This window comes from Lysinibacillus sp. FSL W8-0992 (genome assembly GCF_038008685.1).
In the GTDB taxonomy this organism is placed as follows: Bacteria; Bacillota; Bacilli; order Bacillales_A; family Planococcaceae; genus Lysinibacillus.
Genome location: NZ_JBBOZQ010000001.1, coordinates 2,534,998 through 2,650,340, shown reverse-complemented (window position 1 = coordinate 2,650,340; position 115,343 = coordinate 2,534,998). Strand labels below are relative to the sequence as shown.

Below are 115,343 nucleotides of genomic sequence, written 5' to 3'. Positions count from 1 at the left end.
ACTTCTGCACTGCGAAGTAGCGCCTTACTAGGAATACAGCCTTTATGTAGACAAGTACCACCAAGTCGTTCACGTTCCACAATAGCTGTTTTCAAGCCTAATTGTGCTGCACGAATTGCTGCTACGTAGCCTCCTGTCCCTCCTCCTAAAATAACAACATCATAATTTTGAGCCATATTTTATTCCTCCTTATGAGAAAAGTGCTAAAGCCCTTCTATCCAACATGTGTGACAGTGAAATCCGTCGAGGAAATAGCTGTATCGCCACAAGCAAATATCTCTATACATAGAAATATTGAAATGAAAGGTGCACCTTATTACGTTCACTTGAAGTTACTGCGCTATCTTTTCTTGTGACTATTTATATATTATAAAATCCTTTATTTACCATTATTTAAAGAGAAGAAGTCGACTATGCGACTTCTTTTAACGAATAGCCGTTGTTAACGACCGTTCAAAATATTTTTTTCATTTTTTAAAAACTGGCTACGCGATTTCGATACACGAGCAATGCGTTCTTCTGCTAAACGATTAGCTGCTACATAAGTAGGAATGCCATCTCGTTTTGAAATTTCAAAGATTTTTTCAATGCTGTCGTAAATCCCATCTACACGTTTCATCGCACGTTCACGATTATAGCCGTATAATTCATCAGCAACATTTATAACGCCACCCGCATTAATAACATAGTCAGGTGCATAAACAATACCTAGCTCATGTAAATAATCCCCATGTCGTGAATCCTGTAATTGGTTATTAGCAGAACCAGCGATAACTTTTGCTTTTAATTGCGGAATTGTCTCGTCATTTAAAATAGCTCCTAATGCACAAGGTGAGAAAATATCAACTTCTTGTGAATAGATTTCTTCTGGCGCAACAGCTCTAGCACCAAAATCATTGACAACACGATCAATCGCAGCTTGATTAATATCAGTTACTACAAGTTTTGCACCTTCATTATGTAAGTACTCGCAAAGCTTGTATGCAACATTCCCTAGCCCTTGAACCGAAATTGTGCGACCTTCTAGCGACTCCGTACCAAATGCTTCTTTTGCAGCAGCTTTCATACCACGATAAACACCGTAAGCAGTTACTGGTGACGGATTACCTGATGAACCGAACGCTGGTGAGATTCCTGTAACGTAATTCGTTTCTTCATGGATTAAATCCATATCTGTTACTGTTGTCCCAACATCTTCAGCTGTAATATAGCGACCGTTAAGCCCTTGGATGAAACGCCCTAAAGCCCTGAACATTTCTTCATTTTTATCTTTAAATGGGTCCCCAATAATGACCGTTTTTCCACCGCCAAGGTTTAAACCAGCAGCCGCGTTTTTATATGTCATCCCACGTGCTAGTCTCAATGCATCCTCTATCGCATTCTCTTCTGTCGCGTAGGTCCACATACGAGCACCACCTAATGCTGGTCCAAGTGTTGTGTCATGGATAGCGATAATCGCTTTTAACCCAGATGCTTCGTCTTGGCAAAATACCAATTGTTCATAATCATACTTTTCCATATACTTGAAGATTTCCATGAAAACTCGCCCCTTTGCTTTGGAAAGTGCAACCCCTAATGCCCATCCCAATCAAATTTAAAAACTAATGATAAATATATTTTGCAATGGATAATATCGCTCCATTTAATTTTACAATACTGACAAATTCACAATTTCGCAACTATTATTACACTTTTCCTACTAAGTAAGAATTTTCTAAAAATTCAGTTACGGTTAATAGTTTTATAACTTTTTCCGCTTCTCTTCCTAGACTTCTAAGATTCATAGGGTTTCTTGACATTCCCATATCCACAGGTACAATTATATTTAGGTATGAGGAGGGACATGCATGGCTCGATTTGCTGCGTTTATTGTAATGCTTATTCCAGGTCTAATGGCTGCAGGTGGCATTAAATTTATGCGTGATACATTATTCGGTAAGCTCATCTCACCTTTCCCATTTTTATGGCTGCAATTTGTTGTTGGCATCATTTTCTTTGTTGTCGGCTTTGGCTTTTTCGCAGGCTTTTTACTACACCGCGATCGAAAAAACGGAAAAGTGGCTCCGCGCTTCCAAAAAAAATAAAAATAGCTATCCAAATAAGTCACACAATGTGACTTACTGGATAGCTATTTTTATTGACGTTGCTGAACGGTGATCACTTTATCAGGAAAATCTGTAATCCACCCAATTACTGATGAATGTGGATTCGTCAGGAAGTTTTCACTACCGTCAATCGCATAAAAGCGACATGTTTTAGAACTGGTTACACAAGCCTCTAAATATTGTGGCTTATAATATCTTTTATGCATATGGACACAATCAATTGCCTTATAATCACATAGCAAATCCCATTTCAATTTTTTAGTAGCGATAAGTGCAGTTTCAAAATGTGGCGCATGGTGTTTCACAACCTCTAAAAGCTCATAATGGAATGAAGAAAAATGACTACCTTTAGGTAAAATAAGTCCTTGAAGCAATTGAACGAGCGCATCCTTATTGTCAAGAATGGTCGATTTTAATTCGATATTTAGAGGTAGTTGGTGTTTATTTGCCCATACTAAAACTGCATCAAATGTTGGAATTCGATACGCAGAAAAAAACCTTCTCAAAGGCTTTCCTAATTTAAAGCTTTGTAGTTCCGCTATCGTGCATTCATTTACCAGTTTATTAGAACCTACTAATCTTGATAACTGCGGATCGTGGTAGACAACTGGTATTCCTTCTTTGGATAGCTGAATATCTAATTCAATCCCATCTGCGCCTAGCTCTAACGCTTTCTCAAAAGCTTTGAAACTGTTTTCGAGAGCATAGGCTGACGCCCCTCGATGCGCAAACACAGGGATAAACGATTCCTTATACATTTAACTCACCGAACTCAAGCAGAAATTTACCATTCGTCATGTTATTTAATAACGAGGATTTCTTACCAATTTGAATATACGTACCTGGATAGGCTTCTTTTGTTACGATGATTTCTTCCTTTCCAGCATGACGCATTTCGTCCATCATTAACTTAATTTCACGATCCATTGTAACCGCTTCAGCCTTCAATTTTGACAATCGTTGTTTTGTTTCTTCAAATGAGGCAATTTGCTGTGTTGACATTTGCTTATGAAGTGGTAATAAACTCGTAATCTTCGCTTCAAGTTCTGAAATTTCAGATTGCTGTTTCTTTAGCTGTGTGGCTTTGCTTTGCATCAAGGCATAACTTTCCTGTTTGTTGACACTTTCAATGATGAGATCTGTTCTACGCTCTAGTCGGTTTCCAGAGATTGCTGTGACGATTGTATTTTTAGCAACAGCACGCCCGCCGATAATTTTACCTTTTCGCTCATCTACAAATATAGAATGCGCAGTAAGTTGAGATCCAAGTGAGTAAAAGCCGATATGAATACTATCGTCGGCTACTAAAATAGCTTCATTTACGTGCTTAACGAAAATATTGCCACCCGCTTCTACAAGAGTTGAGCCCAAACCAAAAATACCGCCTCGAATGTATACATCACCTTCGATCGATTTAATCAGTTTAGCCCCGCTTACACCTTCTGCTCCTTCGATTGATATATCTCCAGTCGCAATAACTGTATAGCCAGTTGTAACGGTTCCTTTAATACTTAAAGAGCCATTGAACTCTAAATTACCTGTCTCAACGCCCACATCTCCATGTATTGGTAAATGTCGGTTAACACCAATCATACCTTTGACATCATCTAACACGCCAGCAATCTTTGAACGAATGACAATTTTATCGTCTTCTTCTACTTCATAGGCTGACTTTTTATCGTATCGAATTGGAAAATCACGGCCTGGTGCTGCCGCAATAATTTCACCGAGTACATTTTGACCAGGCTTGCCCAACGTTGCAGGAATTTTCTCCCCAAGCCAAGAACCTTCAGAAATTTCTGAAATAAAATTCATGTCATAGTAATCAGCTTTCCCATCTTCACGAATAACAGGTTTTCTCTCTGGTTTTGGTAAGTATGTAATTTGAGCATCCATGCCTGCGACAGGCGATGTTCCCTGTGCAATTAAAAATGCTTTTCCTGGCTCAATTTTTAAAATATCAAACTCTAAAATGCCATAGGTAATCCCTTGGCCCGCTAGTGTGTCTGTAATTTGTGCTGTTAATTTCTCTTTATTCTTTTGAATATAATCATGCGTTTCATATACAAATATAGAGGCAGACATTTTATCTCGTGCAATTTCAGCTTCAACATTTGGAAGCCAGCGTCCAATTTCAACAGGACTTGTGCTTTCTGTCGCTAGTACAGTTTTTAAAATAGAAAAATTAGATAACTTTAGTCGTGGATGACTACGTAAGATACCATCAAATTCTTTTAATGGAAATCCCGCACTGTATGTAAGCATAAATACCTTTCCGTTTTCTTCAGATATTTCGAAGTTATCATTTCGAACTAGAATCACGCTACCTCCTCCTTCCCTCTATATGTAAGTATATACAATCTATTTACATTTGTTTAGAGACAATTGTCACTACTCATAAAGAAAATACCCCTACTTTATCAGTAAGCCCTACATATAGCTCATACATTTTTCCTCTAAAAAATAGACGATATATCCTATAAAAAAACATCTTTTCCTTCATTTCAAAAGTGCAAATGCTATTAATGCATAAAATTACAGTAGTATTTTAGGTAATCCGCAAAAAAGTAAATGGCTATATCCACTTAGCTACAATTTTATGTTTTAGGTCTTGCCTACTAAAAAACGCCCCTTCAGAAAGTGGCGTTTGATTTGCATAGCTATAAATGAAATGTTCATGCTTATAGATTTATTTTTTATCTGGAAAAAAGTCACTAACTAATCGTTTTTGCATGGCTTCAATTCGGTTATCAGAGCCCAGTTGTTCGCGCGTCATATAAAAAATACTAATACGGCCATTCATTTCAAGTCGTACCTCAAATAACTGATCATCTATTTGTGTTAATTCTAATGAATTATGATGGTCTAGTTGAAAGTTTACACTTTTCATTTATATCACCCCGTTCGATTATAAACCATCAATGATATCTCGGTATAATTACGACCATATTTTATTCGCCCCTTCTCGAAAAGCTCCACTAAAAATCTGGGACATTCGCTGGAACAAGTTCATACAAATAAAGACGATTAACAGCTTAAATACTGTTAACCGTCAAAATTGAATACTATCCTAACACGTATTCCGCTAATACACTTTGAACTTTGTAGATGTTAGTGGATTTATTGAAATTTTTCTGAATGGGTAGCTGACTACCTGAAACCCAAATTTTTAGCTCTGCATCATAATCAAATGTCCCTGCTGTTTCAACTGAAAAATGAAGAATATTCTTATATGGAATCGAATGATAATCCGTTTTCTTACCAGTTACGCCTTGCTTATCAATTAAAATCAGTCGTTTATTTGTAAAGATAAATGTATCTCTAATAATTTTATAAGCATTTTGAATTGTCTCAGTCGGTATTAAAATCTCTTTCATTTCTTCCTGTAAATTATCCAAATTAATCTCACTTGCATTTCCCATCAATCCATCAAATAGCCCCATTTATGTTCCCTCCACTTATTCAACCTTTATATAGTATATATTACATTTTACTACAATATTACAGACTAAAGTATTAATAGAATCAATCAAACATAGCAAAATATTGAATAGTTATAAATTTACATAAACTTCGCACATAACGCTGTTTTCTTTACACTTTATCCATTTACGAGCGTTTTATCTATAAATATACATTTAGACATAAAAAATACGCCCCCTCAAACAGTCGACGCAAACTGTCTAAAAAAGGCGTTACGATTCGCTATATAAGCGTTCTCTATAATAGATGGAAGGTCATTCCCCATTAAGCCAAATGCCCTTAAAACCGTTAGCTCGCCATCATATCAATACGAATCTTGTCCGCAATCATCGCGATGAATTCACTATTTGTTGGTTTCGACTTTAAGTGGTGCACTGTATAGCCAAACATCGACGAAATGGACTCGTAATTGCCACGATTCCATGCGACTTCAATGGCATGACGAATGGCACGTTCTACACGTGAAGGTGTTGTGTTGAATTTTTTTGCAATTTCAGGATATAGAATTTTCGTCACAGAACCTAATAACTCGATATCTTCAAACACCATTTGTATAGCTTCACGTAAATAAGAGTAACCTTTAATATGTGCAGGAACTCCGATTTCTTTAATAATAGCTGTAATGGTGCTATCAAGTTGATGCTGATTTAATTTTTGAGGAGTTGTCGGCTGTAATACACTTGACTTTTTTGGTATAGCAGCCTTTTGGCCAGCACAATGTAATATTTTTTGAACGAGCTGATCAAATTCAAACGGCTTTAGCATAAAATATGAAGCCCCTAAATCCACCGCTTGTTTCATCACATCCTCTTGACCAAATGCAGTTAGCATGATGACTTGTATTGAAGACATTCGATCATTTTGATACATCGCCTCTAAAACAGCTAACCCATCTAGATGAGGCATAATAATATCCAGTAATAAAATATCAGGAGAAAACTCTTCAAGCATTTGAAGACATACTTTCCCGTTTGAGGCAGTTGCAATTATTTCAATTTCGGGATGACCCTGAAAATACTGCTCCATTGTTTTTAATAACTCACGATTATCATCTGCTATCGCCACTTTTACCTTTGTCATTTCAATTCCTCCTTCTGGACTTTGCTTTGACTGTTCAAAGCACAAAACCTTTTACCCCTAATGTCTATTTTGACACACTGTGGAATTTTCGACATTTTTGCTTTAAAAACCTTTTCTATTTCCAAAAATGAGTATGTAGTCCGATACTTTCTTTTTTTATCGACAAGTTACGATACTTAACAGCAAATTGTCGAATGCTCTTACAACTTATTTTAGTGAAAAAACTGAGATAAAACTACACTTTTTTTTAAGTATCGCTAAAGTGTTCCGTCATAAGCATGAAATACTTAGGGAAAGAGCTAGTTTAATCTATTTTTTTCAAGAACGAAAGGAGCTACCAGAGGCAGCCCCATCTCATTCATGATGATTTTTTTAACATTTCAGCCACTGTAATAGCTGCCCCTTTTTTTGGCTCTTCTACAAACATATGTGTGACAGCACCAACGAAACGCCCGTCCTGTATGATTGGACTACCACTCATGCCTTGTAAAATGCCACCTGTTTTTTCAATGAGCTTTTCGTCAGAGACAATAAATTCAAGCCGTTCATTTTCTACTTTTGTAATTTCAATGGAAAATGTTTCGACTTTACTGCCTTCAATAGCTGTGTAAATTTCAGCATGTCCCAATTTTATATCTTTTGCATGCATAATTTCGATGGCTTTTGGCAATCTTTGTTGGTAACTATCTTCCCAACGGCCAAAAATTCCATAAACCGTATTTTTATCGATACTACCTAATCGTTCCTGATGTTTTTCAATTGAGGATATTTTATAGCCGGGTTGACCAGGTAGGCTTTTACGGATTTGTTGGATGGATGCTAAGAAAATGGAGCCTGCTCTGAAGACAGGTGCTTCTTGAAGAGTTGAATCAACAATTTGATGGCCTAACGCTCCGTAATTTTGTGTCTCTGGATCAATGTATGTCAATGTCCCTACTCCATCTGTTTCATCCTTTAAAAAAGAGATGACATGTTCTGCTTCTTGTTCTTGTAAGTCAACTGTTACTTCTTTTCCTTCACTTTTTATCGTCCATTTTTGTTGCCCTTGTCGAGCAATTGCTTGCTTGGCCTCAGCGAGTGTTTTTACTGTTGTATCATTTATTTTTTCAATAACAGCGCCTCCTTTCATCCATTGATTGGAAGCTAACAACACATCATGAGCAACAAAGACATGTGATAACTGAAGCTGAATTCCAATTGCTTCGCCCATCGGTATTAATTTTTTGGCCGCAAAAGCCTGTATGGGCATAAATAACAAAACGATGAGCATAGGCAAAATGACAAATTGACGCCAACGACGATTCATACGACACCTCCTTTTGAATTTTGTCTTTATACTATGTGTTGTTGTACCGTTCTTATAAGCGGTAAATATTTGCGCAAAATGAAAAAAACCCAGAAACAGTTGACCTGCCTCTGGATTCTTCATAAAATTAACGCATTTGTTTTTTTCGTTCGTTAGCCATTTTTAACAATTCTGTCGCATGCTGTAAAGTTAATTCGGTAATTTCTGCACCTGACATCATTCTGCTCACTTCCTCAATACGTGCATGGGTATCGATTTCAGCCAATGATGTAAATGTGCGATCATGTTCAACCTCTTTTTTAATAAAGTAATGATGGTCGGCCATTGCTGCCACTTGTGGAAGATGCGAAATACACAACACTTGGGAATTAACAGAAATTGCTGCAATTTTTTCTGCAATCGCTTGCGCGACACGACCACTTACTCCTGTATCCACTTCATCAAAAATAATGGACGTAACGCCATTTGAAGAAGAGAAAATCGTTTTTAGTGCTAACATCATACGTGATAGTTCTCCACCAGAAGCAATTTTCGGTAACGATTTTGGTGGTTCGCCGACATTCGTTGAAATATAAAAAACAACTTGATCTTTACCATTTACATCAAAATAAGGTAAAACATCAAAATTTACGATAAATTTCGCTTTTTCCATATGTAATTCACGGAGCTCTGCCATAATGGCTTCACTTAAGTCATTTGCCGCTTCTTTTCGAACATGTGAAAGTTCTTCAGCAAGCTCGCCTAATATGACTTCCATCTCAAGTACTTTTCGTTCTTTTACTTGTAAAATTTCATCGCGATTTAAAAGCTCGCTTAGCTCTGTTTTAATTTTTTCGTAATAGGCAATCATTTCCTCAACAGTTGAGCCATATTTACGCTTTAAGTTTTGGAACAGCGCCAGACGTTGCTCTACTTCATTTAAACGTGCTGGATCAAATTCTAGCTCATCTAAAACATTTTTCACTTGATATGCTGCATCCTGCAATGCGTAAAAGGCTGTTGTTACCGACTCAGAAGCCTCTTTAAACTGCTCGTCAATCATCGCAGCATCATCTAGCGCTCCCATGGCTGTACCTATCCAGTCAAGACCCTTTGTTTCACCTTGAATCGCTTCATAAGCAGCACTTGAGCGTTCAAAAATTTTATTAAAATTCATAAGACGGCGACGTTCATCAAGAAGCTCATCTTCTTCACCTAGCTTTAAATTTGCATCCTCGAGTTCTTTCATTTGGAACTGATACAAATCAATACGCTGGGCCATTAACTGCTCATCTATAGAAATTGTAGCTAATTCTTTTTTCAATGCACGATATTCGTTATATTGTTTACTGTATTTTTCAAGAATTGGTGATAGTTGCTCTTCTGCGAATTGATCGAGTAAATGAATGTGTTGCTTTTCATCCATAAGTTCTTGGTTTTCATGCTGTCCATGAATATCAATAAGACTTGCTCCAATGTCACGTAAAACCGATAAAGGCACTAATTTGCCATTAACCCGACATACACTTTTGCCAGAATCATTTAAGTCTCGACGCAAAATAATGGAATCTTCTTCAATTTCAATGCCTGCTTCCTCTAGCTTCTTATATACAGGATGTGCAGTACTTGAAATGTGAAATAGTCCACCTAACTCAGCTTTTTTAGCACCATGACGTATAAATTCCGAATTGCCTCTACCACCAGCAAGTAAATGTACCGCATCAATAATTATGGATTTACCAGCACCGGTTTCTCCTGTCAACACAGTTAGACCATCTGAAAAACTAACCGTTAAATCCTCAATGATGGCAAAATTTCGAATACTAAGCTCTCTTAACACAAATTGTCACCTCTGAATTAAATTCAACTGCTATTGAAATTCGTACTAACAGATGCAAAAATACCCACCTCAACAACAATAACGGGAAAAATCAAGCATCTGGTAGCAATCAAATTCGTTCGATTAAAGTTACAGTATTAAAGCATGTCTAATAAGCGATTTTTTGTATTTTCTCGTTCACCTTCATCGCGACAAATAATTAAAATTGTATCATCTCCAGAAATTGTACCTAAAATTTCTGGCCAATCTAAATGATCAAGTAATGAAGCAATTGCATTTGCATTACCCGGAAGTGCTTTCATGACTAAAAAATGCGATGCACCGTCAATGCTCACAAAAGCATCAGCTAGCGCACGATGTAATTTTTGAACTGGATTGAAACGTTGGTCTGCGGGTAAGCTATATTTATAGCGTCCATCCTGCAAAGGCACTTTAACTAAGTGCAGTTCTTTAATATCTCGCGATACGGTTGCTTGTGTCACATTATAGCCCGCATCCTTTAAAAAATCGACTAAATCATCTTGCGTTTCGATTTCGTGATTCGCAATAATATCTCGAATACGTATATGTCTTTGTCCTTTATTCATATCGTTCACCTCTTATAAATAGTTAAATATTTGTATAATTACACTACCATCTCCAGCATAAAAGCACAAGAAAAAACACGGCTCTACTTACTGAGCACGTGTTATTTTAGTGCACTATGCGCTTCTTCGACGAGTGCATTAAAAGCTGTATATGGCGGGATAACTTCATCAGCAATTGGATTCACTAGATGGAATAAAAATTCAATATTTCCTTCCCCACCTGTAATCGGAGAATAAGAAGCATCTTTTACCACAAAGCCAACTTTCGTTGCCATAGCAGCTGTTTTTTCTAAAACATCGAGATGTACCTTTTTATCACGGACAATGCCTTTTTTACCTACATTTTCTTTACCTGCTTCAAACTGAGGTTTAACAAGGGCCATTACATCGCCACCTGGCATTAATACCGTTTTTAGTACTGGTAAAATCAATGATAAAGAGATAAAGCTGACATCAATCGTTGCAAACTCTGGTAATCCTTCTGTTAAATCAGCAGCAGTTGTGTAACGAAAATTTGTTTTTTCCATAACCGTTACACGATCATCAGAACGAATTTTCCATGCTAACTGATTCGAACCTACGTCTAGGGCATAGCAATGTTTAGCACCATTTTGTAAGGCGCAGTCTGTAAACCCACCTGTAGAAGAGCCGATGTCAAGCATCAGCTTCCCCTCTACAGACATATCAAAAATTTGTAAAGCTTTTTCTAACTTCAAGCCACCACGGCTCACATATTTTAAATCAGAACCTTTTACTTGTAGCGGAGCATCGATTGCGATCTTTTCTCCTGCTTTGTCGATACGTATCTCGTTGGAAAAGACAAGACCTGCCATAATGGATCTTTTTGCCTTCTCACGTGTTTCACATAGTCCACGCTCAACAAGTAAAATGTCTACACGTTCTTTCGGTTGTTTTGTCATTATTTATTTAAACCTACTTGCTGTTTTTGTTGTAGTAACACTTGCATACGTGCCACTGTATCTTCTGCTGTCATATGAATTTCCTCAAGCAGTTGGTCTACATTTCCGTGCTCGATAAATTGATCAGGTATGCCCATTCGATCGATTATTGCATTTAAATAACTATGGTCATGTGCAAATTCTAATACACCACTACCAAAGCCACCTTGTAATACTGCCTCTTCAATCGTTAGCACTGGCTTATTGCTAGTAAATATGCGATGCAGCATATCCTCATCCATTGGCTTAATAAAACGTGCATTCACTACTTCGATTTCTATGCCTTGTTGAGCTAGCATATGTGCTGCTTCCATTGCCATAGGAATGGTTGTACCGAATGTTAAAATGGTAGCTTCTTTCCCCTCACGTAATACTTCCCAGCTTCCAATTGGTAAAGCCATAAGCTCATCATCCAACGGGACACCTATCCCATTTCCACGTGGATAGCGAAGAGCAATCGGACCTCCATTATAATCAATAGCTGTTTTCACCATATGCTGACCTTCATTTTCATCCTTTGGCATCATAATCGTCATGTTTGGAATATGACGAAGGAATGCAATATCAAAGACGCCTTGATGTGTTTCACCATCTGCACCAACTAAGCCGGCACGGTCAATCCCGATAAAGACATTCAAATTTGGACGCGCAATATCATGAAGTACTTGGTCATAAGCACGTTGTAAAAATGTTGAGTAAATAGCTAAAAACGGCTTCATTTTTTGGGTAGCAAGACCTGCAGACATTGTTGCAGCATGTTGTTCCGCTATGCCCACATCAAAAAAGCGTTTTGGAAAATCTTTTTGAATGCCTTGTAATTTTGAACCAACAGGCATTGCTGGTGTGATTGTCACAACTCGTTCATCTTCATGCGCAATTTTACGCACAGTTTCAGCGATTAAACTACTCCAAGCAGGACCTTTTGTTTCTGATTTTACAAATGCACCAGTCTCCATTTTATATGGACCTGTTCCGTGCCAGTTGCCGATTGTATCGTCTTCAGCTGGTTTGTAGCCTTTACCTTTTTTTGTAATGACATGAACAAGAACTGGACCTTTTACTTTTTTAGCATATGATAATGTTGTTTCAAGCGCTTCAAAGTCGTGCCCATCAATAGGACCTAAATATTTAAAACCTAATTCCTCAAAAAAGACACCAGAAACTACTAAGTATTTCAAACTGTCTTTCAAACGTTCAGCTGTAGAAGCAAGCTTGCCACCTAGAACAGGAATTTTATTGATTAACGATTCTAGCTCTTCTTTTGCTTTTGAATATTCTTTAGCAGTACGTAAACGTCCTAATACGTTGTGTAATGCTCCAACGTTCGGAGCTATGGACATTTCATTATCATTTAAAATGACAATCATATTTGTTTTTGCATGCCCAATATGATTTAAAGCTTCAAGCGCCATACCGCCTGTTAAAGCACCGTCCCCAATAATCGGTACGACGAAGTTTTTTTCGTTTTTTATATCACGTGCTGCTGCCATACCCATGGCTGCTGACAAAGATGTCGAGCTATGACCTGTTTCCCATTCATCATGTTCACTCTCCACAAGCTTTGGAAAACCACAAAGCCCTTTGAACTGACGTAATGTGTCAAATTGACTCGCACGACCTGTCAAAATTTTATGCACGTAAGCTTGGTGGCCAACATCCCATAAAAACTTATCTTTTGGACTGTCAAACATTTTATGAAGCATAATTGTAAGCTCCACAACACCTAGGTTCGGCCCGATATGACCACCTGTGACAGAACATTTTTCGATTAAGAAAGTTCGAATCTCTTTTGCAAGCTGTTCAAGCCCTCTCTTATCTAAGTTTTTTAAAAAGGATGGACTAGAAATGTTGTTTAAATCCACCTTTCTCACACACCTTTTCAATAAATTATTCACCGCAATCGTGTTTCCACCATTATAACAGTGTTATCCATATGCTAAAAGTACGAACACTTTTTTGTTTGCCTATTGGCAAACGTCCCCACCTATTCTAGCATATTCTTGACCTGTAAAGCCCATTTTTTCTCTTAGTTTTTACGATGAACAATATAGGCCGCAAACTCACGCAGTAAGCTTACATCTCCTTGTAACTTATCAAGCGCTGTTATTGCGAGCTGATAATGGTCAGCAAGTTTTTCTTTAGCACCCGTTAAGGTTAATAATGCAGGGTATGTGCTTTTATCACTAGCCACATCCTTACCTGCAGTTTTGCCTAATTCCTCCGTTGTTCCTTCTATATCTAAAATATCGTCTTGAATTTGGAAGGCTAGGCCGATGTGATGCGCATATTCCTTTAAAGTAGCTCGATCTTCTTGTGATACATTGGCTAGAACTGCACCTGATTCAATACTAAATCTTAATAGTGCACCCGTCTTATTAACATGGACATGCTCTAGTTCAGTTAGGTTAAGCTGACGTTGCTCACCTTCCATATCCAATACTTGACCGCCAACCATCCCTTCGGCACCAGCTGCGATGCTTAGAAGATTTACAAGTTCAATTCGTTGCTCTGCAGAAAGCTCCATACGTGCTAAAATGCCAAAGGCAAGTGTATTTAATGCATCACCTGCAAGTGTTGCCAGCGCTTCTCCAAATACTTTATGATTGGTCGGCTTGCCACGACGGAAATCATCGTTATCCATGCTTGGTAGGTCATCGTGGATTAAAGAATACGTATGAATCATTTCAATAACGGCACCAACTGTTAGCCCTGCTTTTATGTCTTTACCGTATTGTTCTAAAACTGCTAATACAAACAGCGGGCGAATACGCTTGCCTCCTGCTTTTAATGAATATAGCATCGACTCCTTTAAATTGGCCGGTGCGTCAATTTTTTCAACAAGTGCAAACATTTCAGCTTCTACTTGTGGTGTGTTGCTTTGAATAAAATGTTTTAATTGTTCGTTCATTTTAACTAGTTCTCTCCCTTTAGCGGATCAAATGCTGTTGTTTCACCTGTCTCTTGGACAATTGAAATTAATTGTTCTTCGGCATGCTGTAGTTTACTATGGCAAAATTGCGAAAGCTCCATGCCCTGTTTATATAAATCAATCGCATTTTCTAATGGTACATCACCTTGTTCTAATTGGCGGACTATTTCTTCAAGTGCCGTCATTGCTTCTGCGAAGGTTTGTTGCTTTTTCGCCATCTCTATTCCTCCTTATTATTTGGCAAGACATTTGTCACTTCGGCAATTACTTTTCCATCGTGGAAGGACAGTGTTAGTTGATCCTGCCGCTTTAAGTCAGTAGACGATTTCAACACTTTGTCATCTTTGTAGGCTACTGTAAATCCTCTAGTTAAAATAGCGAGTGGATTTAAAGCTTCAAGTGTTTGCACAGACGCCTCAAATTGTTTTTTTTGCTTTGTCACATACTGTGAAGCTGAACGTGTTAACTGCTGAACGCGATGTTCCAACTCCCTTTGATGAAAGACAAGTGCTTTTTTGGGTGATTGCTGCTCCACAGCGCTATGCAATTTTTGAAGCTGAGCGTCTTTTTTCATCAAATCAACCTGCATCGCTTTTTGCAAAGTCGTCTCAAGCTGTGCTAATCGTTCTGTAAATGGACGATACAATCTATCTGGCATCGATAAAGGGTAAGACTGCTGTAGCTTATTTAGACGTTGTCGCTCTGTTATTAGTTGCGCCCTTACAATCTGATGAAGCTGTGATTTTTGCGTCAGTACGCGTTGATATAACTCCTGCTGATCCGGCACAGCCATTTCAGCTGCTGCAGTAGGAGTCGGAGCACGCAAATCTGCCACAAAATCTGCAATCGTTGTATCCGTTTCATGCCCTACTGCGCTAATAATTGGAATCCGACTTTCAAATATGGCGCGTGCAACAACTTCTTCATTAAACGCCCATAAATCTTCAATAGATCCTCCACCCCGTCCAACTAACAATACGTCACAAAAGGCATCTTGATTAGCACGTTCAATATTTTGTACTATGCTCGGTGCAGCTTGTGCTCCTTGTACAAGTGTCGGATAAATCATAATTTCAGCAAGTGGATAACGTCGTTTTAATGTTGTACAAATATCACGAATGGCAGCGCCAGTAGTGGATGTTAAGACACCTATTTTTTCAGGATACTTTGGAATTGGCTGCTTCCATTCAGGTTTAAAAAGCCCTTCTTTTTGAAGCTGTTCTTTTAGCTGGTTAAAGGCAACAAACAAGCTACCGATACCATCCGGCTGCATTTCCTGCACATATAATTGATATGTACCATAGCCTTCGTAAACGTTTACATCCCCTCGGATAAATACCTGCATGCCATCTTTTGGCTCGAACGCTAATTTCGTCGCTGCGGTTTTAAACATAGTTGCAGCAATACGTGCCCCATCGTCTTTTAAAGTAAAGTAAATATGCCCGGATTGGTGGATTTTAACATTTGATAACTCACCTTTGACATAAACTTCACGCAGATGTGGATCTGCATCGAATTTTCGTTTAATATATTTTGTTAACGCTTTTACAGTTAAATAAGAAGCTGATGACATAATTTTCGGCTCCTTTACTAAAATGAAGTTTTTCACAAAACTACACTTATCATAACATTTTTTATTGCGCATGACGTGAGAAAATACAGTTTCACTAGAAAAAACGACTATCTTTCATACTACTTGAAAACTATACTGTAACATATTTATTCCCATCATGGCGCGTATTAAAGTCGCTACTATGTATCTGTTTTTCAGCGAGTTACTTTGATTAATCGGCGATTGGTTGTATTCTATCGGCTATTCCCTCTGTTCTATCGGCGATTTGCTTCCTTCTATCGGCGATTTCCTCTGTTCTACCGGCGATTCGCTTGCTTTTACAGGCGATTCCCTCAAGCTCTATCAAAAATTTCTCTTATTGAAAACTAGCCAGCTATGTACTTTGCAAAAAGAGAGCCACCTCAAAAGTACTGAGATGGCTCTCTAAGCAAACGAAAGATTCTATTCAATTTATTACTTCATTTTATTTGCAAGTTTTATTTCTGCCGCTTGCACTGTGTTGAAGAGTAACATTGTGATTGTCATCGGTCCTACACCGCCTGGAACTGGTGTAATATGAGATGCAATACCGTCAACCTCTGTAAAGTTTACATCTCCGCAAAGTTTGTTGTTTTCATCACGGTTAATACCGACATCAATAACAACAGCCCCTTCTTTGACATGCTCTTTTGTAATAAAATTAGCACGACCAACCGCTGCAATTAGAATATCCGCCTGTTTTGTGAATGAAGGTAAATCCGGTGTTTTTGAATGTGTATATGTCACTGTTGCATCTTTTTGTAATAATAGTTGGCCCATCGGTTTGCCAACAATATGACTTCTACCAACAATTACTGCATGCTTACCTGCGATTTCAATCCCTGAATATTCAAGAAGCTTCATCACGCCAAACGGTGTACATGGTAAAAATGTTTCCTGGCCAAGCATCATCTTCCCAACGCTTACGGGCGAGAAGCCATCAACGTCTTTTTCAACAGCGATTGTAGCTATAACAATATTCTCATCAATATGTTTTGGCAGTGGTAATTGTACTAAAATCCCATGAATATCTTCACGATTATTTAATAATTCAATTTGCACTAAAAGCTCTTCTTGTGTAGTTTCCTCAGGTAGCTTAATTAGCTCTGAAAACATCCCGATTGCTTCACAAGATTTTTGCTTATTTCTCACATATGTAGCCGAAGCTTGGTTGTCCCCAACTAGAACAACTGCTAAGCCTGGTGTTAATCCTTGCTCTTTTAATCGAGCAACGCGCTCTGCTACTGAATTTCGAATTTCTTGACCAATCTCTTTACCATTAATAATTGCACTTGACATAAACCTTAGTTACTCCTTCCAATTCAACACGTTTTTATTGTTCTGTAAATTTAGAAAGTACGCCATTGACAAATTTCGACGATCCATCGTCTCCAAATGTTTTGCATAACTCGATTGCTTCATTAAGTACTACTCTTTTTGGTGTTTCTTGCATGTATAATAGTTCGTATACAGCTAGTCTTAAAACTGTTCTCTCAATTTTTGGTAGACGGGCAAGTGACCACTTTTCTAGATGCTGCGTTAATACCGCATCAATTTCCTCTAAATGTTCAGCTGTTCCATTTACAATCTTTTCGTAGAAAGCATTAGTTGGTTGACCTTTAATATGTTCTTTTGCTTCTTCGACTGTAAGATCAGTATTGTCTAGCTGAAACAAAACTTGCAACGCTTTTTCACGTGCTTCATGTCGTTTCATGTAAAGCTCTCCTTCTTAAGTGGCATTAAGGTTTATAATAGCATAAATTCATACGAGAAACACGAATTCAAGCAAGTTTTCAATAATCTGAAACCTTTTTCAAGCAACTTTCTACTTATTTTTACTTTCAACTTTATTGATATTTTAAAAAAGAAATGCTACCTTTATTTTTCCTTTGATAAATCTATCATTTAGTTATACGGAAAAACACCATTTAAAGTTCCCCAAAATCGAAGACAATCTTAGATTTCCCGAATTTTTTTCTACATGTCGAAAGCAATCTGCTTAAAATTTGAAACATTATACCATGTGACTAAACCATTTTAATTTTCAGCCGAAAATATTTAAAACTGTGTCTACATTATCCATCATAATTATTGACTTCCTTATTATTAGATCCTACATAAAATTATGTAATTGATACAGGTCCAAAAAGATCAACAAAACGTTTTGTCATCTTCAAAAATCAATAAACTAAAGCAAATGCAACATTATTCTCTAGTGGAGGCCAACTATGAAAGAACATTATTATACTATTGGTGAGGTCGCAAAATTAGCAAATCTCTCTGTACAGACACTCCGATACTATGACCAAATAGATTTGTTTAAACCTGCTTATACGGATTCCGCTAGCAATTACCGTTACTATAAAGATAGTCAGATTTTTTATTTGGATATAATTAAATCGCTAAAATATATCGGCACTTCGCTTGAGGACATTAAAAAGGCACTTATGCTGACATCTGAAGAGCTACTTGCCTTTTTAGAACAACAAGAGCAACGTTTAGAAGAAAAAATTTCACGACTCAACGAAGTGAAATATACCCTGCTGAAAACGAAAAAACAGATGCAAGAGCAAATTGAAATTCCTATCTTCGGAGAGGTATACACACGTTTTGAGGAAGAAATGCCAATTTTACAGGTCACTACGACTGAACTTACACCAACATCTAGCACCAATACGTACTATGGAACATTAACAAAAATTATAGAAAATGAAGGAAGTGTTTTAAATAGTCGTTATGGATGTATCTATCCGCTCGCTCATTACACAGATGTGAACGATATTATTTATGATGCAATATTTACACCACTATTAACTGAACGAACTTTTTCTAAACTTTCTTCTAATGTAAAGCAAACGATTGTTCAGGAAGGCAAATATGCATGTATCGCTTTTATTTATCACCCTGATACGTATTTCTCTTTTTATGAAAAGCTTAAAAAATATGTTGATTCACAACAAGCATCATTTGAATCAACTGTTTATGAATTATATATGCCTGCAACAATCTCTTCTGAGCGTGAAAAGAAATTTATTGTCGAATTAAAAATTAGACAAAATGCTTTATAGTAGTTTTTTAGTTAGCAATTGCGCTTAAACCCCTTTTTTAACAGGCATTTAATTGATGTACGCGGTATAACTATTTCGTTTTACTTCCACACTAATAGCGCATTGAATATAAATACAAAAATAAAAACAAATCTTTTGACCCTATAGTTACTATAGGGTTTATTGTATTAGAAGGAAATCATCTAGTAGATTATCAATCTCATGTATCGTGAACTGTTGAAGGAGAGAAAAATGAACAAGAAACAAGCTTTAACCTTAACTATTTTGTTATCCAATTTATTCATTGCCTTTTTAGGGATAGGATTGGTTATTCCCGTATTGCCAACTATCATGAATGAACTGAATATAACAGGCTCTGTCGTTGGCTATATGGTTGCAGCATTTGCCATTACTCAACTTATTGTATCGCCTATCGCAGGCAGACTAGTCGATCGAGTTGGTCGAAAAGTTATGATTGTTATCGGTCTAATTATTTTTGGACTTTCGGAACTATTATTCGGTATGGGTCGTTCAATTGAAATTTTATTTATATCACGCATGCTCGGTGGTGTTAGTGCTGCTTTTATCATGCCTGCAGTAACTGCTTTTATTGCTGATATTACAACAATGGCACAGCGTCCAAAGGCACTTGGCTACATGAGTGCAGCCATTAGTACTGGCTTTATTATCGGGCCAGGTCTCGGTGGATTTTTAGCGGAATACGGCACACGTGTACCCTTTTACGCAGCAGGTGTACTCGGTTTCATAGCCGCACTATTGTCGTTTACACTATTAAAAGAACCTACGCGTGCAATGGATGATACAGAAGCTGCACCTTCTATTTTAAGCAGTGCAAAGCGTATTTTTAGCCCTTTGTATTTCATTGCATTTGTGCTTATTTTTGTCCTTTCATTTGGTCTCGCAGCATTCGAATCACTTTTTAGTTTATTCGTCGATCATAAATTTGCATTTACACCGTCAGATATTGCCATTATCATTACCGGAAGTGGTATTATTGGCGCGCTTGCGCAGTTATTATTATTTGATTGGCTTACTAAGAAAATGGGTGAAATCAACGTTATCCGATACTCACTCATACTTTCTGCCGCTCTGACCTTTGCGATGACAATGGTTAGTCATTATTTCGCAATATTATTTGTTACATTCTTTATTTTTGTCGGCTTCGATTTAATCCGACCTGCTGTTACCTCCTATTTATCAAAAATCGCAGGGAATGAGCAAGGCTTTGTCGGAGGCATGAACTCAATGTTCACAAGTCTAGGAAATATTTTTGGACCAATCATTGGCGGCATGTTATTCGACATTGATTTAAACTATCCATATTATTTCGCTACAATCGTCTTAGTTCTCGGTGTTATCCTCGCATTTTTCTGGAAGAAACCAAAAGATATCGCTTTATAATCCGTTTGCGTAGTTATACACAACATAAAAAGGAGTTGCCCACTATGGTGAAATGTTCACCAAGCTGGCAGCTCCTCTTTTTTCTTAATGAATTACTACTTCCTCTTTTTCGAAGTGAATACCTGTAATATGTACATTCACCTCTGCTGTTTCAAGTGCAGTCATATTTAAAATTGCTTGGCGAATTTGCGTTTGTACATCTTTTGCCACTTTCGGAATCGAATAGCCATATTTTACAGAACAAAATACATCAATAGCGATCTCACCATGTTCTGTGACCCCTGATTTAATGCCTTTATTGTGTACTTTTTTGCCGAAACGTTCAACGACGCCTGTTGCAATATTGCCACGAGTTGCTGCGATACCCTCTACCTCGTTAACCGCGATTCCAGCTACAATTTCGATTACTTCTGCAGCTACTTCAATTTTCCCAAGCTCTTCTTTACCAGAAGGTGTTGGTTGTACGAAAGATTGTCCTACTTTCTCTGCCATACAATATCATCCTTTCCACTACGCATCGCAAGCAAATGCTGTTGTTACGCTTATTATACTATAAAAAGGAAGGTTTGGCTTAGGAAAGACGCTTTTCATTTTTTGTGTACAACTAGACCATTGCTAATATCGTTCTTTTCAAAGTGAAGCTAGAAACGTTAAAAGGAGGAGTGCATTATCATTTGCTTATTTTTTTGCAAACATATATCAATTCATAACTATCATTCGTTGCCGGCGTTTCATTCCAATCCTGATAAACAGCAGCGATTTCAAATCCATTGCCAAGTAACATTCTCTCCATTTCTTTTGGAAACACATATCTTAAACTAATTTTGGTGCTTTTTTCATCTACAATTTGACCATCGATATTTTTATACTTTCTAATCGTCGTATACTGTTGAATTTGATTTAATGAATCATAATGACTAATTGTATAAAGATCAACAATATAATGCGTATCACTATCCGTATACGTTCTCCAATATTCTTTCGTACTCGGTTGAAGCAACTCCTCAACACTTGGGAACCTCGTACTAAAAATAAATATGCCGTCAATTTCTAAATGCTTATTTACAGAGGCGAGTAAATCATCTTGAGATTGATTTGTAAGGAAATGTTGAAAAGCATTACCTACTGAATAGATGAAATTACTTTTAGCCGGTAAATTCAATGTCGTACAGTCTTGCTTTACCCATTCGATTGGTAAAGCAAGATGAGTTGCTTTTTTCCTCGCCTCATTTAGCATACCTTCATGTATGTCTACTCCTATCAGCTTGCAACCATTTTTCGCTAATGGAATCGTCATTCTCCCCGTGCCACAAGCTAAATCAATAATAGTACCTTGCATATTAGACGCCCATTTTAGCAAGAATGGCAATTCAGGCATATATAGTTCATTTTCTTTATCATATAAAATTGGATCATCGTATTCTTCAAAATTATAAAAAACCATCTAATCCCCCTAAAAATTAAATAATTCTATTAATAATAGCCAAACCAAATAAAAATTTAATTTTCATTTGCATCCCTTCCCTTTTAAAAATCCCTCTTTTTTACATCAGCACTGATGTAGAATATAGGTCCTTGAAAACGACACTCTACCATTTATTTTTTCCAGCTATATCCAAGCTAAGTTATTTTACATAATAATACAATAATTCTAATTACTTTACAATAGAACCGATAACTAGTGAAATCGAGCCCTCTCCATAAACATTGGGTGGAACGTCATTACCCTATGTCGCAAACTATGAAATAAGACGGAGTAAGTCTTGTGACGGCCGAGTTTACTCGTTGCTTGTTCGTATCGGCATCTTTTCCGCTATTATCCCGATAGCTGGTGGATACTCTAAATCGAAAACACCCGAACGTTTACCTTTTCTACCCACGAAAAAACCCTCTAACAATTATTCGTTAGAGGGTAAAACAGATAGGATATTCCGTTTTGTTTTATATTTTATTCTACAATCAAATACATATCAGTAAGTGAATTTCACTTACTTCACCGCTCAAAGAACAGTTAGAATAGCTCTTATCAAGCTACGATTATTTGTTTGTTCCTAATACATCGTTTTCTTCCAAGAATTTCGTGTTGAATTGCGCAGACTTGAAAACGTCGTTGTTCATTAATGCTTGGTGGAAAGGAATTGTTGTATTGATACCAGGACCAGCAACTTCAAATTCACTAAGCGCACGATTCATTTTTGCAATTGCTTCTTCACGAGTATCTGCATGAACGATAAGTTTTGCAACCATTGAATCGTAGTATGGAGGAATTGTATAACCTGCATAAACAGCAGAATCGATACGTACACCATAGCCACCTGGTGTAATATAAGTGTCTACAGTACCAGCTGATGGCATAAAGTTTTTGTATGCATTTTCTGCGTTAATACGGCATTCAATTGCCCAACCATTTATTTTAATGTCATCTTGTGTGAATGGAAGTTTCTCACCAGATGCAATTTTTAATTGTTGTTGAACAAGATCGACACCAGAAATCATTTCTGTTACTGGGTGTTCTACTTGAATACGAGTATTCATTTCCATGAAGTAGAACTTGTCCTCTTGATAGTCGTAGATGAACTCGATTGTACCAGCACCTTCATAGTTACATGCTTCTGCTGCTTTCACCGCTGCTGCACCCATTTCTGCACGACGTTCAGATGATAGTGCAGGAGATGGAGCTTCCTCTACTAACTTCTGCATACGACGTTGAACTGTACAGTCACGCTCGCCTAAATGTACGACATTACCGAAACTATCAGCTAACACTTGAATTTCACAGTGACGGAAGTATTCGATGAATTTTTCTAAATATACGCCAGGGTTGCCAAACGCTGCAGCAGCCTCTTTTTGCGTAATATCAATCCCTTTTACAAGCTCTTCTTCTGTACGAGCTACACGGATACCTTTACCGCCACCCCCAGCAGTTGCTTTAATGATCACAGGGTAACCGATTTTCGCAGCCCACTCTTTACCTGTTTCGATATCTGGTACAATACCAGTACCTGGAACAAGTGGAACACCTGCTGCTTCCATTGTTGTACGAGCAACGTCTTTAATCCCCATGATTTTAATTGAATCAGATGAAGGACCAATAAATTTAATGCCCGCATTTTCACATGCTTCAGCAAAATCAGCATTTTCAGAAACGAAACCGTAACCTGGGTGGATACCATCTGCTCCTGTTTTTTCTGCTACGCTTAATAATGCAGGGAAGCTTAAATAAGAATCTTTTGATAGCTTCGGACCGATACAATATGCTTCGTCTGCTAACTTCACATGTAATGCTTCTGCGTCTGCTTCAGAATATACGGCAACTGATTTGATGCCTAACTCTTTACAGGCACGAATAATACGAACAGCGATTTCGCCGCGGTTTGCGATTAATACTTTTTTCATGGTTAGCACTCCTTACTCAGCTTTTACAAGGAATAATGGTTGACCGTATTCTACTAAATCGCCATCTTTTGCAAGTACTTCAACGATTTCACCTTTAACTTCTGCTTCGATTTCGTTGAATAGCTTCATTGCTTCTACGATACAAACGATTGTTTCGTCGCCTACTTTGTCGCCCACTTTTACGTATGCCGGTGAATCTGGGTTTGGAGCTGCATAGAAAGTACCTACCATTGGTGATACAATTTTATGTAACGATGGGTCGTTACTTGCAGGTGTTGCGGGTGCTGGTGCTTCTTCAACTTTGGCTGGAGCTGCTACAGGTGCTGCTGGTGCAGATTGTTGTACAACAGGGGCTGTTTCTTCTTTTTTAGGTGCCACAGTTTCAGTAACAACAACACCATTCTTTTTTAATTTAACTTTTGCGCCATCTACTTCATAAACGAACTCGTCGATTGAAGAAGAATCTACTAATTTAATAATTTCACGAATTTCTTGAATTTTGAACATTTCTAACTCTCCTTATGAAATAAAATCTACTACAATCACTATTCTATATTTTTTTGACACAATTTGAAACACTTAAATGAAAATTAAGTAAATATAAACATAATAAAAGGCTTTCTTTTACTAAACGAAAGCCTTTTCATTATGCTGATATATAACAACTACAAGTTAATAAACGGAATATTCCTTTTTTTCTTTAAATTTTTTAATAGTTGTTTGCGCTGAATTTAACTTGAACGTCATTTGCGCCTTCCCACTCTGTTTTTACTAAATAAATAATCTCATTTGCTTGTGATTTTGATAACTCTTCTGCCATAACTGTGACAGAAACTTTCTCACCTTCCGCTCTAACAAAAGCATCGGAATAGCCTAAAGATTTAATGAGCATTTCAAGCATTGCCTCTGTTGATTCCTGTTTAATCAAACCGTCTATTTCATTATAAGCTTCATTTTTTTCTTCAGCAGTATATTCTTCTGAACCAATTTTTTGTGTTAGTTGTTGACGTAATTGACTTCTTTCATCACTAACTTGCATACGCATTTCCTCAAATAAGTGACTTGGAGACAATACTTCTTGTGTTGCATCTTTATTAGTTGCCTCCTGATCTGTAACACCCGTAATTGCTGTTTGCTGTAATGTATCATCTGTAAAAATCGTTAAGCCATTAAATTGTTTTGCAGGATCAACCAAATAATAAACTGAAATTACTGCTACAAGACTTAATAATGTCATAAACCAAACTGTTCTTCTACGTACGCGCATTTACTTTTCCTCCTTATTTTCCATTGGAACGATAATAATTCGATGAATAGGTAATTGCATCACTTGACTGACGACAGCACGTATTTCATTTTTGACAAAAATATCTGATGCACCTTCTGAAACAATTAGCATTCCTGTTACATCTTTCGTACTTTCGTCAGTCCCTCGAAAATACTGGCTAAATAGTTTATTTTCATCCTTCGCATCTGTCATCTCTCCGTAATAAAAATATACTTTTACCTCCCCAACGCCTTGCATAGCCTTAAGCGTTTGCTCAAGTTTTTCTTCATTCGTATTCGGTGTTACTCGTTCATTTGTTGAATTCGTTTGATACATTGGAAACACGATGAAAATTCCTACGGAGGCAGCAATAAGCATTAAGACGATAAATGACGTTGTTTTTTTTCGTACCTTTTCCACATCACTTCTACATTGCCTCCTTTCATCTTCTCTTTTTCAAGTGTATGTACGCTTGTTTCCTCCTATGAATTGATAAATGGAATCTTTAATAGCATTTGCAAAAATACTAACGTAATGACAAGTTTTGTTAGTGAAATTATTTGTTGGTCATCAGTTAGAAATACGAATAATTGACAAATAAAGAGCAACGCCAATAAAAGAATCAATCTATCTCCCCCCAACCATCACTTGCACGAAAACGATAAGGAAAAAACAAGAAAACATAAATGAAAAAGCAATTAGAAATGATACTGCACATAAAGTGAATAGAGATTTACTAACATGATCGAGTAATTTACAAATATCATCAAAAGCAATCGGTTCTAAAATAGCTGCTAATAGTTTTAACGAATACGCACTAACTACTAGCTGGACAGTTGGTATAAACGATACCGTGATAACCGCGATAAAGGCACTTATACTACTAATCGAAGTAGAAAATTGTGTCATATGCTGAAACATCGAAAAACTATCAACAATAAAGGAACCGACTACTGGAATATTTTCTTCTATTAATTTTTTCACAGGTTCTGCAACAGCCTTATTAACACTAAATGCAGCAACTCCACTAGCTGACATTAAAATAATGTAGCAAATGACGGACGCTGAAACAATACTCATAATGGTAAAACGAATCAACTCTGCAATTCTCGTAAAAGATATTTCTTTGACAATGACACTGCATACATCGAATACAATGGCAAAAAGCACACCTGGGATAAGCCATTTACTACTAATAATCGTTAGGACTTGTACAAAAAAAAGCAAAAAAGGCTGCCAAGAAGCAATGGCTGTTATGCTACTAGATAACAAAAAACTAGAAGTGAGAATTGGGTAAAATGCCGTGAATATATGTGAAAGTCCTTTTGCAATCTCATCAATTAGTTGAAATGAATTGACGACTACTGGCCCTATTGTTGCTAATACAATGAGAAAAAAAAGTATTCTTGTCCCTTTTTCAAATTCTGGTAATATCATGTTGACAATCAAAAAAATGATGACGTAGCCACACAATATAAGCGTCATTTTGAGCAAGAGAAAAAATGGATCGATGAAAAACGAAATGAGTTGCTCCTGCACAAGCCTCGCCCCTTAATTTAACCTTTGTAAAATAGCTGACACCCCCTGTAAAACATCCAAAAATTCTTTAAACCAATACAACAAAATAACAATTTTCACAGCATCGAAAACAATGCTGCCGAGAACTTTATAGCTATTCTCCACTAGTAACAATGACACCCATTGCCCTACATAAAAAAGGCTCGCACTTATTACAATGGCTTTTGCATAAGGCAAAAATGTAAGCATTCCGAGTAATTGTTTGACGAATGGCAACAAGAGTGTCGTAAACAAAAGACTGAACAGCAAAAACGAGAACATAACACTGATTAGCGCGTGGAGTGGCTGTATGACTTCTTTTATAAGCAACAATAAAAGCAGCATGACAACAGCAACAATGACAATTTCCATTTACTTACCCAGATGAGGTCAACCACTGAAAGAATGTTAATATTTCAGTGAAAAATAGACGCAAAAATCGGAGTAATTCTGCTGTCATATATAGGTAGGCAATAAAAAATAAGAAAAATGAAAATTCTTTCTTCCCTGTTTGATCAAAAAAAACATGAAGAAGCGCTACTACTAGTCCCACTCCAGCGACTCTTAATACGTCTTGTAATTCCATTCATACGCCCCCTCGTGTACAGCAATATATGATGCTCGCCAATAAAAAAGACCTCTATACAATATGTATAGAGGTCTCTTCTTATCGACAAAAGTTGGTAATAGTTAATATAGCATTATTTGAGTGCCTGGCACCTTGCATATGAAACTTAGCAAGATTCCCAATTTAACATCAGGCTCTTATAACGTAAAAATTCACTTCGCTTTCCGCGGGCACAGTGTACGCCGCAATCCTCGCTAACGCGCGGTTTGTTGCGTCTTACAACTGGTGCTGTCCCCACAGGAGTCTTCGTGGATTTTTACTCTGATAGCTCTACTTACAGTGGCATAACAATTCAGAATTGTTTGTGTGCCTGGCACCTATACTAATTTTTCAATGATGCTTTTTACTGTGCCTGGTTGCACTAGATGACTATTTTCACCCATCCACATCGATAAATATTGTGCATTTCCTTGCAATGTACTTTCTTTACGAATAGTAGACGTTAAATAATGTTGTAATGGATAAGGAGCTACGACAGCGTCCTTCATATGTTCAGTAAAGTAATTAGCTAATCCACGAGCCGCTTTGCCAGTAAAAGCATACGTAATGGTCGTCTGTTGTGCCTTCGACTGTAATATGGCATTTTTGTATAGCGGTGATATTTCACACTCATCTGCTACTAACAAAGCTGTACCAATTTGTACCGCCTGTGCACCACTAGAAAGAGCCCGATCCACATCCTCTTTTGAAATAATTCCACCAGCTGCAATGATTGGAATTGAAATTTTACCCGCTACTTGCTGTAATAAATCTTCTCGAGCAATTAATTGCAGTGGTTCAATAAAAGATCCTCGATGACCACCTGCCTCACCACCTTGTAATACGACTGCATCCATACCTGATTGTTCAATAAGAATAGCTTCTTCTAATGTAGTAGCTGTGCCAATGACATAAACATCGTTGGCCTTTAAACGTTGAATAACCTCTGAAGAAGGTATGCCAAATGTGAACGAGCAAACGGCTACCTGTTCTTCCAGTACTGCCTGTAATTGCCCTGCAAACACTTCATTAGACGTCACACTTTGTACAGGCGATAATCCTAACTCATCATAGTAAGGCTGCAACGCCATCCGCGCTTGTTGGAGGACATCTATATCAATACGCGGCTCTTCTTGCACAAATAAATTGACCGAAAATGGTTTGTCAGTAAGCTTTTTAACTTCTTTTATAAAGCTTCTAGTTTGCTCTCCATCTAAATAACCCGCTCCAATTGATCCTAGAATACCTATCTCCGCGCAAGCTGCAACAAATTTTGGTGTAGTAACTCCAGCCATAGGTGCTTGAATTATTGGATATTGCATCTCTAATTTTTGTAACATTGCATTCACCTCTTACTTGTATTGTAAACGTTATTTCGCCATTCTACCTGCAAAATTTTAACATATTTTTGTACTTTGCGATATATGTATGAAAAAAGAGAAAAAGTGTTAGATTGACTGCAATCAATCTAACACTTTTTCTGTTATGCCGTTGATGTCCGCTAAGTCGGATGCTTTCTGCGGGCACACACGTAAGTGGAATGCCTCGCAATTGCGCGGTTTGTTGCGCTTACGTTGCGTTGTTTCCCGCAGGAGTCACCGCCTTTGCTACCATCAACTAGTACTATCTGCTATATTTTTTCTATTCCCAAAGAGTCGCAACCTCTTTTCGTCATTGCTTATGCGCGTGATACGTATGAAGCTTCTGAAGTGTTGATAATTAACACATCGCCTTGGTTAACGAAGAATGGAACTTGAACAATAAGTCCAGTTTGAAGTGTTGCAGGTTTTGTACCACCTGAAGCTGTATCACCTTTAATACCTGGTTCTGTTTCTGCTACTTCTAATTCAACAGTGTTTGGTAATTCTACACCTAGCATTTCGCCTTGGTAAGATTGGATGTGTACTTCCATGTTTTCTTTTAGGAATTTTAATTCATATTCAATAGCTGCTGAAGCTAGTTCAGTTTGCTCATATGATTCTAAATCCATAAATACATGCTCATCACCTTGAGCATATAAATATTGCATTTTACGATTATCAATTTGTGCTTTTTCTACTTTTTCACCAGCACGAAATGTTTTTTCATTCACAGAACCGTTACGTAGGTTACGTAATTTAGAACGTACGAATGCAGCACCTTTACCTGGTTTAACGTGTTGGAAATCTAACACGCGATATAATTGGCCATCAACAATAATTGTTAGACCTGTACGGAAATCGTTTACTGAAATCATTTGTGTTCCTCCATTGTTTATAAGATGATGAGTTCTTTAGTCGAATGTGTTAGCAGTTCATTACCTGACTCAGTGATTAAAATATCGTCTTCGATACGAACACCACCGACTCCTGGCACATAAACACCTGGTTCAATCGTAACGGCCATACCCGGTTCTAATACCGTTTCAGAACGCTTCGATAAGCCAGGGCCTTCATGTACTTCAAGACCAATACCATGTCCTAAAGAATGCCCAAATGCCTCACCATAGCCTTTTTCTGTTAAATAGTCACGCGCAATTGCATCTGCCTGAATACCCGTTAAACCAGGACCAACTTTTTCAAGCGATAAAAGTTGTGATGCAAGTACTGTATTATACATTTCTACTAATTTTTCAGATGGCTCACCTACTGCCACTGTTCGTGTTATATCCGAAATGTAGCCATTGTATAGTGCTCCAAAATCTAGTGTGACAAAGTCGCCTTTTTCAATAACTTTATTCGTAGCAACACCATGTGGTAGAGCTGAGCGAAGACCAGATGCTACAATCGTATCAAATGAGGACTGTGTTGCTCCTTGTTGTCGCATGAAAAACTCTAATTCATTCGAAACTTCAAGCTCTGTTTTACCTGGCTTGATGAAGTCTAAAATATGTGTAAATGCGTGATCAGCTATTTCACACGCAACCTTAATAATATTAATCTCTTGTTCAGTCTTAATCAAGCGAATTTTTTCAATTAATCCAGAAACGGGCACTAAATCAGCTTGAATCACACTTTTATATAACTCATATGTGCCAAAGCTTACAGTATCTTTCTCAAATCCCAATGATTTAATACCCATTGCTTTAACTTGTGTCGCAATTTCTTCTAGGAGCGTTACTTCGTGCTGTACAATTCGGAAATCTTTAATTTGCGCAGCTGCTTGCTCTGTATATCGGAAGTCAGTAATGAATACAGCTTCATTTTGTGACACGATTGCCACACCTGCTGTACCAGTAAACCCTGTCATATATCGACGGTTGTACCCATTTGTAATTAAAATGCCATCGATGTTTTGTTCTTGAAGTGTTTTACGAAGCTTTTGTAATTTCAACATAATTATTTCTCCCTCTCAATAAAAGTGCGTAGTGCTAGTTCATAGCCTTTCGTACCAAGACCACTAATTTGGCCAAGGCAGGCTGGTGCAAGATAGGAATGATGGCGAAAAGCCTCACGTTTGTGAATATTGGAAATATGTACTTCAATAACTGGAACAGCAACTCCTGCAATTGCATCATGTAATGCTACGCTTGTATGGGTATATGCACCTGGATTAAAGATAATACCATCATACTTGTCATCTTCTGCTTCGTGTACCCAATCAACAAGGACACCCTCATGATTAGATTGACGAAACTCGACTGTAGCACCAAGAGAAGCCGCGAGATTTTGAACATTATTCTTTACATCTTCTAGTGTTTCATGGCCGTATATATGGGGCTCCCGTTTCCCTAGTCGATTTAAGTTAGGTCCATTCAAACATAATAACTTCACGCAGTATTCGCCTCTTTCTATGTACTTGCTTTTTATTTTATCATACCAATTGCATACAGCAACTAATTTCCTTTTTGTGCTGTATGCTCTTTCTGATGAAAATTAGCTGTTTCAAGTAAAAAACGGAGTAGGCAAATAACGACAACGATAAAAGGAATTGATAGTTTTTTAAATGATGTCGATTGTAATGGTAAATCCAACACGAACCATTCTAATGTAATCGTTACAATGAGTCCTATTAAAAAAGAAGTCAACACTGCCGGTATAATATGCGTATATCGCAAAGTCATAAATAAAAAGAACCCTACTATAAATAGCGCTAATGTTAGAAAACTCCAATGAAATAGTTTGGAACTATCCTCGAACAAGTCCCACTTTTTATAAAAGCCAATTGGATTCCAAGAAATTAAATGAAAATAATGAAGTCCTTTTAAACAAAATGCTAAAACAATCGCATAAACGACTGCAGTAATTAATCCTACCTTCATATTTATCCCTCCTATTTTGACCATTATGCATGCAAGCATTACAGCATTATCCTTATCACAAGGGCTCAAAGTCTTACGACACTGCTTAATAGCAAATCAATCTTTCTGAAAATACAAAATTACACAATAAGTGTAACCATATAGAAAATTTACTATGCGTACCTCTAGAGGTTTTTCGCTAAATTTAGTACAATGGTACAGTTGAAATATATAAAGAGAGTGGTGTTAGCCTTGAGCAATTCACCTGTTTACGGGGGACAAGCACAATTAGAAGGTGTGATGTTCGGAGGAAAGGAACATACGATTACTGCCATTCGCCGTAACGATGATTCCATTGATTATTATCATTTTAAAAAGGTACAAAAACCAATCCTGCAAAAGCTAAAAAAAATACCATTCGTTCGTGGCGTTATTGCCCTTATTGAATCAGCAGGTTTAGGTTCACGTCATATGCAATTTTCAGGAGATCGTTATGACGTTACACCAGGCGAGGAAGCAGAGAATATAGAAGAAGGCGGCTCGAAGCTACAAATGATTTTAGGAGTAGCTGTTGTCGGAATCCTTTCCTTTTTATTTGGAAAATTCGCCTTTACCTTAATCCCAGTATTTATTGCAGATTTCTTCTCTAGATGGATAGATGGTAAAGTAGGTCAAGTCCTTCTTGAAAGTGGCATTAAGCTCCTTTTACTGCTTACCTATTTATATTTTATTTCTTTAACACCGATTATAAAACGCGTTTTCCAATATCACGGTGCCGAGCATAAAGTAATCAATTGCTATGAAGCTGGTCTGGATATTACTGTAGAAAATGTACAAGCGCAATCGCGTTTACATTATCGATGTGGGAGTAGTTTTATGTTATTCACTGTGTTCGTTGGTATGTTTTTGTATTTCTTCGTGCCAACAGATCCACTATGGTTACGAATTGTAGACCGTATATTATTAATTCCTGTTGTACTAGGGGTATCATTTGAAGTATTACAGGCAACAAATGCATGCCGTAATATTCCTCTGTTACGCTACTTAGGCTATCCGGGTCTATGGCTACAATTATTAACAACTAGAGAGCCACTGGACGAACAAGTAGAAGTAGCGATTGCATCATTTAATATGTTACTTCAAGTCGAACAGCAGCCAGAAATTGCTGCTACATTAAATCACGACTAAAAATTATTCAATTTAAAAACGCACAATGCGGTTAATCACCACATTGTGCGTTTTACTTTCTTTCAAAATACACTTGCCCTATATAGACTGTACAGCATTCAGTTGCTGCTTTGCACTTTCATATTCCTCATGTAATGTCTTGATAATTTCAAGGACCGACTCGCGTTTTTCAATATTTGTGACACCATGCCCTGCCGACCAAATATCACGCCAAGCTTTCACATTAACAAGATGTGTTAAATCAATGTCCTCTCTTGGCTTTAAGGTCGTCGGGTCAATACCTTCTTTTATTAAAGATGGAATTAGCACATTCACATGAACCCCACTGAACGCATCTGTATATAAAACATCATCTGTTTTACTGTCGATGACCATCTTTTTATAATCCTCTGGAGCATTTCCTTCATGACAAGCGATAAAACGCGTCCCTAAATAAGGCATAGTCTGCACCAATAATTTGCGCTGCTAAGACGTCTGCCCCACTTGAAAGGGAGCCCGATAAAATAATCGTTCCATTAAAGAATTTTTTAACGGCCGATACAAAGCCAAATGGATTTAGTTGGCCACCATGTCCACCTGCACCTGCACAAACAAGAATCAATCCGTCTACACCCGTTGCGGCTGATTTTTCCGCATGCTTAACGTTTGCTACATCCGCATACACTTTACCGCCATAGCTATGGACAATGTCGATGACCCGCTTCGGGTTGCCTAGTGATGTAATAACGATAGGCGGCTCATATTCCTCAATTAACTGTAAATCTTCCTCAAAACGTGCATTTGCTACAGGATGACAAATGAAATTGACAGCCCACGGCTCTGTTGGTAATGCTTCTTTAATCTCTTGAAGCCACTCGGCACACGTTGTCGCAGGTCTTGCATTTAATAATGGAAACGAGCCAATAGCGCCCGCTCGACTAGCCTCAATGACCATGGCTGGATTAGATACTAAAAACATTGGTGCTACAATGATTGGTAAACGTAACATACTCTCTCCCCCTTTCTATTAATGATTCTAGCAAAATCGTAAAATCCCTACTTCATGCACTAATTTAATCTCTCTCTTTTCGATATGTAGTCCCTTTTAATGGATAAGCGGTGTTCATAAAAAAAATACCTATCCGTCTAATTTGCCAGATAGGCATTTTTAATTAATTAAATGTAGTTAACTCTTCTGAAACAGATTTTAAATAATCTTTCTCAAACATAATGAAGTATTTCCCATCTTTCATATCATCTCTAATTCCATCACTTAAAGATAACGATTTTATCGAATTCATGTCTATTTTATTCTCTAACATTTGATCGAGTGGTAGATTGGTTTCAATTTGAGACATAAGTTCTTTTAATTGTGTTTGGGGCATTTTGCTTTCCGTTTTATTAATAACAGCAAGAATGAGGTGTAATAGGTTTTCTTCATTTAAATTTCGTCCGTCTGTAGCAGCCATCATTAAAGCCACAACCTCTTCCCCATTTAAACGATTCGTCCCTTTTTTGAAATCAAATCCCACGCTCGTGATAGCTCGTACTTGTGTATCTTCTTGCAAATCATAATCAATACCATTCACAGCATCAACCATTGTGGAAAAGGTTTTTAAATCTATAACGGCATAATAATCAATTGGTAAATCAAATAGTTTTGAAACTGCTGTCCTTACATTTTCAGCTCCTCCTGAACCGAAGGCATAAGCAAATAACAATTTATCGTACATGGTCGTTCCATCACTATTATCTATAGGTGCATAAGTTTCACTTGGGATAGATACAACTTTCATCATCTTTTTATTTTTACTATATGTAAGTAAAAGGTTAAAAGGTATCCTATTATCCTCTTCTTCCGCTTTCACAGTAATGAGCGTAGTTAAAAGTTCATCTTCCTGAACAACTGTTCCACTCGCATCACTTCTGTTCAGTTCTTTATTAACGTTTCCAGAAAAATTCAATGGAATAAACAAAAATAGACATAAGCACACCGCTAACATAGAAACTGTAAGAGGCACGAATTTTTTTGAGGAAAACATAAGAGAATTCTTTTGTTTATTATTGTTCTTCTCTAATTTACGAATTTGTTCAAATACTTCATGACGATCTTCTTGCGTAAATCTTAACTCTTGTTCAGACGACTTATGAATTTTTTCACTTAATCGTTTATCTTCCATTCAGTTCGGCCTCCTTTATAATCAACTCTAATCTTTGTTTTGCTCTTCTTAATCTCGTTTTCACAGTATTCACTGGAATGTCTAAAATATCAGCAATTTCATCCGCCTTTAATGAATCATAATAGTATAAATACACGACTTCTCGATACACTTTCGGAAGAGAAAAAATCGTATCTTTTATTTCCTCATTTTTGTATTTATCGATAACTATTTTTTCTGTTGATGGGTAAATTGACTTTGCTGTTTCATGTATTAAACTTTTTACTTGCACCATTTTGTAATGCCAACTTTTTAAATAATCTTTACATTCGTTAATTGTTATCCGATAGAGCCATGTTTTTATTTGTGCTTCAAATCGAAACAATTCAAGGTTTTTATAGCATTTAATAAACGTATTTTGTACCAAATCCTTAGCAGTCTCCGAATCTTTCACATAAGAAAATGCCAATCGTACCAACTCATTCCCATAGTCAATCATTATTTTATCTAATAAGAAATCTTTTTCTTCTCTATCCAATCTTCTACCCTCCCTTTCAACCGACTTCAAATTCTGCTATTAGACGATTCGCAAAATGAAATAGGTTCAATTTCCAAAAATATTTATGTTAACAAGGATTTTCTTCTTCATAGCAAACATCACTATAAGTATAACTGACATAAAAAACCTATATCTGAGATTACCAAGTAATCATAGATACAGGTTAAATGTTTATCATTATTCTTTTGTAAAAGTTTACGTAGATTCTGAACGACATTTTACTATTTACTTTCAATCACCAAAAGCAAAGAGTATTTCTACTTCACAAGCTAACTCTCCGTCCACTGTAGCGATACCTTTTCCTTTTCCGATAGGACCTTTTAATCGAGTGATTTCAACCTCAAGACGGAGTTGGTCTCCAGGCTTTACTTGCCGTTTAAAACGACAATTATCTATTCCTGCTAATAGCCCTAATCGTCCTTGATTTCCTTCTTTCGTTAGCATCACAACAGCGCTCACCTGAGCTAATGCCTCTACAATTAAAACTCCCGGCATAACTGGGTAATTAGGGAAGTGGCCGTTAAAATATTCCTCATTTACAGTCACGTTTTTAATACCAACTGCACGTTTCCCCTCTTCCAATTCCAAAATCTTATCCACTAAAAGAAATGGATACCGATGTTTAATTATTTCTTTAATTTTTTGAGTATCTAACATTATTATTCCTCCCATAACAATATAATTAAATTCCTAATTATAATATTAACACCTGATACTAATAGTTGATACTATAACATTTTATCTTCCATTTTTCTGCCCGTTCGTTCAAGAAGAACCGCGATGCTTTGCCCATTGTTGAAGATCATAAAATAAAAAGTAACGACTGCATACATATGTTGTAATGAAGTAAACTAAACTAATAAAGCACCGATGATTTTATGCTTTATCATTAGTTTGGCTCTTCAACAATTGGGTAATTTAAAAATATAGGTAGGAATTATTAAGTAAAGGAGGAGAGTTAAGATGTTCGACCAAGTTGCGTATTATATTTTTAGAGGCCTGTTAATTCTAACGGTTTTGGTTGTTGTTATAGGAATCCCTCTTGGGGATACGCTGATCAGAAAAAAATAAAACTGCATCCAAATGGATGCAGTTTTTTGATTGACATTGGTGAAAAATAGTCGCATATTGAACTAAAACTCCCCGTTTGTTTAATAAATCCCTTAATTTTGACCGTAATAATCTTCAGGATTAGTGATTTCATTTTCAATAAAAAATCGTGCTGAACTTTGAACCATTTCTATAAACTCAGCATCATTTAATGTAATCTTATTTTTTAACAAACGAATTCATTTTAATGTTTCGATACTCCCATTTACTTTTGTTTCTTCGGTTAAAACATTATATTGTATACGCATATATGTCTTTCCTTTATAGGTAACATAAGCAATGACTTCACTATTTTCCAAATTAATCAAAGGGTAATCTACTTTTATACCACTAGAAATAAAGAGAGCTTTCCCAGCCAAACACTTTCGAACATAAAAAATCGAAAAAATAGCTAATACAATACCTACCACCTTAGTTACATTACACGACGAACGCTTCATTACTTTCTCCCCCATTATTTTGAAGAAACCTAGTTTGCTAGTTTAAGGTAAATTATTCATAATATTAACATTAATAGTAACATAAATAGCCAACAAAAAAATCATCTTACCTCTAATAATCTTTAGAGGTGAGATGATTTATATCAACTTTATATCAATTTAATTTACAAACCACATTTTAATTGTGCACCACAGTTTGTACATGTGTTACAGCCACCCATTTCTTCGACTGTTCCTTTACGACATACTGGGCATGTGTTCCCTACATCCGAGCCAATAACAGTTGTAGATTCAAGCGCTTGAATCGTATCAACTAATACGACTGGACGTTTTGTGTGCTCTTCTACTAATTCTTCTTCAAATGATAACTGATCCATATCATTTTCTTCTGCTTTTAGTGTAAGAACTTGTGAATCACGGCTACCATCAACATAGACCGTACCACCTTTAGCGCCACCTTTATATAGGCGCTCGTATACTTTTTCTACTTGTTCAACTGTATAGCCTTTTGGTGCATTCACCGTTTTCGAGATCGACGAGTCAATCCATTTTTGAATGATACATTGCACATCTGCATGCGCTTCTGGTTTTAATTCCATTGCAGTCACAAACCATTCAGGCAGTTTATCTTCTGTAGCTTCTGGATGACGGTCTAAGTATTCCTGAACGATTTCCGCTTTTACTTCAATAAATTTACCTAAACGGCCAGAACGGTAATAAGTAAATGAGAAGTACGGTTCTAGACCCGTTGCTACGCCTACCATTGTTCCTGTAGAACCTGTTGGCGCAACAGTTAGTAGATGCGAATTACGGATACCTGTTTCTAAAATTTGTTCTTTAATGTGTGCAGGCATTTTTTGCATGAAGCCTGTTTCCGTAAATGCTTTGCGTAAACGTGCTGTTTCTTCCTCTGTCGCTCCTACTAAGAACGGGAAGCTGCCACGTTCTTTTGCTAGCTCTGTAGAAGCCTCATAGGCTGTTTCTGCAATTGTTTTAAAGATTTCATCTACAAGTTCATTGCCCGCTTCTGAGCCATATTCTTTTTCACAATAAATAAGTAAATCCGCTAAGCCCATTACCCCTAAACCAACACGGCGCTCACCAAGAGCTTGTACACGGTTTTCTTCTAGGAAGTAAGGTGTTGCATCGATTACATTATCCTGCATACGAACACCAACACGGACCGTTTCACGTAATGCTTCATAATCAACTGTTTGGTTTTCTTTATTTGCAAACTGTGCTAAGTTGACAGCTGCTAAGTTACAAACTGAATATGGTGCAAGTGGTTGTTCCCCACATGGGTTTGTCGCAACAACGCTTTGACCATAAGCTTTAGCGTTTGTCATATCGTTGGCATTGTCGATAAAGAAAATACCTGGCTCTGCAGAGTATGTTGCACATACGTTGATTAGATTCCAAAGCTCTTTTGCTTTAATCGTACGATATGTTCGAACTTTGTAGCCCATCTTCTCCCATTCACGTACGTCTCCAACTTTATGCCATTCACTATTGTATATAGCCATTTCTTCTTTTGAATATTCTTCAACTGCTGGGAAACGAAGCTCAAAGTCAGCATCTGCTTCAACAGCTTCCATAAATTCTTTTGTTAACGTTACAGAGATATTAGCACCTGTTAAAAACTCAGAGTTATGAACTGTGTACGTACCACCGTCACGTAATTTATTTTCTGCTTCACGGATAATCCCATTGTCGAATCCGCCTAATCCCTCGATACCTTTATAATTAACAATGCCTTGATACATTGCTTCTTCTTGCATTGAAAGTGGCTTAAAGTTTAATTTTTCTTTTGCTAGACGAATTATCGTCTCATCTGCTGTATTTTCCATTAGGTATCGTAGAATACGCGGATTTTGCATTTTTGAAATAATAAATTCTACGATATCAGGATGCCAATCTGCCAGCATAATCATTTGTGCCCCACGCTTTTTGTTACATAAAAGTATTTTAAAATACTTTTGCGATGCGGTCATTTCTGCCACATTCTTATGCTTTCACATAAGATCAGACTATATCATCAAAGAAGGATTTGATTTTTTCATATTTGCGATTGAGTTGAATGGAGCCATACTTATATAACTGTTGAGCAATCTTTTTCACATCATCTTTTCGAGTAATGTATAAGTCTACGCAACCTTGTTTCGGATAAAGTTTGTGGACAGATAAAGCCAGTTGATTATTATGAAGAAATTGTAGCAATGACAGGAGCATATGACTATTTCCTGTAAACCCGAGTCTTCCACGACTTGATATATGACCATCTGCATCAAAAAAACCTCTTAAATACGCCCACTGTAAATCTTCTCTTCCAAAATTAATCCAACGTTCAAAACCTGTTTTTCGTGGTGTAATTCCTAATTTAATTAAATCATTACACATTTCTGTTGAATTGATTGGTAAAGCGTATTTATTTTGTTCATTTGGCGCTGTGCGTGGTCGGAATTTAATTGCGTCCAACATACATAATTCTTTAGCGATATCTTCAAGTAGTTGTCGATCTTGCTCTGCGAGTGATAACACAAGGCGTTTTGATTTTCTGCGGTCAAAAATCGTTCCATCACCTGTAATATAACCTACTAAATAAGCCTTATTCGCTGTATCAACTTGTTTAAAGTAGTTTTCATTATAACGATATTTCTTATTTTTCAGCTTACCAGCTTCACCAGGCGTTCTTGGTTTAAAAAGTTCTAATTCTTTATTCCATCTAAGAATTGTTCCTCTACCTATACGAAGTGTTTTCGCAATATCTACTTGGCTCATTCCATGCTCATGTAACTCAATAATCTCTTTAATCAATCGTTCTTTGTCTCGCGCCTCGTAAGGACGTCTCCGTACATTACGATTTACTTCTTCCATGCTTCCACCTCCTAAGTGGCTTAAAAGTTTAGGAAGGTTCAATAGTCGTTGAACGTTCATCTGCATTTCCACAGATGCTTCGCTGCTGATTGCCCAATCTTTTCTTTTTTCAAGCATTCACGTTTAACTTCACAGTTTACGTTGTAGCAAGAAAAGCTCTAAGGGTGTTCCAGCAATTCACGAGATTTTAATCCCGCCGTTTTGGTTAACGGGATCCACCTTGCTCGACAAGGTGAGTCAGTTTTGCAATGTCATCTAGCCATGAAACCGAACCTGAAGATTTACCATTAACACCACGTGCTAACGTATTGCGTGGACGAAGTGTTGAACCATTCGTTCCTACACCACCACCACGGCTCATAATTTCCATTACTTGCTTACGGTGATCACTAATACCTTCACGTGAATCCGCAACAAACGGCATTACATAGCAGTTAAAGAAGGTTACATCTGTTTCAGAACCTGCTCCATAAATGACACGGCCAGCTGGTACAAATTTCAATGATACAAGCTGTTTATAAAATTTCTCAAACCACTCTTGGCGTTTTTCAGCTGTTTTTTCAACTAAAGCAAGCCCTGTTGCATTTCGTTTTGCGATTTGTTCATAAAATATTTCAAGAGGCTTTTCTAGCACGTCAATTGAACGTGTAATCACACCTGTTTCTTGCTCTTTAGGATCATCTAATGCGCTACGGTAGTCTTCCTCAATCAAAATGTCGGCTGTTTTTGTAGACATATCGATATGTTGTATTGTTCCTAAACCACGTGCAGGGAATTTTGGATCTGCCTTAACTGTTAATACGACGAAATCACCAGCTTTTAGCGTTTTCTTTTCCGTATCCTTAAACGAGTAGCGATCGATCATCACAAGTCTTGATACACCTTTATGCGTTATGTGCATATCGGGCGTAACAGGGTGAACCTGTGGGAATTGCTCAATATCTTTGTTTAACTGTTCAATTTGTTTGTTTACATCGGGTTGATGATTTGTGAGTACCATCGTTTTGCCTCCCTTATTTTAAGCCTTACAATAATAAATACACAATATCATGTGTCGGTAAACACTACATATTGTGTATGTTTCTTTTAAAAAGATACTATATATAGATTTTTAATTCAACTCTTGCAATTTCAAGTAGATTGGTTACTGCTTGCCATTACAAGGTTTAAACGATGAAAAAATATTTTTCTTATACCATATTTTACTTTTTAAAGTTCCAATCATCATGTGCGTATTTTTTTTCTTCTAAATCGCGCACATATTTTAATTGCTCCTCAGAAAGTGTAAATGGTTTTAATTCAATTTGCAACGATTTTGCAAAGCCATCTCGAAATGCAGTTACACATTGTTCGATAGAAACAGGATTATTAACAAGGCTATTAATAGCAACTGCCTTCTCTGGTAGTTTTTTGCGCATACGCTCTTTTGCCTCATCACTAGAAAAATTAAATACAGATAATAATTTCTCTTCATCTAGATCAAGTAAAATCGCACCATGCTGTAAAATAACACCTTTCTGACGTGTTTGTGCACTACCTGCTATTTTTTTGCCTTCTACAACAAGCTCATACCAACTTGGTGCATCAAAGCATACGGCACTTTTTGGCTGTTTCAAATCTGCCTTTTTTTCTTCCGTGTCAGGTACGCTAAAATAAGCATCCATCCCTAAATTATGAAAGCCTTGTAATATACCTTCACTTAATACGCGATACGCTTCAGTCACTGATTCAGGCATATTTGGATAGCTTTCAGTAACAATCACGCTATATGTCAATTCATGTTCATGTAATACTGCTCGACCGCCTGTTGGTCGACGAACAAAACCTATTCCTTGTTCACGTAATGCTTCTAAATTAATATCTCTTTTCGCTTGTTGAAAATAACCAATCGACAAAGTTGCTGGCTCCCACTCATAAAATCGAATAACTGGAGGAATTAAACCCTCACTATGCCAATCAAGCAATGCCTCATCTAGTGCCATATTAAAAGAAGGACTACATTTTCCTGAATTTAGAAAATACCAAGTTGTCATTACGTCATCTCCTACATTTATAGATCATTTCTAGCCATAATCTAGTTAATTTTATCAAACTCATTGGACTATCGCTAGCGCATCTTTTATAATAATAAAGAAGATAGAAAGGGGTAAGAAGAAATTGGATATACTTATCACAATTGGCGTTATTTTAGTAGTTCTAATTGCATATATCGGTATTAATGCAATGCGTCTAAAAAAAGCCGTAACCAACTTAACACAAGAACAATTTATTGAAGGCTACCGTAAAGCACAGTTAATCGATGTGCGTGAACAAAAAGAATTTGATGCAGGTCATATTCTTGGAGCTCGTAACGTTCCTTCTACAGCATTACGTCAACGTCATAAAGAAATCCGCCCAGATTTACCAGTATACTTATACTGTCAAAATACAGGCCGTAGCGCGCGTGCTGCTCTTTACCTAAAAAAACGTGGTTACAATCAAATCTATCAGCTTGATGGCGGATTCCGTAATTGGACTGGTAAAATTAAAACAAAAAAATAACAATTAAAGCGAACTTAATAAGGCAAAAGCGACTATTTCAAATAGTACTTTTCACAGTAAAGCATGTATTTCGAAAAATCGACACCAATGCTTATTTTCGCGCAAAAGAATCCATTCCAACTGCTTTGGTAATGGATTCTTTTTGCTAAAATTCAGAGTTTCTTCTATATAATAGTAGTTGTCTAACGACTAACCATTTCGTTTGAATTTAACTTATTCTTCCTCATACAGTGGACAGTAAAATGTCAAAATGCTCCGAAGTATTGTCGAGGCCGTTTATCAAATAACTCTTTTTGTCGTAAAAGTGAATTTTCCACAGCCTCCATACTTGTTCTAATTCTACTCTCCTACTTTGTTGTAAGCCATCTCCCATTGCAAGAAAAACAATATGTCTAAAATAACTATTTTTCGTAATAAATATATCAGCATGGACCGAATTCTTCTTTTTTTGCTGTAAACAACTGAAATTTACCCTTGAATTATTTGCTAGGCATTGATAGGATAAATAATATCTTAAAATAATGTATAGATTAAAGCTATGAATGCTATGGATCAAACTATAGCAGGAGCATTTCTGGAGAGAGCGCAATTTGCGTCGCCGAAGGGTTCACTATCTCAGGCAAAAGGACAGAGGAGTAATATAAACTTTCATCACGAAAGCTATACCATACGAATGTTAAATTTATTTTTAACTAACCAAACTTTCGAACATGGTAATTGTTATTCTGACGTTTACGAGACTAGTGTCGCTACTAGTCTCTTTTTATTTTCCAGTCACAGCTTCTACGCATCTTATGGGGGAATGAACGTGGAACAGCAACAATTAAAACGTGATTTAAAAAATCGCCATGTGCAACTTATTGCGATTGGTGGAACTATTGGTACCGGTTTATTTTTAGGAGCAGGTAAAGCAATTGCTTTAGCAGGACCTTCTATTATATTGGCTTATCTTATTGTCGGAACCGCCTTATTTTTCGTTATGCGGGCGCTCGGGGAACTATTATTATCGAACGCTGGCTATACTTCATTCACAGATTTCGCTACAGAGTACATTGGCTCTTGGGCAGGTTACGTCACTGGCTGGACCTATTGGTTTTGCTGGGTTATGACCGCAATGGCTGATATTATTGCCGTCGGTGTCTACACACAATATTGGTTTAATATCCCGCAATGGGTACCTGCAATTGGCTGCCTAGTACTTTTATTATTTTTAAACTTATTGACTGTAAAACTATTTGGGGAACTCGAATTTTGGTTTGCTCTCATTAAAGTTGTAACAATCGTTGCACTTATAATTATCGGATTATTCATGCTATTCACTGGATTCCAAACAAGCTCTGGAACAGTATCAGTGGAAAACCTTTGGGCACATGGTGGGCTCTTCCCCAATGGCATATACGGTTTCCTGATGGCATTCCAAATGGTTGTCTTCGCTTTTGTTGGGGTTGAATTAGTCGGTGTTTCTGCTGCAGAAACCGCAGATCCAAAAAAAAATATCCCCTCTGCGATTAACAAAATTCCACTACGAATTTTATTATTTTATGTTGGGGCATTAGTAATCATTTTATGCATCAACCCTTGGTATGAAATGTCTGGAACAAGCAGTCCCTTCGTACAAGTATTTACATTAGCTGGCATACCTATTGCAGCTGGTATTATTAATTTTGTAGTACTGACATCTGCCGCATCAGCAGGCAATAGTGGTTTATTTTCGACAAGTCGCATGTTGTATAATCTTGGTCGCAATAAACAAGCATCCGCTTCATTTGCAAAGCTAAACAAAAATAGTGTACCAAGTAATGCACTTATCATCTCTGCAATCGTTGTATCAGTGGGGGCCTTACTTAGTAAGCTAATGCCTGAAAACGCCTTTAGCGTCGTGACAACTATTAGTGCAATCTGTTTCATTTGGGTATGGAGTATTATTTTAATCTCTCATATCATTTATAAACGTAAAAATCGTGCCTTACATGAAGCATCGATTTTCAAAGCTCCATTAACACCGTTTGTGAACTATTTAATACTTGCATTCTTCGCGTTTTTATTAGTTGTTATGTTGATTTCCGAAGAAACAAGAACGGCTCTTTTACTAACACCTATCTGGTTTATCGGACTTTTCCTTCTATACAAACGCAAAAATCGTCAACAATAAACTACACTGTTTCTATCATCATTTGTGACAAATCCACAGCAAAGACGCAATCATTAAGCATTGCGTCTTGTTTTTCATTATATAGTTGATTACACTGACTGCCTACCTTTCTCCAATTATCCAACATTACAATGTTTAGCTGTACAACTGATATTGCTATCTCAGCCGTACCCCATTCTCTTATTGACTGTACATTTAACTTTGTATCTCCTTTTTAATGCTAAACTAGCGTTATGCGTTCTAGATGACAGTCGAAATCTTTTCAACAACAGGCCCCCCTCTCGCATACCTAATGTTTCCAATGTAAACATATTATTAATTAAAAAAGTAACTTCCTTTTTAGACTGATTAATAGGAAGAAAAAACAGTGTAATTTCATTTATTTTTATATTGAAAATTTTTAGTTATTTTTTTATAATGTCACTAAGAAATTGGTAGCACATGTTTGAATAGTTGATTTATGTAGGTGTGGTGCAAAATTATGCGAATTTGATATTCAAACATCCACTATTAATACAAAGGGGTAAAGACAATGAAAATGAAAAATCTATTGATTACATTAGTTAGTGTTGTCATTGTATTTTTCATAATAAGCTTAGTCCAAGCAAGAATTACATGGCCATTACTACAAGTATTAATGATCATCGGTTTTATTATCAATCTATGTATGTCTTTATTGTCTGAAAAGAAAAAAATACAGTAAATATTAAAGGGTGTTTATAAAGTTTCATATTTGTGTGCCCACAGAAAGCGCACGCACGAAACGGAAATCAATGGCAGTAGTTCTTTACTTTTAAATTTTATAAAAAAAGACTGTAGATAAAGCTTCATGCTAATCTACAGTCTTTTATCATTAAAAAATATTCATGTTCCACTCTGTCGCAACATGCTTTAGTAATTTTACTCCTGCGACACTATTTCCGATTTCGTCAATAGCAGGTCCATATATGCCAATACCACAACCAGCAGGGAAAGGTGAACCTAAACTTGCGTGACTTGGAACTGCCGCAACAATGGCGCCTGATACACCACTTTTAGCGGGTAAACCAATAAATGCAGCGAATTTACCTGAGGCATTATACATACCACACGTCACCATCAATGCCTTTGCTAGTTTTGCCACTTGCTTTGGAAACAGCTGTGTTTGTAATAGCGGATGATAGCCATCATTGGCGATAACTAGACCGATCATCGCTAAATCTGAAACATTTACTTCAATTGCACATTGCTTCAAGTACACTTCCAATGCCTCTTCTACAGGGCAATCTAAAAAGCCTGAATCCATTAAATAATACGCTAATGACCGATTGCGATTGGCGGTGTGCCATTCAGATTGAAAAACCTCTTCATTCACCTTTAATTTCTTCCCAACAATTTTCTCTAAAAAATAGAGGATTTTTGAAACTTTCTCTTGTGGGGAATTACCAGCAAGCATCGAGGAAACTGTAATGGCTCCTGCATTAATCATCGGATTAAACGGTTTTCCAGGCTGATGACTTTCAAGGCGAATAATTGAATTGAAGGTATCACCAGTAGGCTCAACATCTACTCGCTCTAAAACATAAGATAATCCTCGGTCCATACACGCTAAAATAAACGTTACAACTTTCGATACACTTTGAAGCGTAAAAAGTTCAGTTGTATCCCCTCCATTAATTTCGTCATTATTTGGTCCAATAATCGAAATGGCCAAATGATGAGGATCTTTTTGAGCTAATGCTGGAATATAGCTTGCACATTTACCTTCTTGTGCAAATGGTCGAAACTCCTTCACCCACTCAGCTACAAGAAGTTGATGCGGATTATCATATTTGTTGTTTGTATGATTTGTAAGCATTTTGCTATTCTCCTCTCTTAGATGAAGGCTATCATCTTTTCCCTAACTAGGGAAAAACAGAGCCTTCATAGTAAATCTACGAAGACTCTATTTTCTATTTAACGCTTTGGAGGATTTGTTCCTTCTGGGATTAATGAAACATACATTTCCCCATCTAGGCGTTCCTTCCATTCTTTTTTAGCTTCTGCAATAAGCACAGGATTATTTATTAATTCAACTGCTGTGCAAGCCATAATGTTGGCAGCCTGTAGCATTCCTTTATGAGCAATCGGCATGACGCCCTGTGATACAACCTGCCAAGTATGAAGCGGTGTACCTAGTGCCATACAGACAGTTGTACATTGAACAGTAGGAACAATCCAGCTAACATCTCCTACATCTGTTGATCCGCCCATGATAAATTCTGGTAGGACACTAGGGATGTGATCAGCAATGACTTTATCTTTTAACTGCATCGCATCTTCTTTTTTTAGACCAACTAATGATGATGCTTGAATTTCAGGGCTAAACGTATTAAAAATAGCTTGCGCATGCTGCTCATCTTCTATTGTATAAGTTGGCATACCAATTTCAAGTATTTGTTTTTGCATTGCGTCATACAGCGTTTTGTTTGAAATAAGATTGGATGCAGCTCCCTCAAAGGCAATCTCCACCGAAGTTCCTGTCATCAACGTTGCGCCTTTCGCAATATTTTCAACACGTTGATAAATCTCTTGTACTTGTTGTTTTTTAGGTGCTCTTACTAAATAAGTTACTTCCGCATATGGTTGGACAACATTCGGAGACGTGCCGCCTGAATCTGTAACCGCATAGTGCAAGCGCGCCTCTGGAATAATATGCTCACGTAAATAGTTTACCCCAACATTCATTAGCTCAACTGCGTCTAACGCACTTCTGCCAAGATGGGGTGCAGCGGCAGCATGTGCACTTTTCCCCGTAAACTTAAAAGTTACTGCATAGTTTGCTAGAGAGCTACAAGTCATAACCGATGAAAAAGTACCAGGGTGCCAAGATATCGCAATATCGACATCATCGAAAATACCAGCCTTCGCCATATAAGCTTTACCTGAACCATTTTCCTCTGCTGGACAACCATAAAATCGAATCGTCGCTGATTGATTATTTTGCTCTAAGTAATCCTTCACCGCAACAGCAGCAGCAAATGCACCTGTTCCTAATAAGTTATGTCCACAACCATGACCACTTCCACCATTTTCTAGTGGCTCATAATGTGTAGCCCCACCCTTTTGACTCAAGCCTGGGAGTGCATCATATTCACCTAGAAATGCAATAACAGGCTTTCCAGAACCGAATGTTGCTACGAGTGCCGTTTCAAGCCCAGCAACGCCAACTTCTGTCGCAAAGCCCTCTTTTTCTAATGCCGCTTTCATATACTGAACAGATTTTTTCTCTTGAAAATGCAGTTCAGGCACCGCCCAAATCGCATTGCTCAATGCTACACTAGCTTCACTTTTTGCTTCAATTAACGAAGATATTTTTTCATGAATACTCATATTTTCTCCTCCAATGACGTTTATAAATTCAATAGTTTTCCTTTTTGATCATTTAACGTTAGTAGTGAAATAATACAAATGCCTGCAAATCCTATTAGCATCCAAAAGGCTGCGTCAAAAGAACCGTCAAACGCATCAACCATAAAGCCGATAGCCATTGGTGTTACAAATCCGGCTAATTGACCGCCAGTATTGGCAACCCCCATTGCCGAACCTGTAATAGATGATGGTAATTTTTTTAAGACAATGGCAGGTAGTAATGTAATAACAAATGCAATAAATATCGACACAACAGTTTGATAGCCAATAAATAATGTCACAGATTCTGCTGTAAACATTAAATACAATAAAATTCCAATAACTGCACAAGAAATGGAACCTAAAATTTTGTCCATTCCACGTGGTAGCTTATCAATAATAAAACCACTACCATAAACACCAATAATTGTTGTAATCGCTGGAATTGTTTGTGCCCAACCAATCGACATCAAATCAAGTCCACGATTTTTTTGAAGATAAGTTGGAATCCATGATACTAATCCCCAGTTCACTGCGTAAATACAAAAATAAGCAATAATTAAATTCCACATAAGTGGCGTTTTAAATAGCTCCTTAAAGCTAACTTTAGTAGTAACTTTCCCATCTTCAACACTACCTGTTGATACAGTTTGCTCTTGTGGAAGTTTAATGTATTTCCAGTACAGAAAGGCGATAAATGCCCCTATTAAGCCGATAATAATGAACATCATACGCCAGCCAATTGTTCCTAATAAATAAGCAGAAAGAAGTGGAACGATTAACGATACAATGCCTCCAGAGGTAAGCATAATCGACATTGCTCTCCCTCTTTCTTCTTTAGGGAAAACAGTTGCAATGATTTTAGAGCTAGCTGGCTGGAATCCACCTTCACCAATTCCGAATAAAAATCGAATAACAATCATTGCTGCTAAAGACCATGCTATAGCAGTTAAGCCCGTAAAGATGGACCACATAATGACAGCTATTAATAAAATTCGTTTCGCACCAAATTTATCTGCTAACCAACCACCAGGAATTTGCATAATCGCATAGCCTAAAAAGAAAGCGCTTAAAATAATTCCTGTAGAAGACGCATCTAAGCTTAAATCCCCTGTAATTGCTACAACTGCGTAGTTCATAATGTAACGATCTAAATTCCCCAACGACCATCCTAAAAATAATAGCGCCAGTATAATATTTCTAGATTTTTTTGTCATTTCATTTGTTGTCATCCATATCCCTCCCATGTTTCACGAAACAAATACCAGTTATGCTGTAATCGATAGTATAGGCAAAAGGTGTGTAATTTTTTATATTTCCCATACCACGATTTTTTTGCAAACCATTACTACTTTTCCACCTCTCCCTATCTATTAAAATATATATCCCCTTTATATAGCGACATTTTCGTTATATATTCGTATAATAATCAAATTATTAAGATCTGACAATATTTTTTTGAAAATTTTTAATAGATAGTCGAGGGATAAATGGGTACAAGATGCAATAGTCGTAACAAAAAAACCGTTGTTTTATCTACATTTCTAGCATGCTCATAGTAAATAAAAATCACAAAAAATTTTTTATTGTGATTTACTTGTAGTATCTATCTATAAAACAAAAAATGTCCCAAAAACCATTAATTGGTTTGGGACATTAATAAATATAAATTTAATAAGCAGACTGTTGCATGACAAGCTGATAGATTTTAATTGGTCGGCCACGTGTATGCTGTAATTCCTCACCGCACATTTTTGCTAAACCGACATTACACAAATCAGCAACGATACGCTGCGCATTTCGCTCACTCATTTGAAGCTGTGTAGCTAAATCCTTTGTCGTAAAATGCTTCCATCGCATTTTTTGGACGAGTGCCAGTATTTTTGTATAGGTTTTAATGCCGACACCACCCCTTTTTAATTTTTCAAGTATTTCAGGATCATCTGCTCGATAGGAATAGGAGAGCTCTTCGGTATTCCCAACGGATTCAATAATAGTTCCATCTTCTTGAATCATCACAATATCGATGGAATCATTTTCTTTCGTTTGTCGTACAGCTCGATGCGCATTTAATTCCGCATTAAAGACAGTCTGTGCAAAACCAATCCCCGCTGTAACCTTGGCATCCAATTCAATAGACAATTGATACATTTTTTCTGTAATAAATTGTATGTGCCCTTCAATTGCTCCCCTTGTACTAAAGATTGTATACCTTCCATTCCCTTCCTCAATTAGAGAGCCGTCAATCTGTTCACATAATTGCAGAAAGTTTTCCTTCATGCGTAATTCTAGATACTGTATACGATAGCCTTGCTTCATTCGTTCCTTCAATGAATCGAAATCTTTTATTTCGAGCATCACAGCACCAATTTGTGTTTCTTTATAATAGGACGTTTTGATTTTTTCAGTAAACAACTGTACTGTATGATAAATTTCAGTCTTTGTTGGTGAAACCCAATGTGAAGGAACGCCCATTTTTTGCAATTGTTCATCCACCGATGGATAACATGTAATCGCAAAATCAATTTTTCCATCTTGCCATAGCTCATAATGGAAATTAAATAATTCCTTTGGATCAATAGCGACATCAAATTCTTTTAAATACATTTTTTTCACGCTTTTTTCAATTTCAGCTAATCCTTCTGATGCCATTTGTGCAGGCGAAGGGATAATATCAACACTTACATGCTCAATAAATTTCTTCATTTTATAAGTTTGCTCTAAAAAGCCTTTATAGATGGCCGCCTCAGAAAAGATAATATGCGCAAGCTTATCCTTTGAAATGCTTGTCTGATTCGCAATTGTATAAGGTATGTATCCTGAAAATAGCCAAAAATCAACATCTTGATTATGAGTCTCTACAATGTGTTTTGTTTCAGTAGCAACGCCATAAATATATGGAATAAACTCCATATCCTGTTCTATTTCTTGTGCCATTTCGATGATTTTTTCAACAGATTTAATTGGTCCAACAACACCTATTTTATACATCATAACTTCCTACTTTCTATTAACAAACTGCACTTTTTCTTAAGGAATTCTCGCTGCTTAAACCATTTAACTGTAAATAGTATAGCGAAAATTAGATTGTTTGGACAAATGATAGCAATATTTTCATTGTAAAACGCAGATTTTCTACTATACGAAAACCCCGAATAATAGAAAATTATCCGGGGCATTGTTTATTATTTATCAGTTGTATACATTTTATTATAAAGGATTTCTAATTTCTTGGAAAGCTTAGCATATGCATTTTGCCATGCTTTACGAGCCGCTTCATTGCCTTCAGTAGCAGGTACATAGAGCGCATGAACATCTGCAACTTTTTTCAAGTCACTCTCTGCCTGTGTTAACTTCGAATAATTTTTTACAATATTTTTTTCAGAAGTACCAAGGGCATCATATGTTGTACGAATTTCTTTTACATTCGTTTCTAAATCATCAATATATTCGCCATTAATAAGCAGTGAATTAATGGATTCAATTAATTTCAAAGCAATTTCATTCGATTGTTGTTGTCCTTGTTCTTTATCAATAATAGCTTGTCGGATTTCTGAACTAACTAAACTCATTTGTTTTGAAGATAGCTTGGCAAAAGCCTTAATCACTGTTGTTGGATTACTAATAAATGATTTTTCATACTGCTTTATGAATGTCTCTACTTTTTTTACATCTGAAACTGCCGCAGTTAAAATCGAAGCATTCGTAATACGTTTTTTATCATTAGCGCTTAACTTATTATATTGTGAGGAAAGCTCCATTATTTTTTCTTTTGAAACTGTATATATATCGTTAGAGATGATATTAGCAATTGCCTTATTCAAATCCACTATGTCTGGTGCATTGCCATCCACTAAACGATTGTTGAGTAAATCTTCGTATTGCTGTTTCGCTAAATGCTGCTGATTGGCAGGTAGTTTAGCATAAGCAGTTTGTACGGTTTGAATTTTTTTAGCTTGTTTTGTAACATCTGTTTCTTCTCGTGCAGTTTGAACTTTTTTATGGAATGACTTTACTCCAGAAAGATCTTTGCTAGCAGCTGTTAATAAATAATAGTTTGTTACATACTTTCGTGCTGGAGAAGATAGGCTTTTATATGTCACGGTCGCTGCATTAACAGCCGATTCATATTGGGCAAATGTAAAGTTTGTAACGTCAGCAAGCTTTGCAACGTTTGCTTTCAAAGCTTCTGCGGCACCCTTATCAGCAGGTACCTTACCGTTTCCATCAACCGTAACATTTGGTGGATTTAATAAAAAATCATCTGCACTATAAACGAGTGATTGTTGCAAGCTAGTTAACTTATTATAAGCTTTTAACGTACTAGTATAGCTTGAATTAAGCTTGTTTTCAGCCACACCAGAAACCTCGGATAGCTTTTTATATGCGTCCATTTCTTTTATTACTTTTTCTGCTGTTTTTAAATCCTTTTGCAACGTTACAATGCGATCATATCCGATAATTTTAGCAGCCGAAGTTTTCGTTAGCCCTTTATATTCATTAATGATTCGGTTTACATTCGTAACATGACTTTGCCAAGAATGTACGGACGGATCTATTGGGTACATGTCTTCTGCATCACCAACGTAGCTGTCGATTTCTGCATTTAATCTATCAATTTGACTGTCTTCTGCGTTTTCTGCTTCAAGTAATGTAGTGACATAATTGGCTGGTACTAATTGTAATTGTTTATATGTTAGCTTTTCATAAGCCGTACGTATCGACTTCGCTGTCGTCACTTGCTTGCTAGGTGTATTATTTGGTGACAACTTATCGAAAAGTTTAATAAATTGCTCAACCTTTTTTATATCCTGCTTTGCATCACTTAATATTGTTTGATTTTGAACAGCTGAACGATAATTTTGAGATAATTTTGCTATATCCTTTTCTATTGTTTCAACTGCCGTTTGTAACGATTTTATGTTCGTTGGTACATACTTAACAAGAGAATTTTCATATGCTAATAACGCTACGATTTCTTGATTTAATCTTCTAACTTCCTTAAATTCATCGATATCAGTTGGATTTTTCAATATGTTTTTAATACTATTATATAAAGCATCATTGATATCTAAACTGCGTTGTAATAAGTCCAACTTATCATAAGTCTCTTCAATTTCTTTTAAATATTGTGTTAGGTTCTTTTCATCAACCTCATTCACCTTATCTACTTTCTCATTTAACTTGCTCAATAGATCTATATCAGCAAGTGCTCGCTTCAAAACATCATAATTTGTCACATTAGCCTTTGCAGGTGCTGTTAATGCCTGATACTTAGCCTCTAACGCTGTAACATCAGCTTTAAATGAAGCTAGACTTGAGATATTATATTGATGGTCATTTTTAAGCACTGTTTTAATTTCATTAATCATTGTGTTTGTTGGTTCATTTGATACTGTAATTTCATCAGAAAAATCTGATTCTACAATAGCTGTACCAACTTTTGCTTTGACCCTAACCATAATATCTTTTATATTTTCTTCTAAAGCATTTTTTGGGACTGTATATGTACCACTAGTTGCTCCATCAATAATTGTGAAAGAATCACCAACTTTATAAAACCATTGGTAGCTATATGTAATTTGACTACTTTGTAATTTTGCTCCTGCACTATCAGTAACATCGACTGTAACTTTTACTTCTTCCCCAGGAACAATATACTTTGAAGCAATTAAAAATTCTGGTTTTGTAATCGCAAGTTGTAATGTATTAATTGTTCGTGTTGCACTCTTATATCGATTATCTGTCGTTGTAATAGCTTCTACAAAAATTGTTTTCCCCGCAGCATCTACTGGAACGGTAAAGGATGAAGTAGTTGCACCAGAAATCGGTTTATTCGTAACGTTATTCGTTCCATTTTCGCCCGTAGCATTTTCAACATAATACCATTGATAACCTTTAACAATTGTATTGGCTGGTAAATTTTCTATAGAAGCTTTTAAAACTCCATTCACCATATTTTCACCTGTCACTGTCACTTCTGACTCCGCCGCTCCCGCAACTGTTGGGACAATAAGAACCGCAGGAATAGCTGCTACTGTGATAAATAATTTTTTATTCAATTTTATACCTCCTTCATACATCTATTGTTTATATCGGTCATATTTCTATAATTTCTTTCGTTTTATAGAATATTTCAAAAAGGTGTAAATCCTCCTTATTGTAAAATACAAAATAGTAATATATTGATATTACATTACTTTTTGCAATAATACTTAAGTATATAAGATTGGCATGATGCAAATTTCTCACCTATTCAGTAGTTTAAAAATGTGCTCGCTTTTCTCTTTCAATTGTTGCGTTATCTAAAAATCATTGATTTGAAAAGAAGAATGTAAATAATATTACAAAAGCTCCTACTATACGAACCTTCATTTCGTACAGTAGGAGCCATCATTATCATTAAAAGTAGAGCTTTGCATAATAGTCGGTTCATTACATATGAAAAAGAGCAAGTAAGTGTGCTTGCTCTTTTCCTATTGGTCATTGTAAAAATTTCTCTTCAAAGAAATTTAATTGATAATCTAATGTTTTTGCATCATTAAAGTAAAATGCGCTTGCATTCGCTTTATATAAATGTCCATTTTTCACAGCATCTATATCTTTAAACCATGAAGTATTCATAAATGAAGAATCTTGGTCATCTGGTACACTTAAAATAATATAGTCACCAGCGTATTCTCCTAATACTTCTTGTGAAATTGCGAAATATCCTGGCTCTAAGGCAACCTCTTTCACTTTTACAGGCATTTTTAAGCCCATTTCTTGATACAAAATTTCAGTTCCACGAGCCCAGTTATCACCAAACAAATACAACTGTTTATCAAAGCTTTCTGCAACCGTAACTGTGGCATCTTCACCGATTTTTTCTTTAATTTTCTTACCTACTTCTGCAGCACGTGCTTTAAAATCTTCTACCCATTTTTCTGCTTCTTTTTCTTTATTAACCACTTTACCGATTTCGATAAATTGTTGTAAATAATCTGCTTTGCCATAAGTAAATAATACGGTTGGAGCGATTTCTGATATCTTCTCAGCATTTTCAATATTATTTAACCCAATAATTAAATCCGGTTCCAGCTCAATAATTTTTTCAATATCCGTATTTTCAACTACCACTGCATTTTTAATGTCATCTTGGAAGTTTGGATTATTCGCTTCCCAAGCATCCACACCTACAATATTCACACCAAGTTGTAGTAAATCCCCAGTATATGATGATAACACTACCACACGCTTTGGATTAGCTGGTACTTCAATTGGACCTGTTTCAGATTGATAGGTAATTGTTTCCGACGAAGATGCCTCTTTAACTGCTTCCTCATCTTTCTTCGAATGTTCTTCCTTATTGCCGCACGCCGCAAGTACTAATACAACCATCATAAACATTGGTAATAACAATTTTTTCATTACTTAATCCCCTTTTAAACTTTTAAACATTTTGTAATATAAATATAATTTCTAGCATATTGGCTTATTTGTACGCGAAATATTACCAATAGCTTGTTCAATATGAAAACGATTGTGGGGATCTTTCTATCAGCCACTACCAATCGATTCAGTTGTATATAAAATGCAACCTCACTTTCTAAGCATCATCTAAAATAACAACTACACGATAATGATAATCATTATCACTAAAGTTAGTCTAGTTATCCTACGAGGTTTTGTCAATCACTTTTTTATTATTTTTATAGAAGGTATTCCTTTGTGTTTCCGATGAATAAGAAAAGATTTTACTTTTGAAGAGAAACAGAGATAAACTAGATTCATGCTAATACGATTATTTATCAAGTGACACATTAAATTAATTTCAGTGACGCTATCTTTTGCTTTACTTTTTCACTGCTAGAAATAAACATTAAAAACAAGCAAAAGATTTATTTCCTCTTGCTTGTTTTCTTAATACCTATATACAATAATTTGTTCACGTCTTCTTTTAAATTGCCACACTAATTTTGAACTGGCATAATTTTTTAAGTGTAGCCACTAATAAGATAAAAGTCCGAATGCACATGTTTATTTTCAAGACACAAAATACCATCTTCAAGAACTTCAAGAACAAATCTAATTTTCATTTTTTCTTTTTTCTAGAATTATTTCCGGTAGAGAACCTCTTCTAAACCCTTTAATCTTTCCTTCAATAGGATAAAGTCTGGACGTTTTACAATATTCGCATCTTTTCCTATTAAATTTTGTAAATGTTGTCGTAACCCTTTCGTATAAGCCTTCATAAATGCATTAAACTCAAATGTATATTGCCATTCTTCTGAATTAGAAAACACACTAAAATTTGTAATAATTACATTATTTCCAGCTTTTTTAAAGGTATAGACGTTCGCATTACCAAAAGTATCAAGAATGAGTTTCTTACCTGTTTGATATAACTCTAATAATTGTCGACTGAATGTAATAATAATTGTACTGTGTATCGTTGTGGAGAAGAGTAAAGTTTCTTTATTATTTTCAAGTACAATTACTTCTAAATAGCTGTCGAGATAAAAATCTGCATGCACGTTTTTATTTGGAAGAACCTCTACATCATTATCTTCAAGATCAAATCTAATTTTCATTTTTAGGCTCCACTTGCTGCCAGTAGCATATTTCTTGCTTCACTGGAAATAGAAAAGGTGTCATGCTGTTGAAGTGCAAATTTTTTAATGCTTTTGTCATTGTTTTGGTTTGATGTAGCAAGTAATGGATTAGCGCTACTAAATCTTTTCACAGATACATAAGTAGAATGTTGCTGATTAAAGTTAGTATTAATTGACATATTGACCTCCCAATGAATATATTAAAATTTACGTTCATTATACAATATTGGTTTTTTCTATAAAATAGTATTTTTTTGATTTTATGTAAAGTTCAATAGTTCAACTATTTCTAAATACCTCTATAATTGAAGAGTATTATGTAATTTAAAAATATGAGTATAGTCGTGCAAACATAAAAAAGCACTTGTTGCGTATTAGGCAATCAAGTGCATTATTTGGATTTTTTTATAAGTGAAATTGGTTTAATCGTCCGAGTGGTATATCACTCGCCTTTTGAAAAGGTCAAAAACATAAAAAAAGAAAAAGAGTGATTTCACATTTTTTATATTTCACCAATCTCTTTCTCTTAAAGCTTCTTCAATATCTATATCAACCTCAAAATATTGTAAAATTTCTTCTACGGTTATTGCGATAGAATCTCGTGCAACAGTTTCAATTTCACTATCATTTTGATAAAACTCATCCTGTAGTTCATTGATTGCTACAGTCATTTCATCTAACTTTTCCTGAACCTCCTCAACTGAATGATTGCCTTCTTCCATAAAATGAACTACTTTAATAATGTTTGATTTAATTTTATCCACTAAAAACGATGGATAATAAGAATCTTCGTACATGTCCGATAAATATTTGAATTCAGAATCAAGTTTTTTCACAATGGTTCCTCCTTTGATTTTGATTATGAAAGTTTGATGCTACTCTTTTTAAGTATGATACACAAATTAAAATTACTACAATCCTCGGTACAATTTTTGTAAATAGTTTAGCACTATAATAAGCAGTGCAGCGTAGTGATGTGTTATATAGAAAGGAATTAAACCATATTCGCCACATTAAAGTTATCCACTATAAATATTCATTTTCACTTTATATTTCTTCACCCTCAACATGTAAACACGTAAAAATGCTGAATGTGGAACATCCTTATTATCTATAACAAATTTATCTATTGAAACCTCTATTTCCATCGCATTTTCTTCCCCTTGTATAAAATTTAATACTTAGTACACTAATTAAATAATCGTAATCCGTATTTAAACATGCAAAAAAAGCACTTTTCGCCTGTTATAGACAATCAAGTGCTTTAAGTTTATTAATATTTGCAAGTTTTATAAGTTAGTTTAGTATTGACAGTATGACATCTTTTTTACCACATGGCAAGTGTAACGTTTAAACCCTTTAGCTTGTTTAATCTCGGGAGTTTGTTGCTTTTGCCACCCATAAGTGGTCCTTGTAAATAAATTGTCATCTCGCCTATTCTCGCTCTTATTGCTTAATTGTTAAAATAGTACTCCTTGATGGTCTAGCCTTCATGAGTTATTAATTCAAATTCAAAGATATCTTTAACTGTACACAATTAAAAAACTATTTATATCCTTATTTATCGCCACGAGCTTTGTCATTCTCGTTAGTTTGTTAGCCATTCAATGTAGTTCCTGTACAATGTCATCTCGCTTAATTATCGTACTTGTCACTCTATCCTACTTGTAAAATCGAACTCCATAATGGTACTTCCTTCATGAGCTCGCGATTCTCAAACAAATCATTTTTTCTTGTTGTCTCACTCAAATATCAGCTGATTTAATATAATTAAAGTAAAAAACCTTGAAAGGCTTTTAGCCAATCAAGGTAATTTTAAGTTACTATGATTCGAAAGCTGTTCTATCAGGAAATACACCACCTTCTTTTACTAGGCAAACTGCCAATCTTTGAGCAGCTCTATCATAATAAAACTTAGTTGGAAAATTGTTATCTGGGATAACTTCTAACTCTGAAAATTTTCTAGTAAATTTATTTAACTCAATTTTTCCCATAATATTTTCATTAGGTCCGAATCTGTAAACTACAGTTTCATTATCTTCATATTCTTTTAGTAATAAAACGTATGAAGCCAACTTTATTCCTCCTCTGGTGGATGCTATGGACGCCCAGACTCTACTGTTTTATCATGGGACGTCCTATAGTCCGTTTTAAATATTCCTTCAAATCTCGACTCAAAAAGTTCATGATTTAATAAATCAATATCATTCTTTTTGTGGGTCCCTTTTTGGAGCCTATCCCATGCTTGTGCAATTTCATAATCTGAATCAAAACGTCCAACTCCATGTTCTTTAATGTGCTCTTTGAACAATAAATGATCTTTGATTCTTTGTACCCTTTGTTCAGTCATTCCTGTATTTTTAGCAATAGAATTTACATCCGTTTTGGATTTTCTAAAGGATTCGTACATATCATCCGCTTCATCAAGTCGTTTTAAATATTCATCTACTGAAAGTTCTCTACCACCAGTTTGAACTTTACCCGTACCCTTAGTCCCTTCAGGCTTACTAGGATTTTTAGTAGGCTTTGGAGGAGGTAAATCATCAGGCAGTTTCCCGATTTTCGTTACGGAGCCAGCACCTTTTGTTCCAACAATAGCTGTGGCAGTGGTTAGCTTTGCATTCGTCATCCACTTAGATTTTGAATACGCATTTCCATTGAGCACATCTTTTTCGTAGGAGTTTTTTACCGAATTTGCTAGAGACTTTGTCGTTTCAATTGGATGTGAAACTGCGGCCACTAGATTATTGAAAACACCTACTGGGTTGGTCACTAATTCTTTTATTTCACCGTATGTATTTTTCAATACATCAACAGTTGCATCTAGTTCGCCTTTTTGTTTTTGAGCATTTGATATAAGTAAATTAAAAAGAATAAGCATATAAATCCACATTTAATGGATTTATACGCTATTTTTAAGTAATTATTGTAAATAGGGACCGACAAATTATTTATCAATTATTGATTTCTAGTCCAAACCTTATATAGCTTTTAATTCTAGTAATTAACCCTCCAAATTTTATCTAGCGAGAGTTAATATGTGCTACTACTTCATTTAATTCTACAAATTTTAAACCTATTAATTTTAGTTGTATACATCTTTGCATAAATTTATCTGAACAAAATAAGAATGAACTTAACCTTAAATCCTTTAACCGATATACATCAAAATCAGTATTTTTAAAAACAATTTTTTTATATTTTTCAACAAATGCCCCTTCGGTTTTAAAAATCTTATTTTTAGGTACTTCTCTAGACGTAAATTCTGAATTTTCATAATCCACTAAAGAAATACCATCAAAATATTTAATAAAATAATAGTTTTTATTTTTCTTTACCTTTGACTTGCCCTTTGTATTAACTATATTAAGTTTCGCTATCACATATTCATTTAATGACTTTGAATCTAATATTAGATTTAATAGCTGTTCTTCAACTATATGACCTAAAAAACTTTCATAATAGTCAAATTCAATTTTGCTTGTTGTAATCAACCACAACTCTTTAGGAAAATCATCTTTGTTAAAAAAATGACGATTCCAACTATACCCCATTCCTTCGTGATACATTGTTTCATCAAAATGTTCATGTATTACTCCATCTAAGAAAATAGGTGTCGTGAGTTTGTCGTTTATTATCATATATTTTTTCAAATTAATTACCCCAATCTCTTGCAATTTGGATATTTTTTGGACTGTGCTGTATCAGAGTGCCCCATTGAAAGTTGATTCTTTAGATTCATTTGTAATTTTCTAACTTTTCCTCTTGCCGTCTTTTCGTCTATGATCCCATTATCAAAATCTTCCGAAATGAATTTTATCTCATTTACTACATGACTGTTATATAGAGAATGATGTGTATTATGAATAAAGTTAAAGGAACTTTTTTGAAGGGTATTAGGGTTACTTGGAATCATAATACCGTTAAAAGCCTCATCTCTTAATCCCCCTATCCCTATATCGTCAAAAAACGTTTTATATCGTTTCCAAACATTGGTTGGAATCACATGATGAGCCTGGTATCCAGTTGTCTTACTACCGCCTTTCTTTAAGTTACCAGCTAGAATTTGACTAGGTGCTCTCGATAAACCAAACAAGTCAATTTCTCTGTTAGGATCATGAACATACCCATAAAGCGTAGGATTCCCACCCGCTAGCCCAATCGGGTCAACTTGCGTATAATTCCCTTGCTCTGGGTCATAGTATCGGAATCGGTTATAATACAATCCAATCTCTAAATCTTCATACTGCCCTTGATACCTAAACGGAATAAAATCTTTCTCACCCGTAAACTCGTTCACTCGTCCATACACATCAAGCTCAGCCGACCAAACCTTTTGACCTTGTTCATCATAGGCTTCAACAGGCGTTCCGAGATAATCACTAATAATGCTGTAGCTGCCTTTATTCGTGATTTTTGCAGAAGGAACAAAGCCATCATTGAATACCCATGTAACGAGACTGTCTAAGTCAACTGTCTGTAAGGCATTCTCCACTGAATTATCCTGCGAGAAATACTCGTGCAGAATCGTATTGCCATCCCACACAAAATGAGTAGCTCTACCTTCCGAACTCTTCTCTATCCGCCTGTCTAACGAATCATACTTGAACGTAACTTCTGTCATATCTGGCTTCATGACCTTCGCCATCATACCATTGCCATAGTACTCGTACTTCCATGTATCTCCATTATTTTCGACTTTCTCTACGAGATTTCCTTCTTCGTCATAGGAGAATTTGGCGTCTTTTGTTTCTAATAATCTACTGCCTGCGCCATAGACACGGTCTTTTTTGTCTTTTGTTTCATATAGATTGCCGACATCATCGACACTGCGATATAAGAAATCAAATTGACGACTGTCTTGATTGGCCCACACGAGGTTACTAAATTCGTCGTAACCATAAGTCACTTTTACACCCGTTAGCTCGTTGGCCATACTACGTAATTGATGATTGACGCCCCAATTGTAGGCACGTCTTCGGGTATCTCTGCTTTGACTACTTACGCGATGGTGTGTTGGTCTACCTGTGATATCATATTGCCATTTACTAATAACATCCCCTGGTAGGATTCGCTCAATCTCTTGACCGAGTTCATTGTATTGCATCAAGGCTGTCCACTGGGCTTGCTCGGAGCGAGTTGCGGTCATTTGCAAGACATTGCCCAGCTCATTACGTGTGACATCGATTTTGGCACCGAGGCGACTTGTTATTTGGGAGCGATTGCCTAGCTCATCATAGCTACTCGCAATCCACTGGTCATTTTGCCATTCCTTGATCACTTGCCCAGATGAATCTCGTTCTAGCTTGACGGTTACATGCTCATTTTCTGTCTCTTGTAATGCGCCGTTTTTGTCATAGCTAAATGTTTCCCACGTGCCGTCATAGTAGTCAGAGCGGATGACATTTCCTAGCGAATCGTGCTGATAGGCTGTCCAACGATTCCCTGGGCGTTGAATCCGCTGCACTAATCCTGCTAGACTTCGCTCATACGTTTTTGCCATGTCATCAAAGCCGATTTCCTTAAAGATATTGCCTTTTGTATCGCGTTCAAATTTGTACGCTTCGCCTTTTTCATTAATAACAGCGGTTAATTGCTCCTCTGTATCGTAGGTGAATTGTACTTGCTTGCCACCTTGTTTGCGGGATATTAAGCTGCCTAGAATCGTGTAATCAAAGGCGACTTGTGTATGGTTATCCTTTGCAAAAATAATATCATCATAAGCATTGTACTTTAGTTGAACGTCGTTACCATCGGATAGATTTGCGCGTACTAGGCGATTTAATTGGTCATAACGGAACTTTTCTGTGGCACCGAGTGGATTAGTTGTGCTTGTGCAGTTTCCACGACGGTCGTATGTCCATGTTGAACTTGTCCCATCTGGTAATGTTACTCGGCTTAAATTTAGGTCAGCGTCATACGTTAAGGTTACCATATGGCCTTGCGCATTTGTCACTGTGTCAATTAAACGATGTTCATTATAGGAAAATTCAGTCTTTGTACCATCTTCTAAAACCGATGCCTGTAATGTCCCGTCTTCATTATAAATCCACTGGCGACTACCGCCCTCTGGATTAATTGCCTGAATCAACCGATCTTTGTCATCATGCTGAGAGGATAACGTACTGCCATCTGCCAGCGTCATCGTGACTGGGTTTGCCCATTCATCATAGCTGAAAGTTGTTACACGACCATCTTCATCTACTTCTTGCAGTAATTCAAAGTCCTCATTATAGTCATAGCTGACCTCACTACCATCTGGATACATAATTTTTGTACATAGGTTATCTTCATTAAAATAGTAAGTACTTGTATGCCCTAAGCTATTGGTAATTTCGTTATAGCCATCGTAATAGGCAAGCTCACCCGCTAGAACATTGCCATCTCCCCATGTTTTAATAACGCGTGCACCAGTTGTTGGCCCATCATAGCGCCAGTAGAAACTATTTTTATTACGGTCTATTTTTTGCATCATTAAATGATTGACATATTGGATATGTGTACTTTGCCCTAATACATCTTGGATTTCGATTAAATCTTGAACATCATTGTAAACATAGCGCACTAACACTTCACGACTCGTTTGGTTACGTAAAGCGACTTCTATCATTCTGCCCGCTTCATTTGTCGTAACATCTAGTACGCGCCCTACGCTATCTGTTACTTGTGATAAGAAGCCTTTCAGGTTATACGTAAATTGAATATGGTGATCTTGCTCATTTCTTACTTCTTTTAATCGGTATGTCGTCTCGGTTGTTTGTTCAAATACATAAAGCAAGCGTGTATCATGCTCAAACAAATGGTATTCCACACCTGTATTTTTCAGGGTCATTCTATCTTTTTTATTAAAATATGGTAAATTAATTGGTAAAATTGGAAACCCTATTGCGCGACCATCCGTCACCACAATGCCGATTAGCTCTTCTTCTTCAAATATTTCTAAGGCTAGATCGTATGTAAAGTGCATACCATGTCCCGTTAATCCAACTCGACTACTATCACTGTACCATGCACGTTCCCATGCAAGGGGGATAGGGCCAGGTAGTTCAAAGTCAACACCTTCATAGATCATGCGCCCTGTAATTAAATCAACTGGTTCAAAGCCTTTTTTACAGAATTTATCACTTAAACCTTTTGTACAGTTAAATTTCTTTAGTACTTGATGATTGAATTTAGTCAGCTCTGTTTTGGCCATCGCCTTCATACCGTCGACAGCTTTTGACACAGCTAGCACTTCATCCATCGAGGCGATCACTTTATCGGCTGCTGTTTTCATACTTTTTGTGCCTTTGTTCGCTACTGCCGAAACCGTATCGAGTGTTTGCGACACTTTGGAGTAAGCGGCTTTCATCCCTTTTACTGCTTTTGAAGCATCCACTGCCTTATCCGCAGCCTTGGCGGTTTTACTTGCTGCCTCTGCTACTTTTGCCGCTTTATTGACCTTGTAGGCTGTTTTTGCAGCATCCCCAACGATTGGCACTGCACCGACTATGTTCATCGCTGCGCCCATAAAGTCTCCTCTTACTAAGCTAATACCTGCGTTGGCAATATCCGCGATGGTCCCGATACCGGGAATAAATCCAGCAACATCTAACGCTAAACTAACATTATCAAGCAACTTACTAAAGAAGCTTTTTTTCTCCTTTTTCTGCTCTGCTTTTTGCGGGAAGATCACATCCACTTTTGATGTAGCTTCAATTGCTTCTTCATTTAACTTCGGTGGTTGACTTTTTTTCTCTATTCCCTCTTGTTCAATTAGCGTACTAATTAACTGTGTGTCACCAGCAAGGATAATATGACTCTGCTCCTTCGCTGAAATGGCAATCCATTCCTCGGCTTCTACGGATAGCTCGTTCATCCCACTTATTTCTAGTGTTTCATCTGCCGCTAGCATGATGGTACTGTTACTTTGAAATGTTACACCTTCTCCATCATCCATCTTAAGGTCCAATACACCATCTACTGCACTAAAGGTAATATCTCCAACCCCTAGTGTCATATCTTTGCCCGCATTGGTCGCCAATGATTTCACGGTCGTGTCTGCCATTTTTTTCGTTTGTTTTTGTCCGCCTTCTGGTGTAGCAGGAGAAACACGTACCGAGCTAATGACAATGGCATCTTGTTCCACAGCACTTGGAAAATGCAATTGGGCACGTGCCCCTTTTTGCGGCATTAAATACATGACACCATTTGCATCTGCTGAATAAGCAAACCAATGTGCTTTTTCTTTCTCTTGTTTTTTATCGATATCTAAATGAATTTTAACCGTGTTTTGCGTAACATCAATGATTTTCCCTGTAAAGGCTGCGCCAATCAAATCTAAATTGCGTACTAATCGTTGACGAATACTTTTTTCTCGTTGAGCAGTATATTGAAACTTTAGTACACCCGCTTCGAGATGAATTTCTCGAACCGTAATAACATAGGATTTTCCCTTTAATTGTACCGATGTACCCAACTCGTACGCTTCTGTGCTTTCAAACGCACAAAATGTATAATCGGTTTCACTTACATCTATACCATCATTTTCAGTAATTAATCGATATGTATCTACATCCATATGTAATACTGAAGGTAGATGGTCGATTGTTATGCTTTTCTTACTTTCGGGTGTGCCAAACCAAAATCGTGGTCCCTTTCCTTGTAAATCAGGAAAAACGACCGCCTGTAGGTTGGAAGCCATTCGTTTGATAAATGCCCAATCTGTCTCCATGTATTGAATTGAGATATGACCAATGGCCTGACCGTTCGAAACATGGTCGATGTAATCCCCTTGAGGATAAGCACCTACAATGGTATCTAGTAACGCCATATAGGTCATATTCGCATCTTGAAAAGAACGTGAGCGTTTTGCAACGTCCATATTGGCTGTAAACGATACTGCCTCAACTGAGACATAATGCACCCCTTGGGCAGCCTGCAACTCTGCATTTTCAATTCTACCTGAGAACAAGATGTCTTGTTGTCGGCCAAATTTTACAACGACTTCATCTGAATGACTGACACGTTGAATATATTTTTGCGCTTGCTCTTCCGCAATCATTCCTGTAAAGGACAATCTCGCATGGTCATTGCCTTGATGTTTTATCGTGAGTTTATCTATATGAATAAGAGGATAAGGCCATTCGAGCACAAGATCCTCATACGTCGTTATCATGCTGACTTCCTTTTCTCCTAGCGTTTTCATTACTTACCTCCTTTCACTCCATCCTTTCTTTTTAAAAGCCTTGTTTCGGTATTTCTAATTCCTCTTGCCCATCATGCACAATATCAATTTTGCCTCCACCTGCTGAGCATTGCGTATGACAACGGGATAATAGTGCTTGCTTGCCCTCGATATTGACATTTTCCATCCCTTCCATCCAGTCGATGGAACATGTGGGCGTACACGGTTTTTGTAACTTCAAGCAGACGCCAAAGGTGGGGATGTTATCGGGGTTTCGATCGCCTACATTCAATACAGCTTTATCTTTAATATAAACACCATGATCCTGTGGTAAATTTAAATAATTTAGGTGGCTTCCATGCTCACAGGAAATAATCGCTCCATGGACCACGTAACTAAATTGCTCTTGTTCCGAACCTTCTGTCTCCAAATTTTCTACAACTTGAGCCATTCGGTACCCTTCCCTTCGTATATGTTTCAAATTGCACTTTTGATTTGATTTCCATTTGAACGCTTTTTAATATCGTTCTAGTTTGACGCGCTGCAATTGAAGTCCAAGAAATGGTCGTCTTAATATACTTTCTGCAACATCTAAATTAATGATTGTAAAAGGCTCCGTTTGACTATCTACTTGAAAAATACAGTCCAATTCAACCTTTTTAGGGTTTATTACGAGCTCATTTATACGTCCGTCTGGATAATAAGTCGTTTCCTGGGAAATACAGTTTTTCTCCACCATGTCCATCAGCCAATATAAGCGCTGTGTCCCTTTTTTCACATCTGTAAATACGATGGCTGTAAATGCTAAGTGATCCTCAAATTTTACGAATAACTTTTTTAATTGATCCGACACAATTGTCCGAGGCTTTTCTAAATAATCCAAATATACTGCATGCTCTTTTTCCACTACTTCTGCAAATACCGACGAACAAACAAAATCATCTTTAAGGTCTGTCTTCAAAGGAAGAATCGGATTTGTAATAGTGGGATCTTGCCGAACAATAAAGTATTCCATCTTGACCTCCTGTGAACTTCATACCTATCTTCCCGTACGGACGACATTACTGAATCCAATGAATATCTTGTATTTGGGCTTGGCTGAATTGATACTTTCCTTGATCGCGTTGAAAGAATGTTGCTCCTTTTAAATTAGCACCTGTAAAATTGGCACCAGCAATTTGAGCAAATTCAAATTTTGCCTGTTCTAAATTTGCATAACTGAAATCAGTGCCAAGATAACATGGAACTTCATTTTGAGAGAACTTCAAGGTTTTTCCTTGCGCATGCGTAAAATTAGCACCTGCTAAATTGGCATTTCGAAAATCAGCATCTTGAATCATTGCATAGGAAAAATCCACATTCGCTAATTGACCATTTACAAAATTCGTACCGATGCAAACACTTCGTTGCATTGTAGCTCCTGCTAAATCACTGTCTTGGAAATTCGCATAGGAAAAGTCCAACTGATTGAAATCTTTGTGCTGTAAAGGTAGATTTGAATAGTTTCCAAACGTATACGATTGATCCGTCTCTTTTGTCTCTAACGTTAACAAGACATCTTTTTCTACTCGTTGTCGTTCGTCCATAATCGCGACATCTTCACTAAACCCTTTATATTCACCGACTCGAAATCGTAAGCACGCCGCTTGTTGAAAATGGAGTTTAGGGACGCGTTGTTGTTGATAACGAAAAAGATAACGTAGTAATTGGATAATATATTGATGAAACAGTAAGACTGTCTGCTGCATAATAACGCGGACGTCCGCTGCTTGAATGCTAATATAGGGTTTTCTTTCTTTCTCAAGCGTTTTTTGTAATTCGAACATCGCCTCACAAAGCCAATCCGCTTCATACTGTGCTGTGCATTGTGTCCAATTGCAATACCATGTTTCTCCATATGCTTCTAGTACATACGTAAACTTGTTTTCTAGTAATGATGTTCGAAGCAATGATAGATGAATAAAAGCAACTGGCGCTAACTTTCCTTGTTCTTGCTGTTCATGAATATTCGCAAATAGCTGTTCAAGTGCATGAATGATTGGTTGAAGTAAAACTTCCTTATCGTTGCGAAACTGTCGATCCACTTTCTCCTGCAAACGGTGAACATGAACTGACACGCATTCATCCATAAAATGCTGTAATGCTTCTTCTCGTTTCATGTATCTACATCCTCACTAATTTGCACGTACTTCAGTTCCTTTAATCTCCATTTTGTCTTCCATCTTGATTGAATTGTCTTTACATGTCATCTCAATTTTCTCATTAGCATTTATCATAATTTGCTTGGCATTTATAACGACTTTATCTGTTGCTTTTAAGTTAATATTTTTATCACTAATAATTGAAATACCATTATCATCCATCAGTGTAATCATTAATCCACCACCAGAAATGACAATGCGATCAGGTGCGAGTAGAATTTGTTTACCATGCTTTGTTCTAAGGGTTTTTACATCGGGATCAGCCATGCGCCCCGGATCTTGGCGGCTATCTTCTGGTGGTGAAGCACCGCCTCCTCCCCCCTGACTAGAAGGATTGCTTGCTGATAACATTGCCCCAGATTGTGGTGGTGCTTTGGACACTGAGCTAATGGCAATTCCTTCATCCTCACGATTGCTTGGGAAGTAGATTCTAACATTGTCAGATAACTCCGGCATAAAATACCAACCTGTGTTATCCTCTGATGCATAGATCGTTGAGTATGGAAACCAATAAGCCTTATTTTTTTCTTGCCCCTCATCGAAATCAACATGTATACGAATTTTGTCCCCTGCCACATCAATGACTTTTCCTTGAATAGATGCGCCAATAATCGCTTGATTATAAGTCGTATGAACACTGAAGCCGTTCTGAGGTGTAAGCGTATAAATATGTTTTAATAAGCCATTTTTAAGCTTGGAGGCAATTTTGAAAACATATAGTTTTTTCGATTGAAACGTAATTTCATTGCCGATTTTGAAGAGTTGCGGCGATTCTACTTCATAGTACATGTAGTCACTAGCGGTAATACTATCGAGATGATTTTTACTTGAGATAAGGAAATTGCCGATTGCTTTTTTAACTCGGTAATTTATTGCATCCATTTTTTGCACCGCACCTGCTTGGAACGGTACGCCAAAGTAAAATTTTGCGGCGCCATGAACTGCGTCTGGCACTAAGCCTGTATGAAATCGCGATGCCATGCGTTTTAGAAACTCCCAGTCCGTCTCTAAATATTGCATCGTAAAGTTACCAATACTAGCGCCTTTTGTGACATGATCCATAAAATCGGCGCCTGGTTGATCGGCAATACATTCCTTTATTAACTCGGTATAGGGCATTTTGGCATTTTGGTACGTTTGGTTTTTCTTCTTCACATCTAACACATACGTATGCGAAACCGCCTTTACCTCCAAATAATACGTCTCCATTACCGATTTCACTTGTACATCCAATGCTAGTCCATTAAAAATTGGCGTCGATTGTCCCGTACTATCCATTTGCAGTACTTCAATGGCCGTTTCTGCGTCAGTCATATAAACGTAAGAATCTTCCATTTCATCTGGAATGACGCCTGTTAAACGCAATGTTGCATGCTCATTCATTTGTTGTGTCATTTCGATTTCACTCACGCGGATATTGTAAGGCATCACAATCATATCTTTATACGTCAAAGCTGTTTCCTTTGCCATCACACAACACCTTCTCCATTTAATGATTTACTTTCGATTGCGATTGTTTCTAACATGCCATAAGCAATCGGTTGCCAAATATTCATTTCTTTTTTCAAGCAATTAACTGAACCTGTTGCCACATTGTCGCCTGCTATAAACAAAAACATTAAATTATAAATCTTGTTATCGAGTGCCTTCGAAATAAAATCAAAATAGCCAATTTGTAGTCCATTCACTTCCTTCATGCCGATATCCAACATTTCTGCATCTGGCTGTAATTTTTGCAGGATAGTCATCATCGTTTCTGTAAAATCCTCTAATTCCTCTTCTTGTAGCTGTTGCTCCATTATTTTCATCGTGACGTTAATGGACGTACTTACACTTGTATAGATGTAATCAGGTCTACGGCTTGAAGGATATTTAATATCTTTTAAATCCGTTTCCATCTCTTCAAAGGCTGTAGGAATAGACATCCGTATTTGATTGTCGTAAAAACGAAGCTCTGCAAATTCAATTATTTCATCGTCAATCGTTAGCTGACCCGCTTTAATTCCTTTCACAACGTCCGTTTGCAATAATTGGTTTTCAATGTTCTCCGTTCGTTTCTTTTGCCTTGCGTGTTTCGTCATTTCAATAATTTCTTCATCCATGAAATTCATTTTGTTCGCCCCCTTTGTTTTTAAAGTATTGTGAGTATGCTTTGTTGTTTTGTTGTGACAAAAACCTTCTGATTTAATGCTGTAAAAATGCTTGCAGACTACTAGCTAGTCAACAATCACACGCTTCGGTCGCCCTTGACTGAGTCCTTTCATACGACCACCACCTTTCGCTTCCATTAAAATACGGTTCAAGTATTTATGAATTTGACTATTCGTTAGTGATTGATCGTCTAGCTCTAGCCGATTGCAAATATAGAAATTAATCACATCCCGTTGCACCCGATCCTGATTTAGGCACTCCATGGCAAAGGCGATATCATATGGATTGGATGGTCGATTTTTTAACAGCTCGCGTGCAAAATATTGCAAAATAAGTGGGTGGTATGTGCTTTTTTGTAAGCCTGCATACTGGCAGTGAAGATAATTCACTGTGTTGAATTCAGTGGCAAAGTCGAAAAAATCGGTATGCTGTGAGCGCAGTTTAGCACCTAACTTTAATTTAAAGCGTGCTAATTCTAGCTCATTATGTGCAAGCTCAAGCGAATCGTCTAAGACAATCTGTGATTTGTGTTTTCTAAAATCTAAGTCATTCACTTCTTCAGCAAATCGTACTTTTAAGATCGTCTCATTTCCTGTTGCTTCATAAGGAAGCTCAAAGCTATTCGTTAGCATATAAAGTCTGCCATTATGCTTCATAATGCCGTTTGAAATGATTAGCAGTGTATCCGCTACAATGATATTGACTCCAGCAATAATGCCATTTGAATAATCTTGGAAATAAATATCTAAAAACTCTCTTGGGTAATCTCGTAAATTTTCCAGCATTTCTCGCTTTAAAATGCGACCTTTTTGAAAATGTGGATATTGATTGGCAAACAAGCTGTCATCCACCTCTATTCTTGTTTTTCACTTTTGAGCACTTTCTTTACTTTAAGCCGTCAAAGAAATCCAACTCTGATAAATCGGTTTCAAAGGCAAAGAATTCCTTTTTGCCAATTAATAGTTGTTCTTCCGTTCTAGCTACAGGGACGACATGGAAACCCCAGTGATCTTCTCCTGCGAAGACGAAAAATTTTACTTCTCCATTCATAATGGAATCTGTCTCATCCTGTGGAATTTTATGTTGATAATTAGCTGCTATATTGTCATAAAAAACAGGCTCATACCCTTCATGGCGATTAACATACGTGTATTTATAGGATGTTTGATTGTCGGTGCCAGTTAGGAAAAATTCAACTTCCGTTACACCCCATGGACGGGAAATCGTACCGTGAATTTGATTGAGTCTTTCTAAGCTACTAATAAGTAATTTTTCCTGACGATTATGTGTAAAGGCACTTACCGCATAAGGTACAACAGGTGCATGATTCGTCACGGTTGTTTCAATCATGCCTATCTTCTTGGCATTTAAATAGCGAAGTGCCCCTCTTAGGCAGGCTAGCTTTAACTCTGGCACTTTCCCAATATTTTCAGCCTTCTGTCTAAATTCAATGCTTCGTCCTGGTACAAACTCCTTTAAAGCCTCGCGAAAAGCATCAATTTTACACGATTGGCCTGTGAGCTTAATAATTGAATATTCACTGAGTAGTCCGTTCTCATAAAACTCTTCCAAAAACTCTCGTACAATATCATAAATATCCGCTTTGATTAGATGGTTAATTTCTTTAATATTAAAAAAGACGTTCGGATAATCATAAACATCTTTAAATTGATTGTTTTCTACTAATGATAGGCACCAGCGATCAACTGCCGTTACATTCAAGTCACTGTCCTGTTGCAGATCGTTTTCTGAATAAAAACGGCTCCGTAAAATGCCTGTTTTACGGAAAAACTCTTTCTTCATTTCTTCAGCCATTTCCCATAAGAAATAATAATTATTGCGGACACGTAGATATTCATCACGTGTGCGATTTTCATATTCCTTAAAGCGCGTCGGAATAATATACTCGGCATCTGAAAAAGCTTTTTCAAATTGCTCGTAAACGGCTTCCACACCGTGATCGTCTACATATCGATAAATATCCTTGCCTGGAATATCAATTAATGCATCAATGTCATAAGCATTTTTCCCTCGGCTATAATAGTTTGCAAAAACAATCTTCATAAATTGGAAAATACGATATGTAATATTGTTGCCACCAAAATTGGTATCACCATTTTCATAGGTTGTATGAATATCGATTTTGTATGAAATATGCCCGTCCTCTATTCGGAACTTACAGGAGGAAAGATCTGTTGTTCCACCACCACAATCAATGACGAGTGCCTTATATTCCTTTTCATCCAAAAAGCTATTATTCTCTATTTGATTGGCGATTGTATTATAGAGAACTGCCATCCCTTCATCGAGTGCATGCTCTGTTTCGATAGTGTATTCAGGTAAAATCGCCTGGAACATATCTAAAAATTGTGTTTTCAGCTTTACAGGACTGGAAATATGCAAATGCTCAAAGCGACATTTAAATTGATGCTCTGCCATTCGAATAATATAAAGCATAAATTCCCTTAAAATTTGGCTTCGTGGCACAAGTGCTGTATTGCCGTTTGCATCCATTATCTCTTCTGATTTTGTATAGTTACTCACCCACCGTTTAATGCCTTGGAATTTCGTTGCTAATGACGTATAGCTATTTTTTTTCATCATTTTTAATGCTTCATAGCCGTAGTAGTAGCTCACTTGGTCTTGATTTGAACAATCTGCCACTGTCATAACTGTCGGAACAACTTCAATCCATTCATTTTGGTGTAGCGGGTCTGGAAATTGCACAAAATTGATGCTGTTTAGCTGAATTCTGTTATTTAATAAATCATGGCTACAAGGTGAGGAGACATAATCACTTTCTAAATAGACACCAGCAGTTGTATTCGTCGTGCCAAAGTCAATAGCAAGAATAGCATTGGTTGTTTCTAGCTGTTTAATCTCTAAATCTTGTATTGGTACTTTATAGTAGTGAAGGTTAATGGGCGGAAGTGGGGTCTCCTGGTAGTAAGTTTTATAGATATATTCTGAATCTTGCTTTCTTAAAAAAATAAAGCTGTAGTTTTTATTTTTTGTCTTCTGAATCCCTAATGCTTCATCTGCAACAAAGTAATATTTGTTAGGGCGCTGGTCATCTTTAATGACATTCAGGATGGCGCAAAGATCCATTTGATCATTTACGAGCAGTACATTTGATTCAACAAGAAAACCACCTGTTTCAACATAATACTGATCTGGCTTATCCATTTTCATACCGCTGTATAAGCTCATTTTCGCAGGGATTTTTATTTCACCATTGTCAGACATCGGTGTTTTCAAATAGTTTTGCATAGCCGCTTCGACTCTTTCAAAGCCCCCATCTTTGCTTTCTTTAATAAGAAGGTTTTCTTCAGCCCCACGATATCTTATAATCTTGTCGATTAACTCATCTCTCGTTAGTGTATTAATAAGCCCTGTCACGAGTTTTTCCTTATAACAAATATTTCGCAGCTGGAATGTGGTCATTTCCATTAGCTCTACACGTGTAAATGTCATATACTTCTTTTCTGCGAAGCGATTATTGACATTCAGCTTATATGAATATTTAGTCGTCATTTCGAAGCCCTCCTTTTGCTCTGTTTAGTAAAGAGCTATTCGATCTAGCTGCATCGTTTGCTCAGCATCAATAATGCCGAAGTGATATTGCCAAAAAACCTCTAATTGAAAACCAATCGGTAAAAAGATTTCTTGTATAAGCTGCACTTTCTGCTCATTTTGTTGTGACTTCTTTTGACTTATATAAATAAGGAGCTCATCCTGTTCCTCCGATTTTATATAGATCAAGCAACCTTTAAATAGCCTTTTAAACGTGTCCTTTAATAAGTAAATTTCTTCACCTGTTTGGTACAGCTTTAGCATGTTTAGTACAACTATTTCTTTCTCTTTTTTTGAAAAGGCATGAATATTATGGCGCACCTCATTGCCAAATACATTGGCTTCGATATCTCTTAATATAAATCGAATGTAAAATTCTTTTGTGTTCATCCCTTGCATCCGATCAATTTCAGCTAAAAAATGCAAGACGATGTCTAAAAAGTATTCTCTAAACGCTATGTCTTTACGATTATCTGGGTGAAAAAGGTTGTTAAAAATGCCAAAATAGCGGTAATACGGATTCACATCAACGTGCTGTTCAACAAACTGAGCATTTAATAATGGAAGACTAAGCTCCATATAGGGCGAATACGTTTCAGCAAGGTAAAAATAGATATCCTTTTTTGAAAGCCCTTCATCCTCTGCTTTTATAAGCAAATCCCAAATATAATTCATTGCCAAACACCTACACATTTAAATTCGAAGAAATGTCGTTGTACTTCTGATACTAAGAAGCTCAAAATATCATTTGCTATGAAGTCCTTTTCCACCTTGGCCTTAAACTTTAAAAGCATTATTTTTTTGTAGCTATTCTCGCCTAACATTTCTGTTATGAAAGGATTCGCACAGTAAGTAAAGCTTGCTTCTAAAAATGAATCTACTATTTCAACATCAACAAGCTCAAATCTATTTGCCGCCTCGAAGGTGTTAACCATCCTAATAATTTCACCCTTTGTTTTGACATTTGCAGAATGCTTCCGAGCGAATTTGGACATAAAGTGCTCTATTCGTCGATTGGATACAAGCTCATAATGTAGCTTGCCAATCTTCTCTTCTTCCATATTTACAATTTTTAATAGCTTCCAAACCCCTGACTTATCTTGTGGCGAAACAACTGTTAATTCATTGTCTGTCCGTTTGATATAGCGAACATTCTCCTCATCAGCTTCTACAAGATAGCCATGTTCACTTCCCATTTTCCGAATGGAAAGGACATGCTCATAATTGACCTTATCGATAGCAGGAACAGGAAATCCAATATTTTTGACCTCATGACGTTCGATATTCCATAGTGGCACCATATTCAGTCGTTTTTTTGGCTCATATTCTTGTAAATCAACAATAATATCAGTGATTTCAGCTTCCTCGTTTAGAGGTGGACATTTCTCTAAATTCACATTAAAAAACTTATAGGCGAATGGATGATTAATAGTTTTCCATGGCAATCCATTTACTTGAAAGATCGGATATAGCTTGTTGATTTCTTGCAAGTAGTCCATATTTCTTGTAAGACTAACCTGAATCTCTATTGGTCCTTCTGTCGTAACAAGGGTTCCATTAAACAGCCGTTCCTCAGTTAGTAACTGCTGAATTTGTACCGAATCACACGCGAGAAATAATGTATACAGTACGGCTTGTTCATTGCGTTCTAGCGATTGAAGCAATTTATTTATTTGGATCGTTTTACTTTCTAAATCCACTGGTCGCATCGGAAATAAATATTGATGAATCGGATCAATATCTTCCTTAGAACTTAGCGTTACGTATATATCAAACCGATTCTCCACATCTTCAATTTCATTAAAAACACGCTCTTCAAGCCTTTTATTCATTTCCTCTTGATAGTCGATTAAATTTACAAAAACGCCACTTACAATGTCTTTTAGTAGTTGACGTTGCTCCAAATCCTCAATTTTGCGTAACCGTTCAATCATGAGCTCTTTTATCAATTTATTTTCCCTCTTTCATCACTTCAGCATCAGATGGCTCACCGCTTGCTGCCCCTCCCTCCATAGGAAGTGCCGCTTCAAATGACGGATCGATATCAGCAGTTTGAGGAGTAGGATTTAATTTATCATTGGCATTCATAATTTTTCGCTCAAGTCCTAAAACCTTTGCGATTAGTTCTGTTTCCTGATAAATTTCCTGAGCCAAGGTGTAGGATTCAATTGCTTTCTCGTAATCTAGACGCGCATAGCTTTGATCGCCATTCTTTTCTAAGCCTTCAGCCTGTAATTCTTTCTGTGCTTTTTTCAATTCGGCAATTTTAGCTTCTGTTTCTTCAATTTTTGACTTTATTTGAGGCTCGCCAGTAAAGGCGATTGTAAGAGCTTTTTTCCTTGCTTTTTGATAGTTTGCAAGGGCTCCATTGTAATCTTCTGCATCAAATTGAAAATCTCCATCCTTCACTGTTTCAGCAATTTGTACAATGGTATCCATATTGGCTATTCGTTGTTCAGTTACTTCTTTTCCAAAGTTTTTAATGAGCTTGCCTTCTTTTTTAGCCTTTTCGTATTGCTCAAGGGCTTCAGTAAATTTCCCCGCTTCGGCTGATTTATCTCCATTGATGATTAAGTCCGTAATTCTTAATTTTTTAGCGAGTAAATTTCTATGTATTGTATCCTTCAATTTTTTGGCCGCATTTCTACCTTCACTGTATTCTAAAAGCGCCTTTTCATAATTAGCGTCTTGAAAATAAAGGTTTCCACTCTTTTCATGATCCTTCATCTCAACGGTTAATTCCGCCATTTTTTTCACTTGCTTTGCCTGATAAAAAATAGTACCGCCACCAATGACTAAAGCGACGACTAATGCAGCAGCAATCGTTTTAATGTATTTCATTTTTTTCTTATTTGTTTCCTGATAAACCTTGTTCACAAATATCGCAGCGATTGTGTAATTATTTACTACTTTCCTTTGCCTACTTAAAAGCACCTCTTCTAATAAATCAGTGTATTGCTCAGGATCTTTCGTCTCCTCTAGCGCATCTGCCATTTCAACCTCACTGACATCTTCCCAAAAGCCTGCTGTACTAAGTACTAATACATCGCCATCAATTAACTTCATTTTCTTAGAGACAAATGGCGTAAAATCATTCGGCTTACCAAGATAATTGAGTAAGTTGCTTCTTTCCTCATGCTGGCTTATATCGAGCGAACGATCCCTACTATTGACGATTTCCTGTGCTAAACTTTGATCAGTGCTTTTATACGATAAGGTGCCATTACGAAAATGATAAAGACGAGAATTTCCTGCAACTGCAACGATCATTTTTGAATAATCTGATACAACCATTACGATACTAGCCTTCAATCTTACCCTTAAGCTTTGAGCTTGAAGGATAGCTTGAGCATTTTTCAAATACTTATTAATAGCTCTTCTGGACATTGACGGCTTTTCCATAAATTTTTCGAGAATACTTTTGACCGCTAGTTCTGCACTATTGATCTCTTGATCTGAATCCAACCCTTTTACTGCAACCCAACAAGCAACATCATCCAGCTCAGCATAGGCAAAGTAATCTTTATTTTGCATAAATGAGCCTGCTTCCGAGAGAAAGCTTGTTTTAAAGTCGCTGTTTTCCTTTCGCATTATTCCACCTCCTTAACATGAACGGATTACCATATTTTTTCTAAAATCACGATTGTTGCATTGTCTTGATTTTTTAAACGCTTTTGTTCAACAGCTTTAATAATATTTTGAGCTATATCATAGGGAGGGGCATGCTGAGAGAGCATTTTTTCCATTTCTACTTCTGTTAAAGTATCGTAGACACCATCACTAAATAGACAGACCTTGTCACCATTTCTTAGCTGGATAGGTTTCTCCCCAGTATCTAGATTTTTGAACCCTTCATATCCTAAATAGTTAATCAGTCTCTTTTTCAGTGGGTTTTCTTGCACCTCTAGCTGAGAAATTTCTCCTGAAATATAGCGTTCCTTTAATACCGATTCAAAAATATGCTTTTGATTGATTGCGATGAATTCGCCATTTCGAAATATCGAAATAATGCTATCTCCAACAGCTCCCCAATGTAAGTAACCATGCTCATCAATAACGGCTGCTACTAATGTAGTTCCGCCATTAGAACCATTTAAATTTTCTAGGATCATTCCATTGCTTGTTAAAGCGGTTTCCTTAAAATAGGACTGGATATTCGCTATACTAGTAAGCTTCATAAATTTATGAATAAATGTCGTAACCGCAACCGTACTGGCCATTCTGCCATTTGCTAATCCACTGATGCCATCAGCAAGAACGGCCATCGTGCCAACCGTTGTTTCCACAGTCGAAAAATAATCATCCTGTTCGTCTCGTCTGCCAATCGTTTGCCCATTTCCTATTGCAATCTTGCTCGTTTCTTTTTTTTGCATCAGTATTTTGCGCAATACGAGCAAAGCGATGATAACAATGATGAAAGCAAGTACAATCATGTATGATAGTAGTGTCTGATCCATTTTTTATCATTCCCCGCTTTGGTTGTTTTCCCATTCAAAATGAACACCACATAAAGGAATAAATAAAAACATACTTGTACCTAGTTGGATAACATCGTATGCTGCTAATTCTGTTGGTGTATAAACCGCTTCATTATTTAGATAAGCTAAACCTGATGCATCTCCTGGTAACAAATAAAAGTTTCTTTTTTTAGGATCATATACAATGACTGCATGATTGCGTTTTGAAATGCTATTATCGCCAATGATGCGGATATGCATATCTTCTGCTCGTCCGATAAAGTTCTTTTCAGATAAAATTCGATAATCTCGTCCCATTGGAGGACCTTCAATGCAAACTAACCATCCTGTTACAGGATCAATCCCATCCATTTCCCCAAGATAGGGCATCGTTTTATCGTCTACTTCTGCAACAGCCGTAGCCGTACTCGTTATTCTTGTTTCTTGCTCTACCATGACATTACAATAGGGACAAACATTTCTATGTCTTCTCGAACTAAACATGTGACCATTCGTACATCTAATCAAACTCATATTGTTATCCTCCGTCTTCGTTACGAATCTAGCTTCTCTTTATTTTGCTAAAATTCTAGTATTTGCTATGTATATAATATCTCCACTATTTAAACGATAAGGGCTTTCCTGTTTTAAACTACTTTTCACACGCTTATGCGCTTTTTTAACGCCTACCCCATTAACAGAGTCAATGTCCTCTATGTACCACATACCGGATACACAATTTAAAACAGCATGCTCATAATTAATGAGCGATTCGTATTCAGTGCCATTTAAATTTATATCTACCTCTTGTTCAGTTGAGCTTTTCCCAATGAGCAATGAAGTTTTCCCTTCTAGCAGCCATTCTTCTATTTCTGCGCCACGTTCATTGAGTAATACAATTTTCCGAATGTTTGTATCTGTAAATTCATAGATTGTCTCTTTTGCTTCGTATTTTATTAATCCATAAACAAGGGCAAAGATGACTATCATCGTCCCAATAATCGTTTTCAAAAGAAAATTCTGATTCATAACAAACACATATAAAATAAAAAAGAAGGCGATTATCACAATGATGATATCGATAATTTTTATCATCATTTGGTTTTTTTCATTGTGCGTGTTTACTTCCATTGCATTTTTTATGTCATTCACGAAAGCATTCTCCTCCTCGCTAACTTGCTTTACTTGTTAAAAAATCGTTCGAATAAATCAGTCGTATCTATTGGGTTTTTCTTTGCCGTTTTATGAAGGGTTGACGACGTTTCCTTTGTTTTTGGATTAAAACCAAAAAAGTGCTCAAAGTTTTTTTCGATATCGTTCATATTAAACTCTTGCTTATAGGTAGTTGTTCGATCTTTCGTATTGGTTGCCTGTTCAAATGATTGCCCACCGCTTTGTGCTGCACTATCAAGACGTGCATCGTATGCTTCTCTAGAAGACGTGTCCTTTAATACTTTATAGGCCTCTTGCACTTCTAAAAAAATTTGCTCTGACTGTTTATTGCCTCCACTTACGTCAGGATGATGCTTTTTAGATAATTTTCTGTACGCGAGCTTAATTTGGTCTTGCGTTGCTTGTCTGCTGACACCTAAAATTTCATAATGATTTTTCACTAATTTCATCCCCTGTATTAGGATTATTCAAAATTATCTAAGGAACTATATAGTCCCTTAGATAATGTGGTGTGACCTATCAAACTTCTACTTAAACAGCATAGCCGCCTTCGATCTTCGCTAAATCTGTCTTGTCTTTCTTCTGCTTAATGAATAAGTAGAATTCTCCGATACCTTCTGTGTCGCCATATCTTTCTGAATAGTCAACAACGAAGGCATTTGGGAAATGGATTTTTCTTACTACTTGATCAGCTGAAATAACTTCTAGTGTTACTTTACGGTAACAGTCTGCCTTTTCAGCAGGTACTAGTGACCATAAACCTAATTTCATCGTATCATCCGAATTGTCGCCATCTGTAGCAGTAAGGATTTTTCCTTTTACTTTTAAAGTTGCTCCTACATCTGTTGAGCGAGCGTTCGAATCATTTGGTGTATCTGTTTCATACTCAACTGTCATAATGCTCTCTAATCCTAATTCAATTGCTTCTGATCCTTCTACTTTTAATAAAAAACCCATTCTTATTACCTCCTAATATTTTGTGAACGCACTCGTCATACTAAACTTGATAAAAATGACCATGTTTCTAGCTGACTTCATTTCTCGTGTAAATTTTAAAAGAATTTCAACGAGAAATATGTATTTATTTCATCAAGTCAGTATGTTGAGGTCATTCATATTTATGTTAAAAGATTTATTAAAAAATAAATCTTAAACATACAATTTAAAAATCGTTGTATGCAGTCTATTATTGGTACTTTTTAAGCTTTTACAGCACTTGTTCCTTTAGTAATCATTACTTCAAGATTCTTCACATTGCCGTTAAATACGAGATCGATTTGGCATAAGCTTGTTTTTTCATCAATAATGTAGCCAATGTCATCACCATCATGGATAACGGAGTTTACATAGCCTTTATCATTAAGCCACTTACTTTTTTGACTACTTGGATTATTACTAAAGAATCGAACAATATTTTCGTGCTTGAAGTCCCCTGATTGGAATCTTAAAATTCTTTCAATATACGTACTCACTTGTGTTTTGTAGATTGAATCAAATCCATCCTCTTCCATCGCTAAACTTCTTGCTTTGTACACTGTAATACGTTTAATATCTTTATCCTGTAGCTGTGCATTTTCTGATGAGAATACAAAACCAAAGCTTCTGCTATTAATCGCATCTTTAATATTGTTCGTGAACCCAGAAATTTCTTTAGCCATTGTTGTCACAGCTCTTAATGAGTTATCGCCTGCTTCTATGTCAAAGCGTACGCCTGGATAACTTCTCTTTACATTGCGGAATGATTCCTTTAAGTACTCAGGACATTGATAAGCAGACACAATACCTGCTGCTACATAGCTCGCTCCTACATATACGCCTTCTATCCAAAGCTTGAGAATATCTTCTTTTTCTTTCGATAGGCGCGCACCATTTTCAGTTGATTGCATCCTTGTATCAATGACTACGCCTGACTTGTCTTTTGGAATAATTGTAAAATTTGGTAAGCAAGGAATCGCAAATTCACTGTAATCTTTTCGAAGGAGAACCGAACATTTATCGATGAGACGGTCAATGCCTGCTGTTGCAATGCCGTTGAAAGTAGTTTCTTCTTCCGTCATAAAGTTAAAGAATATTTGGACTTTATAATCTTTTACTGTATCTAGAAGACTAGATAAGGATTCCATCGTGTTACCTTCTTGCTTTGCAACCTTTTCATTTCCTTTAAATCGAGATCTACTAACTTTCATTTTTCCAGATGCTTCTAATTCAATGGCTGGAACGATGCCATACCATACAGTATCTGTGAAATCATTTTTTGAATTGACTGTATTTAAATACGTCCGCAACCTTGGTAAATTATTACTCTTAACGAGCATATCCAATTTTGCATTTGTCACTAATAATGAAGGTTGCATACCTTTATTTTTTGTCGCATATTGATCAAAATACATTTTGACACCTAGTAGCTTTTCTACTAATGGCTTCACTGTCTTTACAAATTCATCCTTTGCATCCTTATAGAATTCTAGGTATGTATTGTAATTTTGAACCTCTGTTTCCAAGTCAAAATCTGCTTTTATAGATGGTAATGGCGAGAATGTTCTTACTACTAAATCCTTTACATAGGAAGATGGTGATTCTGTAATCGCCTCATAGTCTTCCTCAAAAACAGTACTTAAACCATAGTTACTATTCTCCTCAATAACCATCAACTCAGAAGTATTCGTTTGAGGTGCCTCGATAATTTTTAATTCACCCGTATCACCAATTGTAAGTGTCCCGATTTGCAGTTTTTCGGATTCGTTTTCCTCTTGATTAGCCCCTAGTAGCAGTCTCGTTTTAATATCTTCGATTGCTAACGGCAACATAGCCATAACATTGTTATAATTTCGGCTAGCTACTTCGAACATAAGATTTAACTTATCCCCTGTGTCTAGCTTTTTCGGATCCCCTTCATCTAGCTTGTCATATTCACCATACAAGTAATGAATCTCTTTTCTTACTTGGCGAATATCATCCATCACCTTTTTCGGAGAAATCATATCTAGTAAATTTTCAAATTTAAAGTCTACATTCGTAATTCCTTGGCTTCGTTTTGTATCAATGAGGGTAAATAGCATCTTTAAAAAATCATTATTTTGATCGATTGCTATTTCGGAAATACAATCTTCTTGAATGCCTTCAGGTTTTTTAAGCGTATACATTACTTTCTGATTCGCAGCATTGTAGAACGAATAGACCGTTGGAGAGAACTTATCTAAAAATTCGTCAAAGCTTTTTACAAGAAGGTATTGATTTATTTCTTTCACTTTCTCATCACTTAAACTGTCAATTCCTTTTACATCCCCCACTAGTGTAATCAAATCCAGCTTTTCTGGATTGATTTCCTCAAAGAGCATTGTTCTGTTTGTTTGATTAATAATCTCCATTTATTCGGCTGTAAAACCTACAGCCATCCCTCCTTTTTATAGTAAATTTCGAGTAAGCATAATCATTAGTGAATGCAAACTTTAAATTTACTTTTAAGTAATAAAATTCCAACTAAAATAAAATAAAATAAAATACAGTTTAGCTAAAACTGAAGTTGTAATTTCATAACCCTTTTATCTACATCACAAATGACATTATGTATCACAAAGTAACTATACAATATCTAATTATATTGTCAATATTTACAATAGAATATTTTGTAAATTATAGGACACTAATGGATTTCCGATAAAAATGCGACATTATAATTTTTATGATATTTCTCTAAAAAAAGTGTAGATATTCACTTTTTTTTATCAAAAAAAACAGCCTAAGGTGTATTTTAAATACGCCTTTAGCTGTTTGGTTCGCTCTTAGTTACATTGTAAAATGATAGTATCGGATTACACAACCTAATTTATTGGTTATTTTGTATTATTTACCTTAAAATAGTTCCTTATTCTATTGACAAAATCTTCAAATAGAATAATGCATTTCATAACTTTTAAAGAAGGGCATCTTTTTTTTGCCTGTAAAGCCATTCCCCACATGATTGTATGGGCTAAAAGCATAGTTACCCTTTTATTATATTTTCTTATATGATCAATATTATCCTCAATTAGCCTCTGTGAAATATCAGGTGGAACCATATTTGTTAATAAATAATAAAAAGTTGCGGCTAAACTATACATATCTGTATAGACCCCTTGTACAGAGACATTTGAATATTGCTCAAGAGGAGTGTACCCAGGGCTTATAAAAATTTGATATTCTTTGGCATTTTTATAAAAAATCGCAGATCCAAAGTCTAGTAAAAATGGATTACCCTCTAAATCGATCATAATATTACTCGGTTTAATGTCTCGATGTAGAATACCGTGTTTATGTAGATAACTTAAAGCATCAATTAACGGCAGAAAAATACTAGTGTATAATTGCTCCCTATTATTAAGTGAAATATCTTTTAAATAATGATCTAATAATTTGCCTTCATAATAATCCATTATGATATATAGCGTTCCATTCTCCTCAAAAAAGTCTATAAAATTGACAATATTTTGATGACTTATTTGCTTCATGATGATGGCTTCGTTTAGAAAAGTTGCTTTTAAATCCTCAAATTTTATTTTTGTAGATGGCAAACGATTTATCACTGCTCTATTATCTAAATCCCGTAACGCAAGTTCCTGTGGGAAAAACTCTTTAATCGTTACCTGCCTGCCTTCATTGAGTGTTTCCGCCAAATAAACAATAGATAATTTACTAGTAGCAATTACTTCTTTTGTTTTATATGTATCATGAAGAATACTATGTACAGGTAAGCTTACTTCACATTGAGCCACAGACATTCTCATTTTTCCTCCCTTTCATCAAATTTTGTTGCTCTTAAAATAATAATCATAAAGTAGAACGCTATCTCAATATGTAATTATTTTAACTAAAATACAAATTAAAGCAATTATATAAAAATACACCTTTTAATAAAAAAATTATTGGATATGAAACTTCCAACTCCATAACATGCCTTTTCTATCCATCAAAATAAAAAACGTCCGATAAGTAACGATCGGACGCTTTTAGTTCAGTTCATTATTTTTGCAATCGAATCTAATTTTCATTGTTTGCTTATCTATCCAAATTATTTTGCCCCAACTATAGCTTCTAATGCGGCTAATCCTTGGCTCAATAACTTAAAGTTTGGACGTTTCATATTGTTTGGCTCTTGTGCTACCATCGCCTGTAAATATCGTTTCAGCTCTTTTGTATAAGCCTTCGTAAATTCCATAAAATCAAATATATATTGCCATTCTTGTGCATCCGAAAACTTATCAAAATTTGTAATGACTATATTTTTCCCCTCTTTTTTATAAGTATAGACATTCGCATTACCAAAAGTATCAAGAACTCGCTCCTCACCCGTTTGATATAAATCAAGTAATAGGTGATTAAATTCAATCACTATTGTACTGTGCAACGTTGTGGAGAAGAGTAAAATTTCTTTATTATTTTCAAGTACAAATACTTCTAAATAGCTGTCGAGATAATAATCTGCATGGACGGTTTTATTTTGAAGAACCGATACATCATCTTCTTCTAGATCAAATCTAATTTTCATGTTTATAGTACCTCTCCAAATTATTTCTCTTATATCTAATTTTCATTATTCTCTCTATATTATTTCCTGTGGACAACCTCTTCTAAGTTCATTAATTTTTCCCTCAATAAGATAAAGTCTGGACGTTTTACAATATTCGCATCTTTTCCTATTAAATTTTGTAAATGTTGACGTAACCCTTTCGTATAAGCCTTCAAAAATGCTTTAAACTCAAATGTATATTGCCATTCTTCTGAATTAGAGAATACACTAAAATTTGTAATAAAGACATTATTTCCAGCTTTTTTAAAGGTATAGACGTTCGCATTTCCAAAAGTATCAAGAATGAGTTTCTTACCTGTTTGATATAACTCTAATAATTGTTGACTGAATGTAATAATAATTGTACTGTGTATTGTTGTGGAGAAGAGTAAAATTTCTTTATTATTTTCAAGTACAAATACTTCTAAATAGCTGTCGAGATAATAATCTGCATGGACGGTTTTATTTTGAAGAACCGATACATCATCTTCTTCTAGATCAAATCTTATTTTCATTTTAATAGTATCTCTCCAAAATTATTTCTCTTTTACAATTTTTTCTAAATCATTTAATCCTTGTCTAAGTAAAATAAAGTTTGGACGTTTCATAATGTTAGCTTCTTCCATTACCATCGCATGCAAATATCGTCGCAGCTCTTTTGTATAAGCCTTCGTAAATTCCATAAAATCAAATGAATATAGCCATTCTTCTGTATTAGAGAATTCATCAAAGTTTGTAATCAGAATATTACCTCCTTCTTTTTTAAATGTATAGATATTGGCATTACCAAAAGTCTCAAGAGTTTGCTCCTTGCCAGTTTGATGCAACTCTATTAATAGTTGATTGAAATCAATAACAATAGTACTGTGCATTGTTGTAAAGAAAAGTAATACTTCCTTATTTTTTTCGATAACAAATACTTCCAAATAGCTATCAAGGTAAAAATCAGCATGAACATTTTTATTTTTAAGCACAGATACATCATTTTCGATATCGAATCTTATTTTCATTTTAAGTCTCCTTTAGTTGATTTTCTTATTACTGATGTCCCACTTCTTGGATAAGATGTTTTAATAATATTATCCTTTGTAACAATTGTTGTCATCTCAGAAATGCCATACTTTTTCGGATGATACGTGTAAACTTTAGTACCATCATTACGAGTGCTTTTTAAAGTTCCTTTTTCTAATGATTCCATGATTAAATTTTTTATCTGTGCATCTCCGAGTGCTCTAGGAAATAATGTTGTACCTCTATTTGCAGTAGTGCCCGCAACATGTCTTTTGTAAATGTGCTCCCAACCTGTACCGCTATTTCCATCTAATAAAATCCCTTTGGCATTAAACTTTTGAATTTTACCTAGACCTGCAAAGGCATCAATTTCAGCGGATTTCCCTGATTTCTTCAATAGTGCGAATAATTTTCCTGATTTAACCACTTTCCCCGCTGGAAAGAGAGAAACTAAAGCTATCCCTTTTTCTGTAATACCAGCATTCGGGTTAAAAATCGTTCTTACATCATCCAGTACTAAAAAGTCTATACCTTCTTTAGCTGCATCTACTGCAAATTGACCAGCTCTTTTAAGCCATCTAACAGTAGATTTTGCCCAGTTCAAAGCTGTATCCACCCATGAGGTAGGTTTTGCAGAAGCACGAGCTACCAGGAGCATATTTCTTGCTTCACTGGAAATAGCAACGGTGTCACGCTGTGGCATGGCAAAATTTTTAATGCTTTTATCATTGTTTTGGTTTGATGTAGCAATTAATGGATTAGTGCTACTAAATCTTTTCACAGATACATGAGTAGAATGTTGCTGATTAAAGTTAGTATTAATTGACATATAGACCTCCCAATGAAAGTATTAAATTTTACGTATATTATACAATGGTGGTTTTTTCTATAAAATAATAAATTTTTTTCGAAATTTCACTACATCCGAGATATTTTTATCAAAATATTCTACTAGAATAAGTTTCATAGAAATAATATTTTTCTCTTTTTCTAGTAACTTCAATTTTCCTCAAACACAAAAAAATGCCCGATCAGTATAGTAAAATACTGGTCGGGCATTGTGTATTATTATGCTTTTTGATAGCGAAGCACTGGTGTACGTGCAGCGCGTGTTTCGTCAAGACGAGTTACGACTGTTGTATGTGGTGCTTCTTGTACGATAGATGGATTTTCTTCTGCTTCTTTCGCAATTTGAATCATAATATCGCAGAATGCATCTAATGTTTCTTTTGATTCTGTTTCTGTAGGCTCAATCATTAACGCCTCTTCCACGTTTAGCGGGAAGTACGTTGTTGGTGGATGGTAGCCAAAGTCTAACAGACGTTTTGCAATATCGAGTGTACGAACGCCAAGTTTCTTCTGACGACGACCAGATAGAACAAATTCATGCTTACAATGACGGTTATATGGTAAATCATAGAATGGCTCTAGACGACGCATCATATAGTTTGCGTTTAGTACTGCATATTCTGTTACAGCTTTTAAGCCATCTGGGCCCATTGTACGAATGTACGTATATGCACGTACGTTAATACCAAAGTTGCCATAGTAAGGTTTAACACGACCGATTGATTGTGGACGCTCGTAATCAAAGTGGTATGAACCATCTTCTGTTCTTACAAGTACTGGTTTTGGTAGGAACGGAATTAAATCAGCTTTTACGCCTACTGGACCGGAACCTGGACCACCGCCACCGTGTGGACCTGTAAACGTTTTGTGTAAGTTTAAGTGTACACAGTCAAAGCCCATATCGCCAGGACGTGCTTTACTCATAACCGCATTTAAGTTAGCGCCGTCATAGTATACTTTACCGCCAACTTCATGGATAAGCTCTGCCATTTCGATAATATTTTCTTCAAATAGACCAAGCGTATTTGGGTTTGTTAGCATTAATGCCGCTGTATCTGAACCTACTACTTTACGTAAATCTTCGATGTCTACTAAGCCATTTTCATCAGATTTTACTGTAATAGTTTCAAAGCCTGCAACTGTTGCTGATGCTGGATTTGTACCATGAGCTGAGTCAGGAACGATCACTTTATTACGATGTCCTTCTCCATTTGCTTCATGGAAAGCTCGAATCATCATTAATGCTGTCCATTCACCATGGGCACCTGCAGCTGGTTGTAATGTCACTTCATCCATACCTGTAATTTCTACTAATGATGTTTGTAGTTCATAAAGAAGCTCCATTGCACCTTGTACAGTTGATTCATCTTGTAATGGATGAACATTAGCAAAACCAGAAAAACGTGCAACTGACTCATTAATTTTCGGGTTGTACTTCATCGTACATGAGCCAAGTGGGTAGAATCCAGAGTCTACACCGTGGTTACGACGAGATAGCGCTGTATAATGACGCATAATATCAAGTTCCGAAACTTCTGGTAACTCAGCTGCTTCTTCACGAATACAGTTTGCAGGAAGTAAATCTGCAAGATCAACTTCTGGTACATCTAAAGCTTCTAAGCTATACCCTACGCGACCTTCTTTTGTAATTTCAAAAATGAGTGATTGATTTTCGTTATGCATTGAGAGCCCCCATTTCTGCAACAAGTGCATCAATTTCTTCCTTCGTGCGTAATTCTGTTACAGCGATTAGTACGTGTTGCTTAAGTGAATCGTAAGTTTGACCTAATGGATAACCACCGATAATGCCTTTTGCAAGTAAACCTTTATTGATTTCTTTCACGCATTTATTTGTTTTCACAACGATTTCGTTAAAGTGCGCACCTTGGAATGCAACAGTAAATCCTGCCGCTTCAAAGGCATTTTTTGCATAGCGTGTCTTCGCAATATTTTGCGTAGCCATTTCTCGAACGCCTTGCTTCCCTAAAGCTGTCATTGCAACAGAAGCTGCAAGTGCTAAAAGTGCTTGGTTTGAACAAATGTTAGATGTAGCTTTATCACGACGGATATGCTGCTCACGTGCTTGTAGCGTTAATACATAACCACGGCGACCTTCACCATCTACCGTTTCACCAACAAGACGGCCAGGAACTTTACGCATTAATTTTGTTGTTACCGCGAAGAAACCACAGTGTGGACCACCGAAGCTTTCAGCAATACCAAATACTTGTGCATCACCAACACAAATATCAGCACCAAGCTTACCTGGAGGTGTTAAAATACCAAGCGCTAGTGGGTTAGATGATACAACAAATAAACTTTTTGCATCATGTGCAATATCACCGATTACTTGTAAATCCTCTACTTGACCAAAGAAGTTTGGATATTGTGCAATAACAGCCGCTGTATTTTCATCAATCAGCTCGTTTAAAGCTTCTACATCTGTCACACCATCTTTATGAGGGATTGTTACGATGTCAATTGATTGACCGTATGCATATGTAGCAACGACATCACGATATTCAGGGTGAACCGTTTCAGATACTAAAATTTTCTTACGACGTGTATGTCCTGCAGCTAACATACCTGCTTCAGCAAGTGCCGTTCCACCATCATACATAGACGAGTTCGCAAGATCCATTCCTGTAAGCTCAGCAATCATCGTTTGGAATTCAAAAATTGCTTGTAATTCCCCTTGTGAGATTTCAGGTTGGTACGGTGTATAGGCAGTGTAAAACTCTGAACGAGAAATGACATGGTCTACGATAATTGGTTTATAGTGATTATAGACACCTGCGCCTAAGAAGGATACGTTCGCATTCGTATCATTGTTTTTTGCAGCAAGTGCAGATAACTCTTTTAAAAGTGCTGATTCTGATTTCGCTGCTTTAATATCATAAAGGCCTTTGAAACGTACTTTTTCTGGAATATCCTCGAATAGCTCATCGACTGATGACACACCAACTACGTCTAACATTTCTTTTTTATCTTGCTCCGTCATTGGTAAATAACGATGTTTCATAAATGTAGGTCCCTCTTTTCAAATTTTATTTTGAACGCTTGTAAAACGGTGTTTCAACTGTCACTACTTTTAATTGCTTACCACGAATTTCAATTTCCAATTCAGTTCCGATTGTTGCGAATTGGCTGTCAATTAATGCGTTACCAACATTACGTTTTGAAGAAGGAAGCTGTGTACCTGTTGTCACTTCACCAATTTCTTTACCATCTTTGAACACTTTGTAGCCATGTCGTGGAATCCCTTTATCGATCATTTCAATACCTACGATTTTACGCGCTAATCCATTTTCTTTTTGCTCTGCTAACACGCCATGACCAATGAAGTCTTCTTTATTTAATTTCACAGCAAAGCCAATGCCCGCTTCAAGTGGTGAAATTGTTGCTGAAAGTTCTTGCCCATAAAGAGGAAGTCCTGCTTCAAAGCGTAGTGTATCACGGCAACCCAAGCCAGCTGGCACAACGCCTTTGTCTTTTCCAGCTTCTAGGATGATATCCCATAATGCTTTAATGTCCGCTGGAGCCCCATATAATTCAAAACCATCTTCACCCGTATAACCACTGCGAGAAACTAATGCTTTATGCCCTGCAATTTCAACATCATCTTGGAAGCGGAAATATTTGATTGCAGTTAAATCCGTTGCTGTTAATGATTGAAGAAGTTCTTCAGCTAATGGTCCTTGTAGAGCGATCTGCGCATATGAATCAGATTGATTGTCAATTGTCACATCATATTGATGTTGATTTTCCATCATCCAGTCATAATCTTTTTCAATATTTGCCGCATTGACACATAGTAAATAATGATTGTCTGCTAGTTTATAAGTTAATAAATCATCGACAACGCCACCATCTTCATAGCACATCGCATTGTATTGCGCTTGACCTGTAGCAATTTTCGAAATGTCATTCGACAACAGATTTTGTAAAAAATCTAAAGCCTCAGGACCAGTTACTAAAATTTCACCCATATGTGACACATCAAATAAGCCTGCACGATTACGCACTGCATCATGTTCTTCTTTAATAGAAGTGAATTGTACTGGTAATTCCCATCCACCGAAGTCAATTGTTTTACCACCATACTTTGCATATTCGTCAAATAGAGGTGTACGTTTTAATTCATTCGTCATTACTATTGCCTCCTTATTGTTAGTATCATTTTTACTGGTAGTAGTTCGCCTGCTTTTTTCCACATCGTAAAGCGCATAAGTCTATGTACGTAGCAAGCATTAATACTGCCCGATTGTACTTTTGACAAATGTCTAGACATAAAAAAAGACAGACGAACCCCTTTTCGGGATTCTCTGTCCTTGCACCTGAAAGTTACACCAAACTAACTCGCATTACGAAAATGCCAGTTAGTAGGCTTTCCCCTTTGGTGGCTGTTGTATTACAGCACTCTCCAGAGTTGCGTCTTGTACGAGTCCTTTTACCTGAGAGATTCATAGCCCTTTGCTACTTGCTCCTTCGGTGGCGTCTACACGCGCTCTCCCCGTACAATCATCCGCCCAAGAATACTCTTGGTTCTATTTAGTATTCAATGTACAAAAAGTTACCTTATTAGTCTATATCCTAACATTGATTGTATTGAAAAGGCAAACATTTTTTAAATTAACTTAAAAGACGAATATTAAGTTCATTTAATATAACTATCGTTCGTTTTTCAATCTTTTTACTTGAAATACTAAATACTCGAGAATATGTCGAATTGTTCTACCTTCTGTAAGCACTTGAATATGTCCTGCTTCACGATAGAATTTTCTTCTGTAATGATACAGCTCCTCTAACTCTTCCTTTGTTGATCTTTGTACAATTGGTCTATTTGGATCATGCTGTATTCTTTTATAAATATCTTCGAATGTCGCATCTAAAAAGAATACAAGTCCACTGCGTCTCATAATTTTCCGGTTTTCCCCATTTACAGCTGCACCGCCACCTGTAGAGATAATACATGCCTCGTCGCGGAAATTTTTCAAAAATTCCGTTTCTATTTCTCGGAAACGAGCCTCTCCATATTTCTCAAAAATCTGTGGAATCGTCATCCCCTGCTGTCTGACAATTTCATGATCCATATCATAGTACGGTAACTTTAATAAATAGCTTAACCTTCTTCCTAACGCACTTTTCCCGCAGCCCATAAAGCCAACTAAATATATTTTTCGCATTCGAATCACCTTCTTACTACGATTCTACACTGTCTGACAAAATTTGTCCTAATAAATTTATCGTAGCTCGAACATTCATTTTTTCCAACCCATCATATGTTCGAAACTGAATCTCATAAGACATGCAATACGCAAGAACAAAAGTAGTTACAAAAAATAATAATGCAATTGCGATTAAAAATACAGTCCCTCTATCATTTTTCAAAAATTGGTACATAATAGGTCCGCTCCTTTTTTAAACCGCTTGGAAATTCGACAGCTATTGTGAGCTCATTATTGTTAAATTGGAACTGACATTTATTAATCCCGATGAGCATTGGGACATGGCCACCATTAACTTGATCTCGAATCATATTACGATAGCAATCAAAATGATGAAGTGTATTTAATGTTTTCAGCGTAAGTCTTTTTTGATCTCTTCTGATCGTTATTGGCGTTGTAGCATTTGTTAAATACGTATTCATTTCGAAAACAAATAACTCCCATTTTGTTTGTTCATCCGTCATCATAGTTGCTTTCATATTAGCAGCCCAAAGGATAATCAATATTAATACATGACAAACTAGCACAAATACGATTAATTGAAACAATGCTTCCAGTAATGTATAGCCTTTTTCATTCATCGAATTTCACCTGTTTGTTGGATACACTTTTGTCGTTGTTCTTTTGTGTTTTGAAACGTTACACATATCCCCTGTCCATCAAACAGCCAGTGATAGTTTACCTCATCAACTGTCCTTATCCCTTGGACTTGCTGTAAAAACAAATATTGCTTCAATCCTTCATAGGCTGTTTCAGCTGCAGCAACCTCTAGCCTTTTATTGTATAAATTTGTTTTCATTGTGTAACTAATAGGAATTAAAGTTGAACAGAGTATCATGATAATGAAAACCGATACGATTGTTTCGACAAATGAGTAGCCTGTTTCATTCATTCAACTCGTGCTCTCCCTCGCCCTAGAGTAATGACAACCTTTTTAGTCCCCTGGGGTGTTTTAAAATAAACTGTTCCTGGGGTCATGACATTCCCTTTAAAATTAAATCGTATCGTTTGGACGGTACTCCGATCAGACAATAATTCAACCCCCTTCGGAAAAGGGCGAATATAAATATTCGTATAAAAATCCTTTTTTATACTATAACGTTGTGATGAACTTTCAAATTTCATAAATATATAATCTTTATGCTGCATGCTATACGTTTGCAAATAGTGGAGATCTAATTGAATTTGGCTAAAAAAGCGTTCGATTTCTTTTGCTTCTGCTACTTTTAACGAAAATTGTGTCACAATAGCTATTAACGTCATCACAACAAACAACACAATTACTATTTCAATTAATGTATAGCCTCGCTCATTTTTTTGACAATTCATTGGCTATCAGCCTCTGATATGGGAGACTGTTTGGCTAACAAAACCTCTCCTTTATCCGTAATGATAATTTCTTCTTTATTTGGACAAGTCTTTCCCTGCTCTTTTAAATAACCTTTCGAAACTAAATCTTCTAAAGTAGGATACGCCATAAAATCTACTCGGTATGCCTCTACTTGTCCTTGCACCATAGCTATATAGGCAGCGCAGCCCTTTTCATCAATTGTTGCAAAATGTTTTGTTACATTTGGAATTGTTATTAGTATAAGGATTGAAATAATCAACAAAACGATTAACATTTCAATTAGTGTAAAGCCAGCTTCTTGTTTAAAAAGCTTCATTGAAGGTCCTCCTCCTATACTAGTTCTATCATGTGATATATCGGCAATAATAAACTTACATAGGCAGCAACTATACATAACGCAATAAAAACAAAAAAAGAAGGTTGTACAAAAGCAAGCATTCTCTGTAACAGGAATTCCTGCTTTTCTAACAATAGTTCACTATATAGTGTTAATTCTTTCCCTAAATAACCGCTTTGCTCACCATGTTCTACGAAAGTTGAAAAATCGTTTTGCCACGCTGTTATAAAAATGACAGCCTGTGTTAACGTATCACCATATGTAACTCTTTCCTTTATACGACTTGCCAAATATTGAACATATGGTTGAAATCGTTGCTCTTCTAAAATTTGCAGGCTAGCTTGTAGAGAAAAGCCACTTTGAAGCAAGCTACCCAAATATGCAGCAAATTGCCTTGTTATCGTTAACCGAAAATAACGATTAACAAAAGGTATTCTCAATATGACGTAGAGCCTACGGGCAATCGATTGCCTTAATAGCAACCGCTGAAAAACAATACTATTACATGTCATGACAATAACGATTATCACAAAAGCGTCGGGCACATGTAATAAAAGTTTTGATAGTGCAATACTTACCTCTTCCTCTGTTCCAATGGTACGGCTTTTAACCATTGTTTCTATGTTAGGAAAGAAAACTGTACGAAATACTAAAAACAGTAGAAGCAAAAACACAATGAGTACTACTGGATACAAAAGTAGCTTAATAAATTTTCTCTTTGTCTCTTGGCTCATAGTCATTTGCTTTGCAACAGCTTTTAATGCTTCAATCATATGTCCATTATTTTCAGCAATAGAAATGGCTATTAAATAATGCTTTGCTAGTTGTAATGTTTCAAATACACCTATAACTCCTTTACCTTGCCTAAGTGCTTCATCTACAAACTGTTGTACCTCCTCATGCTTGGCTACATGATGCGGCAATAGCATTGAAACTGCTTGTGAAAACAAATAGCCTTCCTGTATTAATACACTTAAGCGACTGATAAACTGAGCTTGTTCCTTTAGTCGCCATATTGTAGCTCTTTTGTAATCCAGTATAAGCCTATTAATAGACGCGCTGATTTTTGGCATAGTATTGCCTCTCAATTTCTTCTTTTTGTCCAGCAAGCGTTAGATCATAAGGCAATTCATAGTCAGCATTTTGCTTTAGCGCACCTATAGCCATATCAAGATGGTCCTCACTTAATATTTCAAACAATGCTCGCCGCTCCTCCTGCTGTTGTGGTATTTGAATAAGAACTTGAGCCACAATACCGATTACTGTTTGACGTAGCTCTTCTTCAGAAATACCTAAATCAATGAGGCGATAGAGACAGCTTACAGAATCTTTAGCATGAATAGTAGAAAGTACTAAATGACCGGTTAATGCCGCTTGAATTGCAATTTTAGCCGTTTCTTGATCGCGAATTTCACCGATCATAATAACATCTGGCGAATGTCGTAAAATCGCTTTTAAGCCTGTGGCATAGGTAATACCTGCTCGTTCATTTACTTGTATTTGTAAAAGATTGACCTGATTATTCTCCACTGGATCTTCTAATGAAATCACATGGCGATGAAGAACAGTAGTACAATGGTGAATTAAAGAGTACAGAGATGTAGTTTTACCAGAACCCGTTGCACCGCAAAATAATAAAATTCCTTGTTGATTTTCAACAAGCTTTGTTAACTTATGTGCTGCACATTCGGAATAACTTAAAGAAGTAAGTGGAAATGCGTGGTTTTGAAGTAGAAGCCGAATAATGAGGCTTTCTTTTAAATAAGCCGAAGGAAGTGTAGAAACTCGAAAAGCAAAATGGTTTTGCTCGACTATTTTTTGAAATGAGCCACTTTGAGGTTTACGACGCTCACTAATATCTAATGCTGCTAAATATTTATAATATGACACGATTCGCTCAGCAAGCTCGTTGGGGAGTTCCCCTGCCTGAAGCAACTTATCATATTTACGAAAATAGATGATATATCGATGTTCTTCCGGTATAAGTAATAAATCGGAAGCACCAAAATGATAGGCCTTTACTAAAAGATGCTCACTTTTTTGTTCTACAACAGATTCAAAAGTTTGCATAATAACACCTTCTTTCTAGTTCATTCGAATATGACCGCTCTATTCGTTATTTCCTAGTATAAGGATGTCTGCGTTACGAGAAAAGCCCTTTTTCTAAAATAAAATCTTAATTGCCATTTCACTATGAAATCTAGATTTTTCAAAAAAACTTGTGGATAACATACATTTTTTCACAAAATATGAACAAAAAACATGAAAAAGATAATAATTATGCCTAAAGAAACTGTAACTTTTCCAATAATACAATATAATAGAATCAACATGATTTTTTTCCTAGCTTTTGACCAACTACAATTTTCCAAAAAATTAAATTGAGGTGATGTAAATGATCCATCCATTAAAAATTACTAGTACATTAGCCGATGAAACAAGATACTCCATTTATGAGTATATTTTAAAAGAGAAAAAAACAGTAACGGTTCAAAATATTGCTGATAAATTTAGCATTCATCCTAACGTTGCGCGCCTTCACTTAACAAAGCTCTCTGAAATTAATATTATCTCGGCAGATTTCGCAAAAACTGGTAAAGGCGGAAGACCTGGTCGTGTTTATAAGGCTTCTGAAAAAGGAGTTTCACTAACCTTCCCAAGACGTGACGAAGAGCGCTTATTAAAATGGACAATTCAGCTAGTAGAAGAATTAGGGCCATCCGCGCTAACAAAATGTCAGGAAATTAGTTATCAAGATGGTTATCAGCAAATGAAAAATTATGTTAACGCAGAATTAAAACTAAATAATATGCTATCCTTTGAACAAAAGCTTCAGTTATTAACTGATAATGCCGCATTAATTGGCTATATTCCACAAATACAGCAGTCGGAAAAAGGTAAAAAAGTAATCTTCTCCATTTTTAATTGCCCGTTCCAAGAGCAGCTTAATACCCACTCTGATATTGTTTGTACATTACATGAATCTTATTTAAAAGGGCAATTAAACGCATTATTCTCCAATAATGAATTTGTTCAAATCGAAAGTATGGTACATAACTGCGATTTATGCAAATATGAAATTAACGTGACAGAAATCGATAGCTAAATCAAAAATCCATTTGTTTGTCACAAAGAAGCAGAAGTTCCAGTTTACAGACACCTTTCATATCATTTATAATGAGTAAGAGATTATTGTGTCGTGGGCAAAAGGAGGGGAAATCTTCATGGATAATATGTATAAAGTTATGGCATTCTGGACAGGTATTTTTGCAGTTATGTTCTACCTTGGTGGTATGAACGAGGTATCGCTATTATTCTTAGGTAATACAGGTTTATTCTTATTATTAGGCTTCTTAAACCTTTCAGAGCGTATGTACATGTACATTTTCGGAGCATATTTAACTGTATTCTTCGCTGGCTTCACGTACTATACAACATTCATACACGTACCTGGCGGCGGTCATTAATACAAAAAATCGCGTGTCTCAAAACAATTTTGAGACACGCTTTTTTTAATTCGTAAACATACTTCTGTCACTTTAACACTATTGTAAAACACTCATCATCTCATGTCGATAACAATTAAAATCCATTTAAAAATGGGTTTGTTTCCATTTCTGCACCAATTGTAGTGTAATTACCATGGCCTGGGTAAACAATAGTATCTTCAGGTAATGATAATAATTTATCATGAATGGATGTAAGTAATAGTTTTGTCGAACCTCCAAGCAAATCCGTACGCCCTACACCTTGCTCAAATAGTGTATCTCCAACAATAGCAAATCCATCTTGTTCAAAAATATAAGAAATACTCCCAGGTGAATGTCCAGGTGTAAATACTGCCTTAAAAACGAAATTACTTATTTCAAAAAGTTGTTCTTGTTTAATAATATGTTCTTCCATAGGAGCTGCAACTGTATAATCTGGTAGCGCCGCATATTTACTAGAGCCATTTTTCGCTGGATCACTTAGCCAGCTCACCTCTTTTTCGTGAATCCATAACGGAATATTAAAAGTCTCCCTTACTTCATCCACTGCACCGATATGATCAAAATGGGCATGTGTTAAAAAAATGCCTATTGGCTTCAGTCCATTACTGCGAATAGCTTTCATAATTTTTGCAGCTTCTTCTCCTGGATCAAAAATTAAACATTCTTTCTCTTTATTCGATACGATATAACAATTCGTTTGGACTGGTCCAAGGGAATAGCTTCGTACGTTCATCATACTTATCACCTCAACTTCATATTATACATTCTTTGCCACAATTTGACGATAAAAGTTCATACTTTGCTCTATAATAGTCCTCGACAAAAACAGGTAGAACGTTTACAATTAAGGAGGAATATTGTTTACGACATTCATTTTCTGATGTCGAAAGGAGTGTCTTTTTTAATGAACTTATTAATGGTTATTTTTGGTCTAGTAGCGATTTTTGCTGTCGTTGGTACATTCCAAGCAATTAAAGAAAAGAACTTACTAAGTATTGTTTTCAACTTAGCGAGTGCTGGAGTATTCGGCTGGTTCGTCATTATGACAATCATTCATAGCGGATATCCACCAACGTTACACTAAAATTTAGACAGAAAAAGAGCAGTCTCTATGTGAGACTGCTCTTTTTTTATGGCGTTAAGCGTTAACTGCATACGTTATAATGTTTAAAATTAGGAGGTATCTTTTTAAAAATTACGCTATGATATAAGTAAGGATTTTGAAAAAATGGAATTAACGCTATTTTTATAATCCTCTAACATATACATAAAGGAGATTGTCATGAAAAGGAAAAATATTTTTATCGTCATTTCATTATTAGTAGTCTTATCACTAATTGGTATTACTGTGAAGAACGAAATATTCAAAGAGGAAGCACCAAAATTGATTGTAGATAAACAAAGTGGTTCAAAGTCGGTTAACTTCGACACGTCATTAACTCGTTTAGATGAATCAACGACGACGTTCAAAAATTATAAAGGTAAAATTCTTGTTATTAATTTTTGGGCATCTTGGTGTGGTCCTTGTCAGGCGGAAGCGCCAGATTTAAATACTTTTTTTGAGCAAAAGCCCTCGAATGTTGAGCTACTTGCGATTAATGCAACTTCTAATGACAGTCGTGAAAATGCTATCAAGTTCCAGCAATTATACGATTTGAAGTTCCCTATTTTTTTAGATAATGATAGATCGCTTGTTAAGTCATTTGAAGTTATGGCCTACCCTACAACCTTTATTATTGATACTGAAGGCGTGTTAAAGCATACAATCGAAGGGCAATTAACACAACAACAATTACAGCAATTAATAGCGAATCTTTAAATAACTAAATAATACGCCTGCCATTACATATTGTAAATACCTCTCAAACAGTGTCATAAGCATTTTAAAGATTTGCTATCTCATTCGGTCGCTTCTTCTATAGTGTCATCTTTCTATAGCGTAAAAATCCACTTCGCTTTCCGCGGGTACAAATGTCAGCCGCAACCCTCGCTTTCGCGCGGACTGTTGCGTCTTACATTTTGTATGTTCCCGCTGGAGTCTTCGTGGATTTTTACTTCGATATAAAATATACCTACATGCAGTGTCATAAGGAATTTCAGAGATTTGCTATCTCATTCGGTCGCATCTTCCTTAGTGTTATCTTTCTATAGCGTAAAAATCCACTTCGCTTTCCGCGGGTACAAATGTCAGCCGCAACCCTCGCTTTCGCGCGGACTGTTGCGTCTTACATTTTGTATGTTCCCGCTGGAGTCTTCGTGGATTTTTACTTCGATATAAAATATACCTACATGCAGTTTCATAAGGAATTTCAGAGATTTGCTATCTCATTCGGTCGCTCCTTCTATAGTGTCATCTTTCTATAGCGTAAAAATCCACTTCGCTTTCCGCGGGTACAAATGTCAACCGCAACCCTCGCTTTCGCGCGGACTGTTGCGTCTTACATTTTGTATGTTCCCGCTGGAGTCTTCGTGGATTTTTTAGGTGGAAATACAGAAACAATTCACTAGTAGTGCTATTAGATTTATAAATTGTCAGAATTGTTTGAGTGACTGGCACATCATAATTAAAAAAAATGGTGTACTAGAAATATTACTAGTACACCATTTATCATTTTACTTTACAGCATTTTGTTTTAAATTGCCTGTTTTTTCATCATAGAATCGGAGCAAGTCGCCATTGATGATAGCATCCGAGTTTTCCAATTCGGTTGTTGCTCGATCTGCATAAGGTTGGCAAGGCTCAACATCAATTTGTTCACCTGTTGCTTTGTCATAGCATGCTTCACCTGCATAAACATATTTATCTGTAATGAATCGTCCGTCACGGAAAATAACGAAATCCTCGTGCTCAGGTGAGAATAAATCTGCACCAAGCTGCATATCTTTTGACGTTTCAACACCTAGTAAATGTAAAATTGTTGGACGTAAGTCTATTTGGCCAGAAACCTCTTCCATTTCTTTCCCGTCCCCATCACCAGGGATGTGAATGAATAAAGGTACTTCTTGTAACAATGCATTATCATATGGTGTTATGCCATCTTTACCTAAATATTGTGCCATTGCTTTATTATGATTTTCAGAAATACCGTAATGGTCACCATACATAACGATAATTGAATTATCGTAAACACCTTGATCTTTTAAATCTTGGAAGAAGTCTTTTAAAGCTTCATCCATGTAACGAACTGTTTGGAAGTAACGATTTAATGTTCCTGAGTTTGACGTATATTCAGGAATCATTACATCTTCTGGATCCAAAGTGAATGGATAGTGGTTCGTTAACGTAATTAAACGAGAGTAGAATGGCTGTGGCATGTCTTTCATCAATGCAGCTGATTGCTCCATAAATGGAATGTCTTTCATTCCCCAGTTGACAGCTTGCCCTTCTTCTACAGTATATGAATCTACATCATAGAATTTATTGATTTTTAAAGATTGATACATCATGTCACGATTCCAAAACGATTTGTTGTTCGGATGCATAACATTTGTAAAGTAACCATTTTCCCCAAGACGCTCTGCCATTGAGTTATACGTATTACCGCCATGTGTGAAGAAAACTGCACCACGACCAAGCCCGAACATAGAGTTTTCTAAAATAAACTCTGAGTCAGATGTTTTTCCTAAACCTGTTTGGTGATAGAAATTACTGAAATAATACGTATCTGAATCTTTTGTTAAAGAATTTAAGAACGGCGTAATTTCGTGACCATCCATATCATTATTAATTACAAAGTTTTGTAACGATTCAAGTGAAACAACAATTAAGTTACGATCTTTGTATTTACCAAACATTTTTTCGTCGATAGCTGCTTGGTTAGAGCGAATGTAGTTGTTCACTTCTACTAATTCACTGCCATCCGCTAATGCGCGTTGTGCAGAAGATTTAGACTGAATATAAATATCATATAAATGATAGTTGTACGTACCGATGTTTTTTACAAGAAGTTCACGGTCAAAGCTTCGTGTTAACAATTGTGGACGCTCAGTTTCAGCTAATCCTAAGTTTAAGAAAGTCATTGCAATCGCTAAAACGAAAAATGCTCGACGGAATTCAACGTTTACTTTTACCGCTTCTTTCATTCTTGGTAAATATTTATTTGCAATAATTAATATAAATACATCTGCAAAATATAAAAGATCCCAAGGGTTGATAATAGCTGCAGCTGATGTTCCTAAATCACTGAAGTTACTTGTTTGGAATAATACCGGTAATGTAATAAAGTCATTGTAGAATCGATAGAACGCAACATTTCCATATAAAACAATAGATAATAATACACTAATAGTAATTATATAACGATTTCGTATTTTTGGTGTTTTAAAGAATAACGATAATCCATAAATAAACAGCACAAAACTTAATGGATTGATAAACAATATGAATTGTTGCATCGCATTTTCTAACTTCAACTCAAAGCTTGTGTGGTAAACAATGACCGTTTTTATCCAAGTTGCTACAATTGCTAGTATCATAAATGAATGTTTAGGCCACTTTGTTAATTTCATTCCTAACATCCTCCCTATTCCTTACAAAAAAATAATAAAATTAATCAAACTGTTACAAATTGTTACTGAAACAAAATATATCTTAATCCTTTTTTTACAGATAATCAACAGATATATTTTTTTGGAAGCCCTCACGACTACCCAATTATACACTTAACATTAATATATACGTTCTTGATTGTAAAAAGTTTCGTAAAATCATAAAAACAGTGGAAAACCACTGTTTTTGATAATTTTACATACGTATTACAATATTTTTACGATACCCAAATTATTCGCACTTAAAACATTATTGCTTATTTTGTTCAACCCGAAGTCTTGTAGCTTCTTGTCGAATTAATAACAAAGCCATTTGGTAATCTTTAATGTCCAGGACATTCGCCTTATACAACTCACGAATTTCATCCTCCATTAACATCAAATCACCAATTGGATCCCGAGTATAAATGTAAGTGCCATATGTTTTTAACAATTCATAAATATCTAACATTTTATCCATTTTATTTCGCTCCTCGTTGCGCTACACAATCAATACGTTTTGTCGGTGTTATAATAAGATCCACTGGGCAATCATGCGTCTCAATAGGCACTTGTTCATAAAGTTGCACATCAAAAAGTAGAGACATCAGTTTACCTTTTTTATAGTGTAATACATAGCGATCGTAATAACCACCACCGTAGCCAATTCGGTAACCATTTGTATCAAAAACAACACCCGGAACAAGTATGATATCCATTTCATTTGCGTCAACGAACTCACATTCTGCAGGAATTGGTTCACGCAAATGCATATAAACAGTTTCTAACTGTGCAAATGACTCTATGGCATAAAATGACATTTCTCTCGTTTTTGCGTTACATTTAGGAACAGCCACTTTTTTACCTAGTTGCCAAAGTGCTTCTATTAAATGAATAGTGTCAACTTCCGGCATATTGGAAATTGTGATGCCAATCGTATTTGCTTCTATTATATATGGTTCCTGTAGCACTTTTTTTGCTACAGCAAATGATTGATCACGATACGTTATTGCACTCATATTTGCAAGTGCTTCACGTACTTCGTTGCGTAATGTTGTTTTATCCAAGATAGGTTACCTCCTATTAAAATGTAGAAAGCCAAAACCACATGTGGTTTTGGCTTAATGAGCGATTACTTCGTTTCACGGTGAAGAGTGTATTTCTTCTCGCGAGAGCAATATTTTTTAAGTTCAAGACGCTCTGGATTGTTACGCTTGTTCTTTTTAGAAATGTAGTTACGTTCGCCGCAATCTGTGCAAGCTAAAGTAATGTTTACGCGCATCATTAACCCTCCCACTCTATATCAAGAATTAAATTTTAAATTTGAGCATGATTTATACGACTAACCTATTATAACATAAACTGAAAAAAAATCTACCTTCATTTCATATTAAGTTTGCATGTGGTAAAATACCTTATAATTACATAATTTAACGGGGTGAAACTATTGGATTTATCCATCATACTTATGATTGTCGGTATCGTTCTTATCGTTTTATCGTTCTTTTTCAAAAATAGCGCGAAAAAAGTCGAACAAGATGTCGAAGAATTATCTATCTCTATTTTCCAAGAAACTAATAATTTAAAGCGTCGGCTAAAAATTGTTGAAGAGGAGCTATTACTAGAACCAGAATTCCAAGTTAAATCACCAGTGACTAAAAATCCAACGCTACACAATCCAAAGGTTCAACAGGTTATGCAGGCCGTTCAACAAGCAACACAAGCAAAAAGGTCAGAGCCGGTGCCTAACAATCTTAAACCAATTCACGATATTATTATTAGTCAAGTGCTTGAATTAAACAAACAAGGTCTTTCTATTGCTGATATTAGTATTCGCTCCAATTTAACAGAAGAGCAAGTACAACAAGTGATTGCAAACGGAGGTCGGTGATTATGAACAAATCCTCTATCCGTGCATTTGGGGTCGCCCTTTTTCTAGTCGGCGCGTTACTATCCGTAGCTGACCGCTTTGATCTCAATATTGGCCTACCAACAGTTGCCTCTACAAATGATAAGGATGTGGAGGAGCTACAAAAACAGCTTGAACAGGCAACGAAAGAAATTGCTTCATTAAAAGCACAAACTACTAAAGAAACTGTTACAGAAAATACGAAGGAAGAAAATGCAACTGACGCTACCGCTGAGAGTGAGCATGCTGAGAGCAGTACACCTGATTCCGACGATGAAGTAACGATGACGCTTCAAATATATAGCGGAATAACGCCTTATATTGTGGCACAAAAGCTAGAGGATGGTGGCATTATTACAAATAGTGTCGAAATGGAACTACTCCTTGCTAATGCAAAATATGCTCGAAGCTTACAAATTGGCTCCTATGAGGTCAATTCTTCTATGACATTAGAGGAAATCGCTAAGTTAATTACAGGTAAAAAACAATAAAATACACTAGTAAAATTCAGAATTGTTTGAGTGACTGGCACGCGTAAATTAAAAAAATCCACTTCGCTTTCTGCGGGAACTTGTAAGCCGCAGGAGCCTTAGTGGATTTTTTCTTAGTTGTTAAATTATCAGAATTGTTTTAGTGACTGGCACTATATTGAGTTTAGAAAGGCTTGCACGATATTGTTACCTGCTTCAGTGCCTATTGACTCTGGATGAAATTGTAATCCGACTAGTGGATGGTGTTTATGCTGAATAGCCATAATTTCCCCGTCATCTTTAGATGTTGCAGTAACAATAAAATCCTCATGTAATGTAGTTGGCTCTATTATTAATGAATGATAGCGCATCACTTCAACTTCACCATCTAATTGTGCGAAAACCCCTGTTTGTTTGTAGCTTAATGCTGATAACTTGCCGTGCATAATGTTGTTTGCTTGTTCAATCGAGCCCCCGAATGCCTGCCCTATCGACTGATGCCCTAAGCAAATTCCTAAAATCGGGTATTTTTTATATAACTCCTGTACGACTTGCACTGTAATTCCAGCCTCATTTGGCGTCCCTGGACCTGGGGATAAAATAATCGCTTCTGGATCCATATCTTTTATTTCTTCAATTGTTATTTCATCATTGCGTACTACTCTTACTTCCTTACCAAGCATACTAACTTGCTGAAATAAATTATATGTGAATGAATCATAATTATCGATTAGTAAAATCATTTTTTTACCTCCAGTAGCGCACGAGCTTTATTAAGTGTCTCTTCATATTCTGATAAAGGGATTGAATCATAAACGACTCCGGCACCTGCCTGCACATGTGCATGCCCATCTTTAATAACCATTGTACGAATCGCTAGCGCTAAGTCCATATCTCCTGTAGCCGAAATATAGCCTACTGCACCTGCATAAACACCGCGCTTAACTGGTTCCATCTCATTAATTAGCTGCATCGCTCTAATTTTTGGTGCTCCTGACACTGTCCCAGCTGGCAAACATGCACTAAGGACGTCTAATACGTGCACTTCATCTCGAAGCTCACCTACTACCTCTGATACGATATGCATGACATGCTTATAGCGTTCAATGTTCATATATTTAGTAACCTTTACTGTGCCAACCTTGGAAATTCGGCCAATATCATTACGCCCTAAATCAACTAACATTCGGTGTTCAGCGATTTCTTTCTCATCCAATAATAAACTTTCTGCAATAGCCTCATCCTGCTGTTGCGTTGTACCACGGGGCTTTGTTCCAGCAATTGGATTTGTCGTGACTTTCCGATTTTTGACCTTTACAAGACTCTCAGGAGAAGTTCCTAAAATAGTGTAAGCCTCAAAATCCATATAAAACATATATGGTGATGGATTGGATGTTCTTAACTGACGATACAAGGCAAATGGATTGCCCGCAAATGGGGAAGAAAAACGTTGGGATAATACAATTTGGAAAATATCTCCCTTTACAATATGTTGTTTTGCGCGCTCAACAATAGTAATAAACTCTTCCTTCGGTATCATCGGCTGGAAATCTACTGTACCTAAATCCATCAAACCAAACGTAGTACCAGCGTATAGCTGATTCTCCATTTCAGCGAGTTCGGCTTCCATCGTATCAAGTGTGCGTCCTTCATTAAATAAATCAATTGCCGCTAATGTAACCTCTTGTTTTAAATGATCGAATACGATAAATGTATCATAGAAAAAAACATGGACATCTGGCATATTTAAATTATCATGTAAATACTCACCAATTTTTTCTGCATAAAAGGCCGTTTCATAACCAAAATAGCCAATCGCGCCCCCGAAAAAGGCAAATGGATAGGCCGCTTCATGGAATGGCATGACTTCTTTTAATTTTTTCAACACATTATCGCTAGACTTGTCAATCTCGTCACCCTTTGTAAATTGATACCCATTTTTATCCCCGATAAGTTCAGCTATTGGGTTAACGGCGATAAAGGAATAACGACCACTTTCCTCATGCTTTGCTGAAGATTCAAATAGCATCTTATGCTTTCCTGCAAGGGATTGATACACCGAAATGGGCGTCATCATGTCCCCTTGTAATACCTTCATGGCAAATCTGCTAAGCTCAACTGTCATACTTAATCTCTCCTTCGCTATGCTCTACTCTGCTCTGCTACACCAAAAATCCATATAAAAAGGCCTTTCCATCACAAAAGGACGGAAAAGCCGTGGTGCCACCTTCATTGGTCTAATTATAAAGACCCTCTCAATGCCTTGTAACGTAGGCAAACGCTAATCCATACTACTCTTTTCTGAATTAGAGCTCCGAAGTCCATTCACTATTTATTTGTACTAGCTTCCACCAACCGCTAGCTCTCTAGAACAAATCATAATAGTTACTACTCTTCATCTAAGCTGATTACTAGTTTACATTGTAATGTAAAGTATCAAACAATTCAAATTATATTTTACCATATTCTCAACAATCGTCGTCCGTTTCCTCGGCAAGGACAATGTCATACTCACTTACTACCTGACGGATAGCAAATAAAACATCCTGTCGGACACTTAGCATTACTGCCGTATCATTTGTTGCAACAAAGAAGCGAACAAGAACACGATATGATGTTTGGTGAAACTCATCAATATAAACATGAATCATTTCTTTTTCAGTATTAGCATGTAAATAAATTTGCTGATGAATCGTACTTAAAGCACTGCGCAATTGTTCCTCTTCGTTTTCTGCGGCTACATATAAAAACAGTTCACATTTTCGTTTTTCTCGTTTTGATAAATTATATATCGGACGATTAACTAAATAAGAGTTTGGCACATATACAAGCCCTTTGTCGCCTGTTTGAATGAGCGTACTACGAAGGTTGATATCTTCAATTGTGCCTTCTATTTTTTGATCCTCTGTTGCAATCCAGTCGCCAATTTGAAAAGGATTGTCAAGTGCAACCGACATTCCACCAAAAACATGCGCCAACGTATCACGTATACCAAAGGCAATCGCTACTCCTGTTAGACCAATCCCTGTTAAAAAGCCATTTATATTAAAGTCCCAAAATGAAGCTATTGTAAACATGGCTAATATCATCACAAGCACTTTACCGATACGAAGGAAGAACGGGAGAAGAACATTTCGCTCTTCATCGTTATTTAACTGTAATGGCTGCTTTGTATAATAATGAAGAACATCATATATACCTTTAAATGCAAAAAACACCATGATAGATAATACGAAATTTTTCGTTGCAAAATGTGTAAATAAAAATATTTTAAGTAAATTCGATAAACTAAGTACAACTACTGCAGACATAAACGCATAACGGATTGCGTTATTAAATTGTGCAAGCACAGTCGCTTGAAAATTACGTTGTCTCTTTTTTAAAAACGTTACACTGCTCGTAATTATTTTCTTCAGCACAAAATGCTGGAATAGCCAACCAAATACACAAAACGCGACTGCAACTGTAATGTCCATCCATGTTGGCGCAGTCAAGTTCGGTAATAACCATTTCATTGAATCCATGTAATTCTCCTTTTACTTACCTATGTACATTTTTGTAAATGTTTTAATACTGTCAAAAACGGTATGACCGATCAGTAAAAATAAGCCGACCAAAAGCTCTCTGGTCAGCTGTACATTTTATTGAATCGCATCGTCTGCAAAAATAGCCTTATTTGCAAACCAAAAATGATGCTCATTAAAACGTTGTTCATTCATCGCAATTACTGAAAATTCGGCATGATAACGCTGCTTCATTTCCTCTATCATTGTCTTTGCACGCTTCCCTAATAAATATTGCCCATCAACAGGATTACCTTCAGTAAAAATAATAACATCTGTTTCTGCACATTGCTGATTTTCCTGTAGCAATCCTTTTACAAACTGTAGAACAGGTAAAATTGCCGCTTCCCCTTTTGCCTTATATTCAATAAAATCTTTAAAATCAGATAGATTTAAATGTCCATTTTCAAAGCGATAATGGACATGAATTTGACAATCATATGGCACGATATATAAATCTCTTTGCTCCTGATGCGCATCCATAAATAAAGACAAAATCATGCTTTTACACAGCTCTGAATATTTGGCCATTCCAGATGTTTGTTCAAGACATATAACCATTGGGCCTTGCTCTTCCTTGTAGTCAACAAATGGAACATATAGAATATTACCACTTTTTGTCGTTTGTTGCTTTAGTTTTTGGCGTCTAGCTTCTTGCCACTTTTGCTCATAATACAAGCGCTGCTCTTTCCCATTCGCTAACTGCTCTGCCTGTTCAATAGTTGGAACGTTTTCACGAATCTCATGCATGACATCCGCTAGCTCAAGTGCAAATGCTGCCATATTTCGTAGTGTCTCACTCTTGTAAAAATAGTCAATAAAAAAATGTTGTTCCTTATCACTTAACTCTTCTAGATGTAAATTTTCATATAGAAAACCTAAGTATTTGCGTTGTTCTATTGAAATTTCTAGACCAAATTTCTTCATAAGTGATTCTACACTGTCTTTCATGCAGCAGCACCTCCTAAGCACCTATTTTTTCGGGATAATGTCTATAGTATAACCAAATTTTTTTTTTGACAATACAATAACACCCTACAGTATTTGACGCACAGGCAGAGTGCAATGTTGCTGCAATTTTGTTTATGTAGTTATTTAATGCAGAAAGCAGCCCAAAGTGCCAGGCACTCATACAATTTTGATGACTGGCCAACTTTGATTCATGGGGGGAACTGTAAAAATTGAAGATGTTACATTTCGCTTGTTAGCTTCATGAGTAACCGAATATTTTATAAAGTGTCAGGCACTCACACAATTTAATGCACCACACGTAAATGTAATAGATAGACGTAAATATCTATTTTAAAATGAAAAAGACTATAGCCAATTCGAAGTTTTTCGAGTTAGCTATAGTCTAAAAGGGCCTCACAATGCAGCCCTCTTTTAATTATTCAATTCATAATGTTTACCTTTGATTAAGTAAAATAAATGTTCAGCAATATTAGTTGCATGATCAGCTGAGCGTTCAAGATAACGACAAACAAACGTTAAATGTGTTATTTGCGAAATATGCGCTGGATTTTCTGCACCAGCACGAAGCAATAATGTAACGGTCGCTCCATATAAATCATCTACATAATCGTCCAGATCAGCAATTTCTTTGGCACGAACTGTATCTTCGTCCTTAAATGCAGTAATAATGCTCTCAAGCATTTCTACAGTTTTATTGCACATTGTTTGTAAATTTGTTGTCGGAAAGACCAATGGCTCTTTGCCTATACGGATTGTCTCTTTAGCAATATTGACCGCATAATCGCCCACTCTTTCCATATCGGATGCCGCTTTTACAAGCACCATAAGTCGACGTAAATCTGTTGCAACGGGCTGCTGCTTGGCGATCATTAAAATAACTCGATCATTAATTTCTTCTTCAAGGCGGTTAATAATTAAATCATCTTCAAGAATTTTTAACGCCTTCTCCAAATTTTGCTCTTGTAATGCTTCAAATGAAATTTTTAACGCATTAATACTACTTGTTGCAATTTCCACAAACTGTTCTTGAATTTCTTTAAGCTCTTGCTCAAAGCGTTCACGTACTGCCATCTATCGTTCCTCCTCTGCTTAGCCGAAGCGTCCTGAAATATAATCTTCTGTACGTTGATCAGCAGGTGTTTGGAAAATCACATCTGTTTTGTCATATTCAACGACTTCGCCGCTAAGGAAAAATGCTGTACGGTCCGAAATACGTGCTGCTTGTTGCATGTTATGTGTAACGATAATAATTGAATAATCCTTTTTAAGCTCTTGTACAAGCTCTTCTACCTTTAATGTAGAAATTGGGTCAAGTGCAGACGTTGGCTCATCCATTAAAATAACATCTGGCTCTATCGCTAAACAGCGTGCGATACAAATACGTTGTTGCTGTCCACCTGATAGACCGTATGCATTTTGATTTAAACGATCTTTTACTTCGTCCCAAATCGCTGCACCTCGCAGAGACTTTTCAACAATTTCGTCCAGAATTTTTTTGTTTTTTATGCCATGGATACGAGGGCCATAAGCAATATTATCATAAATAGATTTTGGGAACGGATTAGGCTTTTGGAAAACCATCCCCACACGAGTACGTAATTCCTCTACTGTATAACTTTTATCTAAAATATTGCGCTCACGATACAAAATCTCTCCCGAAGTGCGGACAGTTGGTACTAGTTCTACCATTCTGTTCAACGTTTTTAAATAAGTTGATTTCCCGCAACCTGAAGGGCCGATAATAGCTGTTACTTCATTTTCATAAATACTTAAATTAATGTCTTTTAAACCATGATGATCTCCGTACCATAAATTTAAGTTGCGCGTATCATACACTACTTTTTTCGCCACTTCAGCGCTAGCCTTTACATTTATATTAATCGATTTAACAACTGATTTTTCCTCTTTAAAATCTAGTACCATAAGGTCACCTCATTAATAACGTTTTTGGAATTTATTTCGAATAAAGATGGCAATCGAATTCATCAGTAACAGCACAATCATCAGCACTAAAATACCCGCTGCCGCTACATATTGAAATGCCTCTTGCGGACGTTTTGCCCAATCGTAAATTTGCATTGGCAATGCCGTAAACTGACTTAAAAGATCATTAGGTAAAAACTGTAAAATAACTGGAATCCCAAGTACTACTAACGGAGCTGTTTCACCAATCGCACGGGACAACGCCAAAATACTACCTGTTAAAATTCCCGGTATAGCTGCTGGTAAAACGACTCGTAAAATCGTTTGCCATTTTGTTGCACCCATACCGTAAGATGCTTCACGTTGTTCATTCGGTACAGCACGAATTGCTTCCTGCGCTGCCACGATAATTACAGGTAAAATTAACAAACTCATTGTTAAACCTGCAGCTAGAATACTTTTACCAAGTCCCATCATACGAACAAAAATTGTTAAGCCAAGTAATCCAAAAACAATTGAAGGTACACCTGCTAAGTTTGAAATATTCATACGAATAAAATCATTTAGTCTATTTTTCTTTGCATATTCTTCTAGATAAATGGCTGTTCCTACACCTAGAATGATTGATACGGGAGCTACAACCGCCATCAACCACAGCGAGCCAACTAATGCCGCTTTAATTCCCGCCTTATTCGCAAAACGAGAAGCAAAATTTGTTAAGAAATCAAAGTTTAAATAGCCAATTCCTTGTGTCACAATCCGGTAGAGCAAAATAGCTAGCATCACAAGTGCAAATGTAGTTGCCAAGAAAAATAAGAACTTCCACACTTTATTGAATGTAATACGCTTTGTCATTCGTTTCTTGACGACTGTATCATCGATATAGCGCATGCTAGTAAACCTCCCTGAAGCGTTTCGAAATATAATGAGCAATTAGATTCATTACTAAAGTAAAGATAAATAAAGTGAATCCAACTGAGTAAATCGAGTAATAAATCGTCGTTCCATAACCAGCATCACCAGTTGACACTTGTACAATATAAGCTGTCATTGTTTGGATGGAATCTGTCACATCAAGATCAAATTTCGGTGTTGATCCACCAGCAAGTGATACAATCATCGTTTCCCCAATTGCCCGGGAAATAGCGAGTACTACCGATGCAATAATCCCTGACAAAGCTGCTGGTAACACGACTTTTATAGCAACTTCAAACTTCGTTGCACCTAAGGCTAAAGCCCCTTCACGCATACTGTTTGGTACAGATGACATCGCGTCCTCTGATAGTGATGTAATCATTGGCAAAATCATAATGCCCACTACAATCCCTGGACTAAGTGCATTAAACAGCTTCAGTTGTGGAATGATTCCTTGTAGCAAAGGTGTTACAAACGTCAATGCAAAGAAACCATAGACAATTGTTGGAACACCTGCTAACACTTCTAATATCGGTTTAACGGTACGTCGTATTTTCTCGCTTGCATATTCACTCAAATAGATTGCTGAAGCAATTCCAAATGGTACAGCTACGGCAACTGCAATAAATGTTACTTTAAGTGTCCCTGCAATAAGTGGTAATATCCCAAACAAAGGCTCCTTCCCAGAAAACGGTAGCCACTGTGTACCAAATAGAAAATCCGTAATCGAAACACGTTTAAAGAACTCAAACGTTTCAAAAATAAGGGTGAAAACAATGCCAAATGTCGTCAAAATCGAGATAAGCGCTGCAGAAAATAATAAAGCTGGCATGGCTTTTTCCACTATTTTCTTAGTTTTATGATTGCGCGAATTTGCAATTAATTGTTGCACAGATGATGTCTTATTTTCTTTATGAGAAACCATTGGGTACTCCTTTCCATTAAGCAAGGGAAAGAGCATACATCTCTTTCCCTCTATGCATGTCTGCTTATTTTAAACCTTCTAAAGTTTTTAAGCCTTCAGCATATTTTTCTTCAGGTAGACTAACATAACCTACTGCCTCTGCCATATCCCCTGCATTTTCAAGTGTGAATTTGATGAAATCATATGCTGCTGCATTATCTTTAATTGCACTGTTTTTCACATATGTGAATAACGGACGTGAAAGTGGCGTATATTCCCCAGCTTCAATTGTGTCATGTGTTGGTTCAATGCCATTTACTTTCACAATGTTTAATTTATCTTTATTTTCTAAGTAGTAAGCGAAGCCGAAGAAGCCAATTGCGTTTTTGTCACCAGCAACACCTTGGACTAGCATATTATCATCCTCTGATAATGTTGCTGCACTTACTAGATCAGCACCATCTAAAACTACTTCATCAAAGTAATCATACGTACCTGAATCAGTACCTGGTGAATAGAAGACGATTTTCTCTGCTGGCCATGATGGATCGATATCTGACCATTTTTTCTCTGTGCCATCTTCAGTCCAAATTTTCTTTAATTGATCTATCGTTAAGTCCTTTGCCCAATCATTTTCAGGGTTCACCACTACAGATAAACCATCATATGCTAAAGCTAACTCAGTGTAAGCAATTCCTGCTTGCTCTAGTTTTTCTTTCTCTTCAGTTTTTATAAAACGAGATGCATTTGAAAAGTCTGTCTCACCTGCGATGAATTTTTCAAAGCCGCCACCAGTACCAGAAACACCTACCGATACTTTGACATCCGGTTGTGCACCTGCATACTCTTCAACAACTGCTTCAATGATTGGTGCTACTGTTGATGAACCATCTCCAGCAACTGAACCTTGCAGTTTCTCGTCAGCAGCTTCTTGTCCTGAGTTCGCTGGTGCATTCGTTTCTGCATTGTTACCATTTTGCGCTGAGTTGTCTCCACTACATGCACCTAGCATTAATGCTGAACCCATTACCGCTGTCATCGTTAAGTACTTCCACTTTTTCATCTCATTTGCCTCCGTCACTAACTTTTTTATTTGTTGTTTGCCTTACAATCTTTACTATAATGACTTATTGTTGAATTCGTATAAATCGTTCGTAAAAGACACGTAAAGGAATGTAATGCTTTGTAAATGATTGTAAAGAATCATTTACAATCACATTCTTACTTGCTTCCTTTAGGAAAAATGCTATAATAAGCATTTGTGTCAGGAAATACTATAAGAGGGGTTTGACTTTGTGATTAATCATGCAAAAGTGCAAAATGCCGATTACTTTAAAACATATTTAACACTTATCATGGATCATCGGGAGTTTTCTTTACAGGAGGCTATTGATTTTATGGTGTCATCTTATTTCTTTAATAATATAGAGCTCTATGGAAAAAAACCGAAGCAACAGTTTGAATTAGCAATTCAACAACTTTCTGTCTAGTAAATCGCCTCTAGAAAATTAGACGCGAAAATAGACGCTTTGACTATAAATAAAAAACCGCTAGGCATTTAAAATGCGCTAGCGGTTTTTTTATTCTTGTTCATCCTCGCCAATTTTATCATTTGTAATAGCAGGTAAAATTGGTTGCTCTACTTTATTATCTGTCACTTTTGTCGTGTCGTACTTTTCTTTTAGCTCATAGTATTTATCTAAAGCACGTCTTGCAATAACGTTATTGTTTGATAAATGTTGATCTAGGTTAGTAGTTGCCCAAGGAATCACAACAGCATAGGCAATTTCAGGATTTTCATATGGCGCATAGCCAACATGCGTCAAATTAATCGTATTTGTACCATAACGCTCTTTTAACGGACCATAATATACAACTTCGGCTGTTCCCGTTTTTCCGGCAGCTGTATACGGCGCATTCGCAAATGCTGATCGTGCAGTACCACGAGAGCCTGTATAAACACGGTGCAATCCTTGTTTAACATAATTAATTTCATCATCAGTATTATCGATATGATTTAAAATTCTCGGTCCTACTTCTGTCACTAATTGTCCAAGCTGCTGACCATCTTTTGATGGATCACGCACTTCTTTCACAACATGGGGCTGAATACGGTAGCCACCATTCGCTATCGTTGAGATGTATTGTGCTAGTTGTAGCGGTGTATACGTATCATACTGTCCAATAGCTAAGTCGAGTGTTTTACCACCCATCGTAGGACCTGAAGGACCTTCCACTCCACTAAATTCATTTGGTAAATCAATACCTGTATTAACACCTAAGCCAAATTGTGCATAGGAATTACGCATATTTGGGAATGTTTGATCATTTAATCGTAATGGCATCATATAACTATATGGTGTGCCATTGATCAGCATTGCTGTTTTAAACATATAAACGTTAGAAGATTGTTCAAGTGCACTTAAGCCGTCCATTGAAATATACCCACCATGGTTAAAGATCGATTTTTTTACTGGTGTACCAAGTAAATGGATAGGTTCATCTCCCAATACTGTGCTCGGCGAAATTGCCCCTAGTTTATAACCTGTAAGCAAAGTGGCTGCTTTTACGACAGATCCTGCTTCATAAGCTGTTGTGAACGATCCGTATGCATAATCCACAACTACATTTTTCCCAGTTTCTGAATCTTTTTCTATTTTTTTACCGACCATTGATAAAATGTCACCAGTGTTCGGATCCATCATGATTAAGAAAGCGCGATCCAATAAACTAGAGCCAGACATCGCTTTTAAATTAAGCAGTTCTTCCTCTACAATTTTTTCATTAGCTGCCTGTAACTCACTATCAAATGTTAATACTAAATCTTTTCCAGGCTCGCCTTCATATGTTGTAATGGTATCGACAACTTGCCCTTTTTTATTCGTAATATTTTTGACAACTGTTTTTTGCCCTTGTAAAAGCTCTTCATATTGCGCTTCAATATAACTTTCTCCTACGCGGTCATTACGAGAATAATCCCGTGCCAAATAATAATTCAGCTTATCTTTCGGAATCCCCTTCGTTGGAACAGTTGTGCGGCCTAACACAGAAAGTGAAGATAGTTTGACACGCTTCCAGTCTGTCGTTGTATTGACTCCTGGCAACTCCGTTAAACGCTCAGAAACACGTGCAAATTCATCAGCTGTAACATTTTCACTTTTAATGATTTGTGGCGATAAATTATAGCCTGATACCATCTCTCGGTAAATTGCTAGTACTTCTAAATCATCATCAGTTAATTGTGCTAATTCTTCGTCGGTAATGCGCTCACGCACAACCTTATCAATC

114 protein-coding genes, 2 pseudogenes, 2 riboswitches and 1 other annotated feature (2 of these 119 only partly in view) are annotated in these 115,343 nt (G+C 36.4%); of the genes and pseudogenes, 14 read left to right on the top strand and 102 right to left on the bottom strand.

The window, feature by feature from the left end:
* Positions 1-176 carry the 5' portion of a dihydrolipoyl dehydrogenase gene (lpdA, locus tag NSQ74_RS13210; RefSeq protein ID WP_340823881.1) on the bottom strand. 1,252 nt of this gene lie to the left of the window's left edge, so the window shows 176 of its 1,428 coding nt (coding positions 1-176); the start codon lies at positions 174-176; its stop codon lies beyond the left edge, outside the window.
* 266 nt (positions 177-442) lie between these two features.
* The gene (locus tag NSQ74_RS13205) at positions 443-1,537 is read right to left on the bottom strand and encodes a Leu/Phe/Val dehydrogenase (protein WP_340823879.1); all 1,095 of its coding nucleotides are present in this window, start codon (positions 1,535-1,537) and stop codon (positions 443-445) included.
* A 310-nt stretch (positions 1,538-1,847) separates the two neighbouring features.
* Here NSQ74_RS13205 and NSQ74_RS13200 point away from each other — a divergent pair, with 310 nt between their 5' ends.
* Positions 1,848-2,084, top strand: coding sequence for a DUF2627 domain-containing protein (locus NSQ74_RS13200; protein WP_340823878.1), 237 nt, complete (start codon positions 1,848-1,850; stop codon positions 2,082-2,084).
* Between the two features lie 50 nt (positions 2,085-2,134).
* Here NSQ74_RS13200 and NSQ74_RS13195 read toward each other — a convergent pair whose 3' ends face one another.
* The 15 genes from NSQ74_RS13195 to nusB all read right to left on the bottom strand — a co-directional run bounded on the left by NSQ74_RS13195 (position 2,135) and on the right by nusB (position 17,573).
* On the bottom strand, positions 2,135-2,863 hold the full coding sequence (locus NSQ74_RS13195) for a glycerophosphodiester phosphodiesterase (protein WP_340823877.1): 729 nt from the start codon (positions 2,861-2,863) through the stop codon (positions 2,135-2,137).
* Positions 2,856-4,427 (bottom strand): DUF342 domain-containing protein, encoded by a 1,572-nt coding sequence (locus NSQ74_RS13190; protein WP_340823876.1) that lies wholly within the window; start codon positions 4,425-4,427, stop codon positions 2,856-2,858. Before NSQ74_RS13190 ends, NSQ74_RS13195 begins: the two co-directional genes overlap by 8 nt.
* 367 nt (positions 4,428-4,794) lie before the next feature.
* On the bottom strand, positions 4,795-4,995 hold the full coding sequence (locus NSQ74_RS13185) for a hypothetical protein (RefSeq protein WP_340823875.1): 201 nt from the start codon (positions 4,993-4,995) through the stop codon (positions 4,795-4,797).
* A gap of 175 nt (positions 4,996-5,170) precedes the next feature.
* The gene (locus tag NSQ74_RS13180) at positions 5,171-5,548 is read right to left on the bottom strand and encodes a PH domain-containing protein (RefSeq protein WP_340823874.1); all 378 of its coding nucleotides are present in this window, start codon (positions 5,546-5,548) and stop codon (positions 5,171-5,173) included.
* 328 nt (positions 5,549-5,876) lie between these two features.
* Positions 5,877-6,668 (bottom strand): sporulation transcription factor Spo0A, encoded by a 792-nt coding sequence (gene spo0A / locus NSQ74_RS13175; RefSeq protein WP_173479023.1) that lies wholly within the window; start codon positions 6,666-6,668, stop codon positions 5,877-5,879.
* Between the two features lie 358 nt (positions 6,669-7,026).
* Positions 7,027-7,974: a SpoIVB peptidase S55 domain-containing protein gene (locus tag NSQ74_RS13170; protein ID WP_340823873.1), complete on the bottom strand. Its 948-nt coding sequence runs from the start codon at positions 7,972-7,974 to the stop codon at positions 7,027-7,029.
* A gap of 127 nt (positions 7,975-8,101) precedes the next feature.
* Complete coding sequence (gene recN, locus NSQ74_RS13165) at positions 8,102-9,793, bottom strand: DNA repair protein RecN (RefSeq protein ID WP_340823871.1); 1,692 nt, start codon at positions 9,791-9,793, stop codon at positions 8,102-8,104.
* Positions 9,794-9,930: 137 nt separating this feature from the next.
* Positions 9,931-10,380 carry a transcriptional regulator AhrC/ArgR gene (gene ahrC / locus NSQ74_RS13160; RefSeq protein WP_173479026.1) on the bottom strand — a complete coding sequence of 150 codons (450 nt, stop codon included), beginning with the start codon at positions 10,378-10,380 and terminating at the stop codon, positions 9,931-9,933.
* 101 nt (positions 10,381-10,481) lie between these two features.
* Positions 10,482-11,300 carry a TlyA family RNA methyltransferase gene (locus tag NSQ74_RS13155; protein WP_340823869.1) on the bottom strand — a complete coding sequence of 273 codons (819 nt, stop codon included), beginning with the start codon at positions 11,298-11,300 and terminating at the stop codon, positions 10,482-10,484.
* The gene (gene dxs / locus NSQ74_RS13150; RefSeq protein WP_340823868.1) at positions 11,300-13,201 is read right to left on the bottom strand and encodes a 1-deoxy-D-xylulose-5-phosphate synthase; all 1,902 of its coding nucleotides are present in this window, start codon (positions 13,199-13,201) and stop codon (positions 11,300-11,302) included. The genes NSQ74_RS13155 and dxs overlap by 1 nt, the downstream gene beginning before the upstream one ends.
* 164 nt (positions 13,202-13,365) lie before the next feature.
* Entirely contained in the window at positions 13,366-14,247 is an 882-nt protein-coding gene (locus tag NSQ74_RS13145) for a polyprenyl synthetase family protein (RefSeq protein WP_340823867.1), read from the bottom strand.
* Between the two features lie 5 nt (positions 14,248-14,252).
* Entirely contained in the window at positions 14,253-14,486 is a 234-nt protein-coding gene (gene xseB / locus NSQ74_RS13140) for an exodeoxyribonuclease VII small subunit (RefSeq protein WP_173479030.1), read from the bottom strand.
* A gap of 2 nt (positions 14,487-14,488) precedes the next feature.
* Positions 14,489-15,841 carry an exodeoxyribonuclease VII large subunit gene (gene xseA / locus NSQ74_RS13135; RefSeq protein WP_340823866.1) on the bottom strand — a complete coding sequence of 451 codons (1,353 nt, stop codon included), beginning with the start codon at positions 15,839-15,841 and terminating at the stop codon, positions 14,489-14,491.
* A gap of 453 nt (positions 15,842-16,294) precedes the next feature.
* Positions 16,295-17,158 (bottom strand): bifunctional methylenetetrahydrofolate dehydrogenase/methenyltetrahydrofolate cyclohydrolase FolD, encoded by an 864-nt coding sequence (folD, locus tag NSQ74_RS13130; RefSeq protein WP_340823865.1) that lies wholly within the window; start codon positions 17,156-17,158, stop codon positions 16,295-16,297.
* Between the two features lie 34 nt (positions 17,159-17,192).
* Complete coding sequence (gene nusB, locus NSQ74_RS13125) at positions 17,193-17,573, bottom strand: transcription antitermination factor NusB (RefSeq protein ID WP_340823864.1); 381 nt, start codon at positions 17,571-17,573, stop codon at positions 17,193-17,195.
* Positions 17,574-18,087: 514 nt separating this feature from the next.
* Here nusB and NSQ74_RS13120 point away from each other — a divergent pair.
* Together NSQ74_RS13120 and NSQ74_RS13115 are read left to right on the top strand one after the other, a co-directional pair.
* Complete coding sequence (locus NSQ74_RS13120) at positions 18,088-18,927, top strand: MerR family transcriptional regulator (RefSeq protein ID WP_340823863.1); 840 nt, start codon at positions 18,088-18,090, stop codon at positions 18,925-18,927.
* 231 nt (positions 18,928-19,158) lie between these two features.
* Positions 19,159-20,328, top strand: coding sequence for an MFS transporter (locus NSQ74_RS13115; protein WP_340823862.1), 1,170 nt, complete (start codon positions 19,159-19,161; stop codon positions 20,326-20,328).
* A gap of 84 nt (positions 20,329-20,412) precedes the next feature.
* Here the strand turns inward: NSQ74_RS13115 and NSQ74_RS13110 are convergent, their stop codons facing one another.
* The 15 genes from NSQ74_RS13110 to NSQ74_RS13040 all read right to left on the bottom strand — a co-directional run bounded on the left by NSQ74_RS13110 (position 20,413) and on the right by NSQ74_RS13040 (position 31,395).
* Complete coding sequence (locus tag NSQ74_RS13110; RefSeq protein WP_340823860.1) at positions 20,413-20,820, bottom strand: Asp23/Gls24 family envelope stress response protein; 408 nt, start codon at positions 20,818-20,820, stop codon at positions 20,413-20,415.
* 178 nt (positions 20,821-20,998) lie between these two features.
* Positions 20,999-21,772, bottom strand: coding sequence for a class I SAM-dependent methyltransferase (locus tag NSQ74_RS13105; protein ID WP_340823858.1), 774 nt, complete (start codon positions 21,770-21,772; stop codon positions 20,999-21,001).
* 593 nt (positions 21,773-22,365) lie between these two features.
* On the bottom strand, positions 22,366-23,724 hold the full coding sequence (accC, locus tag NSQ74_RS13100) for an acetyl-CoA carboxylase biotin carboxylase subunit (RefSeq protein WP_340823857.1): 1,359 nt from the start codon (positions 23,722-23,724) through the stop codon (positions 22,366-22,368).
* 12 nt (positions 23,725-23,736) lie between these two features.
* Positions 23,737-24,231 carry an acetyl-CoA carboxylase biotin carboxyl carrier protein gene (accB, locus tag NSQ74_RS13095; RefSeq protein ID WP_340823855.1) on the bottom strand — a complete coding sequence of 165 codons (495 nt, stop codon included), beginning with the start codon at positions 24,229-24,231 and terminating at the stop codon, positions 23,737-23,739.
* Positions 24,232-24,433: 202 nt separating this feature from the next.
* Positions 24,434-24,991: a SpoIIIAH-like family protein gene (locus tag NSQ74_RS13090; protein ID WP_340823854.1), complete on the bottom strand. Its 558-nt coding sequence runs from the start codon at positions 24,989-24,991 to the stop codon at positions 24,434-24,436.
* Positions 24,992-25,411: a hypothetical protein gene (locus NSQ74_RS13085; RefSeq protein WP_340823853.1), complete on the bottom strand. Its 420-nt coding sequence runs from the start codon at positions 25,409-25,411 to the stop codon at positions 24,992-24,994.
* A gap of 62 nt (positions 25,412-25,473) precedes the next feature.
* Positions 25,474-25,617, bottom strand: a complete 144-nt coding sequence (locus NSQ74_RS13080; RefSeq protein WP_173479065.1) for a hypothetical protein — start codon at positions 25,615-25,617, stop codon at positions 25,474-25,476.
* A 1-nt stretch (position 25,618) separates the two neighbouring features.
* Positions 25,619-26,530 carry a stage III sporulation protein AE gene (locus NSQ74_RS13075; RefSeq protein ID WP_340823852.1) on the bottom strand — a complete coding sequence of 304 codons (912 nt, stop codon included), beginning with the start codon at positions 26,528-26,530 and terminating at the stop codon, positions 25,619-25,621.
* 12 nt (positions 26,531-26,542) lie between these two features.
* Positions 26,543-26,920, bottom strand: coding sequence for a hypothetical protein (locus NSQ74_RS13070; protein WP_340823850.1), 378 nt, complete (start codon positions 26,918-26,920; stop codon positions 26,543-26,545).
* Positions 26,921-26,924: 4 nt separating this feature from the next.
* Positions 26,925-27,134 carry a hypothetical protein gene (locus tag NSQ74_RS13065; protein ID WP_008179863.1) on the bottom strand — a complete coding sequence of 70 codons (210 nt, stop codon included), beginning with the start codon at positions 27,132-27,134 and terminating at the stop codon, positions 26,925-26,927.
* Positions 27,135-27,493: 359 nt separating this feature from the next.
* The gene (locus NSQ74_RS13060) at positions 27,494-28,495 is read right to left on the bottom strand and encodes an NAD(P)H-dependent flavin oxidoreductase (RefSeq protein ID WP_340823849.1); all 1,002 of its coding nucleotides are present in this window, start codon (positions 28,493-28,495) and stop codon (positions 27,494-27,496) included.
* Between the two features lie 338 nt (positions 28,496-28,833).
* On the bottom strand, positions 28,834-29,391 hold the full coding sequence (gene efp, locus NSQ74_RS13055) for an elongation factor P (protein ID WP_340823848.1): 558 nt from the start codon (positions 29,389-29,391) through the stop codon (positions 28,834-28,836).
* Positions 29,392-29,408: 17 nt separating this feature from the next.
* Positions 29,409-30,470: a M24 family metallopeptidase gene (locus tag NSQ74_RS13050; protein WP_340823847.1), complete on the bottom strand. Its 1,062-nt coding sequence runs from the start codon at positions 30,468-30,470 to the stop codon at positions 29,409-29,411.
* A 2-nt stretch (positions 30,471-30,472) separates the two neighbouring features.
* Positions 30,473-30,907: a type II 3-dehydroquinate dehydratase gene (aroQ, locus tag NSQ74_RS13045; RefSeq protein WP_340823846.1), complete on the bottom strand. Its 435-nt coding sequence runs from the start codon at positions 30,905-30,907 to the stop codon at positions 30,473-30,475.
* Between the two features lie 62 nt (positions 30,908-30,969).
* Complete coding sequence (locus NSQ74_RS13040) at positions 30,970-31,395, bottom strand: hypothetical protein (RefSeq protein WP_340823845.1); 426 nt, start codon at positions 31,393-31,395, stop codon at positions 30,970-30,972.
* A gap of 192 nt (positions 31,396-31,587) precedes the next feature.
* Here NSQ74_RS13040 and NSQ74_RS13035 point away from each other — a divergent pair, with 192 nt between their 5' ends.
* Positions 31,588-32,562, top strand: coding sequence for a DUF1385 domain-containing protein (locus NSQ74_RS13035; protein WP_340823843.1), 975 nt, complete (start codon positions 31,588-31,590; stop codon positions 32,560-32,562).
* A 78-nt stretch (positions 32,563-32,640) separates the two neighbouring features.
* Here the strand turns inward: NSQ74_RS13035 and NSQ74_RS13030 are convergent, their stop codons facing one another.
* The 10 genes and pseudogenes from NSQ74_RS13030 to NSQ74_RS12985 form a co-directional block, all read right to left on the bottom strand.
* Positions 32,641-33,003 carry an NAD(P)H-dependent flavin oxidoreductase gene (locus tag NSQ74_RS13030; protein WP_340823842.1) on the bottom strand — a complete coding sequence of 121 codons (363 nt, stop codon included), beginning with the start codon at positions 33,001-33,003 and terminating at the stop codon, positions 32,641-32,643.
* The gene (locus NSQ74_RS13025) at positions 32,966-33,550 is read right to left on the bottom strand and encodes an NAD(P)H-dependent flavin oxidoreductase (RefSeq protein WP_340823840.1); all 585 of its coding nucleotides are present in this window, start codon (positions 33,548-33,550) and stop codon (positions 32,966-32,968) included. Before NSQ74_RS13025 ends, NSQ74_RS13030 begins: the two co-directional genes overlap by 38 nt.
* Positions 33,551-33,713: 163 nt before the next feature.
* On the bottom strand, positions 33,714-34,721 hold the full coding sequence (locus NSQ74_RS13020) for an LCP family protein (RefSeq protein WP_340823839.1): 1,008 nt from the start codon (positions 34,719-34,721) through the stop codon (positions 33,714-33,716).
* On the bottom strand, positions 34,711-35,238 hold the full coding sequence (locus NSQ74_RS13015) for a sigma-70 family RNA polymerase sigma factor (protein WP_340823838.1): 528 nt from the start codon (positions 35,236-35,238) through the stop codon (positions 34,711-34,713). The genes NSQ74_RS13020 and NSQ74_RS13015 overlap by 11 nt, the downstream gene beginning before the upstream one ends.
* 252 nt (positions 35,239-35,490) lie before the next feature.
* Entirely contained in the window at positions 35,491-35,916 is a 426-nt protein-coding gene (gene fabZ / locus NSQ74_RS13010) for a 3-hydroxyacyl-ACP dehydratase FabZ (protein ID WP_340823836.1), read from the bottom strand.
* Between the two features lie 632 nt (positions 35,917-36,548).
* Positions 36,549-36,809 (bottom strand): hypothetical protein, encoded by a 261-nt coding sequence (locus tag NSQ74_RS13005; RefSeq protein ID WP_340823834.1) that lies wholly within the window; start codon positions 36,807-36,809, stop codon positions 36,549-36,551.
* A gap of 164 nt (positions 36,810-36,973) precedes the next feature.
* Positions 36,974-38,755, bottom strand: a pseudogene (locus NSQ74_RS13000) (vitamin B12-dependent ribonucleotide reductase); the annotation flags it as partial.
* 76 nt (positions 38,756-38,831) lie between these two features.
* Entirely contained in the window at positions 38,832-39,683 is an 852-nt protein-coding gene (locus tag NSQ74_RS12995) for an LAGLIDADG family homing endonuclease (protein ID WP_340823833.1), read from the bottom strand.
* Positions 39,684-39,891: 208 nt separating this feature from the next.
* Positions 39,892-40,683: pseudogene (locus tag NSQ74_RS12990) on the bottom strand (ribonucleotide reductase N-terminal alpha domain-containing protein); the annotation flags it as partial.
* A gap of 202 nt (positions 40,684-40,885) precedes the next feature.
* Positions 40,886-41,716, bottom strand: coding sequence for a lipoate--protein ligase family protein (locus tag NSQ74_RS12985; RefSeq protein ID WP_340823832.1), 831 nt, complete (start codon positions 41,714-41,716; stop codon positions 40,886-40,888).
* Positions 41,717-41,840: 124 nt separating this feature from the next.
* Between NSQ74_RS12985 and NSQ74_RS12980 the strand changes: the two genes are divergently transcribed.
* From NSQ74_RS12980 to NSQ74_RS12970, 3 genes are all read left to right on the top strand, one after another.
* Positions 41,841-42,224, top strand: coding sequence for a rhodanese-like domain-containing protein (locus NSQ74_RS12980; RefSeq protein WP_340823831.1), 384 nt, complete (start codon positions 41,841-41,843; stop codon positions 42,222-42,224).
* A gap of 564 nt (positions 42,225-42,788) precedes the next feature.
* A riboswitch (glycine riboswitch) is annotated at positions 42,789-42,865 on the top strand.
* 167 nt (positions 42,866-43,032) lie between these two features.
* On the top strand, positions 43,033-44,376 hold the full coding sequence (locus tag NSQ74_RS12975) for an amino acid permease (RefSeq protein WP_340823829.1): 1,344 nt from the start codon (positions 43,033-43,035) through the stop codon (positions 44,374-44,376).
* A gap of 532 nt (positions 44,377-44,908) precedes the next feature.
* Complete coding sequence (locus tag NSQ74_RS12970) at positions 44,909-45,079, top strand: hypothetical protein (RefSeq protein ID WP_340823828.1); 171 nt, start codon at positions 44,909-44,911, stop codon at positions 45,077-45,079.
* A 150-nt stretch (positions 45,080-45,229) separates the two neighbouring features.
* On the opposite strand, the gene NSQ74_RS12965 is transcribed toward NSQ74_RS12970, so the two are convergent.
* The 45 genes from NSQ74_RS12965 to comGA form a co-directional block, all read right to left on the bottom strand.
* Positions 45,230-46,213: a glutaminase gene (locus tag NSQ74_RS12965; RefSeq protein ID WP_340823826.1), complete on the bottom strand. Its 984-nt coding sequence runs from the start codon at positions 46,211-46,213 to the stop codon at positions 45,230-45,232.
* Between the two features lie 98 nt (positions 46,214-46,311).
* Positions 46,312-47,727, bottom strand: a complete 1,416-nt coding sequence (locus NSQ74_RS12960) for a M20 family metallopeptidase (protein WP_340823825.1) — start codon at positions 47,725-47,727, stop codon at positions 46,312-46,314.
* Between the two features lie 20 nt (positions 47,728-47,747).
* Positions 47,748-48,977, bottom strand: coding sequence for an MFS transporter (locus NSQ74_RS12955; RefSeq protein ID WP_340823824.1), 1,230 nt, complete (start codon positions 48,975-48,977; stop codon positions 47,748-47,750).
* Between the two features lie 439 nt (positions 48,978-49,416).
* Positions 49,417-50,739, bottom strand: coding sequence for a hypothetical protein (locus tag NSQ74_RS12950; RefSeq protein WP_340823823.1), 1,323 nt, complete (start codon positions 50,737-50,739; stop codon positions 49,417-49,419).
* A 191-nt stretch (positions 50,740-50,930) separates the two neighbouring features.
* Positions 50,931-53,807 (bottom strand): hypothetical protein, encoded by a 2,877-nt coding sequence (locus tag NSQ74_RS12945; RefSeq protein WP_340823822.1) that lies wholly within the window; start codon positions 53,805-53,807, stop codon positions 50,931-50,933.
* Positions 53,808-54,228: 421 nt separating this feature from the next.
* Positions 54,229-55,155: an iron-hydroxamate ABC transporter substrate-binding protein gene (locus NSQ74_RS12940; RefSeq protein ID WP_340823820.1), complete on the bottom strand. Its 927-nt coding sequence runs from the start codon at positions 55,153-55,155 to the stop codon at positions 54,229-54,231.
* 686 nt (positions 55,156-55,841) lie between these two features.
* Positions 55,842-56,318, bottom strand: coding sequence for a hypothetical protein (locus tag NSQ74_RS12935; RefSeq protein ID WP_340823818.1), 477 nt, complete (start codon positions 56,316-56,318; stop codon positions 55,842-55,844).
* Positions 56,319-56,320: 2 nt separating this feature from the next.
* Entirely contained in the window at positions 56,321-56,518 is a 198-nt protein-coding gene (locus NSQ74_RS12930; protein ID WP_340823817.1) for a hypothetical protein, read from the bottom strand.
* A gap of 330 nt (positions 56,519-56,848) precedes the next feature.
* Positions 56,849-57,175: a DUF5713 family protein gene (locus NSQ74_RS12925; RefSeq protein ID WP_340823814.1), complete on the bottom strand. Its 327-nt coding sequence runs from the start codon at positions 57,173-57,175 to the stop codon at positions 56,849-56,851.
* A gap of 987 nt (positions 57,176-58,162) precedes the next feature.
* Positions 58,163-58,414 carry a hypothetical protein gene (locus NSQ74_RS12920; RefSeq protein WP_340823813.1) on the bottom strand — a complete coding sequence of 84 codons (252 nt, stop codon included), beginning with the start codon at positions 58,412-58,414 and terminating at the stop codon, positions 58,163-58,165.
* 23 nt (positions 58,415-58,437) lie between these two features.
* Positions 58,438-59,220 carry a hypothetical protein gene (locus NSQ74_RS12915; RefSeq protein ID WP_340823811.1) on the bottom strand — a complete coding sequence of 261 codons (783 nt, stop codon included), beginning with the start codon at positions 59,218-59,220 and terminating at the stop codon, positions 58,438-58,440.
* A gap of 142 nt (positions 59,221-59,362) precedes the next feature.
* Positions 59,363-59,992 carry an Imm43 family immunity protein gene (locus NSQ74_RS12910; protein ID WP_340823809.1) on the bottom strand — a complete coding sequence of 210 codons (630 nt, stop codon included), beginning with the start codon at positions 59,990-59,992 and terminating at the stop codon, positions 59,363-59,365.
* A gap of 5 nt (positions 59,993-59,997) precedes the next feature.
* Complete coding sequence (locus tag NSQ74_RS12905) at positions 59,998-65,526, bottom strand: DUF6531 domain-containing protein (protein ID WP_340823807.1); 5,529 nt, start codon at positions 65,524-65,526, stop codon at positions 59,998-60,000.
* 31 nt (positions 65,527-65,557) lie between these two features.
* Positions 65,558-65,956, bottom strand: a complete 399-nt coding sequence (locus NSQ74_RS12900; protein ID WP_172771975.1) for a DUF4280 domain-containing protein — start codon at positions 65,954-65,956, stop codon at positions 65,558-65,560.
* A gap of 66 nt (positions 65,957-66,022) precedes the next feature.
* The gene (locus tag NSQ74_RS12895; RefSeq protein WP_340823805.1) at positions 66,023-66,520 is read right to left on the bottom strand and encodes a hypothetical protein; all 498 of its coding nucleotides are present in this window, start codon (positions 66,518-66,520) and stop codon (positions 66,023-66,025) included.
* 46 nt (positions 66,521-66,566) lie between these two features.
* The gene (locus NSQ74_RS12890) at positions 66,567-67,664 is read right to left on the bottom strand and encodes a pentapeptide repeat-containing protein (RefSeq protein ID WP_340823803.1); all 1,098 of its coding nucleotides are present in this window, start codon (positions 67,662-67,664) and stop codon (positions 66,567-66,569) included.
* 15 nt (positions 67,665-67,679) lie between these two features.
* On the bottom strand, positions 67,680-69,176 hold the full coding sequence (locus NSQ74_RS12885; RefSeq protein ID WP_340823802.1) for a phage baseplate assembly protein V: 1,497 nt from the start codon (positions 69,174-69,176) through the stop codon (positions 67,680-67,682).
* Positions 69,176-69,817, bottom strand: a complete 642-nt coding sequence (locus NSQ74_RS12880; RefSeq protein WP_340823800.1) for a hypothetical protein — start codon at positions 69,815-69,817, stop codon at positions 69,176-69,178. Before NSQ74_RS12880 ends, NSQ74_RS12885 begins: the two co-directional genes overlap by 1 nt.
* A 105-nt stretch (positions 69,818-69,922) precedes the next feature.
* The gene (locus NSQ74_RS12875) at positions 69,923-70,696 is read right to left on the bottom strand and encodes a DNA and RNA helicase (protein ID WP_340823798.1); all 774 of its coding nucleotides are present in this window, start codon (positions 70,694-70,696) and stop codon (positions 69,923-69,925) included.
* Between the two features lie 46 nt (positions 70,697-70,742).
* Complete coding sequence (locus NSQ74_RS12870; RefSeq protein ID WP_340823797.1) at positions 70,743-73,391, bottom strand: molecular chaperone; 2,649 nt, start codon at positions 73,389-73,391, stop codon at positions 70,743-70,745.
* Positions 73,392-73,415: 24 nt separating this feature from the next.
* Entirely contained in the window at positions 73,416-74,111 is a 696-nt protein-coding gene (locus NSQ74_RS12865) for an iron-dependent peroxidase (protein WP_340823795.1), read from the bottom strand.
* Complete coding sequence (locus tag NSQ74_RS12860; protein ID WP_340823794.1) at positions 74,102-75,379, bottom strand: normocyte-binding protein; 1,278 nt, start codon at positions 75,377-75,379, stop codon at positions 74,102-74,104. Before NSQ74_RS12860 ends, NSQ74_RS12865 begins: the two co-directional genes overlap by 10 nt.
* A gap of 1 nt (position 75,380) precedes the next feature.
* Positions 75,381-77,021: a serine/threonine protein phosphatase gene (locus NSQ74_RS12855; protein ID WP_340823792.1), complete on the bottom strand. Its 1,641-nt coding sequence runs from the start codon at positions 77,019-77,021 to the stop codon at positions 75,381-75,383.
* 26 nt (positions 77,022-77,047) lie between these two features.
* Entirely contained in the window at positions 77,048-77,887 is an 840-nt protein-coding gene (locus tag NSQ74_RS12850) for a PP2C family protein-serine/threonine phosphatase (RefSeq protein ID WP_340823790.1), read from the bottom strand.
* A gap of 6 nt (positions 77,888-77,893) precedes the next feature.
* A complete protein-coding gene (locus tag NSQ74_RS12845; RefSeq protein ID WP_340823789.1) occupies positions 77,894-78,421 on the bottom strand; it encodes an FHA domain-containing protein in 528 nt (175 codons plus the stop codon).
* Positions 78,422-78,460: 39 nt separating this feature from the next.
* On the bottom strand, positions 78,461-79,039 hold the full coding sequence (locus NSQ74_RS12840) for an FHA domain-containing protein (RefSeq protein WP_340823787.1): 579 nt from the start codon (positions 79,037-79,039) through the stop codon (positions 78,461-78,463).
* A 29-nt stretch (positions 79,040-79,068) separates the two neighbouring features.
* Positions 79,069-79,509, bottom strand: a complete 441-nt coding sequence (locus NSQ74_RS12835; RefSeq protein ID WP_340823786.1) for a J domain-containing protein — start codon at positions 79,507-79,509, stop codon at positions 79,069-79,071.
* Between the two features lie 82 nt (positions 79,510-79,591).
* Positions 79,592-80,017 carry a membrane-associated protease 1 gene (locus NSQ74_RS12830; RefSeq protein WP_340823784.1) on the bottom strand — a complete coding sequence of 142 codons (426 nt, stop codon included), beginning with the start codon at positions 80,015-80,017 and terminating at the stop codon, positions 79,592-79,594.
* A gap of 242 nt (positions 80,018-80,259) precedes the next feature.
* A complete protein-coding gene (locus tag NSQ74_RS12825) occupies positions 80,260-82,428 on the bottom strand; it encodes a transcriptional regulator (RefSeq protein WP_340823783.1) in 2,169 nt (722 codons plus the stop codon).
* 465 nt (positions 82,429-82,893) lie between these two features.
* Complete coding sequence (locus tag NSQ74_RS12820) at positions 82,894-83,817, bottom strand: serine/threonine-protein kinase (RefSeq protein WP_340823781.1); 924 nt, start codon at positions 83,815-83,817, stop codon at positions 82,894-82,896.
* A gap of 290 nt (positions 83,818-84,107) precedes the next feature.
* A complete protein-coding gene (locus NSQ74_RS12815) occupies positions 84,108-84,584 on the bottom strand; it encodes a hypothetical protein (protein WP_340823780.1) in 477 nt (158 codons plus the stop codon).
* Positions 84,585-84,643: 59 nt separating this feature from the next.
* Entirely contained in the window at positions 84,644-85,120 is a 477-nt protein-coding gene (locus NSQ74_RS12810) for a hypothetical protein (protein WP_340823779.1), read from the bottom strand.
* A 21-nt stretch (positions 85,121-85,141) separates the two neighbouring features.
* Complete coding sequence (locus NSQ74_RS12805; protein WP_340823777.1) at positions 85,142-85,615, bottom strand: hypothetical protein; 474 nt, start codon at positions 85,613-85,615, stop codon at positions 85,142-85,144.
* Entirely contained in the window at positions 85,612-86,445 is an 834-nt protein-coding gene (locus tag NSQ74_RS12800; RefSeq protein WP_340823776.1) for a hypothetical protein, read from the bottom strand. The genes NSQ74_RS12805 and NSQ74_RS12800 overlap by 4 nt, the downstream gene beginning before the upstream one ends.
* Positions 86,446-86,684: 239 nt before the next feature.
* Complete coding sequence (gene gcvPB, locus NSQ74_RS12795) at positions 86,685-88,148, bottom strand: aminomethyl-transferring glycine dehydrogenase subunit GcvPB (protein ID WP_340823774.1); 1,464 nt, start codon at positions 88,146-88,148, stop codon at positions 86,685-86,687.
* A complete protein-coding gene (gene gcvPA / locus NSQ74_RS12790; RefSeq protein ID WP_340823772.1) occupies positions 88,141-89,487 on the bottom strand; it encodes an aminomethyl-transferring glycine dehydrogenase subunit GcvPA in 1,347 nt (448 codons plus the stop codon). The genes gcvPB and gcvPA overlap by 8 nt, the downstream gene beginning before the upstream one ends.
* A gap of 25 nt (positions 89,488-89,512) precedes the next feature.
* Positions 89,513-90,616, bottom strand: coding sequence for a glycine cleavage system aminomethyltransferase GcvT (gene gcvT, locus NSQ74_RS12785; RefSeq protein ID WP_340823771.1), 1,104 nt, complete (start codon positions 90,614-90,616; stop codon positions 89,513-89,515).
* A gap of 281 nt (positions 90,617-90,897) precedes the next feature.
* A riboswitch (glycine riboswitch) is annotated at positions 90,898-90,990 on the bottom strand.
* Between the two features lie 145 nt (positions 90,991-91,135).
* Positions 91,136-91,651: a shikimate kinase gene (locus tag NSQ74_RS12780; RefSeq protein WP_340823770.1), complete on the bottom strand. Its 516-nt coding sequence runs from the start codon at positions 91,649-91,651 to the stop codon at positions 91,136-91,138.
* Positions 91,652-91,667: 16 nt separating this feature from the next.
* A complete protein-coding gene (locus NSQ74_RS12775; RefSeq protein WP_340823769.1) occupies positions 91,668-91,868 on the bottom strand; it encodes a hypothetical protein in 201 nt (66 codons plus the stop codon).
* Positions 91,846-92,274 carry a competence type IV pilus minor pilin ComGF gene (gene comGF, locus NSQ74_RS12770; protein WP_340823767.1) on the bottom strand — a complete coding sequence of 143 codons (429 nt, stop codon included), beginning with the start codon at positions 92,272-92,274 and terminating at the stop codon, positions 91,846-91,848. Before comGF ends, NSQ74_RS12775 begins: the two co-directional genes overlap by 23 nt.
* Complete coding sequence (locus tag NSQ74_RS12765) at positions 92,271-92,585, bottom strand: hypothetical protein (RefSeq protein ID WP_340823765.1); 315 nt, start codon at positions 92,583-92,585, stop codon at positions 92,271-92,273. The genes comGF and NSQ74_RS12765 overlap by 4 nt, the downstream gene beginning before the upstream one ends.
* Positions 92,582-93,022 (bottom strand): competence type IV pilus minor pilin ComGD, encoded by a 441-nt coding sequence (gene comGD, locus NSQ74_RS12760; RefSeq protein ID WP_340823763.1) that lies wholly within the window; start codon positions 93,020-93,022, stop codon positions 92,582-92,584. Before comGD ends, NSQ74_RS12765 begins: the two co-directional genes overlap by 4 nt.
* Positions 93,019-93,360: a competence type IV pilus major pilin ComGC gene (comGC, locus tag NSQ74_RS12755; protein WP_340823761.1), complete on the bottom strand. Its 342-nt coding sequence runs from the start codon at positions 93,358-93,360 to the stop codon at positions 93,019-93,021. The genes comGD and comGC overlap by 4 nt, the downstream gene beginning before the upstream one ends.
* A 14-nt stretch (positions 93,361-93,374) precedes the next feature.
* On the bottom strand, positions 93,375-94,454 hold the full coding sequence (gene comGB, locus NSQ74_RS12750) for a competence type IV pilus assembly protein ComGB (RefSeq protein ID WP_340823760.1): 1,080 nt from the start codon (positions 94,452-94,454) through the stop codon (positions 93,375-93,377).
* Positions 94,429-95,451 carry a competence type IV pilus ATPase ComGA gene (gene comGA / locus NSQ74_RS12745; protein ID WP_340823758.1) on the bottom strand — a complete coding sequence of 341 codons (1,023 nt, stop codon included), beginning with the start codon at positions 95,449-95,451 and terminating at the stop codon, positions 94,429-94,431. Before comGA ends, comGB begins: the two co-directional genes overlap by 26 nt.
* Positions 95,452-95,776: 325 nt before the next feature.
* On the opposite strand from comGA, the gene NSQ74_RS12740 reads away from it, so the two are divergent.
* Positions 95,777-96,487: a helix-turn-helix transcriptional regulator gene (locus tag NSQ74_RS12740; RefSeq protein WP_340823757.1), complete on the top strand. Its 711-nt coding sequence runs from the start codon at positions 95,777-95,779 to the stop codon at positions 96,485-96,487.
* A gap of 118 nt (positions 96,488-96,605) precedes the next feature.
* Positions 96,606-96,848, top strand: a complete 243-nt coding sequence (locus NSQ74_RS12735) for a DUF2626 family protein (protein WP_004231035.1) — start codon at positions 96,606-96,608, stop codon at positions 96,846-96,848.
* A gap of 115 nt (positions 96,849-96,963) precedes the next feature.
* Here the strand turns inward: NSQ74_RS12735 and NSQ74_RS12730 are convergent, their stop codons facing one another.
* On the bottom strand, positions 96,964-97,608 hold the full coding sequence (locus NSQ74_RS12730; protein WP_340823756.1) for an MBL fold metallo-hydrolase: 645 nt from the start codon (positions 97,606-97,608) through the stop codon (positions 96,964-96,966).
* A 168-nt stretch (positions 97,609-97,776) separates the two neighbouring features.
* Here NSQ74_RS12730 and NSQ74_RS12725 point away from each other — a divergent pair, with 168 nt between their 5' ends.
* Together NSQ74_RS12725 and NSQ74_RS12720 are read left to right on the top strand one after the other, a co-directional pair.
* Positions 97,777-97,956, top strand: a complete 180-nt coding sequence (locus NSQ74_RS12725; RefSeq protein WP_172771999.1) for a DUF2759 domain-containing protein — start codon at positions 97,777-97,779, stop codon at positions 97,954-97,956.
* Positions 97,957-98,154: 198 nt separating this feature from the next.
* Positions 98,155-98,691, top strand: a complete 537-nt coding sequence (locus NSQ74_RS12720; RefSeq protein ID WP_340823755.1) for a TlpA disulfide reductase family protein — start codon at positions 98,155-98,157, stop codon at positions 98,689-98,691.
* A gap of 794 nt (positions 98,692-99,485) precedes the next feature.
* Here NSQ74_RS12720 and NSQ74_RS12715 read toward each other — a convergent pair.
* The 4 genes from NSQ74_RS12715 to rpmG all read right to left on the bottom strand — a co-directional run bounded on the left by NSQ74_RS12715 (position 99,486) and on the right by rpmG (position 102,681).
* Positions 99,486-101,381 (bottom strand): LTA synthase family protein, encoded by a 1,896-nt coding sequence (locus tag NSQ74_RS12715; protein ID WP_340823753.1) that lies wholly within the window; start codon positions 101,379-101,381, stop codon positions 99,486-99,488.
* A 289-nt stretch (positions 101,382-101,670) separates the two neighbouring features.
* Positions 101,671-101,880 carry a YqgQ family protein gene (locus tag NSQ74_RS12710; RefSeq protein ID WP_340823752.1) on the bottom strand — a complete coding sequence of 70 codons (210 nt, stop codon included), beginning with the start codon at positions 101,878-101,880 and terminating at the stop codon, positions 101,671-101,673.
* A 1-nt stretch (position 101,881) separates the two neighbouring features.
* On the bottom strand, positions 101,882-102,466 hold the full coding sequence (locus tag NSQ74_RS12705) for a 5-formyltetrahydrofolate cyclo-ligase (RefSeq protein ID WP_340823751.1): 585 nt from the start codon (positions 102,464-102,466) through the stop codon (positions 101,882-101,884).
* Between the two features lie 65 nt (positions 102,467-102,531).
* Entirely contained in the window at positions 102,532-102,681 is a 150-nt protein-coding gene (gene rpmG, locus NSQ74_RS12700; protein WP_008408521.1) for a 50S ribosomal protein L33, read from the bottom strand.
* Positions 102,682-102,837: 156 nt separating this feature from the next.
* On the opposite strand from rpmG, the gene NSQ74_RS12695 reads away from it, so the two are divergent.
* Together NSQ74_RS12695 and NSQ74_RS12690 are read left to right on the top strand one after the other, a co-directional pair.
* A complete protein-coding gene (locus NSQ74_RS12695; protein WP_340823750.1) occupies positions 102,838-103,290 on the top strand; it encodes a hypothetical protein in 453 nt (150 codons plus the stop codon).
* Between the two features lie 2 nt (positions 103,291-103,292).
* The gene (locus NSQ74_RS12690) at positions 103,293-103,799 is read left to right on the top strand and encodes a hypothetical protein (protein WP_340823748.1); all 507 of its coding nucleotides are present in this window, start codon (positions 103,293-103,295) and stop codon (positions 103,797-103,799) included.
* A 152-nt stretch (positions 103,800-103,951) separates the two neighbouring features.
* Here the strand turns inward: NSQ74_RS12690 and NSQ74_RS12685 are convergent, their stop codons facing one another.
* From NSQ74_RS12685 to NSQ74_RS12645, 9 genes are all read right to left on the bottom strand, one after another.
* Positions 103,952-104,521, bottom strand: a complete 570-nt coding sequence (locus tag NSQ74_RS12685; protein ID WP_340823747.1) for an anthranilate synthase component II — start codon at positions 104,519-104,521, stop codon at positions 103,952-103,954.
* Positions 104,518-105,903 carry an anthranilate synthase component I gene (gene trpE, locus NSQ74_RS12680; protein ID WP_340823745.1) on the bottom strand — a complete coding sequence of 462 codons (1,386 nt, stop codon included), beginning with the start codon at positions 105,901-105,903 and terminating at the stop codon, positions 104,518-104,520. The genes NSQ74_RS12685 and trpE overlap by 4 nt, the downstream gene beginning before the upstream one ends.
* Positions 105,904-105,977: 74 nt before the next feature.
* Positions 105,978-106,189: a binding site (T-box leader), on the bottom strand.
* A 57-nt stretch (positions 106,190-106,246) separates the two neighbouring features.
* Entirely contained in the window at positions 106,247-107,302 is a 1,056-nt protein-coding gene (locus NSQ74_RS12675; protein WP_340823744.1) for a mechanosensitive ion channel family protein, read from the bottom strand.
* 117 nt (positions 107,303-107,419) lie between these two features.
* The gene (locus NSQ74_RS12670; RefSeq protein ID WP_340823742.1) at positions 107,420-108,292 is read right to left on the bottom strand and encodes a hypothetical protein; all 873 of its coding nucleotides are present in this window, start codon (positions 108,290-108,292) and stop codon (positions 107,420-107,422) included.
* 432 nt (positions 108,293-108,724) lie between these two features.
* Positions 108,725-109,384, bottom strand: a complete 660-nt coding sequence (gene phoU, locus NSQ74_RS12665; protein WP_340823741.1) for a phosphate signaling complex protein PhoU — start codon at positions 109,382-109,384, stop codon at positions 108,725-108,727.
* Between the two features lie 18 nt (positions 109,385-109,402).
* Positions 109,403-110,194 carry a phosphate ABC transporter ATP-binding protein PstB gene (gene pstB / locus NSQ74_RS12660; RefSeq protein ID WP_401018165.1) on the bottom strand — a complete coding sequence of 264 codons (792 nt, stop codon included), beginning with the start codon at positions 110,192-110,194 and terminating at the stop codon, positions 109,403-109,405.
* Between the two features lie 54 nt (positions 110,195-110,248).
* Positions 110,249-111,127, bottom strand: coding sequence for a phosphate ABC transporter permease PstA (gene pstA, locus NSQ74_RS12655; protein ID WP_340823739.1), 879 nt, complete (start codon positions 111,125-111,127; stop codon positions 110,249-110,251).
* A 1-nt stretch (position 111,128) separates the two neighbouring features.
* A complete protein-coding gene (gene pstC / locus NSQ74_RS12650) occupies positions 111,129-112,076 on the bottom strand; it encodes a phosphate ABC transporter permease subunit PstC (RefSeq protein ID WP_340823738.1) in 948 nt (315 codons plus the stop codon).
* 64 nt (positions 112,077-112,140) lie between these two features.
* Positions 112,141-113,118: a PstS family phosphate ABC transporter substrate-binding protein gene (locus tag NSQ74_RS12645; RefSeq protein ID WP_340823737.1), complete on the bottom strand. Its 978-nt coding sequence runs from the start codon at positions 113,116-113,118 to the stop codon at positions 112,141-112,143.
* A 232-nt stretch (positions 113,119-113,350) separates the two neighbouring features.
* Here NSQ74_RS12645 and NSQ74_RS12640 point away from each other — a divergent pair, with 232 nt between their 5' ends.
* A complete protein-coding gene (locus tag NSQ74_RS12640; protein ID WP_340823735.1) occupies positions 113,351-113,545 on the top strand; it encodes a hypothetical protein in 195 nt (64 codons plus the stop codon).
* Between the two features lie 90 nt (positions 113,546-113,635).
* On the opposite strand, the gene NSQ74_RS12635 is transcribed toward NSQ74_RS12640, so the two are convergent.
* Positions 113,636-115,343: the 3' portion of a peptidoglycan D,D-transpeptidase FtsI family protein gene (locus NSQ74_RS12635; RefSeq protein ID WP_340823734.1), read on the bottom strand. It continues 497 nt past the right edge of the window; the window shows 1,708 of its 2,205 coding nt (coding positions 498-2,205); its start codon lies beyond the right edge, outside the window — the gene reads right to left on this strand; the stop codon is at positions 113,636-113,638.

Bases quoted from the DNA above. Each gene is read 5' to 3' on its own strand.
- NSQ74_RS13205 (WP_340823879.1), bottom strand. From the start codon at position 1,537: ATGGAAATCTTCAAGTATATGGAAAAGTATGATTATGAACAATTGGTA.
- NSQ74_RS13200 (WP_340823878.1), top strand. From the start codon at position 1,848: ATGGCTCGATTTGCTGCGTTTATTGTAATGCTTATTCCAGGTCTAATG.
- NSQ74_RS13195 (WP_340823877.1), bottom strand. From the start codon at position 2,863: ATGTATAAGGAATCGTTTATCCCTGTGTTTGCGCATCGAGGGGCGTCA.
- NSQ74_RS13185 (WP_340823875.1), bottom strand. From the start codon at position 4,995: ATGAAAAGTGTAAACTTTCAACTAGACCATCATAATTCATTAGAATTA.
- NSQ74_RS13180 (WP_340823874.1), bottom strand. From the start codon at position 5,548: ATGGGGCTATTTGATGGATTGATGGGAAATGCAAGTGAGATTAATTTG.
- spo0A (WP_173479023.1), bottom strand. From the start codon at position 6,668: ATGACAAAGGTAAAAGTGGCGATAGCAGATGATAATCGTGAGTTATTA.
- NSQ74_RS13170 (WP_340823873.1), bottom strand. From the start codon at position 7,974: ATGAATCGTCGTTGGCGTCAATTTGTCATTTTGCCTATGCTCATCGTT.
- ahrC (WP_173479026.1), bottom strand. From the start codon at position 10,380: ATGAATAAAGGACAAAGACATATACGTATTCGAGATATTATTGCGAAT.
- NSQ74_RS13155 (WP_340823869.1), bottom strand. From the start codon at position 11,300: ATGACAAAACAACCGAAAGAACGTGTAGACATTTTACTTGTTGAGCGT.
- NSQ74_RS13145 (WP_340823867.1), bottom strand. From the start codon at position 14,247: ATGAACGAACAATTAAAACATTTTATTCAAAGCAACACACCACAAGTA.
- xseB (WP_173479030.1), bottom strand. From the start codon at position 14,486: ATGGCGAAAAAGCAACAAACCTTCGCAGAAGCAATGACGGCACTTGAA.
- xseA (WP_340823866.1), bottom strand. From the start codon at position 15,841: ATGTCATCAGCTTCTTATTTAACTGTAAAAGCGTTAACAAAATATATT.
- folD (WP_340823865.1), bottom strand. From the start codon at position 17,158: ATGTCAAGTGCAATTATTAATGGTAAAGAGATTGGTCAAGAAATTCGA.
- nusB (WP_340823864.1), bottom strand. From the start codon at position 17,573: ATGAAACGACATGAAGCACGTGAAAAAGCGTTGCAAGTTTTGTTTCAG.
- NSQ74_RS13120 (WP_340823863.1), top strand. From the start codon at position 18,088: ATGAAAGAACATTATTATACTATTGGTGAGGTCGCAAAATTAGCAAAT.
- NSQ74_RS13115 (WP_340823862.1), top strand. From the start codon at position 19,159: ATGAACAAGAAACAAGCTTTAACCTTAACTATTTTGTTATCCAATTTA.
- NSQ74_RS13110 (WP_340823860.1), bottom strand. From the start codon at position 20,820: ATGGCAGAGAAAGTAGGACAATCTTTCGTACAACCAACACCTTCTGGT.
- NSQ74_RS13105 (WP_340823858.1), bottom strand. From the start codon at position 21,772: ATGGTTTTTTATAATTTTGAAGAATACGATGATCCAATTTTATATGAT.
- accC (WP_340823857.1), bottom strand. From the start codon at position 23,724: ATGAAAAAAGTATTAATCGCAAACCGCGGCGAAATCGCTGTTCGTATT.
- accB (WP_340823855.1), bottom strand. From the start codon at position 24,231: ATGTTCAAAATTCAAGAAATTCGTGAAATTATTAAATTAGTAGATTCT.
- NSQ74_RS13090 (WP_340823854.1), bottom strand. From the start codon at position 24,991: ATGCGCGTACGTAGAAGAACAGTTTGGTTTATGACATTATTAAGTCTT.
- NSQ74_RS13070 (WP_340823850.1), bottom strand. From the start codon at position 26,920: ATGGAAATTGTCATTGTTGCTGTTGTCATGCTGCTTTTATTGTTGCTT.
- NSQ74_RS13065 (WP_008179863.1), bottom strand. From the start codon at position 27,134: ATGGAATTACAAGACGTATTAAGAGTCGCTGGAGTGGGACTAGTAGTA.
- NSQ74_RS13060 (WP_340823849.1), bottom strand. From the start codon at position 28,495: ATGTTACAAAAATTAGAGATGCAATATCCAATAATTCAAGCACCTATG.
- efp (WP_340823848.1), bottom strand. From the start codon at position 29,391: ATGATTTCAGTAAACGATTTCCGTACAGGTCTAACAATTATTGTTGAT.
- NSQ74_RS13050 (WP_340823847.1), bottom strand. From the start codon at position 30,470: ATGTTGAAATTACAAAAGCTTCGTAAAACACTTCAAGAACAAAACATC.
- NSQ74_RS13040 (WP_340823845.1), bottom strand. From the start codon at position 31,395: ATGAAGGTAGGATTAATTACTGCAGTCGTTTATGCGATTGTTTTAGCA.
- NSQ74_RS13035 (WP_340823843.1), top strand. From the start codon at position 31,588: ATGGTACAGTTGAAATATATAAAGAGAGTGGTGTTAGCCTTGAGCAAT.
- NSQ74_RS13030 (WP_340823842.1), bottom strand. From the start codon at position 33,003: ATGCCTTATTTAGGGACGCGTTTTATCGCTTGTCATGAAGGAAATGCT.
- NSQ74_RS13025 (WP_340823840.1), bottom strand. From the start codon at position 33,550: ATGTTACGTTTACCAATCATTGTAGCACCAATGTTTTTAGTATCTAAT.
- NSQ74_RS13020 (WP_340823839.1), bottom strand. From the start codon at position 34,721: ATGGAAGATAAACGATTAAGTGAAAAAATTCATAAGTCGTCTGAACAA.
- fabZ (WP_340823836.1), bottom strand. From the start codon at position 35,916: ATGTTAGATACTCAAAAAATTAAAGAAATAATTAAACATCGGTATCCA.
- NSQ74_RS13005 (WP_340823834.1), bottom strand. From the start codon at position 36,809: ATGAAGCGTTCGTCGTGTAATGTAACTAAGGTGGTAGGTATTGTATTA.
- NSQ74_RS12995 (WP_340823833.1), bottom strand. From the start codon at position 39,683: ATGGAAGAAGTAAATCGTAATGTACGGAGACGTCCTTACGAGGCGCGA.
- NSQ74_RS12985 (WP_340823832.1), bottom strand. From the start codon at position 41,716: ATGACAACTTGGTATTTTCTAAATTCAGGAAAATGTAGTCCTTCTTTT.
- NSQ74_RS12970 (WP_340823828.1), top strand. From the start codon at position 44,909: ATGAAAATGAAAAATCTATTGATTACATTAGTTAGTGTTGTCATTGTA.
- NSQ74_RS12965 (WP_340823826.1), bottom strand. From the start codon at position 46,213: ATGCTTACAAATCATACAAACAACAAATATGATAATCCGCATCAACTT.
- NSQ74_RS12960 (WP_340823825.1), bottom strand. From the start codon at position 47,727: ATGAGTATTCATGAAAAAATATCTTCGTTAATTGAAGCAAAAAGTGAA.
- NSQ74_RS12955 (WP_340823824.1), bottom strand. From the start codon at position 48,977: ATGACAACAAATGAAATGACAAAAAAATCTAGAAATATTATACTGGCG.
- NSQ74_RS12950 (WP_340823823.1), bottom strand. From the start codon at position 50,739: ATGATGTATAAAATAGGTGTTGTTGGACCAATTAAATCTGTTGAAAAA.
- NSQ74_RS12940 (WP_340823820.1), bottom strand. From the start codon at position 55,155: ATGAAAAAATTGTTATTACCAATGTTTATGATGGTTGTATTAGTACTT.
- NSQ74_RS12935 (WP_340823818.1), bottom strand. From the start codon at position 56,318: ATGAAAATTAGATTTGATCTTGAAGATAATGATGTAGAGGTTCTTCCA.
- NSQ74_RS12930 (WP_340823817.1), bottom strand. From the start codon at position 56,518: ATGTCAATTAATACTAACTTTAATCAGCAACATTCTACTTATGTATCT.
- NSQ74_RS12915 (WP_340823811.1), bottom strand. From the start codon at position 59,220: ATGCTTATTCTTTTTAATTTACTTATATCAAATGCTCAAAAACAAAAA.
- NSQ74_RS12905 (WP_340823807.1), bottom strand. From the start codon at position 65,526: ATGAAAACGCTAGGAGAAAAGGAAGTCAGCATGATAACGACGTATGAG.
- NSQ74_RS12900 (WP_172771975.1), bottom strand. From the start codon at position 65,956: ATGGCTCAAGTTGTAGAAAATTTGGAGACAGAAGGTTCGGAACAAGAG.
- NSQ74_RS12895 (WP_340823805.1), bottom strand. From the start codon at position 66,520: ATGGAATACTTTATTGTTCGGCAAGATCCCACTATTACAAATCCGATT.
- NSQ74_RS12890 (WP_340823803.1), bottom strand. From the start codon at position 67,664: ATGAAACGAGAAGAAGCATTACAGCATTTTATGGATGAATGCGTGTCA.
- NSQ74_RS12885 (WP_340823802.1), bottom strand. From the start codon at position 69,176: ATGGCAAAGGAAACAGCTTTGACGTATAAAGATATGATTGTGATGCCT.
- NSQ74_RS12880 (WP_340823800.1), bottom strand. From the start codon at position 69,817: ATGAATTTCATGGATGAAGAAATTATTGAAATGACGAAACACGCAAGG.
- NSQ74_RS12870 (WP_340823797.1), bottom strand. From the start codon at position 73,391: ATGACGACTAAATATTCATATAAGCTGAATGTCAATAATCGCTTCGCA.
- NSQ74_RS12855 (WP_340823792.1), bottom strand. From the start codon at position 77,021: ATGCGAAAGGAAAACAGCGACTTTAAAACAAGCTTTCTCTCGGAAGCA.
- NSQ74_RS12850 (WP_340823790.1), bottom strand. From the start codon at position 77,887: ATGGATCAGACACTACTATCATACATGATTGTACTTGCTTTCATCATT.
- NSQ74_RS12845 (WP_340823789.1), bottom strand. From the start codon at position 78,421: ATGAGTTTGATTAGATGTACGAATGGTCACATGTTTAGTTCGAGAAGA.
- NSQ74_RS12835 (WP_340823786.1), bottom strand. From the start codon at position 79,509: ATGAAATTAGTGAAAAATCATTATGAAATTTTAGGTGTCAGCAGACAA.
- NSQ74_RS12830 (WP_340823784.1), bottom strand. From the start codon at position 80,017: ATGGGTTTTTTATTAAAAGTAGAAGGATCAGAAGCAATTGAATTAGGA.
- NSQ74_RS12825 (WP_340823783.1), bottom strand. From the start codon at position 82,428: ATGGAGATTATTAATCAAACAAACAGAACAATGCTCTTTGAGGAAATC.
- NSQ74_RS12820 (WP_340823781.1), bottom strand. From the start codon at position 83,817: ATGTCTGTGGCTCAATGTGAAGTAAGCTTACCTGTACATAGTATTCTT.
- NSQ74_RS12815 (WP_340823780.1), bottom strand. From the start codon at position 84,584: ATGAAAATTAGATTTGATCTAGAAGAAGATGATGTATCGGTTCTTCAA.
- NSQ74_RS12810 (WP_340823779.1), bottom strand. From the start codon at position 85,120: ATGAAAATAAGATTTGATCTAGAAGAAGATGATGTATCGGTTCTTCAA.
- NSQ74_RS12805 (WP_340823777.1), bottom strand. From the start codon at position 85,615: ATGAAAATAAGATTCGATATCGAAAATGATGTATCTGTGCTTAAAAAT.
- NSQ74_RS12800 (WP_340823776.1), bottom strand. From the start codon at position 86,445: ATGTCAATTAATACTAACTTTAATCAGCAACATTCTACTCATGTATCT.
- gcvPB (WP_340823774.1), bottom strand. From the start codon at position 88,148: ATGCATAACGAAAATCAATCACTCATTTTTGAAATTACAAAAGAAGGT.
- gcvPA (WP_340823772.1), bottom strand. From the start codon at position 89,487: ATGAAACATCGTTATTTACCAATGACGGAGCAAGATAAAAAAGAAATG.
- gcvT (WP_340823771.1), bottom strand. From the start codon at position 90,616: ATGACGAATGAATTAAAACGTACACCTCTATTTGACGAATATGCAAAG.
- NSQ74_RS12780 (WP_340823770.1), bottom strand. From the start codon at position 91,651: ATGCGAAAAATATATTTAGTTGGCTTTATGGGCTGCGGGAAAAGTGCG.
- NSQ74_RS12775 (WP_340823769.1), bottom strand. From the start codon at position 91,868: ATGTACCAATTTTTGAAAAATGATAGAGGGACTGTATTTTTAATCGCA.
- comGF (WP_340823767.1), bottom strand. From the start codon at position 92,274: ATGAATGAAAAAGGCTATACATTACTGGAAGCATTGTTTCAATTAATC.
- NSQ74_RS12765 (WP_340823765.1), bottom strand. From the start codon at position 92,585: ATGAATGAAACAGGCTACTCATTTGTCGAAACAATCGTATCGGTTTTC.
- comGD (WP_340823763.1), bottom strand. From the start codon at position 93,022: ATGAATTGTCAAAAAAATGAGCGAGGCTATACATTAATTGAAATAGTA.
- comGC (WP_340823761.1), bottom strand. From the start codon at position 93,360: ATGAAGCTTTTTAAACAAGAAGCTGGCTTTACACTAATTGAAATGTTA.
- comGB (WP_340823760.1), bottom strand. From the start codon at position 94,454: ATGCCAAAAATCAGCGCGTCTATTAATAGGCTTATACTGGATTACAAA.
- comGA (WP_340823758.1), bottom strand. From the start codon at position 95,451: ATGCAAACTTTTGAATCTGTTGTAGAACAAAAAAGTGAGCATCTTTTA.
- NSQ74_RS12740 (WP_340823757.1), top strand. From the start codon at position 95,777: ATGATCCATCCATTAAAAATTACTAGTACATTAGCCGATGAAACAAGA.
- NSQ74_RS12735 (WP_004231035.1), top strand. From the start codon at position 96,606: ATGGATAATATGTATAAAGTTATGGCATTCTGGACAGGTATTTTTGCA.
- NSQ74_RS12730 (WP_340823756.1), bottom strand. From the start codon at position 97,608: ATGATGAACGTACGAAGCTATTCCCTTGGACCAGTCCAAACGAATTGT.
- NSQ74_RS12725 (WP_172771999.1), top strand. From the start codon at position 97,777: ATGAACTTATTAATGGTTATTTTTGGTCTAGTAGCGATTTTTGCTGTC.
- NSQ74_RS12720 (WP_340823755.1), top strand. From the start codon at position 98,155: ATGAAAAGGAAAAATATTTTTATCGTCATTTCATTATTAGTAGTCTTA.
- NSQ74_RS12715 (WP_340823753.1), bottom strand. From the start codon at position 101,381: ATGAAATTAACAAAGTGGCCTAAACATTCATTTATGATACTAGCAATT.
- NSQ74_RS12710 (WP_340823752.1), bottom strand. From the start codon at position 101,880: ATGGATAAAATGTTAGATATTTATGAATTGTTAAAAACATATGGCACT.
- rpmG (WP_008408521.1), bottom strand. From the start codon at position 102,681: ATGCGCGTAAACATTACTTTAGCTTGCACAGATTGCGGCGAACGTAAC.
- NSQ74_RS12690 (WP_340823748.1), top strand. From the start codon at position 103,293: ATGAACAAATCCTCTATCCGTGCATTTGGGGTCGCCCTTTTTCTAGTC.
- NSQ74_RS12685 (WP_340823747.1), bottom strand. From the start codon at position 104,521: ATGATTTTACTAATCGATAATTATGATTCATTCACATATAATTTATTT.
- trpE (WP_340823745.1), bottom strand. From the start codon at position 105,903: ATGACAGTTGAGCTTAGCAGATTTGCCATGAAGGTATTACAAGGGGAC.
- NSQ74_RS12675 (WP_340823744.1), bottom strand. From the start codon at position 107,302: ATGGATTCAATGAAATGGTTATTACCGAACTTGACTGCGCCAACATGG.
- NSQ74_RS12670 (WP_340823742.1), bottom strand. From the start codon at position 108,292: ATGAAAGACAGTGTAGAATCACTTATGAAGAAATTTGGTCTAGAAATT.
- phoU (WP_340823741.1), bottom strand. From the start codon at position 109,384: ATGGCAGTACGTGAACGCTTTGAGCAAGAGCTTAAAGAAATTCAAGAA.
- pstA (WP_340823739.1), bottom strand. From the start codon at position 111,127: ATGCGCTATATCGATGATACAGTCGTCAAGAAACGAATGACAAAGCGT.
- pstC (WP_340823738.1), bottom strand. From the start codon at position 112,076: ATGGTTTCTCATAAAGAAAATAAGACATCATCTGTGCAACAATTAATT.
- NSQ74_RS12645 (WP_340823737.1), bottom strand. From the start codon at position 113,118: ATGAAAAAGTGGAAGTACTTAACGATGACAGCGGTAATGGGTTCAGCA.